Annotated in this window: 98 protein-coding genes and 2 tRNA genes (1 of these 100 running past the window's edge); 51 read left to right on the forward strand and 49 right to left on the reverse strand. The window is 45.6% G+C overall.

What is annotated here, in order from left to right; genetic code table 11:
* The first annotated feature begins 225 nt into the window (after nt 1-225).
* Nucleotides 226-2,229, forward strand: a complete 2,004-nt coding sequence (locus KOD92_RS16975) for a T9SS type A sorting domain-containing protein (RefSeq protein WP_215234792.1) — start codon at nt 226-228, stop codon at nt 2,227-2,229.
* 55 nt (nt 2,230-2,284) lie between these two features.
* On the opposite strand, the gene KOD92_RS16980 is transcribed toward KOD92_RS16975, so the two are convergent.
* From KOD92_RS16980 to KOD92_RS17020, 9 genes are all read right to left on the reverse strand, one after another.
* A complete protein-coding gene (locus KOD92_RS16980; protein ID WP_215234793.1) occupies nt 2,285-3,061 on the reverse strand; it encodes a TIGR00266 family protein in 777 nt (258 codons plus the stop codon).
* Nucleotides 3,062-3,108: 47 nt separating this feature from the next.
* On the reverse strand, nt 3,109-3,363 hold the full coding sequence (locus KOD92_RS16985) for a hypothetical protein (RefSeq protein WP_215234794.1): 255 nt from the start codon (nt 3,361-3,363) through the stop codon (nt 3,109-3,111).
* Between the two features lie 108 nt (nt 3,364-3,471).
* Nucleotides 3,472-5,022: a glutamate--tRNA ligase gene (gene gltX / locus KOD92_RS16990; RefSeq protein WP_215234795.1), complete on the reverse strand. Its 1,551-nt coding sequence runs from the start codon at nt 5,020-5,022 to the stop codon at nt 3,472-3,474.
* Between the two features lie 273 nt (nt 5,023-5,295).
* Nucleotides 5,296-5,667 (reverse strand): Rid family detoxifying hydrolase, encoded by a 372-nt coding sequence (locus tag KOD92_RS16995; RefSeq protein WP_215234796.1) that lies wholly within the window; start codon nt 5,665-5,667, stop codon nt 5,296-5,298.
* 53 nt (nt 5,668-5,720) lie between these two features.
* A complete protein-coding gene (locus KOD92_RS17000) occupies nt 5,721-6,239 on the reverse strand; it encodes an acyl-CoA thioesterase (protein ID WP_215234797.1) in 519 nt (172 codons plus the stop codon).
* Nucleotides 6,240-6,255: 16 nt separating this feature from the next.
* On the reverse strand, nt 6,256-7,122 hold the full coding sequence (locus KOD92_RS17005) for an outer membrane beta-barrel protein (RefSeq protein WP_215234798.1): 867 nt from the start codon (nt 7,120-7,122) through the stop codon (nt 6,256-6,258).
* A 164-nt stretch (nt 7,123-7,286) separates the two neighbouring features.
* Nucleotides 7,287-7,985, reverse strand: coding sequence for a head GIN domain-containing protein (locus KOD92_RS17010; RefSeq protein WP_215234799.1), 699 nt, complete (start codon nt 7,983-7,985; stop codon nt 7,287-7,289).
* Nucleotides 7,986-8,049: 64 nt separating this feature from the next.
* Nucleotides 8,050-10,578 (reverse strand): PspC domain-containing protein, encoded by a 2,529-nt coding sequence (locus tag KOD92_RS17015; protein ID WP_215234800.1) that lies wholly within the window; start codon nt 10,576-10,578, stop codon nt 8,050-8,052.
* A 29-nt stretch (nt 10,579-10,607) separates the two neighbouring features.
* Nucleotides 10,608-10,982, reverse strand: coding sequence for a PadR family transcriptional regulator (locus KOD92_RS17020; protein ID WP_215234801.1), 375 nt, complete (start codon nt 10,980-10,982; stop codon nt 10,608-10,610).
* Nucleotides 10,983-11,156: 174 nt separating this feature from the next.
* On the opposite strand from KOD92_RS17020, the gene KOD92_RS17025 reads away from it, so the two are divergent.
* The 4 genes from KOD92_RS17025 to murA are packed head-to-tail and all read left to right on the forward strand — an operon-like array spanning nt 11,157 to nt 17,126.
* A complete protein-coding gene (locus KOD92_RS17025; protein WP_215234802.1) occupies nt 11,157-11,696 on the forward strand; it encodes a dihydrofolate reductase in 540 nt (179 codons plus the stop codon).
* A gap of 21 nt (nt 11,697-11,717) precedes the next feature.
* A complete protein-coding gene (porU2, locus tag KOD92_RS17030) occupies nt 11,718-14,990 on the forward strand; it encodes a putative type IX secretion system sortase PorU2 (RefSeq protein WP_229254722.1) in 3,273 nt (1,090 codons plus the stop codon).
* Between the two features lie 57 nt (nt 14,991-15,047).
* Entirely contained in the window at nt 15,048-15,776 is a 729-nt protein-coding gene (locus tag KOD92_RS17035) for a DUF4290 domain-containing protein (protein WP_215234803.1), read from the forward strand.
* A gap of 42 nt (nt 15,777-15,818) precedes the next feature.
* Nucleotides 15,819-17,126: a UDP-N-acetylglucosamine 1-carboxyvinyltransferase gene (gene murA / locus KOD92_RS17040; RefSeq protein ID WP_215234804.1), complete on the forward strand. Its 1,308-nt coding sequence runs from the start codon at nt 15,819-15,821 to the stop codon at nt 17,124-17,126.
* A 71-nt stretch (nt 17,127-17,197) separates the two neighbouring features.
* Here murA and KOD92_RS17045 read toward each other — a convergent pair whose 3' ends face one another.
* The gene (locus KOD92_RS17045; RefSeq protein WP_215234805.1) at nt 17,198-18,055 is read right to left on the reverse strand and encodes a 3-keto-disaccharide hydrolase; all 858 of its coding nucleotides are present in this window, start codon (nt 18,053-18,055) and stop codon (nt 17,198-17,200) included.
* A 132-nt stretch (nt 18,056-18,187) separates the two neighbouring features.
* Between KOD92_RS17045 and KOD92_RS17050 the strand changes: the two genes are divergently transcribed.
* Nucleotides 18,188-19,507: a cryptochrome/photolyase family protein gene (locus tag KOD92_RS17050; RefSeq protein ID WP_215234806.1), complete on the forward strand. Its 1,320-nt coding sequence runs from the start codon at nt 18,188-18,190 to the stop codon at nt 19,505-19,507.
* Nucleotides 19,508-19,516: 9 nt separating this feature from the next.
* Here KOD92_RS17050 and KOD92_RS17055 read toward each other — a convergent pair whose 3' ends face one another.
* From KOD92_RS17055 to hisH, 13 genes are all read right to left on the reverse strand, one after another.
* On the reverse strand, nt 19,517-20,797 hold the full coding sequence (locus KOD92_RS17055) for a M16 family metallopeptidase (RefSeq protein WP_215234807.1): 1,281 nt from the start codon (nt 20,795-20,797) through the stop codon (nt 19,517-19,519).
* A 77-nt stretch (nt 20,798-20,874) separates the two neighbouring features.
* Nucleotides 20,875-22,026, reverse strand: a complete 1,152-nt coding sequence (porV, locus tag KOD92_RS17060; RefSeq protein ID WP_215234808.1) for a type IX secretion system outer membrane channel protein PorV — start codon at nt 22,024-22,026, stop codon at nt 20,875-20,877.
* Nucleotides 22,027-22,131: 105 nt separating this feature from the next.
* Nucleotides 22,132-25,509, reverse strand: coding sequence for a type IX secretion system sortase PorU (porU, locus tag KOD92_RS17065; RefSeq protein ID WP_215234809.1), 3,378 nt, complete (start codon nt 25,507-25,509; stop codon nt 22,132-22,134).
* Complete coding sequence (locus tag KOD92_RS17070) at nt 25,487-26,101, reverse strand: SprT family zinc-dependent metalloprotease (RefSeq protein WP_229254723.1); 615 nt, start codon at nt 26,099-26,101, stop codon at nt 25,487-25,489. Before KOD92_RS17070 ends, porU begins: the two co-directional genes overlap by 23 nt.
* 69 nt (nt 26,102-26,170) lie before the next feature.
* On the reverse strand, nt 26,171-26,350 hold the full coding sequence (locus tag KOD92_RS17075; protein WP_215234810.1) for a PG1828 family lipoprotein: 180 nt from the start codon (nt 26,348-26,350) through the stop codon (nt 26,171-26,173).
* Nucleotides 26,351-26,499: 149 nt separating this feature from the next.
* Nucleotides 26,500-27,273 (reverse strand): phosphoglycerol geranylgeranyltransferase, encoded by a 774-nt coding sequence (locus KOD92_RS17080; protein WP_215234811.1) that lies wholly within the window; start codon nt 27,271-27,273, stop codon nt 26,500-26,502.
* Nucleotides 27,270-27,707 (reverse strand): hypothetical protein, encoded by a 438-nt coding sequence (locus KOD92_RS17085; RefSeq protein ID WP_215234812.1) that lies wholly within the window; start codon nt 27,705-27,707, stop codon nt 27,270-27,272. Before KOD92_RS17085 ends, KOD92_RS17080 begins: the two co-directional genes overlap by 4 nt.
* A 93-nt stretch (nt 27,708-27,800) precedes the next feature.
* On the reverse strand, nt 27,801-28,139 hold the full coding sequence (locus KOD92_RS17090) for a phage holin family protein (protein ID WP_215234813.1): 339 nt from the start codon (nt 28,137-28,139) through the stop codon (nt 27,801-27,803).
* 63 nt (nt 28,140-28,202) lie between these two features.
* Nucleotides 28,203-28,538 (reverse strand): phage holin family protein, encoded by a 336-nt coding sequence (locus tag KOD92_RS17095; RefSeq protein ID WP_215234814.1) that lies wholly within the window; start codon nt 28,536-28,538, stop codon nt 28,203-28,205.
* A gap of 11 nt (nt 28,539-28,549) precedes the next feature.
* Nucleotides 28,550-29,179 carry a bifunctional phosphoribosyl-AMP cyclohydrolase/phosphoribosyl-ATP diphosphatase HisIE gene (hisIE, locus tag KOD92_RS17100; protein WP_215234815.1) on the reverse strand — a complete coding sequence of 210 codons (630 nt, stop codon included), beginning with the start codon at nt 29,177-29,179 and terminating at the stop codon, nt 28,550-28,552.
* A 10-nt stretch (nt 29,180-29,189) separates the two neighbouring features.
* Nucleotides 29,190-29,963 carry an imidazole glycerol phosphate synthase subunit HisF gene (hisF, locus tag KOD92_RS17105; protein ID WP_215234816.1) on the reverse strand — a complete coding sequence of 258 codons (774 nt, stop codon included), beginning with the start codon at nt 29,961-29,963 and terminating at the stop codon, nt 29,190-29,192.
* A gap of 3 nt (nt 29,964-29,966) precedes the next feature.
* Nucleotides 29,967-30,689, reverse strand: a complete 723-nt coding sequence (gene hisA, locus KOD92_RS17110) for a 1-(5-phosphoribosyl)-5-[(5-phosphoribosylamino)methylideneamino]imidazole-4-carboxamide isomerase (protein ID WP_215234817.1) — start codon at nt 30,687-30,689, stop codon at nt 29,967-29,969.
* Between the two features lie 14 nt (nt 30,690-30,703).
* Nucleotides 30,704-31,297 carry an imidazole glycerol phosphate synthase subunit HisH gene (hisH, locus tag KOD92_RS17115; RefSeq protein ID WP_215234818.1) on the reverse strand — a complete coding sequence of 198 codons (594 nt, stop codon included), beginning with the start codon at nt 31,295-31,297 and terminating at the stop codon, nt 30,704-30,706.
* Nucleotides 31,298-31,582: 285 nt separating this feature from the next.
* Between hisH and KOD92_RS17120 the strand changes: the two genes are divergently transcribed.
* Nucleotides 31,583-33,073, forward strand: coding sequence for a M14 family zinc carboxypeptidase (locus tag KOD92_RS17120; RefSeq protein ID WP_215234819.1), 1,491 nt, complete (start codon nt 31,583-31,585; stop codon nt 33,071-33,073).
* Between the two features lie 83 nt (nt 33,074-33,156).
* Here KOD92_RS17120 and KOD92_RS17125 read toward each other — a convergent pair whose 3' ends face one another.
* Complete coding sequence (locus tag KOD92_RS17125; RefSeq protein ID WP_215234820.1) at nt 33,157-34,494, reverse strand: T9SS C-terminal target domain-containing protein; 1,338 nt, start codon at nt 34,492-34,494, stop codon at nt 33,157-33,159.
* Nucleotides 34,495-34,537: 43 nt separating this feature from the next.
* The gene (locus KOD92_RS17130) at nt 34,538-37,351 is read right to left on the reverse strand and encodes a TonB-dependent receptor (protein WP_215234821.1); all 2,814 of its coding nucleotides are present in this window, start codon (nt 37,349-37,351) and stop codon (nt 34,538-34,540) included.
* A 273-nt stretch (nt 37,352-37,624) separates the two neighbouring features.
* Here KOD92_RS17130 and KOD92_RS17135 point away from each other — a divergent pair, with 273 nt between their 5' ends.
* The 4 genes from KOD92_RS17135 to KOD92_RS17150 all read left to right on the forward strand — a co-directional run bounded on the left by KOD92_RS17135 (nt 37,625) and on the right by KOD92_RS17150 (nt 42,968).
* Nucleotides 37,625-38,248, forward strand: a complete 624-nt coding sequence (locus KOD92_RS17135; protein WP_215234822.1) for a HupE/UreJ family protein — start codon at nt 37,625-37,627, stop codon at nt 38,246-38,248.
* Between the two features lie 29 nt (nt 38,249-38,277).
* Complete coding sequence (locus KOD92_RS17140; protein WP_215234823.1) at nt 38,278-40,656, forward strand: M1 family metallopeptidase; 2,379 nt, start codon at nt 38,278-38,280, stop codon at nt 40,654-40,656.
* A gap of 190 nt (nt 40,657-40,846) precedes the next feature.
* On the forward strand, nt 40,847-42,001 hold the full coding sequence (locus tag KOD92_RS17145; RefSeq protein ID WP_215234824.1) for an ATP-binding protein: 1,155 nt from the start codon (nt 40,847-40,849) through the stop codon (nt 41,999-42,001).
* Between the two features lie 19 nt (nt 42,002-42,020).
* Nucleotides 42,021-42,968: a D-2-hydroxyacid dehydrogenase gene (locus tag KOD92_RS17150; RefSeq protein WP_215234825.1), complete on the forward strand. Its 948-nt coding sequence runs from the start codon at nt 42,021-42,023 to the stop codon at nt 42,966-42,968.
* Nucleotide 42,969: 1 nt separating this feature from the next.
* Here KOD92_RS17150 and KOD92_RS17155 read toward each other — a convergent pair whose 3' ends face one another.
* Entirely contained in the window at nt 42,970-43,194 is a 225-nt protein-coding gene (locus tag KOD92_RS17155; protein ID WP_215234826.1) for a hypothetical protein, read from the reverse strand.
* 122 nt (nt 43,195-43,316) lie between these two features.
* Between KOD92_RS17155 and KOD92_RS17160 the strand changes: the two genes are divergently transcribed.
* Nucleotides 43,317-43,835 (forward strand): hypothetical protein, encoded by a 519-nt coding sequence (locus KOD92_RS17160; RefSeq protein ID WP_215234827.1) that lies wholly within the window; start codon nt 43,317-43,319, stop codon nt 43,833-43,835.
* 11 nt (nt 43,836-43,846) lie between these two features.
* Here KOD92_RS17160 and KOD92_RS17165 read toward each other — a convergent pair whose 3' ends face one another.
* Entirely contained in the window at nt 43,847-45,214 is a 1,368-nt protein-coding gene (locus KOD92_RS17165) for a T9SS type B sorting domain-containing protein (protein WP_215234828.1), read from the reverse strand.
* A gap of 150 nt (nt 45,215-45,364) precedes the next feature.
* Here KOD92_RS17165 and KOD92_RS17170 point away from each other — a divergent pair, with 150 nt between their 5' ends.
* From KOD92_RS17170 to KOD92_RS17185, 4 genes are all read left to right on the forward strand, one after another.
* Complete coding sequence (locus KOD92_RS17170; protein ID WP_215234829.1) at nt 45,365-46,003, forward strand: hypothetical protein; 639 nt, start codon at nt 45,365-45,367, stop codon at nt 46,001-46,003.
* 31 nt (nt 46,004-46,034) lie between these two features.
* Complete coding sequence (locus KOD92_RS17175) at nt 46,035-46,814, forward strand: enoyl-CoA hydratase/isomerase family protein (protein WP_215234830.1); 780 nt, start codon at nt 46,035-46,037, stop codon at nt 46,812-46,814.
* Between the two features lie 79 nt (nt 46,815-46,893).
* A tRNA-Arg gene (locus KOD92_RS17180) sits at nt 46,894-46,967 on the forward strand.
* 134 nt (nt 46,968-47,101) lie between these two features.
* Nucleotides 47,102-48,205: a DUF2971 domain-containing protein gene (locus KOD92_RS17185; protein WP_215234831.1), complete on the forward strand. Its 1,104-nt coding sequence runs from the start codon at nt 47,102-47,104 to the stop codon at nt 48,203-48,205.
* 51 nt (nt 48,206-48,256) lie between these two features.
* On the opposite strand, the gene KOD92_RS17190 is transcribed toward KOD92_RS17185, so the two are convergent.
* Entirely contained in the window at nt 48,257-48,676 is a 420-nt protein-coding gene (locus KOD92_RS17190; protein WP_215234832.1) for a helix-turn-helix domain-containing protein, read from the reverse strand.
* A 236-nt stretch (nt 48,677-48,912) separates the two neighbouring features.
* Between KOD92_RS17190 and asnS the strand changes: the two genes are divergently transcribed.
* From asnS to KOD92_RS17215, 5 genes are all read left to right on the forward strand, one after another.
* Nucleotides 48,913-50,349 (forward strand): asparagine--tRNA ligase, encoded by a 1,437-nt coding sequence (gene asnS / locus KOD92_RS17195; protein ID WP_215234833.1) that lies wholly within the window; start codon nt 48,913-48,915, stop codon nt 50,347-50,349.
* 141 nt (nt 50,350-50,490) lie between these two features.
* Nucleotides 50,491-51,609 carry a hypothetical protein gene (locus KOD92_RS17200; protein ID WP_215234834.1) on the forward strand — a complete coding sequence of 373 codons (1,119 nt, stop codon included), beginning with the start codon at nt 50,491-50,493 and terminating at the stop codon, nt 51,607-51,609.
* A 98-nt stretch (nt 51,610-51,707) separates the two neighbouring features.
* Entirely contained in the window at nt 51,708-52,919 is a 1,212-nt protein-coding gene (locus KOD92_RS17205; RefSeq protein ID WP_215234835.1) for a serine hydrolase domain-containing protein, read from the forward strand.
* 61 nt (nt 52,920-52,980) lie between these two features.
* Nucleotides 52,981-54,942, forward strand: a complete 1,962-nt coding sequence (nuoL, locus tag KOD92_RS17210) for an NADH-quinone oxidoreductase subunit L (RefSeq protein ID WP_215234836.1) — start codon at nt 52,981-52,983, stop codon at nt 54,940-54,942.
* Between the two features lie 32 nt (nt 54,943-54,974).
* Nucleotides 54,975-56,645, forward strand: coding sequence for a complex I subunit 4 family protein (locus KOD92_RS17215; RefSeq protein WP_215234837.1), 1,671 nt, complete (start codon nt 54,975-54,977; stop codon nt 56,643-56,645).
* 5 nt (nt 56,646-56,650) lie between these two features.
* Here the strand turns inward: KOD92_RS17215 and KOD92_RS17220 are convergent, their stop codons facing one another.
* Entirely contained in the window at nt 56,651-57,061 is a 411-nt protein-coding gene (locus KOD92_RS17220; protein ID WP_215234838.1) for a hypothetical protein, read from the reverse strand.
* A 143-nt stretch (nt 57,062-57,204) separates the two neighbouring features.
* Here KOD92_RS17220 and KOD92_RS17225 point away from each other — a divergent pair, with 143 nt between their 5' ends.
* The 7 genes from KOD92_RS17225 (at nt 57,205) to KOD92_RS17255 (ending at nt 67,812) form a co-directional block, all read left to right on the forward strand.
* Nucleotides 57,205-58,320: an acyltransferase family protein gene (locus KOD92_RS17225; protein ID WP_215234839.1), complete on the forward strand. Its 1,116-nt coding sequence runs from the start codon at nt 57,205-57,207 to the stop codon at nt 58,318-58,320.
* Between the two features lie 130 nt (nt 58,321-58,450).
* Nucleotides 58,451-59,158, forward strand: a complete 708-nt coding sequence (locus KOD92_RS17230; protein WP_215234840.1) for an ATP-binding cassette domain-containing protein — start codon at nt 58,451-58,453, stop codon at nt 59,156-59,158.
* Nucleotides 59,159-59,348: 190 nt separating this feature from the next.
* Nucleotides 59,349-62,408: a glycoside hydrolase family 3 N-terminal domain-containing protein gene (locus KOD92_RS17235; RefSeq protein ID WP_215234841.1), complete on the forward strand. Its 3,060-nt coding sequence runs from the start codon at nt 59,349-59,351 to the stop codon at nt 62,406-62,408.
* A 77-nt stretch (nt 62,409-62,485) separates the two neighbouring features.
* On the forward strand, nt 62,486-66,394 hold the full coding sequence (locus KOD92_RS17240; RefSeq protein ID WP_215234842.1) for an Ig-like domain-containing protein: 3,909 nt from the start codon (nt 62,486-62,488) through the stop codon (nt 66,392-66,394).
* A gap of 78 nt (nt 66,395-66,472) precedes the next feature.
* Nucleotides 66,473-66,925: a nucleoside deaminase gene (locus tag KOD92_RS17245; RefSeq protein ID WP_215234843.1), complete on the forward strand. Its 453-nt coding sequence runs from the start codon at nt 66,473-66,475 to the stop codon at nt 66,923-66,925.
* Nucleotides 66,926-66,990: 65 nt separating this feature from the next.
* Nucleotides 66,991-67,596: a superoxide dismutase gene (locus tag KOD92_RS17250; RefSeq protein WP_215234844.1), complete on the forward strand. Its 606-nt coding sequence runs from the start codon at nt 66,991-66,993 to the stop codon at nt 67,594-67,596.
* Between the two features lie 139 nt (nt 67,597-67,735).
* Nucleotides 67,736-67,812 (forward strand) — tRNA-His (locus KOD92_RS17255).
* Between the two features lie 4 nt (nt 67,813-67,816).
* On the opposite strand, the gene KOD92_RS27745 is transcribed toward KOD92_RS17255, so the two are convergent.
* Both KOD92_RS27745 and KOD92_RS17265 read right to left on the reverse strand, forming a co-directional pair.
* On the reverse strand, nt 67,817-67,987 hold the full coding sequence (locus tag KOD92_RS27745) for a helix-turn-helix domain-containing protein (protein WP_215235202.1): 171 nt from the start codon (nt 67,985-67,987) through the stop codon (nt 67,817-67,819).
* Between the two features lie 12 nt (nt 67,988-67,999).
* Nucleotides 68,000-68,881, reverse strand: coding sequence for an AraC family transcriptional regulator ligand-binding domain-containing protein (locus tag KOD92_RS17265; protein ID WP_215234845.1), 882 nt, complete (start codon nt 68,879-68,881; stop codon nt 68,000-68,002).
* 143 nt (nt 68,882-69,024) lie between these two features.
* On the opposite strand from KOD92_RS17265, the gene KOD92_RS17270 reads away from it, so the two are divergent.
* A complete protein-coding gene (locus KOD92_RS17270; protein ID WP_215234846.1) occupies nt 69,025-69,423 on the forward strand; it encodes a nuclear transport factor 2 family protein in 399 nt (132 codons plus the stop codon).
* A gap of 140 nt (nt 69,424-69,563) precedes the next feature.
* A complete protein-coding gene (locus KOD92_RS17275) occupies nt 69,564-72,665 on the forward strand; it encodes a choice-of-anchor Q domain-containing protein (RefSeq protein WP_215234847.1) in 3,102 nt (1,033 codons plus the stop codon).
* Nucleotides 72,666-72,785: 120 nt separating this feature from the next.
* Here the strand turns inward: KOD92_RS17275 and KOD92_RS17280 are convergent, their stop codons facing one another.
* Complete coding sequence (locus tag KOD92_RS17280) at nt 72,786-73,073, reverse strand: hypothetical protein (RefSeq protein WP_215234848.1); 288 nt, start codon at nt 73,071-73,073, stop codon at nt 72,786-72,788.
* A 387-nt stretch (nt 73,074-73,460) separates the two neighbouring features.
* Between KOD92_RS17280 and KOD92_RS17285 the strand changes: the two genes are divergently transcribed.
* Nucleotides 73,461-74,243, forward strand: a complete 783-nt coding sequence (locus KOD92_RS17285; protein WP_215234849.1) for a hypothetical protein — start codon at nt 73,461-73,463, stop codon at nt 74,241-74,243.
* 144 nt (nt 74,244-74,387) lie between these two features.
* Here the strand turns inward: KOD92_RS17285 and KOD92_RS17290 are convergent, their stop codons facing one another.
* From KOD92_RS17290 to KOD92_RS17300, 3 genes are all read right to left on the reverse strand, one after another.
* Complete coding sequence (locus tag KOD92_RS17290; protein ID WP_215234850.1) at nt 74,388-75,353, reverse strand: RES family NAD+ phosphorylase; 966 nt, start codon at nt 75,351-75,353, stop codon at nt 74,388-74,390.
* 110 nt (nt 75,354-75,463) lie between these two features.
* Nucleotides 75,464-76,402: a sce7725 family protein gene (locus tag KOD92_RS17295; protein ID WP_215234851.1), complete on the reverse strand. Its 939-nt coding sequence runs from the start codon at nt 76,400-76,402 to the stop codon at nt 75,464-75,466.
* A 9-nt stretch (nt 76,403-76,411) separates the two neighbouring features.
* Nucleotides 76,412-77,296, reverse strand: a complete 885-nt coding sequence (locus tag KOD92_RS17300; protein ID WP_215234852.1) for a sce7726 family protein — start codon at nt 77,294-77,296, stop codon at nt 76,412-76,414.
* Nucleotides 77,297-77,655: 359 nt separating this feature from the next.
* Between KOD92_RS17300 and KOD92_RS17305 the strand changes: the two genes are divergently transcribed.
* Nucleotides 77,656-79,314 carry a PQQ-dependent sugar dehydrogenase gene (locus tag KOD92_RS17305; RefSeq protein WP_215234853.1) on the forward strand — a complete coding sequence of 553 codons (1,659 nt, stop codon included), beginning with the start codon at nt 77,656-77,658 and terminating at the stop codon, nt 79,312-79,314.
* Between the two features lie 27 nt (nt 79,315-79,341).
* Here KOD92_RS17305 and KOD92_RS17310 read toward each other — a convergent pair whose 3' ends face one another.
* Nucleotides 79,342-80,502, reverse strand: coding sequence for an alpha/beta hydrolase family protein (locus tag KOD92_RS17310; RefSeq protein WP_215234854.1), 1,161 nt, complete (start codon nt 80,500-80,502; stop codon nt 79,342-79,344).
* A 252-nt stretch (nt 80,503-80,754) separates the two neighbouring features.
* Here KOD92_RS17310 and KOD92_RS17315 point away from each other — a divergent pair, with 252 nt between their 5' ends.
* From KOD92_RS17315 to KOD92_RS17325, 3 genes are all read left to right on the forward strand, one after another.
* Nucleotides 80,755-81,393, forward strand: coding sequence for a type IV toxin-antitoxin system AbiEi family antitoxin domain-containing protein (locus tag KOD92_RS17315; protein WP_215234855.1), 639 nt, complete (start codon nt 80,755-80,757; stop codon nt 81,391-81,393).
* Nucleotides 81,390-82,244, forward strand: coding sequence for a nucleotidyl transferase AbiEii/AbiGii toxin family protein (locus KOD92_RS17320; RefSeq protein ID WP_215234856.1), 855 nt, complete (start codon nt 81,390-81,392; stop codon nt 82,242-82,244). The genes KOD92_RS17315 and KOD92_RS17320 overlap by 4 nt, the downstream gene beginning before the upstream one ends.
* 525 nt (nt 82,245-82,769) lie before the next feature.
* Nucleotides 82,770-83,291, forward strand: coding sequence for a nuclear transport factor 2 family protein (locus KOD92_RS17325; RefSeq protein ID WP_215234857.1), 522 nt, complete (start codon nt 82,770-82,772; stop codon nt 83,289-83,291).
* A 125-nt stretch (nt 83,292-83,416) separates the two neighbouring features.
* Here the strand turns inward: KOD92_RS17325 and KOD92_RS17330 are convergent, their stop codons facing one another.
* Nucleotides 83,417-85,054, reverse strand: coding sequence for an ABC-F family ATP-binding cassette domain-containing protein (locus KOD92_RS17330; protein WP_215234858.1), 1,638 nt, complete (start codon nt 85,052-85,054; stop codon nt 83,417-83,419).
* 142 nt (nt 85,055-85,196) lie between these two features.
* On the opposite strand from KOD92_RS17330, the gene KOD92_RS17335 reads away from it, so the two are divergent.
* The gene (locus tag KOD92_RS17335) at nt 85,197-85,445 is read left to right on the forward strand and encodes a hypothetical protein (RefSeq protein WP_215234859.1); all 249 of its coding nucleotides are present in this window, start codon (nt 85,197-85,199) and stop codon (nt 85,443-85,445) included.
* 21 nt (nt 85,446-85,466) lie between these two features.
* On the opposite strand, the gene KOD92_RS17340 is transcribed toward KOD92_RS17335, so the two are convergent.
* Both KOD92_RS17340 and KOD92_RS17345 read right to left on the reverse strand, forming a co-directional pair.
* Nucleotides 85,467-86,579: an Rv1355c family protein gene (locus KOD92_RS17340; RefSeq protein WP_215234860.1), complete on the reverse strand. Its 1,113-nt coding sequence runs from the start codon at nt 86,577-86,579 to the stop codon at nt 85,467-85,469.
* Nucleotides 86,580-86,606: 27 nt separating this feature from the next.
* Nucleotides 86,607-87,356, reverse strand: coding sequence for a hypothetical protein (locus KOD92_RS17345; protein WP_215234861.1), 750 nt, complete (start codon nt 87,354-87,356; stop codon nt 86,607-86,609).
* A gap of 248 nt (nt 87,357-87,604) precedes the next feature.
* On the opposite strand from KOD92_RS17345, the gene KOD92_RS17350 reads away from it, so the two are divergent.
* The 3 genes from KOD92_RS17350 to KOD92_RS17360 all read left to right on the forward strand — a co-directional run bounded on the left by KOD92_RS17350 (nt 87,605) and on the right by KOD92_RS17360 (nt 92,184).
* A complete protein-coding gene (locus KOD92_RS17350; RefSeq protein ID WP_215234862.1) occupies nt 87,605-90,307 on the forward strand; it encodes a glucosidase family protein in 2,703 nt (900 codons plus the stop codon).
* 100 nt (nt 90,308-90,407) lie between these two features.
* Nucleotides 90,408-91,220, forward strand: a complete 813-nt coding sequence (locus KOD92_RS17355) for an SDR family oxidoreductase (protein WP_229254725.1) — start codon at nt 90,408-90,410, stop codon at nt 91,218-91,220.
* Between the two features lie 52 nt (nt 91,221-91,272).
* Nucleotides 91,273-92,184: a helix-turn-helix domain-containing protein gene (locus KOD92_RS17360; RefSeq protein ID WP_215234863.1), complete on the forward strand. Its 912-nt coding sequence runs from the start codon at nt 91,273-91,275 to the stop codon at nt 92,182-92,184.
* A 79-nt stretch (nt 92,185-92,263) separates the two neighbouring features.
* Here KOD92_RS17360 and KOD92_RS17365 read toward each other — a convergent pair whose 3' ends face one another.
* A complete protein-coding gene (locus KOD92_RS17365) occupies nt 92,264-92,551 on the reverse strand; it encodes a hypothetical protein (protein ID WP_215234864.1) in 288 nt (95 codons plus the stop codon).
* A 486-nt stretch (nt 92,552-93,037) separates the two neighbouring features.
* Between KOD92_RS17365 and KOD92_RS17370 the strand changes: the two genes are divergently transcribed.
* Complete coding sequence (locus KOD92_RS17370) at nt 93,038-94,018, forward strand: AlbA family DNA-binding domain-containing protein (RefSeq protein WP_215234865.1); 981 nt, start codon at nt 93,038-93,040, stop codon at nt 94,016-94,018.
* Here KOD92_RS17370 and KOD92_RS17375 read toward each other — a convergent pair.
* From KOD92_RS17375 to KOD92_RS17390, 4 genes are all read right to left on the reverse strand, one after another.
* Complete coding sequence (locus KOD92_RS17375) at nt 94,010-94,774, reverse strand: FRG domain-containing protein (RefSeq protein ID WP_215234866.1); 765 nt, start codon at nt 94,772-94,774, stop codon at nt 94,010-94,012. The two genes, KOD92_RS17370 and KOD92_RS17375, sit on opposite strands and share 9 nt — an antisense overlap.
* A gap of 179 nt (nt 94,775-94,953) precedes the next feature.
* The gene (locus tag KOD92_RS17380) at nt 94,954-96,201 is read right to left on the reverse strand and encodes a type II toxin-antitoxin system HipA family toxin (protein ID WP_215234867.1); all 1,248 of its coding nucleotides are present in this window, start codon (nt 96,199-96,201) and stop codon (nt 94,954-94,956) included.
* Between the two features lies 1 nt (nt 96,202).
* Nucleotides 96,203-96,499, reverse strand: coding sequence for a helix-turn-helix domain-containing protein (locus tag KOD92_RS17385; RefSeq protein ID WP_215234868.1), 297 nt, complete (start codon nt 96,497-96,499; stop codon nt 96,203-96,205).
* Between the two features lie 169 nt (nt 96,500-96,668).
* Entirely contained in the window at nt 96,669-99,128 is a 2,460-nt protein-coding gene (locus tag KOD92_RS17390; protein ID WP_215234869.1) for an ABC transporter permease, read from the reverse strand.
* 525 nt (nt 99,129-99,653) lie between these two features.
* Here KOD92_RS17390 and KOD92_RS17395 point away from each other — a divergent pair.
* The gene (locus KOD92_RS17395) at nt 99,654-100,904 is read left to right on the forward strand and encodes a phthiocerol/phthiodiolone dimycocerosyl transferase family protein (RefSeq protein WP_215234870.1); all 1,251 of its coding nucleotides are present in this window, start codon (nt 99,654-99,656) and stop codon (nt 100,902-100,904) included.
* Here the strand turns inward: KOD92_RS17395 and KOD92_RS17400 are convergent.
* Nucleotides 100,879-101,238, reverse strand: a complete 360-nt coding sequence (locus KOD92_RS17400) for a winged helix-turn-helix transcriptional regulator (RefSeq protein ID WP_215234871.1) — start codon at nt 101,236-101,238, stop codon at nt 100,879-100,881. The two genes, KOD92_RS17395 and KOD92_RS17400, sit on opposite strands and share 26 nt — an antisense overlap.
* A 129-nt stretch (nt 101,239-101,367) precedes the next feature.
* Between KOD92_RS17400 and KOD92_RS17405 the strand changes: the two genes are divergently transcribed.
* The 7 genes from KOD92_RS17405 (at nt 101,368) to KOD92_RS17435 (ending at nt 107,632) form a co-directional block, all read left to right on the forward strand.
* Complete coding sequence (locus KOD92_RS17405; RefSeq protein WP_215234872.1) at nt 101,368-102,156, forward strand: SDR family oxidoreductase; 789 nt, start codon at nt 101,368-101,370, stop codon at nt 102,154-102,156.
* Nucleotides 102,157-102,221: 65 nt separating this feature from the next.
* Nucleotides 102,222-102,545 carry a nuclear transport factor 2 family protein gene (locus KOD92_RS17410; protein ID WP_215234873.1) on the forward strand — a complete coding sequence of 108 codons (324 nt, stop codon included), beginning with the start codon at nt 102,222-102,224 and terminating at the stop codon, nt 102,543-102,545.
* 456 nt (nt 102,546-103,001) lie between these two features.
* The gene (rhuM, locus tag KOD92_RS17415) at nt 103,002-103,970 is read left to right on the forward strand and encodes a RhuM family protein (RefSeq protein WP_215234874.1); all 969 of its coding nucleotides are present in this window, start codon (nt 103,002-103,004) and stop codon (nt 103,968-103,970) included.
* A 194-nt stretch (nt 103,971-104,164) separates the two neighbouring features.
* Nucleotides 104,165-105,070: an alpha/beta fold hydrolase gene (locus KOD92_RS17420; RefSeq protein WP_215234875.1), complete on the forward strand. Its 906-nt coding sequence runs from the start codon at nt 104,165-104,167 to the stop codon at nt 105,068-105,070.
* A gap of 95 nt (nt 105,071-105,165) precedes the next feature.
* Entirely contained in the window at nt 105,166-106,026 is an 861-nt protein-coding gene (locus tag KOD92_RS17425; RefSeq protein WP_215234876.1) for a helix-turn-helix domain-containing protein, read from the forward strand.
* A 48-nt stretch (nt 106,027-106,074) separates the two neighbouring features.
* Nucleotides 106,075-106,662, forward strand: a complete 588-nt coding sequence (locus KOD92_RS17430; protein WP_215234877.1) for a Crp/Fnr family transcriptional regulator — start codon at nt 106,075-106,077, stop codon at nt 106,660-106,662.
* A 55-nt stretch (nt 106,663-106,717) separates the two neighbouring features.
* Nucleotides 106,718-107,632, forward strand: a complete 915-nt coding sequence (locus KOD92_RS17435; protein WP_215234878.1) for an NAD-dependent epimerase/dehydratase family protein — start codon at nt 106,718-106,720, stop codon at nt 107,630-107,632.
* Here the strand turns inward: KOD92_RS17435 and KOD92_RS17440 are convergent.
* Complete coding sequence (locus KOD92_RS17440) at nt 107,629-108,147, reverse strand: GNAT family N-acetyltransferase (RefSeq protein ID WP_215234879.1); 519 nt, start codon at nt 108,145-108,147, stop codon at nt 107,629-107,631. The genes KOD92_RS17435 and KOD92_RS17440 overlap by 4 nt on opposite strands.
* Before the next feature lie 15 nt (nt 108,148-108,162).
* The gene (locus tag KOD92_RS17445) at nt 108,163-108,474 is read right to left on the reverse strand and encodes a DMT family transporter (RefSeq protein WP_215234880.1); all 312 of its coding nucleotides are present in this window, start codon (nt 108,472-108,474) and stop codon (nt 108,163-108,165) included.
* Between the two features lie 201 nt (nt 108,475-108,675).
* Between KOD92_RS17445 and KOD92_RS17450 the strand changes: the two genes are divergently transcribed.
* Nucleotides 108,676-110,106 (forward strand): TlpA family protein disulfide reductase, encoded by a 1,431-nt coding sequence (locus KOD92_RS17450; protein ID WP_215234881.1) that lies wholly within the window; start codon nt 108,676-108,678, stop codon nt 110,104-110,106.
* A gap of 42 nt (nt 110,107-110,148) precedes the next feature.
* Here KOD92_RS17450 and KOD92_RS17455 read toward each other — a convergent pair whose 3' ends face one another.
* A complete protein-coding gene (locus tag KOD92_RS17455; protein ID WP_215234882.1) occupies nt 110,149-111,795 on the reverse strand; it encodes a hypothetical protein in 1,647 nt (548 codons plus the stop codon).
* Nucleotides 111,796-111,997: 202 nt separating this feature from the next.
* On the opposite strand from KOD92_RS17455, the gene KOD92_RS17460 reads away from it, so the two are divergent.
* Both KOD92_RS17460 and KOD92_RS17465 read left to right on the forward strand, forming a co-directional pair.
* Nucleotides 111,998-112,675: a porin family protein gene (locus tag KOD92_RS17460; protein ID WP_215234883.1), complete on the forward strand. Its 678-nt coding sequence runs from the start codon at nt 111,998-112,000 to the stop codon at nt 112,673-112,675.
* Between the two features lie 139 nt (nt 112,676-112,814).
* Nucleotides 112,815-115,220, forward strand: a complete 2,406-nt coding sequence (locus KOD92_RS17465; protein ID WP_215234884.1) for an ABC transporter permease — start codon at nt 112,815-112,817, stop codon at nt 115,218-115,220.
* A 68-nt stretch (nt 115,221-115,288) separates the two neighbouring features.
* On the opposite strand, the gene KOD92_RS17470 is transcribed toward KOD92_RS17465, so the two are convergent.
* Nucleotides 115,289-115,343: the final stretch of a hypothetical protein gene (locus tag KOD92_RS17470; RefSeq protein ID WP_215234885.1), read on the reverse strand. 518 nt of this gene lie beyond the right edge of the window; only the last 55 of its 573 coding nucleotides appear in the window; its start codon lies off the right edge, out of view; its stop codon occupies nt 115,289-115,291.

The following is a 115,343-nucleotide window of genomic DNA, read 5'->3' on the forward strand; positions in this document are numbered from 1 at the left end:
AACCCGTATAACTACCGCCATTCAAATAAGCCTTAACAAGCCTAAGCTTAAAATTCAAACTGTGTTTTTTGTAATTAACCATAAAAATGCCCCCAAGAAGTGTCTAACTTTTTGGGGGCAGTGCATTTTATGGGGCCGGCTCTTTTTGTTTTTAAGTTATATTGGCACGATCAATTTTACGCTAAATTCAAGCGTTATAGGGATTTCGGGGAAGATGTTTATTGTATGAAAAATTGGAAGTTTACTTTCTGGCTTTTATTTCTCTTTGCATTTAATGCTTCCTATGCTCAGTTAAGCATTTTGTCGCCGGTAAATAACCAGGTAATGCAGCGCGACGCGGCAGGTTTTGCCAATATCCCCATCACTGCTTATTCCTATCTTCCTTATTCCAATATTAAAGCAGTACTAACTCCTATTGAAGGTAATTTGCATTCAGGGAGGGAAATGAATGCAACGCCCGATCAGATCGCACAGGGATTTCTGAGCTTTACGTTTCAGGCTGAAAGCGGCTGGTACCAGCTCAAATTGATCGGAACAACGGAGGAGGGATTTACAGATTCCACAGTTATTGCGCGAGTCGGCGTGGGCGAGGTATTTATGGTAGCCGGCAATTCCAATGCGATGGGCCTGCCTGGTCTGGGAGCAAAAGATGCTTCCTCTAATGTAATCTCTTTTAATAAAACCAATAAAATACTAAACCGCGAAAACATCACCGTAGCGCCGAACCAGCCTTTGCCCGCACCGACATTTGAGGTATTGCGAAAAGAAAATTTCGTTTTTCCGAACGGTGAAACTTCCTGGTATTGGGGCGAGCTGGGCGACAGGCTCTCTGCCCGATGGAATTGCCCGGTACTGTTTTTCAACACCGCCTGGGCAGCCGCGAATTCGGAGAATTACCGCGACGCGGCGACGGGAAAAGATGCCTACAATCTGTATGTCGGGAAATTCTGGCCAAACCGGCAGCCTTACAGCAATATCGTGAACACACTCAAATACCTTACTGCTTCAACCGGCGTAAGAGCGGTGCTTTTTTCACATGGAGAGAACGACGCGCAGCTGGGATTTAACGAAACGAACTATTTCAATCACATCCGCACTTTGATCGCAAACAGCCGCATTGATGCAGGGTACAATGCTTCCTGGGTTCTGGCAAGAAATTCGGTCAGTAACCTGCTTCCAAACCCATATTTACCAGTACTGAATGCCCAAAACAGATTGACTGAAATTGCCGGGTTTAATGCATTCAAAGGGCCCTATCTGGATACAATTCAGATTCCGCGACCGGTTTCGGGACATTTTGAAAGTCTGCCTGGCGGTGTAGCTGGCCTCACGCTCGCTGCCGAAGCCTGGAACCGTAGTCTGGCCGATTCCCTTGTCGAAAAGCTAGCTCCTATTCTTCCGAAATACAGCATTCATACCGGCGTGGTCCCGGCACTCGCATTTCCCGGTGCTGCATTCACAATTCCTTATTTTATGGATGGAAATGCTGTTCCCAACCAGAATATCCAGGCCGAGCTGCTCGACAATGCAGGAAATTTTGTAGATACTTTGGCAACAAATAATGCAAATCCAATACAGATAAGTCTGCCGCGCGAACTGGGAAACGGCTATTACCGCATTCGATTAACCGGTACAAGCCCGACTCTGCCCGGCAGTGTTTCCGATTCTTTTTATGTGGATAAAAGCTATTCGCAGGTTGATTTTGTAAACAAACTGTCAGTCCGCCCAGCCGGGACCGCTATTTACGTTTCCTGGCTGCTTGCGGTTGATCCGCAGCTCCGGCAAGTGATATTGCAAAAGACGCGGGACGGGATCACTTACAGCGATCTGCAAACTTCTGACGTGTCACCAAATCAATCGCAGGTCTTCGGATATCGCGACATTGATCCGAATTCCGAGGCTAATTTTTACCGCCTGAAACTGTCTTATCAAAACGGGAGCGAAGCGTTTTCGAGGGTCATTACTTACTTCCGAAACGGTGGCCCGCCTGATTTCACAATTTTCCCAAACCCGGTAAACGGAAGTGAGTTCTACCTGAAAGCAACTGGCAACAAAGCAGATTACGCATTATTCGACATGGCCGGCCGAGAGCATCCAATCCGATTTTCAGACCGGGAAGTGATCGGTCTGATCACTATTAAACCAATTCATACGCTGCCCGCCGGAAGCTATATTTTGAAAGTTACTTCTGAAAGCGGGGTTGTTTCGAGGAGGGTTTTGGTGAAATGAAAAAAGGCAGAGAACCTAATCCCTGCCTTTGTCTATGCTTTATAGCTAGCTAACTCTATTCAAATAAATTTCCCAAACCTCCAATCACCGAACCGCTTTCTTTTCTTGCATTCGGTCCTGCTGCGGAAAGTCTTTGGATCAGTTTTGAGATCGGCATCGACTGGATCCAGCAGCGGCCGGTTCCTCTGAGCGTGGCCAGGAACATTCCTTCGCCGCCAAATACCATCGATTTCAAGCCGCCCGAACGTTGAATGTCAAAGCTGAGCGACTGCTCAAATGCAACTACGCAGCCGGTATCTACACGCAATGTTTCATTGTTCAGCTGGCGCTCCATTACTACGCCGCCCGCGTGCACGAATGCCATTCCGTCGCCTTTGATCTTTTGCAAAATAAATCCTTCCCCGCCAAATAAGCCCGATCCGAAACGCTGGTTGAAATGGATTTTCATACTTGTACCCATTGCCGCGCACAAAAATCCATCTTTCTGCACGATCAGCTCATTGCTGTAAATTTTGGAAAGGTCAATCGGCATTACAGTACCTGGGTAAGGCGCTGCGAATGCGACTTTCTTCTTCCCAACTCCGCGGTTAGTAAAATGCGTCATAAACAGCGATTCACCCGTGATCAAGCGCGTACCTGCCTGAAATATCTTGCCCATAATGCTTTGGTTAGCCTCAGAACCGTCACCCATTTTGGTTTCAAACTGGATACCGTCTTCCATAAAAAGCATGGCGCCGGCTTCCGCGATCACGGTTTCATTCGGGTCAAGCTCAATTTCAACGACCTGGATATCGTCGCCAATGATTTTGTAGTCGATTTCGTGTGAGATCATTTTTCGTAAAGGTTATCTGGTAAATTTTAGTCAAACATTGAAATCCCCTACTCCTCTTCTTCCTCCTCTTCGGAAGTTTTCTTCTTCGTCTTACGCGTTTTTCGTCCCGGAATATCCTCCCGGTCGCGCAGCTTTTTATCATCCACATTCTTGTTCAGGAACTCGTTAATCTTGTCCATGTCAAAGCTTGTGGTAATCTCACCGAAGGAATTGATCTGAATATCAAAACCATCGAGGTCTTTGTGCACCCGCGGTTTTTCCGGGACCGGTTTGGAAGGATCGTTTTGTTTCTTTTTAGCCATTTTGTTTAAAAAGCAACAGATACTCGCGTAATCTGGATTTCAATTTTTACGAAAATAATACCTAATAACCCGCTATCAATACAAATTGATTGTACGGTGATATAACTTCTATGCCAGCCTGATTTGCGCTGACAAACGGTTCAAAGCATCGTCCAGGCGTTTTACAACTTCATTTTTACCTAAGATCTCCATGATGATCATCAGGTCCGGGCCAGCTCCTGCGCCGGTAATAGCCAGGCGCAGTGCCTGCATTACCTTACCCATTTTCACGCCCATCGTTTCCAGCGTTGCAGCGATCAGTTCTTTGATCTCGTGAGCAGTAAATTCTCCCGGATAATCTGCTAATGCGTCACTCAATCCTGAAATCGCCTGTACAGCTTCTTCATTCCATTTTTTCAAAGCAACCTCCTGATCGTACGTTTCAGGAGCTATAAATAAAAAGAGCGACTCGCTCACAATCTCCCTCACAAAATGCACGCGATCTTTCAACAAATGTACGATCTGGGTAAGCTGACTATCCGAAACAGCCAGGCCTTTCGCAAGATAAAGCGCTCGTAATTCAGATATGATCGACTCTTCACTTAGTAGTTTGAGATACTGCTGATTGAACCAGTTCGCTTTCTGAATATCAAACCGCGCCCCCGCCTTGTGCACTCTTTCCAGACTGAATAACCTGATCAGTTCTTCCATACTGAACATTTCCTGCTCGGTACCCGCATTCCAGCCTAACAATGCAAGAAAGTTGGCAGTAGCTTCAGGCAAATAACCTTCTTCACGGAAACCTTTTGCCTTGTCACCTGTATTAGGATCGGTCCATTCCAGCGGGAATATCGGGAAACCACCCAGGTCTGCATCGCGTTTCGAAAGCTTTCCGTTTCCGTCGGGTTTGAGTAAAAGTGGCAAATGCGCAAACTGCGGCATTGTGCTTTCCCAGCCCAGGTAACGGTATAATAAAACGTGCAGCGGAGCCGATGGAAGCCATTCTTCTCCACGGATCACGTGGGTAATGCCCATTAAATGGTCGTCGACGATATTAGCTAAATGGTAAGTCGGCATTCCGTCCGATTTCAGCAATACCTTATCATCAATCTGCGATGAATGCACCACTACCCAGCCACGGATCATATCATTGAACCGGATCTCCTCCTTCGGACTGATCTTCATGCGGATCACATAAGGATCGCCGCTTTCGATTCTGGTTTTAGTTTCACCAAGAGGCAAAGTCAGCGAATTGGTCATTTCCATGCGGGTGATCGCATTGTATTGTGCCGCTGCTACCTTCGCCGCTTCGAGCCGCTTGCGCATTTCGTCCAGCTGCTCGGGGGTATCGAATGCATAATAAGCTTTCCCTTCCAGAACCAGCCTTTCAGCATATTCGCGGTAAATATCTTTTCTTTCCGATTGCTTGTAAGGAGCGTGCGGGCCGCCCTGCTGCGGGCCTTCGTCTATTTCTATTCCCAGCCAGGAAAGCGCCTCCAATATGTAAGCTTCGGCACCGGGCACAAAGCGGTTCTGATCAGTATCTTCAATACGGAGCAACATCTGCCCACCCTGCTGCCTGGCAAAGAGATAGTTATACAAGGCAGTACGCACTCCGCCCGCATGCAGCGGACCAGTAGGGCTAGGGGCAAATCGTACTCGAACGGGTTGATTGTTCATTTATTCAATTCTAAGATTTTTGACTTAATTTGGGACATTTGTTGTCATTGTTGTCATTTGTTGTCATTCGTTGTCATTTATGGTCATTTGTCGTCATTTGTTGTCTTGATAACTACTTTACAATAAACGACTACCCTTGACCATGAATGACATCCATTGTCATTTGTTATCACTTATGGTCACTTGTTGTTCTTAATGGTTACTAACAATAAATGACTACCATTGACCATGAATGACAAAATCTGACTTAACGTCAACTATACCTGTCCAACGTTATCCCTCCACCGCAACCACCGAAATTTCGACGTTCACGTCTTTTGGCAATTTGGCTACTTGTATGGTTTCGCGGGCTGGTGGGTTTTGGGTGAAAAAACTGCCGTAGATCTCGTTTACAGCGGCGAAATCGTTCATATCTTTTAAGAATATACTCGCTTTTACTACGTGCTGAAAGCCCATTTTTGCAGCACCCAGAATGTGCCCGATGTTTTGCATTACCACACCGGTTTCTGCTTTGATATCGCCGGATTGTGCGAGTTCAGCTGCGATCTGTCCGGAAACATACAGGGTACCATTCACTTTTACAGCCTGACTGTACGGACCGATCGGAGCCGGTGCTTTATCTGAGAATATAATTTCTTTTGCCATAAGTAATAAAGAGTTGATGCTGCGAAATTACCAAATAATGGCACGCAACAACTTTAACTAACCTGAAAAAGCGCTTTGAGCTCGGTCGCATCGGCAGCGTTCAACCTTCCGGCCAGTACCAGACGGAGCTGGCGACGGCGGAGTGCGCTCAGATGCAGGTCCTTTTCCTCGTCGGTTTCCGGTTCCAGCGCCGGTACTTCAATAGGCCGGCCGTTCTGGTCCACAGCTACGAATGTATAAAAGGCGCGATTGGTGCTAACGCGCTCACCAGCGGGAATATCCTCAGCCCACACTTCCAGAAACACTTCCATCGACGAACTGAATGCCCGGGTCACTTTCGCGCGCATGGTCACGATATTGCCCAGCCGGATCGGCTCGGTGAAGGAAACGTTATCCACAGAAGCAGTCACTACAATGCGGTTTGAATGCTTCTGGGCTGAAATTGCCGCACAGATATCCATCCAATGCAGCAGCCTCCCGCCCATCAGATTGTTTAAAGTATTGGTATCGTTGGGAAGGACCATTTCGGTCATGGTCACTTCCGATTGGTGCGGGTGCTTTGGTTTCAACATGTTGTTTTGGATAAATCTAAAATTTGGGACAGCGCGTCTTCTTCCGCTCCTTCGCCTCCGTGCGGTTTCCGATCAAATAGGCGGCGCGCACTTGTAAAAACAAATAGCTGTCCTTGCTTTTGGCACTTCCCCGGCTGAATCCCGGCTGCCGCGCCGGCTCCCCTATTTCCGGGGCCCGGTCAGAAAGTCGGCGCGCGAGGTCGCTCGACAGCTGATCAGGATTAGGATATACGGTGCTCACATCGTCCAGGTAATCTGAATTCATAAAGTTATTGCAAAGCTCCACCCCCAGGCTCAACCGATCGGTAGTTTTGAAAGATACGCCGATTCCTGCGGTAAAAACGAGAGGGAGCCTGTTGTACTTAACACCCTCGGTCGTCAACGGCGCCAGACTGTGCCAGGCTCCGTCGATTTCTGCTTTTGGATTTAATAAAGTAAAACCAATCCCGCCGATCAGATAAGGATTAACAGGAGCCTGGCGATTGAAAGAGAACAGGTCTGCTTTGATACCCAGATTGATATCCGGATTAAATGTCTTGAAAGAGAGGTTATTCTGGAAATTTTTCGAATACTGCTGATCTGCGGAAATCTTGTAAAATCTAAGCTCCCCGCGTGCGCTGAAATGCTCTGTGAGCCGGTATAATGCGCCCACCGAAATCGACGGACCGAGTCCCAGATGCTTCATGTTGACACCATCCTGCAAGTCGCCCATGTAATAGGCAACGCCCGCTCCTGCCGTAATGCTTAGATTCCCAAATGGGTTTACATATCGGTTCCCGAACTTCGACCTGCCCTGCGCATTCGCGTCGATGCAGGGATTAAATAAGATCAGGAAAAGTGCGGCTGCAATAATGTGGGCCAGTTTAATAGCGTTGCTTCTCATCCCCGAGGTAAATTGGTAATATCTCAACAAAGCTTTATTCCAACGATTTATAATAGTGCCAAATATATTACTCTTGCCTAAATAAGTTGACTTGTCGGTTGGGGGCACAACAAAAAAGCCGGACAGTGCCGGCTCCTTCCTTTTATCATGGTGAATTGAAAATCCTAGTTGCCCCGCTTCACGGAACTTGCGCCCGATGTGCTGGAATGAATGTCTTTCGCACCGCCGGAGTAGCGAACGCTGCTGGCGCCGGAAGCTTCTGCATGTACTGCATTGCTCGCGTAAACAGCCGCACTGCTTGCACCCGATGCGTCTATATTAACCTCTTTGGTCTGAAAATCACTTCCTTTAAAAGAAGAGGCTCCCGAAACTTCTCCGTCCAGCGTATCGCAGCTTCCGTTCAGAACGAGCGAAGACGCGCCCGATAGTTCCATGGTTACCTTCGTCGCTTTCAGGTCCATATTCACTTTTGATGCGCCGCTCACTTCGATTTCCATGGTTTTTACACCTGAGAAACCAGCAACATTCGCGGTACTTGCGCCAGAGAAGTCGATGCCTTGCAAGTTCGGCATTGTAATGCTTACGTTCACAGTTTTGCGGTTTTTAGACCAGCCATTTCCCCTGTAATACAGTTTTAGTTCACCTCCCGAAACGCGCGCTTCCAGGTCATTCAGATCTTCGCTGCGACCGGTTGCTGTTACACCAAAAGTACTTCCCTGCTTCACCTCCACTTTAAATGCGCTACCCATCGACAGCCTGTTGAAATTCGATACAGAGAATTTTTTGGATTCCTGTGCCTGAGCCGAAATTGTCATAGCGACCAGCAGGACGGCGGCGATATGGAAAATGAATGCCTTTTTCATAAGTTCAAATTAATTGGTTTGCCAAAAGATGATTGCTTTTTACTTAAAGTTGCACGCGTATCATTTACTGCTCAACATTAATTTTACTAGCTCCGCTTGCACGACGTTCCAGGTTAGGGATCCGCCCCAGGTCGACTTTCGAAGCGCCCGAAGCGTCAACATCGGCAGTCTGAATCGCCATTTCTGTGGCTGTTACCTTGCAGGCGCCGTGGGCGTCAAGCGAGGCGGTCTTGGCTGAACCTCTCAATGTGATCTTTGAAGCACCGCTCACTCCTACCGTCAGCTGGTCGGCTTCCACATTCACCTCCGATTTTGACGCACCGGAAATATCAACAGTCAACTTAGGCAAGCCTTTGAAACCGGATACCAGCGTTTTATTCGCTCCCGACAAATTCACAGCTTCAATGGTCGGCATCGTGATCACCAACCCTATTCTTTTCCAGTCGTTGCTGAAAAGGTTGAATTCTGCGGTACGCTTTACTTTTAATGTATTGCCTTCTACAAAAATTTTCAGATCATCGATATCACCCTGGTCTTGCGCATCGGCGGTTACATTGAACTCCGCCCCCTGGCGTACCACGATAGCATATGCTCCCCCGATATCTATTTTGTTAAAATCACTAACCGGAAACTGTTTAATATAAGTACCTCTTTCTCCCAGTTCAAGATCAGTGCTGTAATCGTTTTCAAAAGAATAGTCAGCGTCTTCATTACTATCTTCTTCGCTTTTGAGGAATTTGGCGGGCATATTGGTACAGATCAGGCCTGAATCGCGGCGCATTTCCCAGATCAGGTTATCCCATTTCACCTCATTGTTATTTAACTCATACCGTTCCATGATTTGCATTCCCGGCTCCCATTGATTTAAAGAATAGTAAAAATCGTGGGTCATGATGAAAGGTTTATTATAAGGCAGATTCAGCGTCAGGTCGATTCGCTGGTCACGGAAGCGGCCGTTATTTGCCAAGGTTGGTCCCTCGGTAAAAAGAAATACAGAATCTTTGATTTCCACATTGTAAACCAGCATTTCTGCATTGTGCTCCGCATCTTCGCGTGTTCTACCCCGGGCGTGCAGCGTTTTTATGATCTCAATACTATCTGTCGCATTCAATCCTGCCAGCCTTACATCTACGTCTACGTTTTCTTCGTCGTGGGTGTAATTATAATCGAGGGTTATTGTACCCGCAGGTATCGGGTAAAAAGCAGACTGTACTACCTCGCCACGTTTCGCGAAATTGCGCTGGTAAGAAACGCCACCGATCGTGCTGCCGATGATCCCTACGATCCAAAGTCCAAGCATAGTAAGCCAAACGGTTCCGGTCACGATCTTTTTGTTTGACAGCAAAGTAAGTCCAAGTATTAGAAAAGTTACCAGCGGAACAGCAGCTACCAGGATCCCTGACAAGATCAATATTTCAGGTAACTCTTTGAATATCAGAAAAGGAATCGGCAGATCGTCAAAATGTTCGATATTAGTAAGTCCCAGCGCCACGCCGCCTCCTATCACCAATGTCAGCAAGCCCATTACCGACATAGCGATCAGCAATGCGCCGATCAGGATCCGGATAATCGGGCCTAAACCCTTTAATAACTTCCCCAAAGCTGTGATTACCAAAGCGATAGCGCGGAAAGGAAACAGCAGGACTTTTGTCAGAATATGCTCCTCGCCCGTTTTTTCATCAAAATTCAAACCCTGTTTGATATTCGACTCGATATTGGAAAGCGTAATAGGCTCGCCCTGCATTTCCATTTTTTCAGTCAGCGTATTAGCCACCGGAGAAATTACCCACAGTACGATATAGATGATGATCCCGGTGCCGAAGAACAGAATGGAAAGCACCCAGAGAAATCTTACAACACCTAAATCGACCCCAAAATAAGAAGCTACCCCGGCAGCTACCCCACCAACTACTTTTCTGTCCGGATCACGAAAGAATTTCTTGATCTTGGTATCCTCTTCCAATGTCGAATTTCCGGGGAAAGCGACCCACATTGCAATATAAACCAGCACCATAAAGCCCGAAAACGGCCCGAATTCATCTTCCATATTCAGGTTCATCATCCCCGAACCGGCCGGCAGACCAACTACTGCGAACAAAAATGCAAGTCTGACCCAGATCGGATCAACGGTGAAATAATGCGCCAGACCAGCTGCAACCCCGCCGAGCAACTTGCGGCGAAGGTCCCGGTAAAGCTTTTTAGGGCCTGCCGGTTTTTCAGGTTCTGTTTTAGGAGGAACAAATGGAGGCACCTCCACTTTCGGGATATTTGTCTGCGTCGCCGTAGCTGTTTCAAGCGGATCGGCCAGAATATCCTCAGCCTGCTCGATGGCCTCAAAGTCGGCGACCGTTCCCATTGCGGCGATGAGTTCCTCTACATCAGTAAGCGAGATAACCTGCTTATTTTCAGTTTTTTGTTTATTGGTAAACCTTTCGGCAATGCGCCCTTCTATATCCGAAACGATTTCTTTACTGTCCGCAAACGAAGAGAAATATTTTTGGATGGAAGCCAGGTAGCTCTTCAATTTCTCGTACCCGTCTTCCTCTATATGGAAAATGATACCGCCTATATTTATGCTGATTGTCTTTTTCATGATTGAAATAATCGAATGTCTCTAAATGGTCAGTTAGGGTCAGGAAGATTGCCGGGATCTGCTTTACTCAGATCTTCTGTTCTCTTGATCACGGTTTGCACCGATGCGGCCAGTTCGAACCACGTGGCTTGCATAGCTTCCAGAAATACCTTCCCCTCATCCGTCAACACATAATATTTCCTTGGTGGGCCTGAGGAAGATTCCACCCATTTGTAGTCCAGCCAGCCTGAATTTTTCAATCGGGTTAAAAGAGGGTATAGTGTGCCTTCAACCACCATGATGTGAGCAGACGTCAGTTCATCCAGCATATCGGAGGCATACACTTCGCCCCGCGATATGATGTGCAGAATGCAGAATTCCAAAATTCCCTTCCGCATCTGCACTTGGGCATTTTCAATATTCATGAGGTTTCATGTGTTAATTAAATGAATAAGTTCATGGCTAATAGATTAGAATATCTGTTTCTAACAGAACAAAGGTATACACAGGTACTTTGCGATGCAAGGTACCATGTTAAAAAGATTGGCCGACTGTGAGGAATGGTTATTTTATTTGATAACCGGTAAAAAAACATGATTATGGAAAACAAACCCACCTTAGCAAACGAAAGCAACCGGCAGCCGCAACTGTATATCATTGCTGCAATGAGTGAAAACCGGGTAATTGGTAATCAAAACCACCTGCCCTGGCATTTGCCCGACGAGTGGAAAAATTTCAAAAAGATCACCGACGGGAAGCCCTTTTTAATGGGCAGAACGAGTTTTGAAGCGCCGGATGCATTGCATTCTTCTTATCGGAACGTGGTGCTTTCTTCCAGGGCGGCAAGTGAGGAAAAGTCGGATGTTGCGTATGTCAAAGATATTCCTGGCGCCCTTGCGTTACTTTCTGAGGAAACGGAAGTATTTGTATTAGGAGGAGCTGCTGTTTTTGAGCAAATGCTCCCGCTTGTCCAGAAGCTATATCTGACTATTGTTCACGCCGAGTTGGAAGGAGATGCTTATTTTCCGGTAATCAATCAAAACGAATGGGAGCTAGTCACGTCCGACTATCACGGGATCGACGACGAACATCAGTACTCCTTTTCGATGAATGTATACGAACGGAAAATGGCTGACTAACAGCTCGTTTTCCGTAATTCAATGCATAAATGCGTACACACTATTCTGCTGCTATTATGCTCCTGTTTTCCGCTGCAAGCGCAGCGACTGTTTGGAAATGAATGGATTAACTATCAGCAACAGTATTTCAGGATCCCGATCGCAGTAACGGGATTTTATCAGATCACCGCCCAGCAGATGCAAAGCGCCGGACTTCCGGTGCAGGATATTCCGGCAAATGCGTATCAGGTTTTCCGGGATGGAAAAGAAATAGCGATTGAAGTTTCAGGTCCGGAAACTGCCCCACTGGTTGAAAATGGCTATATCCGCTTTTTCGGACAGAAGAACGATGGTAAGCGGGATACTTCGCTTTATGTGTCGGCGGAAGCAATGCCTCACAGCTATTACAGCCTCTATTCGGACACTACCACTTACTTTTTAACCTGGAAAACGGACGAAACTACGGGTAGCAGAATTGCAAAATCACAGACCAGGATTACAAGCGATACTATTGCATTTCACCGTGCAGAAACGCTCCAACTATATCATTCTCACTACTTACCGGGTCGGTTTTATCCGGAAGGAACTCATTTCGATGGTACCGCAATATCGGAATACGACTTTGGGGAAGGCTGGACTGGACCGGAGATCAAAGAACATGTGACGCACGAGATTTCAGTTCCTACAGAAAATCCAACAGATAATCCTGAAATCGAGCTGGAACTCATGCTGGCTGGCTGGACGAGTGGCCAGCATTTGTTCGGAATTTATCTAAACCAAAATAATAAACAGCCAAAGAAACTATCGGACGTAAAATTTGAAAATTACGATTCGCACGAAGTGAACTTGTCCATAGAACGATCCGATCTGGATCACGATAAAACGCTCAGGATTTCGATCGTGCCTGTGGGTGCAGGCGGGCACATTTCTGTTTCTTATGTAAAGCTCAATTATCTGGAAAATAGCCGCTTCAAAGCCGGAGAAGATCAAAGGGTATTTCATTTTGATACAAAAAATAAAAACTGGAAATGCGCCGGAGCTGAGCAAGCGACGTTTTACGACTGTACAAATCCAGACCAGATCAAACAGCTCTTTACCCAAAATGACCTGATCGTAATTAATGCGGCAAGCAATGTGATCGGAGTAAAAGAATACCTTTCAGCTCCACCTATTTCAAAGATTAAAGTCCAGAAAATAGACCTTGATCTTGTTGATTATGTGATCATTACGCACCCATTCATGCGCATTCCTGTGGAAGGTACCGATCCTGTGAATGCGTACGCGGATTACAGAGCATCTGCGAAAGGCGGCAGCTACAAGCCTCTGATCTTGGACATTAATACCGTTTTCGATCAGTTTAACTATGGTCAGCGCGGACCGCAGGGTATTAAAAACGCGATCGCCTGGCTCAGTTCGAAGGGAAAGTTGAAGTTTGTGCTGCTAATAGGCAAATCCATTGATCCCCAAAAATCCCGGAAACTTAGTAATGCGGCTCAAATTGACATGGTCCCGAATGCAGGCTGGCCGGGCTCTGATGTAGCGCTTGTGATGAATGTAAAATCCTCTTCGCCAGGCTTAACGGTTCCAATTGGCAGGATCAGCGCCGTGAATTCGCAGCAGGTTTGGGATTATTTGCACAAGGTAAAGTCGCTCGAAGCGCAGCCTGTTTCTGCTGAATGGAGAAAAAATATCATTCATTTGAGCGGAGGCCGGTCGCGGCAAGAGTTGACTGTTTTCAAGGGGTATGTCAAAGGTTTTGAACAGAAACTGGCAGGCTCCACACTCGGCGCGAAAGTTCAGATGATCTCTAAGGAAACTGACGATCCGGTGGAGCATATTCCACTCTACAAGTCAGTGAACCAGGGTGCGGCGCTGGTCACGCTTTTCGGACATTCGGCGCCTGATGTGACAGATATTGATATTGGTTATGCAAGCGACGAAAAGAATAATTACAGCAACCACCCAAATTATCCTGCGGTGATCATCAACGGTTGTGCGGCTGGAAGTATCTTTTATTCGGATAAGACTCTGAGCAGCGACTGGCTGTTTTCGCCCGGCAATGGCGCTGTGCTTTTTCTGGCGCACACTTTCAATGGGGTTTCATCGGCATTGAAGAAGTATACCGACATTTTTTACGAGGTGCTGGCTGATTCCGCGTTTACGAGTCTGCCCTTTGGAGTAATTCAGCAGGAAGCGATCAGACGGAATATGGAACGTGCGCCGGATATTTATGACCGTGCAACCGTACAGCAAATGACGCTTCACGGCGACCCGGCAATACGGATTTTCCCCGCACGATTGCCCGATTATACATTTGATTCCACCTCTGTGACACTTTCCAGCCAGCTAAAATCCGCGGATAGTGTACTGATTCGTATCATAGTAAGAAATAACGGAAGACATTTACAGCAACCTTGCACGCTGTCAATCAAAAGATTAACGAGTGAAAATCAGTTGATTTACAGCCATACATTCCCGCTTGCAGCAATCGCTTTCGCGGATACCATTCTTTGCTATTTTCCCACCCAACCTTCCCTTTCCGGTAAGGATAGATTTGAATTTTATATTGACAAAGACAACCTGCTTCAGGAAGAAAATGAAACAAATAACATGCTTGTCTTACAATATGACCAGATAGCAGACTCAACTTACGAACGAGATCGGATTCCGCCGCTAGTAATCGTGCATATTGACGGCCGCCAGATCAATGACGGTGAAGCAGTTACCCCCGAAGCTCTTGTAAAAATTCAGCTTTTCGATGTCGATGCAAAAAATGCCCGCGCTGATACTTTTGGCATTTTGGTCTGGCTCAAACCAATTTGCGCCGGCTGCGTTGAGCGACGTTTATTCATGAGCAATGCGCAATTAAGAGATGATGGGCCCGGCCGCTTTTCCCTTGAAGTGAATTTGCCCAAAGAGTTACCGCCCGGAAAGTATTTGTTGACTGTCCGCGCGCGGGATGAACAAGGCAATTTTGCACCTGACTACCAGATCCATTTTTCGATCAGCAGCGAGCCCCGCGTTATTTCTGTTTCAGTGGACCCGAACCCTTCATCCCATGCATTCCATTTTCGAATATCGATTGACGGTAAAACGGCGCCGGAAAATCTGGACATTACTATTTCTAATGCAGCAGGCAAACCTGTACATTCAATTCTATATAAGCCGCACTTGGGACTGAACGATCTGTTTTGGCTGCCTGAAAACCTGCCGCCCGGAATCTACATTTACAAAATTTCCACAAGCGAGCCGTCACTTTCACTTTCCCCGGAGTCGCCTGGCTGGGAGAGTGGGCGATTATTATGGTTTCCATAAAGATTTCTTTCGACAAAAACTTCTTATTTTTGTCCTTTACATAAATGATTCATTGTCTTGAAAGAATACGGTAGTAACGTACAAAAGCTTGCCGAACACATTGTTAGGATGGAGGATAAGGCAAAACGCAATCTATACGCGCACATCCTCATCGAATTAATGCGGCAGATACACCCGAACATGCGGGATAATCAGGATTACACCAACAAGTTGTGGGATGATCTGTACATTATTTCCGGTTTCGAGCTCGACGTAGACAGCCCATTCCCGCCACCTTCCGCAGAAGCACTTGGCAAAAAGCCGCTTAAAGTGGGCTACAATCAGCAAAACCTGACTTACCGTCACTACGGAAAGAATATTGAACTGCTGCTCGAAAAGGCCATTCAAACTGAAAACAAAGAAGATAAGCTGGCATTCGTCTCGTATATTTTCAGACTGATGCGGTCGTTTTTTAATGCCTGGAATAAAGACAACCCCGAAGACAGTGTATTGCTGGGCCAACTCGAACAGTTGAGCAAAGGCGCGCTGGCGGAGGAAATTGAGTATATCAGGCAAAATGGTCCGGTGGATGCTGCACCGAAAGACCGCAACAATAATGGCGGCGGACAAGAAAGAAATCGTGGCAATCACCAGGGCGGAGGCTTCAAAGCACAAGCTAACCACAATCCTGAAAGACAGGGAGGCAACAATAACCAGGGTAACAACCCTAATCGCAACCGACCAAGCAAATTCTCCGGCCGCAACGGTAACAATAACCGCAATAACCGCAAGAAATCCGGGATCTAAATTCCGGATTTGAAATGTATTCTTCAACTGCCAATACCAATCATGGCTTCATTTAAAATAACCGGAGACAGACGTCTCAAGGGAGAGATTGTACCTCAGGGCGCCAAAAACGAGGCGCTTCAAATAATCTGTGCGGTACTGCTCACCAAAGAACCTGTTACTATTCATAATATCCCAAATATCAGGGACGTCAATCAGCTGATTAATTTGCTCGGCGAGTTGGGTGTCAAGTGTACCCGGCTGAGCGAAAGCTCCACGCGCTTTGAAGCGGATGATATCAATCTAGACTACCTGGAATCAGATTCATTTCGTCAGAAAGCAGCCGCTCTTCGTGGCTCGGTGATGCTCCTGGGCCCAATGCTCGCACGTTTCAGAAAGGGACGTATTCCACGTCCGGGCGGAGATAAAATTGGTCGCAGAAGATTGGATACCCACTTTTTGGGTTTTGAAAAGCTTGGCGCACAGTTCAGTTACGACGAAGAAGACGGTGGATTTTATAAAGTCGATGCAGCTAATCTGAAAGGCACTTATATGCTTTTGGATGAAGCGTCGGTAACCGGAACGGCGAACGTATTAATGGCCGCAGTAATGGCAGAAGGTACCACTACGATCTATAATGCGGCCTGCGAGCCCTATTTACAGCAGCTTTGTAAAATGCTGAACAGAATGGGCGCGAAAATTTCGGGTATCGCCTCTAATTTACTCGTCGTGGAAGGAGTTACCGAACTGAAAGGAACGGAACACACCATGCTGCCGGATATGATCGAAATCGGCAGTTTCATCGGTTTGGCAGCGATGACGCAATCGGAGATCACCATCAAAAATTGCCAGATTCCTCAATTAGGAATTATTCCTGACGTTTTTCAGCGTTTGGGTATTCAAATGGAGTATCGCGGAGATGATATTTTTATTCCCGCACAGGAAAATTACCGCATTGAAAACTACCTCGACGGATCCACATTATCTGTCGCCGACGCTCCCTGGCCAGGCTTTACACCTGATCTGCTGAGCATCATATTGGTAACCGCCACGCAAGCGCAGGGAACGGTATTGATTCACCAGAAAATGTTCGAAAGCCGATTGTTCTTTGTGGATAAACTCATCGAAATGGGCGCTCAGATCATTCTTTGCGACCCGCACAGAGCCACTGTGATCGGTCATAATCGAGAGACGCAATTAAGAGGAATCAGAATGACTTCACCGGATATTCGCGCCGGAGTAGCATTGTTGATCGCTGCAATGTCGGCAAAAGGTATAAGTATTATTGACAACATCGAGCAGATCGACCGCGGGTATCAGAATATCGATACAAGGTTGAATGCAATCGGCGCGGAGATTGTGAGGTTGTAGGTGGCTGTTAGGTATTAGCTTTTAGCAGTCAGCTTTAGCTAATACCTAACACCTAAAAGCCAAAAAGCTACCTACTTCTTCTTCCCATAACTACACTTCCCATTATCTGCCTTTACGTAATAGGATTTGTAATTGGTAGCTTTCGGATCCATGCAACCTATTAATTCCAGCACTTCTACTTTCCGGAATTCGACAGGGTGACTTTCGCTTTGCAGTGATATGGAACCGTGGTCGAGCAATTTTCCTTCAATCATTAGCGACGGATCATTTCCACTCACATTTCCTCCTCCCAGCTGCGGCTTGTTATATTCCAGCACTTTTTCGCCATTAATAAAATGCTGAATCAATGAATCGCCCAGAACTAGTACCTCGGCTTTTACCCACTGATCACCATTGTAGGTTTTGGATGTAGAATTGATGCAATGTTGGGTGATCAATTTTCCATTCATAACTACATTAGTTCCTGGCGTACAGAGGTTACAGGTTGTCCGCACTTTGTCGTTTCCACCGAGTAATTGAACTTCTATTGACGCCGGGAAATCCTGGTCTTTCCCCATTGTAGCAGCGGGTTGTCCATGTACCATTATCCCACTATTGCGCCACGCCCAGCCTTCACCTTTTGGCGCCTGCTCGCCCACAAAACGATATTCCACTGCTATCCGGTAGTACGAAAAATCGCCTTTGTAGAAGATATGACCATATTTCTGTTTGAAATCATCGTATTGATCATAGCGCACCACCATTTTTCCATCTTCAACGCGGAAAGTGTTTTTGTAGTTATCATTTAAATCATAACCCCGAATTTTAATGTCCCATCCATCGAGATTCTTTCCGTTAAAAAGTTGCTTCCATTCTTCTTTATCCGCCGGCTTTTGTGCGGATACCGAGAGCCAGAGCAGGCTGAAAAGCATTGTCAATTGTAATTTCATGTTGGGTATGCAGGTTTATAATTAATGTGTTGGCCGGATTTTTTAGCATAGATTTCCGGTGGCTTTGCCGGGTAAATATAGTTACTTCATGTTTATCATAATCCCGCCCATTGATTACATTTTTCAGATTTCATGAGCCTGCCTAAAAAAGAGAAAATATCGATATTCTGGCTTCGCCGCGATCTGCGGCTACACGACAACGCTGGGCTTTATTACGCATTGAAATCTGATCACCCGGTTGTACCGCTGTTTATTTTTGATAAAAATATCCTCGACGATCTCGCCAACAAACAAGATCCGCGCATATCCTTTATCTATCAGGCAATTGAAAACATCCGAAAGGAGCTGCGCGCGCACGATGCCGATATATTGGTCGAATATGGATTTCCTTTGAAAGTATGGAAGCAGCTCAGCGACCAGTACGATATTGCCGAGGTGTATACCAACACCGATTACGAACCTTACGCGACCGAGCGGGACAGGGAAGTATTCAATATTATAAAACAAAAAGGTACTGTTTTCAAAACGTGTAAAGACCAGGTCATTTTTGAAAAACAGGAAATACTTTCGGGTAAAGGTTCACCATACACGGTATTCACACCTTACAGCCGCGCGTGGCGGGAGAAGGTCAACGATTTTTATCTCTCTTCCTACCCTACCAAAAAATACTTCAAGAACCTGCTGAAATGGAGTGGCCCAAAGATGCCATCTATAGAAGAAATGGGTTTCGAAGCTTCGGACTTCGATTTTCCTCCGCACGAAATAAGTGAAACTTTGATGGAAGAATATGCCAAAGCGCGGGACTTTCCGGGAATGGATGCAACCAGCCGCATTGGTATTCATTTGCGTTTCGGGACTGTCAGTATCCGGCAGCTGGTTCGGAAAGCCAGTGAACACAGTAATGTTTATTTGAATGAGCTGATATGGCGCGAATTCTATCAGCAGATCCTGTCCAATTTCCCTGACGTAGGGCGAGGAAAAGCATTTAAAAGTGCTTATGACGATATTAAATGGCGCTACGACAATGAGCAGTTTAAGAAATGGTGCGAAGGAAATACAGGATACCCGCTCGTTGATGCTGGAATGCGCCAGCTGAATGCGATCGGATTTATGCATAACCGCGTCAGAATGGTCACGGCGAGCTTTTTGGCCAAGCACTTGCTTATTAACTGGCGACTGGGCGAGGAGTATTTTGCTGAGAAACTGTTAGACTACGATCTCGCTGCCAATAATGGCGGCTGGCAATGGGCTGTCGGATCGGGAACGGATGCAGCGCCTTATTTCCGGATCTTTAATCCTACTGCGCAGGCTGAGAAATTTGACCCGAAAGGTGAATATATCAAACGGTGGGTCCCGGAGATCGGGACTGACGCATATCCTGAACCGATGGTCGATCACAAAATGGCGCGGGAGCGTTGCCTGAAAGCTTACAAGGAGGCGCTGGATAAGTAACCCCCTTTTTTATTTTCCCCCTGCAATCACAACGATCATATCTTCCGGCTTTAGATACAGATTAGCCATTTCCAGCACATCTTCGCTTGTAACAGCTTGTATCTTGTCAATATAATGGTTGAAAAAGTCTGCGGGCAAACTGTCGAGAAGTAATACTTTCTGTCGGTCGGCTACTTCAAATGCTGTATTGAGGGAACCTGCAAATTCTCCGGCCATAAAGTTTTTTACGGTAGTAAGTTCCTCTTCTCCAATGCGTTCCGTTTGCAGCTTTGTGATCTCCTTCTTAATTTCTTCAATAGTTAGTTCGGTAAATTCCTTCTTCACGTCCGTCCCGATCATAAAGTAACCTGCATTGCGCAATGTGGCAACGTGAGAGGAAATCCCATAGGTAAGTCCTTTTTCTTCGCGAATATTCTTCATCAGTCTTGAACCGAAATAGCCTCCCAGGATTTCGTTTGTAACCAGCATTTTAAAGTAATCTTCGTGATGGCGGTTAAACAACACCCTACCCATTCTGATCGAGGACTGCACAGCGTCCGGTTTCTCGATCACAGCTTCCTGTCCCTGATAGGCAGACTTTACAATGAATGCAGGCTTAGCTTGGTGCGGCCCGATCTGGCTTTTACCCAGTGTATCATTGATCAGCGTAATATCGGCTTCCTCAACCTGACCGGCTAATACTACTGTAAACCTTCCGTTTTTAATAAACTGATTATAATGCTGGCGGATCGCGTCGAATGAAAGCTGTTCAATATTATCCTCATCCTGACTTTGTCCGTAAGGGTGCTCGGTACCGAAAAGGCGCGCCCGGAATTCAGTAGTGGCCAGATAGGCGTTCTTTTCTTTGTTGACTTTCAGATTTTGAAGGGTAATATTCCTGAGTTCTTCGAGTTCTTTTTCCGGGATCGTAGCATGCTGAATCAGCTGGCTAACCAGCGGCAACACTTCCGGCAAAAACCTGGAAAGGCAATAGACGACGATTCCTATACGATCGGACGTATGCATCATTTCTGTGAATGCGCCCAGGCGATCGAAAGCCTCACTTATCTCTCCCGAATTGAGCCGACTTGTACCTTCGGAGAGCATTTTAATAGCAAAATACGACGCTCCGATTTGCTTCTCGTACCAATTTCCAGCTTCGAAAATACATTCAATGCGAATTACCGGCTGCTCTCCAATATTGATCACATGCAGGAGAATACCATTTTCAAGCGTGTGCGTTTGAGCTTCCGGTAGGTTAATTGAACTGATTAATTTGAAATCTGGGGCGATGGAGCGATCGAGTTGCATTGCAGGGTAGTAAAATAAAAAAACGAATGACGTTGCAATAACGCCATTCGTTTCGAAATAATTAAATATAATAACTCTTAGTTCTCAGTGTCGTTTACGTCCAGTCTCTCTGCTTTATTCAGTGCCAGAGAAAGGGTAATACGAAGTGTATTTGCTAACGGGCTTCCCTGAGTTACCGGGAAAAGGTAAGCGAAATCAACCGCATATCTGTCCATAAAGCGCAGTCCTGCACCGGCAGTGAAGAACTTGTTCCCATTTTTATATTTGTTTTCACCGTGGTAACCAGCTCTTAAAGCGAAGATATCATTGTACCAGTATTCAGCTCCTGCCGAAATTGCAATTTCCTGCATTTCTTCCTTGAATCCGTCTGGTGCATCAGAGAATGAGCCAAATACACCTTTCAGTAATGGTCTTGCATTGTAGTCTGTTCCGTCTGGTGTCGGTACCATCAACTTGTAGGCGTCAACAATGAAGTTGAACCTGTTCCTGCCATCGCCTGTGAAGGACAACCCTGCACCTACGCGAAGGTTAGTTGGAATAAAGTTCTCAGTATCAGTTCCTGCGCCATAATTGATCTTACCTCCCAGATTGGAAAGTACAGCTCCCAAAGACCAGGTAAGATCGCTGCCGCTATCTTCATTCTTAATTTGCTTTCTATAATAAGCACTGATATCACCCGCCGCAGAACGTGCCGGGCTGATTGACGCTCCGTTGATCACTGCGACACCGGCCAGGTTGGAGGAGATATATTTCAAAGTCAAACCCATTGAAAAGTTTCTACCCAACTGACGTGAATAGGTACCATTAATCGCCAGCTCCCTTGAATTGAAGTAACCCATTTGAGTACCAACCGCGTCACGAAGATCAAGTTCCCCGTTGTTGAAATAGTTGACGGACAAAGCCACAGCCTGGTTATCCCCTAATTTTTTGTAAGCTGACAGATATCCCAGCCACATATCATCTACCAGATTCCTCAGCCAGGGTGTGTAAGAAGCAGAAATTCCAAAATCTTTGGTATTGTAAGGAAGCTTGGCAGCATTCCAGTAAGTCGAATTTGCGTCGGGACTTAATGCTACTCCGGCTTCTCCCATCGCGGCACTTCTTGCGTCAGGTGCAAATGTTAAAAATGTTAGTGGTGAAGCGGGAACTCTGGCTGAGTCAAGTTGTGCAGAAACTGAGCCTAGTGTGAGAATGGATAATAGGGAAAAAGTACCAAAAAAAAGTTTCATAGAAATTGGATTTGCGATAGGAAGTGCTTTGGATCAGCTTCTTTTAAAGGGTCAAAAATACAATGAAAGATAGTTATTACTAAAAAACTGCTAAGTTTTATTACATTATCGGGAGCGTATTATACTACCCGACTTTTGGTCGAAGGTACTATCTTTTAATGATCGTATCAACAACTGATAAACAAGCGGGAGGTTGGTAGGAATTCGATTGCTCAGCTGCCCGGAATCAAGTGTCTGCAAAATGGTTGCTTCACTATTATAATATTGCCACTTGAAAGTCCCCAAACGTTTTCCGTTACTAAGTAAAATATTTAAGACTAATTCTATGTCCTCATTTGCGCGACTATGATTAAGTTCAAATGAAAGATCTTTTTCAAACGGATTAGGAAAAACTTTCAGGGTATTGAGTTTAATACCCCCGGGTTCAACCACTTGAAATCCGAACGCTATTTCAGAAAAGTTAGTATACGTATCCCATACTTTTAAGCGAACATTATATTTACCGGCAGGCAAATTATTCATCGGAAACCTGATCGTGCCAGATTTGTAATTATCGAGGTCTGCGGTGAAGTAATCGTTCAATATAATCGTAAGCGTATCATTAACGATAAGCGAGATGTGATGTCCTATTCCTGCACTGGAAACGCTGATACCACTTTCGTCGCTCAACTTTGCAAAAAGTACGGGAGACGTACTTACATTGTCCCCGTCCCGAAACGATTCGTTATTCATGTACCCAGCTACTTGCGGAGGCGTTTTATCGGTCGAAACCGGCGCACTGCCTCCTACAATAAGCGAAAGCTGCCCCGACGCATCGGCCGAGCTATCCGCACTGACTGCATAAATGCTGGCCCTGCCCAGGCCGCTTCTGTAATCAATATCTTTTGGAACAACAAACTCGCAGGTAAACCGGCCATCTTTAATCGTTACGCTACCGTCAAACAACTTGCTGCGAAACTCCGAATATTTTTCAGAAGCTGCCTCACTGCCGAGCGTTTCGAACTGAACAGGTTTATCATAAATGATTATCCTTGCTTTTCCCTGAAAGCTCCTGTCAGCTTCATTAGACCCGATATTGAGAATTTCTCCCTTTAATATTACTTTTTGTAAAGCGCGCAATGTGTCGGGAACCGGTGACCAGCGGATTGATTTCCTGGCCATCGCGAGCTGCATCGAAGGATCGCCCAGCAATGTAAAATTACGGTTCAGGCTCCCCACAAGCGCCTTATTTTTAGTTTCCCTGAAATAATCTCCCATCAATCTCCTCTCCCCTTTTTGTATGAGCGCCTCGTAAAATGCTTTGCTTAACGTAAAATTGGTACTTGAAAAAACAGGTCTGGTCGTGCTTATTGCACCTATTGCAGCACCTTTGGGACTTAATACCATCGTCTCCGCGCCCGATACAGCGCCGGGATCATCGTATCTGCCAAAGTCACAGGTAGCAGTAAAAAGCAAAGGAAGATTATCCATACCCCGCGCACTCAGCATATCGGATAACGTAAGCACCTGCTCTTCCGCCCAACCGCCTACCCCGCCGTGCCCGGTATAATTGATCATCAGCGTACCATCGTCAATACCTTTCCTGATTTTCGCATTGACCGCCGGCGACTTCTGACCTTCGTTTGTTGTGATCTGGGGAAATTCATCGATAAATATGCGCTCTGGAAAAAGCTCGCCCTGGATCAGACCGGCCAGCTGGTCGGCGTGACGCTGGTGAATATTCCCGTCGCCGTCATCGGCAATAAACTGTACTTTATTCTTCCAGCTTCCTTCCGATCGCAGCGTTTCGTAGCGGATTAGCTTGTTCACAATCGTTTTAGCCTCACCAATGGTCTTAGCTGGCAATCGCCCTATTCCAATATCCAGTGTTTGATCGCCCGCCGACGATTCCGTCCATTCGCCTTCATTTGGCTCCAAAAAACCAAAATAATCGTCTGACGAATAGGTATATACCGGATTCAAAGATTCGCGGCTCTCATACACAGGCACCCAGTTGTCTCTTTGCGACTGCGACTGATTTTTGGCCAAATTTCGATAGTCAAATGTCGCATCACCGAACAGCAGCAGGTACTTAAGTTTTCCAGGTGTTTTTTGGTATAAATGCCTCACGTAGTTTCTAATAGCACTCACATCCGGTTTTCCTGAGCCAAATTCATTATATATCTGCTGCGTAGTGACTACTGTTGTTTTCACCCCATTTTTTCCCGATCGAAAAGCAGCAAGGCGCTTTGCTTCCGATTCCCAGGTTGCGGGTGTCACGATCAGGAGTTCAGGTGTTTCCAGCGATATGATATCCTGGTTTTGAACAGGCTGCCAATTTGCGGGAATAAGTGCCTGATCGGTTTTAAATCCCACATATCTGACCTGTTTCTCAGGAACTTGCCTATTAAACGAAAAGCTACCCGAGTTTCCCTGATTCACGATCAACAGGGGCTCTGCGGCGTTGCTTACATCCCAAAGCAAGGTGCCAGTCGCCTCAGGGAAGCGATAAGTAACAGTTTCGGAGGGTTGATTTATAAAATAGTATATCTGCTGTTTATCAAAAAAGCGCAGCTCTCTTTTAAATTGTAGTGAAAGAAAATTAAGATAACCCTGTGCCGAATTTTGCCCGCCTTTATTATGGAGTACACCAGCCCTGAAAGTAGCAGGCGGCGCGGCGGGAGCTGTGGTAATTGCCGTGAAGTCTGATCTTAATGCTTTCACATCGTAAGTCCCCGAACCCACAGTGCCTATTGAAGTTTCACCTAAATTTTCACCATTTACTTGCCAGGAAAAACGGGTGGGAACCTGCGCAGCGCCGATCGCAGAGCCCCGGAATATGAGCGGAGAACCAGGTACTACATTCGGAATTTCTGCTCCGATTTGAAAAGCTGTATTTGCCAGATATTCACCCCACCATTCCCTGCCTGATTTAAGCAAATTGCTGGCTTCCAGTTCGTGGTACCAGTAATCGTCAAATTGCGTAACTACTCTCCCAGCAGTCGCAGTTTGTTCTGCATTCTTAATCCTGAGCCCCGCTTTTTGACCAAAAGACAGATAATAGTAGCTTGTATCGGAGTAGTAGTTGAGTTGATGATAAAGTTGCGCTTTGGCAGTATCGTAAAGGATCACGTGTGGTGACTCTGCGAAAAAGTAGATCGCATCGCCTGTATCGAATTTTCCATCGCCGTCACCCTGGACTAGAATAGCGTTTTCGACCAGTTCGCCATTTGTTTTTGCTGAATTGGATTGAGGCAGCATTTGCCCCCCGGTACCGAAGATCCGTAAGGTAGTTGGGTCAAGGCTCGACACATCTACGCCCATTTGACGCAGGAATGCATGGTCAATTTTATGAGCACCTGTTTGCGTAACAGCGATCTTGAACCAATCACCGGTAGCGAGTACAGATTGTGCAGGAAGTTGGTAAAAGGAAGAAGTGCCCAGATAGATTAAAACAGGGAGCAATAAATGTCTGGAAAAGTCAGCACGCTTCCACCAATGCATGGGCAGGTATTGTATAAAGGCGTTTTGATGCCTTGTCTGTACATAATATGCGGGTTCTTCTCAAAATCCCGCGGGTAAAAGTCCTGTTCTGAAAAACGAAGTTTGAACCTTCATGCAGCTGAACCAATGCAACTCTGCCAGAGCTGATCGCCTGATCATCATATTGTCTGAGCGCATTAAAGAGCAACTGATCGCCTCCGGTCGAAGCAGAAGGATTATGGGAATAACGAATTAAATGTATAAGAATGTCCTCCGGAAAAACATTTTCATTTAGTACCGGCTGTAAAAGCACGCCAAATTCATATTTCCATTCGGCACCGTGCGGCGCGACACGTTTTCTTAATGTCCTTCTATATTTATAGTGAACCACACAATGTGCTACTTCGTGCAGGTAAGTAACGAGGAAATTGTAGGGATTCAGGTTCGCGTTGACCGTAATTTTTGGGATTAATCCGGGCTTTACCGTAAAGTCACCCAGGCGCGTCCGGCGGGGGCGGGACAATGAAAATGCAAAGTTGTGATTGTTAAAAAGCGCTGCACAATAGGCGCTGGCGGCCGAAGGAACATGCAGGCCAAAGGAGATATTTTTCATCCCTTAAATAAAAAAAGAAAAGCCCTATTTTCATAGAGCTTTTCCAATGTTTTCGACTTGTACGTCTGATTACTTGATAGAATCAGCAGAAGCAGAATCAGTTACCATTGTGTCAACAGCAGTAGTATCAACCATAGGAGTTTCAACAGTTACAGCAGTTGTGTCAGCAGATTCGTCAGCTGGTTTGCTAGTACAAGAAGCGAAAGCTACCATCCCGGCAACAAACGCAAATGCAAAGAATTTTTTCATTTCTTGGGTGTAATTAAGGTTCGATACAAATGTAATATGATTGAAAGCAATATTCCTAAATTTTGAGATTGTATTTTTCCAAGAACTTAAAATTTCCTTAGAAAAAACTTAAATCCCTTGATTAAATCCAAGAATTTCTCGCGAATCTATCACACACTTTGCAGTTTCCGGTTGTAGCTGTTTACGCATTGCGCGATTTCCGAAAGTAATTCTGGGTTTTGTTCAATTCCATTTCCAACTACTATCACATCGGCGCCGGCACTTAACGCGATATCCGCTTTCTCAAAGGAATTGATTCCGCCACCGACAATAATAGGCGTGTCCACAGCTTGCCGCACTGCGGCGATAATTTCGCCGGGAACCGGGAACTGAGCTCCGCTGCCTGCATCCAGGAACATGTGTTTCAGGCCGAGGTATTCACCTGCCAGTGCAGTGCATGCAACTATACCGGGTTTGTCACGTGGAAGTGGCGTGGTAGCACTGATATAAGATACCGTAGTCAGTTTCCCGCTTTCTACCAGCATATAGCCGGTTGGTAATACCTCAATGCCGCTGCGCTTGAGCAAAGGAGCCGCAATAACGTGCTGTCCGATTAACAGCTCCGCATTCCGGCCGGAGATTAAGGATAATAAAAGAATTGCGTCCGCTGAGGGATCAATATGCAAACTGCTTCCCGGAAAGAGAATGGCAGGAATATCAGTATGCTCGTGAATTGCAGCTATTAATTTATCAATCGCGTAATTAGTAATGAGGCTTCCTCCTACAAAAAAGAAGTCAACGCCATGACCAGCCGCATATTCTAGGAATTTCGGAAAAGTGGAGAGATTTACTTTATCTGGATCTAAGAGAACGGCAAACGATTTCCTTTTTTCTATTTTACGCTTCGAAAGGAGGTCTGCGATTTGATGATTCGCTGTTTTCATTCAGTTTTTCGTTCGTCTTCAATTAAATGCTTAAGCTTTTTGCGGGCCCAGCCCACGGCTAACGTCCAGGCCAGGCTTTGAACAGCCGCTGCAACCTGCGACTCTTTTTTCACCTTGTCAAGCTTCTTGTTAGTCACCAGGTGCAGCTGATTTTCCTCCGCCTCTTCCTGCCTTTTCTTAGCTTCTTCCCGCTGCTTGTCCTTTTTCGTTTTAGGAAGGAATGCATTCATGACCACAAATGTAGTGGCAACTACACCTCCTATTATCAAAGCCTGTTTTCCGTAGGCAGTAGCGTCTGTTTTCAGGTCAGTCCACTGGTTCTCTAGCTTGTCACGATAAATATCAGCATCTAGTAGCAGGTCCTGCTTATCTCTGTCTGTATCAGACGAAAAAGGCTTGGTAATTTTTACCGACGAATCTATTGGAGTACTCATTTCATTTCTGTTTGATGGTGCCCTAAGAATTCAAAAGGAATCCAAAAATAGTAATTCGGGCTAATTTATTTCTTAAAATAGACCAGCAAAGCTTTATTCCTCTTTATCCTTCATAAAACGAACGATCACTGAGCGTATCATCTGGATAAACTTTTCTTTCCATACGATCCAGATTATCAGCTTGATAACAAATACACCAAGCAGGATCAGGTATCCCAGGTAATCGCTGTCCAACCATTTATTCAGGAAGGTCCCGAGTAGTATAACTACTAATATCAGTACTGTGAGCGCTATACATAACACCAGAGCCCCGTAAATCGCCATGACAACAGCGCGCTCAATCTTGTCCCTGGTCTCAATCTTAAATAAATCGATCCGAGTCTCGAAATATTTAAAAAGCGTGTCTTTGATTTCCTCTATTTGGCTAAGCATAATCAGGTAGTTATCAAGTCATGTGTATCCGTTTCCAACCCTTTTTTTCGGGTCTCGCGTACACTAGTCCAAAAACATACCAAGTAAAGCAGAAACAACAGAAACGACCAGACCGAAGAGCAGAGCCGAAAAGAAGTTACTGATATAAAATCCATCTACCAGAAAGCTCGCCAGGTAAATGATAAATACGTTAACGACAAAATAGAACAGTCCCAGCGTAAGAATCGTAATGGGGAGCGCAAGAATTTGCAGGACCGGTTTTAAAAATGTATTCAGGATTCCCAGCACGATGGCCACGATGATTGCAGTCGTAAAACTTTCGACTGAAACACCGGGAATTAAATGAGCACCTACCAGTACAGCCAAAGTACTGATTACAAGTCGTAGGAGTAATTTCATGCACGATGTGTTTATTGGTGACGGCTACGAAGTACGTCAATTACCTCATCTAAGTCAATGTTTTTTTCTTCCAAAAGCACCAAAAGATGGAACAGCAAATCGGACACTTCGTTCTTGAAAAGCTCCGTGTCGTTGTCCTTCGCTTCGATCACAACCTCGACCGCTTCCTCGCCTACTTTCTGCGCGATCTTGTTGATTCCCCTTTTAAAAAGGCTGCTTGTATACGATTCCTCGGTCGGATTTAATTTTCTTTCCCTGATTACTTTTTTCTGAAGATAATTGAGAAAAAAAGCCTCCCCGATTCGGGCATCCTGACTATTTTTTTCCCCAAAACAGGTATCAGCCCCTGTGTGGCATGTTGGACCGGCCGGAGTGGCTTTTATCAGCAAAGTATCACCATCACAATCGGCAATGATTTCGTTAATAAAAAGGAAATTACCCGAGGTTTCGCCCTTCGTCCAAAGCCGCTGCTTGCTCCGGCTGAAAAACGTAACTGTTCCTTCCAGCCTGGTCTTTTCCAAAGCTTCGGAATTCATATAACCGAGCATCAGCACTTTGTCAGTGTGAAAATCCTGGATAACTGCCGGTACCAGCCCGTCGGCCGATTTTGCAAAATCAATTGTAGAAAAAGTGTCGCTCATCTTGTATTATTTATCTGGTCAGTCTGATAGGAAGCTGCTTGTCGCTCAAATAATCCTTCAAGTCGGGAATATCGATTTCCCTGAAGTGAAAAATGCTTGCCGCCAAACCTGCATCAGCTTTTCCTGTTGTGAAAACATCATAAAAATGTGACATCGTGCCCGCGCCACCTGAGGCGATCACGGGTATATTGCCGTTCTCGGAGATCGTCGCCGTCAGTTCGAGCGCGAAACCGTTCTTGGTACCGTCGGTGTCCATCGACGTCAGTAACAACTCGCCGGCGCCCCGATCCTCCACTTCTTTGGCCCAGGGAATCGTGCGGAGTTCGGTAGGTTTGCGGCCCCCGTGGGTGTGCACAATGTGCTCTTTCCCGTGCTCCGTATCTATATAGCGCGTATCAATAGCCACTACAATGCATTGACTGCCAAATTCCAGAGCCAGTTCATCGATCAGGTCCGGATTCCGGACAGCAGCCGAATTGATAGAAACCTTATCTGCTCCCGCGTGCAGCAATGCCGAGACATCCGCTACCGAGGAAATCCCGCCGCCAACAGTAAAAGGGATATTGATAGTCTGTGCTACCCTTTTCACTAATTCTATAAATGTCGAGCGGCCGTCGATCGTGGCGGTAATATCGAGGTAAACAAGCTCATCCGCTCCCTGCGCTGCGTAAAGCGCGCCGAGCTCCACTGCATCGCCTGCATCGCGCAGGTTCACGAAATTAACCCCTTTTACAGTGCGCCCGTCTTTTACGTCCAGACAGGGAATTATTCTTTTTGTCAGCATATATCAGGATGAAAAACGCATTAGTTCGGGTAAGCTGATCCTGTTTTCATAAATGGCTTTCCCAATGATCACGCCATAAATGTTCATTTCTGCCAGTTTCTCCACATCCCCTATCCCGCTGATCCCGCCGCTGGCTATGATATTCAGGTCGGGACATTTATCCTGAAGATTTTTATAAAGATCAAATGAAGGACCTTGCAGCAAACCGTCTTTCGCCACGTCGGTACTGATCGTGTATTTCACCCCTTTTTCCACATATTCTTCCACAAAATCATAAACCCATAATGTAGTACCCTCTTCCCAGCCGCTCACAGCGATCTTTTCGTTTTTCGCGTCAGCGCCGAGGATAATCTTGTCGCCGCCGTAAGTTTGCAGCCAGTGGGTAAATAACTCCGGATTTTTAACCGCAATACTACCACCGGTAACCTGCTTGGCGCCACTTTCAAATACCACGCGCAGATCATCATCTGACTGAACGCCGCCGCCGAAATCAATATGCAGGGAGGTTTTCGAAGCAATGCTTTCCAGTACCTTCCAGTTGACGACCTTCTTGGCTTTTGCTCCATCCAGGTCTACCAAATGCAGCCTTTTCAAACCTGCGTCTTCGAACTGCATGGCTACTTCCAGCGGATGCTCGTTATATATTTTCTTTTGTCCGTAATCGCCTTGTGTAAGGCGCACGCACTTTCCTTCGATCAGATCAATAGCGGGTATTATTTCGATCATTTATGGTCGGGTATTTAGGATTTCAAATTCAAAAAATTCTCAATGATCTGCTGGCCTGCGTTGCCGCTGATCTCACAGTGAAATTGCGCCGCGTAGAAATTATCCCGGTGCAGCATCGCACTGAACGGGAATGCGTAATCGCAGGTGGCGACAGTATATTCGCAAACCGGCGCCGCGTAACTATGTACGAAATACATAAATGCACTTTGTGGAATGTTGTCAGTAAGCGGGGTTTTGTAGTCAATTATATTGTTCCAGCCCATGTGCGGCACTTTCATGCCCGAGTCGGCCGGAAACCGTTTTACGTCCACATCGAATATCCCCATACAATCCGTATTGTTCTCTTCCGAATGCCGGCACATCAGCTGCATGCCCACGCAGGTACCGAATACCGGCTGCTTCAATGCAGGGATAATTTTGTCAAGACCCGTTTTGCGCAGGTAGCTCATGGTCGTGCTCGCTTCGCCCACGCCGGGAAAAATGACTTTGTCGGCAGAAGTGATCTCGGCTACGTCGTCGGTGTACAAGTACCCAGCGCCCAGCCTGTCGAGCGCGTACATGACCGACTGCACATTTCCTGCATTGTACTTGATGATTACGGTTTTCATCCGGTTTCGATATTGAGAAAAGAACAAAAAAAGCCCGATTAAAAAATCGGGCTTCTGGGGGATACTATGTATTCAACCTTATTACAACACTACTTGCAAAAACATATCACCCAAGACGACCGAAAGCCTGACGGCTATGATGAAAATGATGATATGTTTCAGCGATTATCATACCACAAATGTAAGCAAAAAAAGTGAACACCGGCAGCCGTCAAGTAAAAATTGCATTAAAATTTGCTTAGAGATTTCTTGTACATTGCATCTGCAAAATGGCCTTTTACCATCATGAAACTATTCTTTTCACGTCTTTTCTTTTTCCTGATCACATTGGTTACTTCTCAATCCATGGCGCAGTCCGACGAGCTGGCGCAGAAGCTTTTCAAAGCACATTCCACATTTAAGGAAGCCACACTCACACAAAGGCGCTTCAAGCAAAAAGACATTCTTCCATTGATTTCCAAGCGGCTGGGCAACCCGATGTACACCATTGAAAAGGTTGGAGAATCCTTTGAAGGGCGCACTATTCAAATGCTGAAAGTAGGTACCGGCAAGAAAAAAGTGCTGCTCTGGACGCAAATGCACGGCGACGAGCCGACCGCAACTATGGCCAGTTTTGACATGTTCAACTTCCTGGAAGGCAAAAACGACGGCTTCGACAGCTTTCGCAAGGAGCTATTGGAAAAAACCACATTATACTTCGTACCAATGCTCAATCCGGACGGCGCAGAACGCTACCAGCGCCGCACAATGCAGGGTATTGATATGAACCGCGACGCCGCAGCCAGGCAAACGCCCGAAGCTGTTATACTGAAAGGTTTGGTGGATAAATTAAAACCAGACTACGGTTTCAACCTCCACGACCAGAGTCCGCGCTACTCGGCGGGCAGGAGCCCAAAAGTGGCGACTATCTCATTTCTGGCGACTTCTTATGATTACGAGCTGTCGATCAACGACGTACGCCAGCGTTCCATGCAGCTCATTGTGGGCATGAATAAGATACTGCAAAAGTACATTCCCGGCCAGGTAGCAAGGTATTCCGACGATCACGAGCCGCGTGGGTTTGGGGATAATGTTCAAAAATGGGGTACTACGCTGGTACTGATCGAATCGGGAGGCTATGTAGGCGATCCGGAAAAGCAATATATCCGGCAGTTGAACTTTATGGCGATACTGTCTGCATTAGGCAAGATTGCCGACAACTCGCTGACGAAAGAAAAACGTGACGATTATTATGATATACCCGAAAACGGTCGCTGGGTTTATGATCTGGTAGTAAGGAATGCGACGGTAAGGCAAGCGGGAAAATCGTTTACAACCGACCTTGGAATTAACCGGAATGAAGTAAGCTACTCCAATGCAACCAAGTTTTTTTATTACAGTAAAATAGAAGATTTCGGCGACCTGCACCCGCAGTACGGCAGTCAGGAGATTGATGCGCAAGGGTACACTATTGAAAAAGGAAAAGTTTATCCTACTACCTATAAGAATGTGAGCGAAATCAGTAAGCTCAATGCATTGAACCTCCTCAAAGAAGGTTACACTTACGTAAGGCTCGCAGCAGATGCCAACACGCGTGCCCTAGGACTTTATTTTACCACAACCCCATTACATATATTAAGAAGCGGCCAACCCGCACCTTCGGGCGTACCCGGGCTTGGCAATACTGCAACCTTCATTCTTAAAAAAGGAGGTAAAGTGAAGTATGCCGTGATCAATGGATTTGTACACGATCTGGACAATTTCACTGCGGAAAAAGGACAGGGTATTGTGGAGTAAAACGGCATTTTGATACAACAAAAAAGACCGGAGACATACGTTTCCGGCCTTTTTAAATTCTGACACCAATTATATAAGAACTATTATTTTTTCAAAGAGTAATCTGTGTTCTGGGGATCGAAATTAGCCCAGCCCGCAGTCCAGTCTGTTGTGTTGAATGCACCAGCGTAAGTAGTTGCTTCAAATCCGGCTGGCAATGTAGTACCGCCAGTCAAAAGTGGAGAAGTTGCTTGTGGCAATACTGCTGGCTTAGCAGAGATCGAATTAAAACCAGCTGGGAACAACAGGCTTGCAACAGTTGCAACGCTGTTTTTAGCACCCGCAGCAAATTGCGCAGCAGTAATTCCTTCGATCGCGCCTTGCGCTTGTGTTCCTGACAAAGCCACGTGAACACCTTCCAGTTTCAAAGTACCGTTTGTAAAGTTTGGCAAAGAAGGCGCTTCGATACGAACACCTGAACGTGGCCACGCACCTGTAAATACACTGTTGTAAATCGAGATAGTCGAGTTACGACGAATTCTGGCTGCTGACGCGAATTTTCCGTTCGGAGTTCCGTCGCCCATTGCTACCGTGATGTTGGCAAATTTCGCAGCAGTTTGCGGCGTTTTGTTTGTTCCGTCACCATCGTTATCAGATTCAAATCCGTTAGAGTCACCAGCCTGGTCAGCAACCGCTGGATCACGGATGATCAAACCATATTGTACCAATCCGCTGAAACCGTTGTCTGTATCAAAATCATCATCAAGGCCACGGAAAGAGACAAGGTGTTTTGCATTCACAGTTCCACCGAACCATTCAAATGCATCGTCGCCTCCGAAAGAGCATTGTACATATTCGATCTTCGTTCCTGAACCAACACCACCCATTGTAAGGCTGTTGATTTCCTGATCCGTAGCGTAAGCAATACCAGCGAATTCGATGCGCACATATTTCAGCTCGCCAGAGTTGTCAGCAGCCTCAGTACCACCGTACTCAGTTCTTCCTTCGCCTTCAATTACGGCAGGAGTCTTGTTCACAGGTGCTTTTCCAAGGATTACCAAACCTCCCCAGTCACCGGCTCTTCTTGAACCAGCTGCTTCATTGGAAGTAAAAACGATAGGCTGCGTTGCAGTTCCAACCGCCATGATCTTCGCTCCTCTTTTAACGAAAAGTGCTCCTTTTGAATCTTTATCACCTTTAATGATCGTTCCTGGCTGAATAGTAAGTGTTGCGCCATCTTCCACATATACAAATCCTGTGATCAGATATTGCTTGTCAGCTGTCCATGTTGTATTGGCCGCGATGCTTCCTTTTACGGTCACCATTTCAGTCGCTACCGGCTCTTCTGGTTCTGGCTCTGTGTTGTCGTCCTTGCAGGCTGCAAATCCTGTGAGCAACAACGCTGCCATGAGGAGGTTAAATAATTTACTGAACTTTTTCATAAAAATGATTGATTTGGATTGACTTAAACTTGTTGCTTGGTGATTAGAATTTGTAAGAAATACCTACTGTGGTGTAAGATCCGCGGCGGAAAGACTGGTAAGATTCATCTACGCCAGTGATCTTTCCATCCAGGTTACTGTCTTGTACCAACCTGAATTTTTGATTAAGAATATCCTGGATACCCGCTTTGAATTCGAGGTGAGGCCCAAGTGCTTTAATGATATTGAAGTCGAGTACGTTGCGGGGAAGTTCATAAACGGTAGGCTGCACTTCTTTGTCGCCCACGAGGAAAATCCTTTTTCCAACCACATTATAAAGCATGTTGACCTGCCAGCCTCTGTTCACATCATTATAATAAAGACCTGTATTGATCAGATAAGGAGATTGTCCCTGCAACTGGCGGTTTTCTTCCTGGCCTGCAAAGCCGGTCAGTACATCACTTTTGATCACCGACGCATTCAATACGAGTGTCAGATTATCAACGAGTGAAGAGGTAGTGAGGTTTTTCAGAGATTTTCTTACTTCCACTTCCCCACCGATCGCATAAGCTTCTTCGGCATTATCAACCGAGAAAGTTACCCCCGATCCTGCGTACCGAACCCTGGTTTCGATCGGGTTTTTGAAGTGTTTGTAAAAACCTGCAACCGAGATCACTTCACCCTCATTCGGATAGAATTCGTACCGCAGATCCACATTCTGAATGCTAGGTGTTTTCAGGTTTTCATTACCAACCCGTGACACGTCGAATGCAAAGTCATAATAGGTGAAAGGTGCCAGCTCGCGGAACTCAGGCCGGTTAAGCGACATGGTATAAGCGACACGCAGCAATGATTTTTCGGTAAAATTGTAAGCAAGGTTAACCGAAGGCAGGAACCGCAGAATAGGGTTGTTCACATCCACGCGATCACCTCCACCACGCTGGCGGCTTTGCAATTGCTGGCGGTTATGCTCTGCACGCACACCAAAAGAACCATTGAACCTTGGCGTAAAAGGAATATAAGAGCCAACATAAGCAGCCAGAAGTGTGTTTTGAGCCGCATACTGATCATCCGTATTCGTTCTCTCTCCGTAATGCAGCCTGTTCGCAGCTATATTTTCATCACTGAACAATTGTGCTGCCGGCAATGTGAGGATTTCCTCGGGTACTCCGCCAGGATTATTCACATTAAACCAGCGTGCTGCAAAATCTCTGTCTTTATATTCTCCGAACAAGCCCGCACGAAGCTTGATCTGCATTTTTTCTTCTCCTTCATATCCGTTGCGCTCGATACGGTGCTCGCCGTCAACACGGAACGAAGATGCTAGTTCTTTCAAAGAAGAGTAAAAGCGCGCGCCGCGAGTCAAACTTGCATTGCTTCCCGGTACTACTTCCACAGTAAACGGATCATTTGTTCCAATGTTCCGGCTCGTTACAAAACGTCTGAAATCAGGCTCGTCGCGGTTGGTATAGCCAAATGCACCCGTCCATTTCAAAGTAGTGGCTTCCGACATTTCGTGCGTTCCGCTCAGCTGACCCGTGTAAATGCTCTTAGATTCGTACCGGAATGCATAATTCTGTACATCGCGGTCATTATCAAGGCTGTAACCCTGGCGGAACGTAGTTTCCTTGCTGCTCAGCTGGTTAAAAAGGTTCCTGAATTCAATTTTGTGCTGCGGGTTAAAGATTAATCCCCAGTTGGACATTACGCCCAAACGCACATTGTGACCATAAAACTGATCATTATAGCTCGTCTCGATCTGAGAATCCTGTGTACTATTGTTGAATGCGAGGTAGCGGAACTGATTGGTAGGTGTTACCTGATTGGCACTGGTATAGCTCAGGTTGTTAAAGGTCGTCAAACGCAGCCTTCCCAGGTCCATGCTATTGTTATATCCCAGCGACACGCGCAAATCCGGCGTCACGGTTTTTGTATACGTATCAACGAACTTAGGCAGATTACGGAATGCATTGAACGTCGCTTCCGTAGGCTGGCTTGCATTGGTTTGTCTCGCAGTTGGAAATGTAGAAGGAAGCTTCCGGTCGCCTGCGCCGAAGCCCAGCCAGTCCATCGAAGATCCGCGATAATCGAGTACATTACTGAAAGTGGTACCGGCCCTAAAACCCGGAGAGATAGCTACTGTAAAACCGTTTGCGTCAGGGATTGTCTTGGTATAAATTTTAATAACCCCACCTGCAAACTCACCCGGAAGCTCAGGTGCGCCCGATTTGAATATCAGCATTCTGTCGATCGCTGTGCTTGGGATCAGGTCAAATGAGAAGGATTTTACGTCCACTTCCGTCGAAGGTGTGATCGCATCATTGAGCATTACAGTATTATAACGCTCGTTCAAACCACGGATAATGACAAATCTGTCATCCTGAATAGAAACCCCCGGAACGCGGCGGATTACTTGTGAAGCGTCCCTGTCCTGCGAGCGCTGGATCTGCTGGGCTGAGATACCAACTGCGATCTGTTCTGCCTGCTTGATCTCGGTGATCACCGAAACGTCCGTAAAAGTCTGGCGCTGGCCTACGATCTTTACTTCCGTCAGGTTGGCTACGTCTTCTTCTAATGTAGTGTTGATTAAAACGGTCTGATTCGGGTAAACTGTAACTTCGATCTCTTTCGCCTTGTAAGAAACGTAAGTGACGATCACAGTTTGTTTTCCGGTTGGAATACCAGGCAAGTCAAATTTACCTTCAATGTCGGACGAAGCGCCGACTGGCGGGGTACTGCCTTTAAGTACTACACTTGCACCGATTACCGGTTCTTTGGATTGGGCATCAACGATCGTTCCTTTGATGGAACCTGTCTGAGCGAATGCAGCAGACGTGCTGATAAGCAGGAGGATGAATGATAAAAATCTTGATTTCATGTTGTGTCAGAATAATTTCCGGCACAAAACTAGGTTGGCTACATTACTCCCAGATTTCTCTAATGTTATCTAATTGTTAACACTCAAAAACCGTAACTCGGTGATAATGATCACTATATTTGGCGAACCTACCTGATTAGCTCCCAAACATTGCCTTAAACCTGCTCTTTCAGATTGATAAATTGGTTTCGTCCTGTGAATGCAATATATTCGAATTCATTTACTTTGTCTTGACAATTACTTTGTCGGAATTTTTCATCTAATCCCAGCTTAATGTCCGAGTTTCAGGCGTACCTACAATTAGGTTTTGAACACATTACCGATTCCAATGGCTATGACCACATTCTATTTATCATGGCGCTTTGTACAATTTATACTCTGATTGACTGGAAAAAGGTAATTGTACTGGTTACTGCATTCACGATCGGGCATTCGATCACTTTGGCGCTGGCTACACTGGGCCTGGTTAGCATAAATCCCGACTGGATCGAGCTGCTGATACCAATCACGATCGTAATTACGGCTTGTCTCAATTTCTTTTATACAGTACCAAAAGGTTCTTATGTTAAAAGAGATGATAATACAATGCTCAGGTACGGACTGGCACTTTTCTTTGGTCTGATCCACGGACTGGGCTTTTCGAACTACCTGCGCGCATTGCTTGGAAAAGAGGCCGGGATATTTAATCCTTTGTTAGGTTTTAATGTGGGTTTGGAACTTGGCCAGCTTATTATCGTATTCATTATCCTCTCAATCGCCTTTTTGCTTATCGAGATCCTGCGCGTTCAGCGACTGAGCTGGATCCATATTTTGTCGGGCATTATTGTCGGAATGGCTTTTTCCCTAATTTTAAACAACGAACTTTTTCAAAGCATTACCGGCGGCTCCGCTGACTAGCACCAATTACTATATTACTGAATAACCAAATGAAAAACCTGCTACTCCCTTTATTTCTATTGCTGGTGTCGGTCGCAACCTTCGCCCAGCAGCTTCCGCCTTCGGCGACCTATCAGTACAACGACCGGTTTGAACAACTGGGCCCGATGCTGCCTACTCCCAATTCCACGCGGGCCGCTTCCGGCGCTCCCGGCCGTGAATACTGGCAGCAGCGCGCTGATTACGACATTAAAGCTGAACTTGACGACGAAAACCGCCGCATTATCGGATCGGAAACGATCACTTTTTTCAATAACTCTCCTGATGAGCTGAAATACATCTGGATGCAGCTCGATCAGAATCTTTTCAAAAAAGACGGAATAGGTGCAATGTCCCGGACAGGCGCGATCAGTGATAAAGGAATGACGACCGGCCAGCTTGCCAATCTGAATAACGGAAGAGGTTCCTCCCTCGACCCGAAAACGGAATATGGCTACAATATCACAGCCGTAAAAGATAAAGCCGGCAAGCCGCTTCCTTACAAGATCAATGGTACGATGATGCGCATTGACCTGCCCGCGGCTATGAAACCGGGTACCAGCATTGTTTTCGGCGTAGACTGGAATTATAATATCACGGAATACTACGGTCGCAGCGGCTATGAGTTTTTCCCGAAAGACGGAAACGCAAACTACTTTATCGCGCACTGGTTTCCACGCCTCGCCCCTTACGACGATGTAAATGGCTGGAACCACAAGCAGTTTTTAGGTCAGGGAGAATTTGCATTGATTTTTGGAAACTACAAGGTAGCGATCACCGTACCCGCCGACCACGTGGTTGCAGCCAGCGGTGAATGCCAGAACTACGCCCAGGTTTTGACGGCCACGCAAAAGCAGCGCCTGAAAAAAGCTGAAACTTCAAAGACGCCGGTTTTGATCGTGACGCAGGATGAGGCTATCAAAGCTGAAAAGCGCGAAAACAAGAACCCGGGCAAGAAAACGTGGATTTACAAAGCAGATAATGTGCGTGACTTTGCATTTGCAAGCAGCCGGAAATTTATTTGGGATGCGATGCAAACCGATGTTTACAAAAGCGGCCGCAAGATCTGGTGTATGTCCATTTACCCAAAAGAAGGTAACCCGCTGTGGGAACAATATTCGACGCGCGCAGTGGCACACACCCTGAAATCGTACGGCGACCGCACTTTTGAATACCCTTATCCGGTTGCAATATCCTGTCACGGCGTAGCTGGCGGCGGGATGGAATATCCGATGATCAGTTTCAACGGCGGCCGCCCGGAGGAAGATGGTACTTACAGTGAGGCAGTTAAATACGGAATGATCGGAGTGATTATTCACGAAGTAGGTCACAACTTTTTCCCGATGATCGTCAACTCCGACGAACGTCAGTGGGCGTGGATGGACGAAGGTTTGAATACTTTTTGCCAATATCTCGCTGAAAAAGAATGGGATTATAATTTTCCTACCCGCCGTGGCGAACCCAACCAGATCACCGATTATATGTCTTCCGACAAATCGGTACTGACACCAATTATGGCTTCGGCTGAGAACGTAATCGGCTTGGGACCAAACGCTTACGCGAAACCTGCGACTGCTTTGAATATCCTGCGCGAAACTGTTATGGGCCGGGAGCTTTTTGACCATGCATTCAAAGAATATGCAAACCGGTGGCGCTTCAAAAGCCCAACTCCGGCAGATTTCTTCCGGACGATGGAAGATGCATCCGGGGTGGATCTTGACTGGTTCTGGAAAGGCTGGTTTTATGGTACAGAAGCTGTGGATCAGGATCTGTTAAGTGTGGATTGGTTTAATATCGATACCCAGAATCCCGATATTGAAAAGGAACTCGCGCGCAAAGCGGCGGCGGAGAGGCTGAATACCATGAGCAAAATCCAGGATGCCAAAACGAAGGGCGAAACGGTAGTGGCGCAGGATTCCACAATGGCGGATTTCTATAACCGCTACGATCCATTTAAGGTAACCGAGGCAGATAAGCAGAAATACGAACAATACCTGGCTTCACTTTCGGAAACTGAGCGTGAGCTAATCCGTGAAAACACGAACTTTTACACCTTATCCATTAAAAACAAAGGCGGACTTCCGATGCCCGTGATCGTTAAAATGGGTTTTGAAGATGGTACGGACTCTGTGGCTGTATTTCCGGCTGAAATCTGGCGCTTCAACGACCAGCAGATCAATAAGGTGATCTCAACCAAAAAGAAAGTGGTACAATGGGAACTGGATCCTTACCAGCAGATCGCTGATATAGACACAGAAAATAATTCCTTTCCACGCGTAGCGAAGCCAACCCGCTTCCAGATCTTCAAGCAGCAAACCAGAAAAGCACCAAACCCAATGCAAATGCAGGGAGCCGGCGCTGGAAAAGTAGGCACAGATCCGAAGAACTAGGTAACTACCAAAATCATAAAATCCGCTCCGGCACATCGCCAGAGCGGATTTTTTATGCAATTTCAAAATTGATTCTATGTAATTTCAAAATAGAAGCTATGTAATTTCAAAGTAAAGGTTATGTAATTTCAAAATAGAAGTTATGTAATTTCAAAGTTTGAGTATCTTTGAGAGAGTCATTTCAGATCTCATGAACTTCGTAGACAGGCACATAGAACGCGTAATCCTGGAACAAAGCAGCAAGTTTCCAGTAATTGCTGTAACCGGGCCAAGACAGTCTGGAAAGACTACGCTTTTGAAGACTTTGTTTAAAGGCTACTCTTACATTTCGCTTGAAGACCTGAACAATCGCGCATTCGCCTCCGTAGATCCTGTCGCATTTTTGAATTTATACAATGACAAAGTCATATTGGATGAAGTCCAGCGTGTTCCTGAGCTTTTCTCCTACATTCAAACCATCGTGGACGGCTCGGGCAAAATGGGCCAATTTATCCTCTCGGGATCTCAAAATTTTCAGCTGTTGAACAACATCACCCAAAGTCTGGCGGGCCGCGTGGCGCTGTTTAAATTGTTGCCCTTTGACTTTGACGAAATGAAATCAGGAAATTTGCTGGCGGATAATGTAGCAGACGCCTGTATAAACGGTTTCTATCCGGCTATCTATGATCGTTCGATAAAACCGACCATATTTTACTCCAATTATATTCAGACATACGTAGAAAGGGACGTTACCGAGTTAACCAATATCAGAGATACACGCCAGTTCCGCACATTCGTGAGCTTGTGCGCCGGCCGGGTAGGACAACTAATGAACCTAAATTCACTTGCCAACGAATGCGGGATTTCTCAACCGACTGCCAAATCCTGGCTATCGATTCTTGAAAGCAGTTATATCATTTTTCAACTCCAACCTTACTATCAAAATTTCAACAAAAGAGTTGTAAAAACGCCAAAGTTATACTTTTACGATACCGGGTTATTGTGTCACATTCTTGGCATAAGGGATGCAGATACTTTTCATAATAATTCATCAAAAGGAAATATTTTTGAAAACCTGATTATTGCTGAATATCAAAAGAAGAATGCTCACCAATATCTCCATAACGAATATTGGTTCTGGCGCGATTCCAACGGACACGAGGTTGATCTTTTAAATCAAAATGGAAATGCATTTGATATTTTTGAAATAAAATCGACCCAAACTATCCTGACAGAGCATTTTAAAGGACTGAATTTTTTTGATGAAATAAGCGGAGGAAAAGTGGGCGCGAAAACGCTGATATATGGCGGAAATGAAGACCAGAAAAGGACTAACTACTCAGTTCTTGGCTGGCGGAATATCTAAACAAAAATCCCTAAGACAAATGAAAATCGTAATTCTTGACGGATATACTTTGAACCCGGGAGATCTGGACTGGGCGCCTATTAAAATGTTGGGTGAAGTTGAAATTTATGACCGGTCGAAGCCGGAGGAAATTGTGGAACGGGCAGCCGGGGCAGAAGTAGTTTTTGTGAATAAAGTGGTATTGTCAGGAGCTATTCTGGATCAGCTTCCGGGACTGAAATATATTGGTGTGACCGCCACTGGTTTTAATAATATAGACATTGAAGCAGCGAAAAAACCGGGTATTATCGTCACAAATGTGCGGGCTTACAGCTCAGCTTCAGTGGCGCAGCAAACTTTCGCATTGCTGCTATCACTGGTGAATCGTGCTGAAATGCATAGTCAGAGCGTATTTGCGGGGGAATGGGCGGCTTCGGCCGATTTCTGTTACTGGAAATCGCCGCTTACCGAGCTAGCCGGCAAAACGATCGGGCTGATCGGACTGGGTGATATTGGTTCGCAGGTTGCGCAGATCGCAATCGCATTTGGCATGAAAGTGATCGCCTATCGAAAACATCCAAAGCCTGTTGAAGGCATTGAAATGGTGTCACTGGACGAAATTTTCAAGCGAAGTGACGTGGTAAGTCTGCACTGTCCGCTGACTGACGGGACGAAGGAAATCATCAATAAGGATAACCTGGCAAAGATGAAATCGACTGCGATCGTGCTGAACACAGGTCGGGGACCGCTGATTCACGAAGCCGATCTGGCAGAAGCATTAAAAAACGGCGTAATCGCTGGTGCCGGGCTGGATGTACTTTCTGCGGAGCCTCCAAAGGGGGACAACCCACTTTTATCTGCACCGAACTGCGTGATTACACCTCACGTTGCCTGGGCCACTTTTGAAGCGCGAAAAAGGTTAATGCAACTAGCAGCCGAAAATCTCTCCGCTTTTATGAAAGGGAACCCGATTAACGTGGTATCCTAGCCTATTTTTTCTTTTTCTTTCTCCCGCTTTTCTTCTTCTTTTTACCCCAATTATTTTTCATAGCTGAATAAGATTTCTTACTAACCGTCTTCTTGCTCTTGGGCTGGGAAGTGCCTTTCTTTTTCTTGGCGTTAATATTATTGACAAGCGAATTCTTTACACCCAGCTTGTTCTTTTTAGTATTCGCCGACTTTTTCGGGCCTTTCTTTTTCTTAGCCTTTGCCATTTGTGATGAAGTTTTGAGAAAAGTTTAAATTTTCATGCCGGGGGATATTTCAGAAGAAGCCAATCATTTTCAAATGGGCTGGCCAGACTTTACTAAATTGCAATGAAACACCAGCGTGAACAATGAAATACCCAAATCGACTTTCTTCCGGTGCAAATAACCTCGTTATCGCGCTTTCTGAAACGGAGGTCGCCAAGCTTTTCATGGACGATACACGTTCCGATATCGGCTCTGAGGCGGAGAAAATGAAATACGCGAATCAGGTTAACGATCTCATTGTCAAATTTGTGCGACTGGATTATCATGAAGAATTTCAAGCAGAAATGCTCGTGATGGAGCGGCTGAAACCCATAGATTTTCGCGCGTATGAAGTAGGTACCAGAGAGTTGTGGCTCGATGTATTTGAAGACGAACTTACACAGTTACATCAAAATGGGTTTGTTCACCGCGATCTCAGACGCCCTTCCGGGATCGGCGGCTTATATTACGATAATATCCTGCTAACCGAAACGGGTTTGAGGCTGATCGACGTAGGTATTTCTGCTCTCAGAGAACAGGTAGGGGACAAAATATTTGATAAATATCTCGAAACAGAACGTTCGGAAATGGCTGCCTTCAAAGAGTATTTCTTAAATCGATAATCCAAAAAACATCACCTTATTAGTAGCACCGACCCTTCTTTCGAAACAGCCACACCTTTGCTGGTAACCCCTTCAATTTTGTAAAAATAGTCACCGCTACCGGCTTGCTGACCTCGGTAACTTCCGTCCCATTTACAATCTGTTTTATCAGAAAAGTACACTACCTCGCCGGAGCGGCTGTAAATGATGAACTTATTGAAAGTAATATCTCCCCCATTCTGCGGGCTGAAAGTCTCATTCTTTCCGTCGCCGTTTGGAGAGAATATTCCAGGCATAAATATCGCCGATGCTTTTTTGAGCGAAAGTGTGGTACTCGTCGAGGCAGTGCAGCCCTCAGGGGACGTAGCCGTAACCTGATATGTCGTCTCTTGATCAATCGAGGCGATCGGGTCAGAAATTGCAGCATTATTTAACCCTACTTCCGGCGTCCAGACATAGCTGATATTCCCCAAACCCTGTTCAGACACAAATGCATTCAGCTGAACCGGTGTATTTGGGTCGACCCGCGTATCTCCGGTCACATGCACAGTGATGCCGGGAATCACTTCAACAGTGACTGTCCGCTGCGCCGTTTTACAATCCAATGTCCCCGTAACGGTATACGTAGTGGTTTGCGATGGCGTCGCGAAAGGTTCTTTTGCCGTGGGATCATCAAGTCCGGCGGCTGGTGACCAGGTATGAGAAATCGCATTACTGGTATTGGCCAACTTAATCCCTTGCCCGGCGCAGATCGTCACATTATCATCAGGAATATTCAATATAACCTCATCCACAGGATCAATCCGCAGCGGCTTAACCGTTGATACACAACCTCCTGCCTCTTTTACAGCAAGCTGATGATAACCTGGCGCGACTACAAAAACCGAATCAGTTTGAAAATGAACGGAATCGATCGAATACAGGTAAGGCGCAGTACCACCTTCCCCGACGACCGTAATTTTACCTTTATCGTTGGTACAAGTCGCATGTTCCCATCTGGCCGAAACTTCCGCCTGTGCGATCGTCACCGTTTTCTTGATCACAATCTTATTCTCCGGCAGCTTTACATTCGTTATTGTGAGAATAACTGTTTTAATCCCGGTCGATAGCCAATATACTTTAAACGGCCCGAGACCCGAACCCGCAACCATCATTCCGTCAACCCATTCCCATTCGAATATAAAATCATCACTCACAGCCACATACATATTCCCAAGATCTCTTTCGGAGGTAAATCCCTTATGTGGTAGCAGGTTGCCCGTGTACATAGCCTCGAAATAGGTACTAACCGAGCAGGCCGAGTTCGGTGTAAGGGTAAAATAGCTGGACGGAGAAGTTTGCGCGAACGCACGGATATTTGCTACCAGGATTGTCAGAAAAATCAGCAGGCAAAATCTCATAACAGGCTGGTGCGGAAGGTTATTCTTATCCGACAAAATAAGTAATATTAGGTTACAATTTAAAATACCACAAACCGCGCTGGGCTGGTTTTTGTACAATCTGGTTTTCAGGTTAATTTTACCGTTTCACTCTGATCCAAGCTTCGCGTTTTGAATAATCGACTGGCCATCATATTATCAGTATTGTTTCACCCACTGATCCTCACTACCTACCTATTTGCACTGCTGTTCCTGCTCTCCCCCGATCTGGTCGGCGTAAGTGCGTTTGAACTTCCGGCGTTGGGCAGTTTGTTGACGCTTTTGTTCCTGAATACCTTCATCGCTCCCGCCGTAGTAACTTACTATTTTATGAAAATGGGGATGATCAAAAATCTTTATATTGATGATGTTACCGAGCGGCGGATTCCCTATCTGGCGACGGTTTTCATTTATGGGCTGGCGACTTACCTATTCGGCTGGCAATTACAACCAATAGCCCAAATGGCCCCGCAAATTTCCGTGATCCTGGCTAGTGTCACATTGTCCCTCGTAATTGTAACCGCTGTCAGTTTTTTCTGGAAAATCAGCGCGCATGCGACGGGAATCGGGGGGATGATCGCAATACTATCGGGGTTAATGATGCGGTTTGAAGATTATGCATTGCTCTACCCGCTAATTACCGCCATACTCATAGCAGGATTACTGTTGAGTGCGCGTTTGCAACTGAATGCACACAGTCCCGCACAGATTTTCGTCGGCTTTATTTGCGGCGTACTCGTAAGTAGTATGACCATTTACTTTTACTTCTGAGGTTATATTGTCAGACAAAAAACGCATTCCTATGTACGAGAGCATTCTTTTTAGCAAGACAAACGGAATTGCAAAAATCACACTGAACCGCCCGCAGGTATACCACGCGCTGAGCGCCGTGCTTATGCTGGAAATCACTGCTGCGATTGCCGAAGTTGCCAGCGACGATCAGATCCGCGTATTGATCATCACCGGAGAGGGCGACAAAGCTTTCTGTTCCGGCGCAGATTTAAAGCAAACCTTGGAAGGTGGGGAAAGTGCCGATCAAATGCTCAAAGCGTATTATGAACCAATGATCCGAAGCATTCGCGAACTGCCGAAACCAGTTATTTGCCGGTTAAATGGATTGGCTGTCGGCGCTGGATGTTCGCTTGCATTGGCTTGTGATATCATTGTCGCCACTGAAGAAGCCTACCTAAGTTTACTTTTTGTACAAATAGGCTTGATGCCCGACGCCGGCGCTACCTACTTTTTGCCGCGCTTAATTGGAATGGCGCGAACTTTTGAACTGGCGTCGACGGGCCGCAAAATTTTCGCAAAAGAAGCAGAACAGATCGGCCTGATCAACAAAGCTGTACCCGCGGAAGAGCTTGATTCAGAAGTCGACAAACTGGCTAATTACTATCAGACCGCTCCTACCCTTGCAATCGGAGCAATGAAAAAGGTTTTGAATGAGTCATCACACTCCGATCTGGCCAGAATGCAGGAATTGGAAAGGATTAATCAGCAGATTCTGTTCGAAAGTCACGACGCCCGCGAAGGAATTTCAGCTTTTTTAGAAAAAAGAAAGCCTGATTTTCAGGGGAAATAGGTTTTTGAAACAAATTTTTGCAATCCAGTATTTGTTAAAAACAGTCAGTTTCCTATCTTTGCAGTCCCGTTCGGGAATTGGTTGCGTAGCTCAATTGGATAGAGCACCTGACTACGGATCAGGAGGTTTGGGGTTCGAATCCCTACGTGACCACAACTAAGGCGCCTTTCGCAAGATTGGCGCTTTTTTGTTTTTTCGGCTAGAAACGGTTTCCCTTAGTAAAATTCTTAGGCCTAGTTCTTGCCAAATTTGTATATTTCACTGAACCAGTTCTGTATTTCTTTCCAATGAGCCTAAGTTCGGAAAATATCAGTCAAATAAGAACTTTTACTGAAACCCTAATACTCAAAGAAAGTAGCCGGCTTTCTTCGGTTTCCAGCCAAACGGGTTTATTAATCACAGCTATTATAAAGTCTGCTGAAATTTTGGGCTTCAAATGTGACGTGAATCCAAATTTCAAGATCAAAAATCTTGACCTGGTGCGCATTTTGAACAATATCATTGAAAATCCAAGTGACTACGAAACGATTCACAGAGCGGGACCAGTTGGATTTAGCGCCCTATTAGAGCAGATTAAACTCTCTCAAAATCGAACCCTTTATTCTAGAACCTTAAACAGAGATGAAACTAGGCCATTTTTAAGCAACAGGCCTCTATTTAAATACTATTCCTTTAACTCACATAGCGTTGATTCGCTCGAAAATAGTTACATATATCATTCAAAAGTCACCGATTTTAACGATCCATTTGACTGTAATGCACGCCTTTTAGGTAAAATAATGCGGAAGGAATCATATCCCATTGAATCAACAATTCTTATTAATGACTTTGTTGAACATATCGGAGTCGCATGCTTTTCCCTAACTAAATCTTCAATTTTGATGTGGTCGCACTATGGAAATAGACATACGGGATTTTGCGTAGAATATTCGTCGTACGATTTAAACTGGAACGCAGGGGAATATTCAAATGCAGAAGTAGGATCTTTTCATCAGTCTATTCTAAAAAGTGCAGGCGACATTTTTGAGAAATTATATCAGGTGGAATATGCTGATCTGCTAAAACAACTCACCATTATGCCTACTAAAAAAGGATTTTACAGGACAGTTAAACATCTATTCCTTACGAAATATAATGATTGGAGTTATGAGCAGGAGGTAAGAAGAATAATTCATTTAAAAGAAACTCACAATCAAACCGCCAGAAAGATTTCTCATACGCGGGAAATAGTCAAGGCGATTTACTTGGGGGCACTAGTAAGTGATGTAAATATTAACATGGTAAAGAAGATTATCAAAGAGAAATATGAGAATCGAGTTCTGATTTACAAAGCCGTTCTCAGCATAAACTCATTTGCAATAGAGTTTGAGCTTTTAGATAATAAGCATTAAAGCCTACTGTTGGCGAACATTTCCGGAAACTCAATGGCTGTACTATGGTCATCATCTCCCCCCAATCAACCGCTCCAACCTCCCCATCATCTCATCCTTCTCCTTCAACATCCGCTCATACAAAGCAATCTTCTCTTCATGAAGTTGAATAATCTTTTCCATCGGATGTAGATTGAAGGTGCCAAAGTTGAAGGAGTTTTCAACTTTATCGAAGGTGTTTGAGATAATATTCACAGCCTGCTGCTCATCAAAATTCCGGATCGCCTCAGCCGGGATTTTCAGTATCGCCGAAACCTGTTCTAAAATATCAGAATCGATCTTTTCTTTCTGTTCGAGTAAAGATATCTTTTGCTGGTTCCAGTCTTCGCCTAGCTCAAACGCAAGGAAATCTTGCTTGATTCCCAGCATTTCGCGGAAGCGTTTTAGGTTACGACCTTCATGGATCTTAGGGTTGGGAGTAGTATTCGTCATAAAGCATGAGGTTTCAATTTGTTAAGCAATTTATAGAATCTGTCTGATAAGATATCCGATAACTTGCCACCAACACATGTAAGTTACCAGCCGGCCTGGTTTTCACTATAACCTGCTGCTGACAATTATCGAGCTACTCCTATATTTTAAATATTGCTTTCTAAAATCGTAAGCAGTCAGATTGATCCTATATTTGCGCCAAAATTCATAGTTTTTACCAAAACAACGATTGCAAAATGGGACCGCTGCAAATCAAGGAAATATTACAGGCTACTCCTGAAAATCAACCTGTTACGCTGAAAGGCTGGGTTCGGACAAAAAGAGAAAGCAAAAACGCGATATTCATTGCTTTAAATGACGGCTCAACAATTCATAATATACAGGCAGTTGCACAGCCGGGCCAGTTTCCCGACGAACTGATCCAGATTGTCACTACCGGAGCTTGTTTGAAAATCACTGGTCAACTCGTTGAATCACAGGGATCGGGTCAGGCTGTTGAGGTAAAAGTCGAGTCGATCGAGGTTTATGGAGCTGCTGATCCTGACGTTTATCCGCTTCAACCGAAAAAGCATTCACTCGAATTCCTTCGCGAAATCGCGCATTTGCGTCCTCGTACCAATACTTTCGGCGCCATTTTGCGTATCCGCCACGCACTGGCTTTTGCTGTGCATCAGTATTTCAACGACAGAGGGTTTTTCTATCTGCACACCCCCGTAATCACGGCTTCTGACGCAGAAGGTGCCGGCGAAATGTTCCGGGTAACTACGCTGGATTTGAACAAAATCCCAAGAACTGAGGAAGGCGCTATTAACTTTAAAGAAGATTTCTTCGGAAGAGAGGCAAACCTGACCGTTTCGGGGCAGCTGGAGGGCGAGCTTGGTGCGATGGCATTGTCCAAAATATATACTTTCGGCCCTACTTTCCGCGCTGAAAACTCTAATACCACGCGCCACCTGGCCGAATTCTGGATGATCGAGCCGGAAATGGCGTTTTTCGAGCTGGAAGACAATATGGATGCGGCGGAAGATTTTGTCAAAACCGTGATTGCATACGCGCTGGAAAACTGCAAGGATGATTTGAATTTTCTTCAAAACCGCCTCGCGGAAGAAGATAAGAACAAGCCGCAAAACGAGCGCTCTATTCCGCTTCTTGAAAAACTGAGCTTTGTGGTCGACAATCCGTTTGAGCGGCTGACCTATACGGAAGCGATTGAGATTTTACTCAAATCAAAACCGCATAAAGAAAAGAAATTCCAATATCCGGTGGGTTGGGGAATTGACCTTTCCAGCGAGCACGAGCGTTATTTGGTCGAAAAGCATTTCAAAAAACCGGTAATCCTGACCAACTATCCGAAAGAGATCAAGTCATTTTATATGAAGCTCGACGAGGATGGAAAGACAGTACGCGCGATGGATGTACTTTTTCCTGGGATCGGCGAAATTATCGGTGGAAGTCAGCGGGAAGAAAACTACGAAAAGCTGCTCGGCCGCGTGCATGAAGTAGGTATCGACCCGCAAAACCTGTGGTGGTACCTCGAAACGCGCAAATTCGGAACCGCGCCGCACTCAGGCTTCGGTCTCGGCTTCGAGCGTCTCGTTCTGTTTGTGACCGGTATGAGCAATATCCGCGATGTAATACCTTTCCCGAGGTATCCGAAAAGCGCAGAATTTTAAGTTTCCAAATCCCGGCCAGTCGCCGGGATTTTGTGTTTTAATACCTCTCAAAAAAACAACCTTCTTACCACCGTTACCTTTCCTGTGCTTTACCGTCTAAGTAAAGTAAATAGTGTAAATCTCACTTAATCGTACACGCACATGGAAAGTTTAATGCGGATCCTTGGGATAGGGTTTCTTCTTGTCTTTTTTAGTTTTAAATGCATTGCCCAGCCTTTTCAAGTTAAGTGGACCATGGATTATACCCAGGCCGGAGTGTCCAGCGATGCTAATTTTACACCCACGAATGCTGTTCTGGCGGGCGGTGCAAATGATTTTACATTGCCCACGGTTTACAGCCAGGGCGGGTCGATCGGGGCTGGCTATATTATCCGACCGTGGTCGCTGGCGTCTTCCAAAAGCAGGTACATGGAATTCACATTCACGGCCAATTCATTCAAATACAACATTTCCTCCATCTCCTTTCGGTTGCGAAGATCACCCTCCGGCCCAGATATTATCCGGCTCAGAACCTCCATGGACGGTTTCAGCACTGATATTAATTCCGCAAACATCACCAATTTCAACGTTTTCAATTCTTACAGTATACCCGTTCACTTCGCCAATCTTTCCGAAAACACTTTTTCCATTCGCATTTACGCACATAATGCCCCGAGTATTCACGGGGTTTTATGGTTTGATGAAATTACGATCAATGGAATTGTGCTGCCGATTGTCCTGCCGCTGGAACTGACTTATTTCAAGGGCGAAGCGAGTGAGCGAGCGGTTAACCTTTCTTGGGAAACGGCCTGGGAAAAGAATACTGACGAGTTTCGTGTTGAGCGAAGTTCGGATCTCGTGAATTTTGAACAGATTGGTTCAGTAAATGCGGCCGGGGAAAACAGCAGCCGGAAGGGTTACCATTTCACCGACAACCTGCCGCTGTCAGGAGCGGGATATTACCGTTTGCGACTTATGGATCAGGATCAATCCTATTCGTTTTCAGAAACAATAGATATTTCCACTCCTGAAACCACGGACGCAATGCAAGTGGAGCCCAATCCTGCGTCTCCCGAAAAAATCATAATCTCAGGCAAAAATATAAACCCCGAACTCCTGTCATTGAACTCCTCCACGGGAAATGCAATCAATTTTAAATGGGTAAAAAACGGCGCCAACTCTGTGATTTTGTTGCCAATACACGCGCTGCAACCCGGAATATATATCCTGACTTCCCGAAGAAATATTGGGAAAGAACATGTTAAAATACTAGTTCGCTAAAATAATCTATGCTTAATTTGTGTATAATAAGCATAAAAGATGGCGGTCGACCATCGTTTCATAATCTACGTTCCGAAAAATTAAAAGGCCCCAAGCCTATGTTGAGAAAAGTGCAGCCAAAAGTGTGGTGGACAGCCCTAGCTGTTGTGGTAGTTCTGCTGGTTTCATGGGGATTAGTTAGAAAAAACAAATCGGAAACGGAGGAAGTGGCTGTGCGTGCCAAAGCAATTGCAAGCCTTGATCCGGTTGTTATTAAGTCCCCAAATGCAGCGACAGCGGCCAAGATCGCCAAGATTGAAGACATTTTCAGGCGTAAAAAACGCGCTGGCTTCAACGGTAATGTGCTGATCGTGCAAAAAGGTGAGATCCTTTACCAGAACTCTTTCGGTTTTGCCCATATTAAAGAAAAGGATACACTAACGAGCTCGTCACGTTTTCAGCTGGCTTCGCTTTCAAAGCCTTTTACGGCTATTGCAATGCTGAAACTGATCCAGGAAGGCCGCGTAACTCTCGACGATTCGGTTCAACGTTTTTTCCCCGATTTTCCCTATCACGGTGTCAAAGTAGATATGCTGTTGAGCCACCGGAGCGGACTGCCAAATTACATTTACTCATTTACAGACAGCATTCGCCACGGCAAGAAATATCCTGATAATCTGGATATTATGGACTGGTACGCCAAAGTAGTTCCCACCCCGACACCTTATAACAGACCAGGCAGATCGTTCAATTATTGCAATACCAACTATTGCGTACTCGCAGCGATCGTCGAAAAAGTGACCGGAGATACATTCGGCAAATACCTCAATGATCAGATTTTCGCTCCGCTGGGTATGTTGAATACCTTTTTAGTGACCGATACTTCTGCCGCCGCTGTCAAAGACAGGACCGTCGGACACCAGTTTGGGCGCAGGCTTGAAAAAGATTATTATGACGATGTAGTCGGCGATAAAGGCTTATACTCCACAACAGGAGATATTTACCGATTTTACAATGGGTTGACGAAAGGCTTGCTTCTTGACAAAAAATTACTCGACGAAGCTTTCAAACCCCGCAGTTTCGAGCGCGCAGGCATTCGTAATTATGGTTACGGATTTCGGATGCACATCAACAAAGACAATTCGCCCCGCTTCATTTACCACGGAGGCTGGTGGAAAGGTTATAACACCATGTTATGGGTTTGTCCGGACGACGAAGCGGTCATTATTGTGCTCGGCAATTCCTACAATCGCTCTACTTACGACCTGAAAGAAGTGCTTGAAGCGATCCACGGTCCCGGTAAAATTGAAGATATCGAGAAAGAAATCTAGCACTGTTTGAATTCGGTCACGAATTCAGGATATTTGCCGAAATCAAACGAATTCAAGCCTTATGCCAGATTCTGCGTATTTTTTGCCGGCCGCCCTGTTGCTGGGAATACCGTTTCTGACATTCTTTTTGCTGTGGCTTGGAGGTAAAAGTTTGAACAGCACAGCGGGCTACCTCGGCACCGCAGCTACGATCGCCGGTTTGATCATCAGTTTCCGGTATGCAGATCCCGCCACTTTACACATCGTCAAATTCAACTGGCTCGTAATAGGCAACAGAGTGATCGAGCTATCTTTCCGGTTCGACCGCCTCACGTGCATTATGCTCGCCATCGTGCACTTTGTGGCCGCATTGGTCCAGATATACTCCGTTTCTTACATGCACGGCGATAAGAATCTGCATCGCTATTTCGCATTTCTGCAACTGTTCCTATTCTCAATGGTCGGCATCGTGCTCGCCGGCAGCTTGTTGGTGATGTACATGTTCTGGGAGCTCGTCGGGCTCTCCTCCTATTTGCTCATCGGTTTCTGGTATTTCAAAAAAAGGACTGTCTGGGCTGCGCAAAAGGCATTTGTACTCAACAGAATTGGCGACGCTGCGTTCCTGACAGGTATTTTAATGCTGTTTTACTATACTGGTTCTACCGATTTTGAAGTGATCCCGGGCAAGCTCTGGGAACTCTCGCCGGGCCTTGTTACCGCCATTGGGCTTTGTCTTTTTGGAGGTTGTATGGGAAAATCTGCCCAGTTCCCGCTGTCAGGCTGGTTACCCGACGCGATGGAAGGCCCTACCCCTGTTTCTGCATTGATCCACGCGGCTACCATGGTCGCAGCAGGCATTTTTCTTTTGGCAAGAATATCCTTTATGCTCACTTTTGAAGCAAGATTGGTTATCCTCGCAATCGGTACGATTACGATGCTGACCGGCGCGATCAAGGCCATCAATGAATGGGATATAAAAAGGGTATTGGCTTACAGTACCATGTCGCAGCTGGGTTTGATGGTCGTAGCTGTCGGTTTCGGAAGCTGGCAAACAGCTATGTTCCACCTTGCGACCCACGCATTTTTCAAAGCAGGACTTTTTCTTTCTGCCGGCTCGGTCATTCACGCGGTAACTCCTTCCGAAGACAATACAGCATTTGATCCGCAGAATATGCGCTCAATGGGTGGCTTAAAAAAGAGCCTTCCTATTACTTTTCTGTGCTTTTCAATATGTGCCGCTGCGCTGGCCGGGCTGCCTTTCTTTTCAGGATTTTTATCCAAAGATGCGATCATTACCGAAGGTTTTCTTTGGGCCAGGGAAGTAGGGCCGCTGGCCTATATCTTCCCGCTCATCGTCGTGTTTTCCGCCGGACTTACTGCCTATTATATGACCCGCCAGGTTTGGCTCGTGTTTTTTGGTGAGAAAAGATATTCGGGAACGCAGTCTGTGCACCCGCACGAATCCCCTGCTACGATGTGGATTCCGATGGTATTGCTTGCTGCACTTTCGCTATTTATCTGGTTTTCATTTAATCCAATCAATGCGTCCGGCTGGTTTCTACATTTCCTCGATCCGACAGAATCCGCTCACCTTTTCTGGGTACCTATTTTAGCAAGCGGAACAACATTGCTTTTCATATTCCTTGCTTACCGCGAGATTAGCAGCCAGGATCCGTTTAAAATCGCATCCGCCGAGAGTAAGACTAATCTTTTTGAAAAAATCAATATCAACTGGCTTCGGGATTATTCGCAAGACCGCTACTTCATTATACCATTTGCGGCGATAGCCGGATATTTCAAAAAACTGGAAGCCCGCGCCATTGATTCTTTCGTGGAATTCATTGCAAAAGGCAGTGTGGTTGCCGCCCACGTGATCAGCTGGATCGACCGAAATGTGGTCGATGGCGGCGTGAATCTGACAGTTTATACAATCCGTTCTGCCGGAAATGCCGCACGCGGTTTGCAGAACGGAAAGATCCAGTCCTATTACCTTGTCACGATAACGGGCGTTTTTTTACTGGTACTCTGGCTATTCTTTGCCTGATTTAGGCAAATGCCATTCTAAAACAACATTTGATGATTGATCATATACTTTCCTTACTGATAGCAATACCAATGCTGGGCGCGGCTGCGGTGGCTTTGTGGCCTTCCAAACAGGCAGGCCATTTCAGGATCGTTGCGCTCGTTACCCTCCTTATCGAAGCGTTACTCGCCGTTTTTCTATTCCTGAATTTCGAAAATCAGAACTTCGCCCACCAAATGGCCGAAACCACCGATTGGATCACATTACCGATCGGCTCGCTGGGTATTATTTCTATTGACTACGCGCTGGCTGTCGATGGGATCAGTTTTCCATTGGTTTTACTCGCGGTGATCGTCTTGCTGGCTGGTGTGGTAAGTTCCTGGGAAATTGCACAGAAAACGCGCGCTTATTTTTCGCTGTATTTGTTGCTCACAGGCAGTGTAATCGGTTGTTTTCTGGCGCAGGATTTTTTCCTTTTTTATCTGTTCTTCGAGTTTATGCTCCTGCCAATGTATTTCCTGATCGGCCTCTGGGGCGGACCGAGAAGAGAATATGCAGCATTAAAGTTCTTTATCTATACATTTTTCGGCTCCCTGCTGATCCTGATCGTGATGATCGGGCTTTATTTGTCTGTTATAGATCCGCTCGAAACAGCCAGGGTTGTAGGTATTATGGGTATGGAAGACGCTATTCATCCTGACCTGATCCCCCAAATCCAGCAGTGGCTGATCGATGGAAAAATAGCGCCCGAGCAAATCGTGCACACATTCCGTTTTCAATATCTGGCCGATCCGGGCAACTATTTGCCGGGCTCGCTGCTGCATTTGGCGTCACAATATTTTATAGGAGATATTCCGCTGCGCCTGCTTGCTTTCTGGTTTCTGTTTATTGGTTTTGCGGTTAAATTGCCGGTTTTCCCGGTTCATACCTGGCTGCCCGATGCACACGTGGAAGCCCCTACTCCTATTTCAGTAGTACTTGCCGGTATTTTGCTAAAAATCGGAGGTTACGGTTTTATCCGTATCGTCGACGGGTTTTTCCCGCTCGAAGCGCAGTATAGCGCCATTCCACTAGCGATACTGGGAATGATCTCGATCGTTTACGGTGGGTTTAATGCCCTAGGACAAACAGACCTGAAAAAAATGATCGCTTATTCTTCTGTTTCGCACATGGGATTTGTGCTGCTTGGGATCGCCGCATTCACGGCGGAGGGTTTAAACGGCGCTATTTATCAAATGGTAAGCCATGGGATATTATCGGCAATGCTATTCTTACTTGCCGGCGTGGTGTACGACCGCACGCACGACAGGAATATCGATCATTACCGCGGGCTGATCAGCGTAATGCCGCAATACACGATCATTACCGGCATTGCATTTTTTGCTTCGCTGGGTCTGCCCGGCTTTTCAGGATTTGTTGGTGAAATTTTTACGCTGATGGGCGCTTTTCAGTCCGACGCACTTCCTGCCTGGATTCCTGCATTATCGACACTCGGGATTGTTCTCGCAGCGGCCTATTTCCTCTGGACTTACCAGCGCATGTTTTTCGGTTCACTCTGGTATAAAAACGGCGATTCGTCTGTATTGACCGATCTTACAGTTCGCGAAAAAACGTTACTTATTCCGCTCGCGATCCTCACTGTATTACTTGGAATATTGCCCGGCATTCTGTTTGATATGACGGGCCCGACGATTGAGGCGTGGTTGAGAGGCTTAAATCACTGATATTCCTATTTGCCGAAAAACTGATCTAAACTGAATCTGCCTTTTTTCGACAAGGCTTGCAGTTGCTGCTGCTGTTCCGGCGTGAGTACCTCTATGATTTCAGCACGTTTTTGTTCGGATAGCATTTTCCGGTCGCGGCGCTTGGTACCGTCTTTCCTTTCCAGCTTTCTTTCAAAACGGGCGTATCTGCGGTCAATTTTTTTCAGTTGTTTCTGCTGACGTTTGCTTAGGTCCAGCTCGGTAGCAAACCGGTCCATGTTCTTTTCCAGCCTGCGGTTATTCAGCTTGGGATTAGTGACTGCCTCTTCCGCATCAAAACCGTCCCTCCTTTCGGCGCGCTGGGCATTTACAGAATTGACAGAACCTGAGATCCACAAAGTCACTGCAAGCAAGAAAAACAACGTTACTTTTTTCATATTAAATTGGGTAGATTAAATATCGATGCATATAACGAGGGTATTGGTGGTATTATTTAACATCTTTACAGTAAACCTTATTAGTTTTATTTCAACATGTCTCCCTTTGACCAAATTTTATTTCCCTTCTCTATTTTAATCAAATGAAAGAAAGTACTCCTCCGCAAAGGTTGTTGTCACTGGACACATTGCGTGGCTTTGATATGTTTTGGATCTCAGGTGGCGAAGAGATTTTCCACGTGCTGGCGAAAGTAACCGGCTGGTCCTGGGCAATTGTACTCGCACACCAGTTTACACACCCCGACTGGAACGGTTTCCGCGCCTACGATCTTATTTTTCCTACATTCCTGTTTATGGCGGGTGTTTCCACTCCGTTTTCGCTCGGAAGTCGCCTTGAAAAAGGGGTACCACAAAAAGAGCTGCTCAGAAAAGTGGTTCAGCGCGGCTTACTGCTGGTATTCCTTGGAATCATTTACAACAACGGGATTTTTCAGACCGAGTGGCACAATATGCGCTATCCGAGTGTGCTCGCACGAATAGGTCTTGCAGGTATGTTCGCGCAGATCATTTATTTATACACCAATAAAAAAACGCGCTGGATCTGGTTTGGCGGCCTGTTAATAGGCTATTACCTGTTCATGACCTTCTATCCGGTCCCGGGTTGTGGCGCGGGTATGCTGACAATGGAATGTAATCCAGCCAGCTATTTCGACAGAATGCTCATCCCCGGCCGTCTCCACCTCACGATCCACGATCCGGAAGGTTTGATATCTACATTTCCCGCAATAGCGACGGGATTAATGGGGATTTTTGCAGGAGAACTTTTGCGGACGAGCGAGGAAATTATCTCGAAAAACACCAAAGTAACCTATCTCGTTTTCGCCGGAATAATCAGTTTATTGGTGTGTCTGGTGTGGGATTTCTTCTTCCCAATCAATAAGAATTTATGGACAAGCTCGTTTGTGCTTTGTGCCGGCGGTTTCAGTGTATTGCTGCTTGCATTGTTCTATTGGGTAGTCGATGTTTTGAACTATCGCAAATGGACTTTGTTTTTTGTGGTAATAGGGATGAATTCAATCGTGATCTACATGGTTGGAAGCTTCATTTCATTTAATTACACAGCAAACGCACTGTTCGGCGGTCTCCTAAGCTACCTTCCCGAACCGGCAGGAGAAGTAGGCAAAATAATTGCATTCATAATTGTCCAATGGGCATTTATGTGCTTGTTATTTCGGAATAAGTTGTTTCTGAAAGTGTAGAAAGGGAGGAAGGAGGAAGGGAGGATGGAGGAAAGGGCGGCGCGCGCAAGGAGAAATATATTCACTCATTCACTTATTCGGTCATTCAGTCATTCAGTCATTCGGTCATTCGATCATTCAAAATTAAAAAATGTCAATAACGGTAACTAACCTGACCAAAGTCTACGGCTCGCAGCGGGCGATTGATGGGATTTCTTTTTCTTTGAAGAAGGGAGAGATCGTCGGGTTTCTGGGGCCAAATGGGGCGGGCAAGTCTACGACAATGAAAATTTTAACCGGCTATTTGAAGCCGACTGATGGAGCTGCCCGGGTTTCTGATTTTGATGTGGTGAGCCAGCCAATGCCCGCGAGAAGATCTATTGGTTACCTGCCCGAACATAATCCGCTTTACCTGGATATGTATGTTACTGAGTTTCTTCTTTTTTCGGGTAAATTATATGGAATGAGTGGCGCGGCATTGAATGCGCGGGTAGAAGAAGTAATAGCAATGTGCGGACTTATTCCTGAAAAACGCAAAAAAATCGGACAGCTTTCCAAAGGTTACAGGCAGCGCGTCGGACTTGCGCAGTCTTTTCTGCACGATCCTCAGGTACTTATTCTCGACGAACCCACTACCGGCCTCGACCCTAATCAGTTGCAGGAAATAAGAGAAGTGATCCGCACAGCCGGACAAGATAAAACTGTACTTTTTTCCACGCATATTATGCAGGAAGTGGAAGCATTGTGCGACAGGGTCATCATCATCAACAAAGGCAAAGTCGTAAATGACAGCTCGCTGGAAGACTTACGACAATCGGGCAGATCTCTGGAAGAAACCTTCCGGATCCTTACGCAATAGGCTGACGATCAGAGGATAGTTGTTAAAACTATTATCGGAAAGGCAATTATTAGAATTGCATTAAAACAGAACTTCTGTTGCATTTAATGAGATTAATTTTTGTTATTATTGTAACTATCGAAAAATCCGAGATGAATATTTCGAAGCAGCACAACCTAACATTCCCTCGTTAAAGTCAGTGATTCCGAATATGAAGAAATGGTTTTTTAGCCGATTTCGTGTAGCGTTAAGCATTATTCTGCTTGTAGTTTTGAGTACAATGGTTTCTGTTGCATGGAAATTCATGGGTACGTCAAAACCAGCAATTCTGCCCGCGAACAAGGCTACCGCAAAGGAGAAGGCAAAAGCTCCAAAACGGAAAGCCGATCCTGTTCTGGTACTTCCCGAAAATCAATGGGTCGACAGCACCCTGAATACACTGAGCATTGACCAGAAAATTGGTCAGCTGCTGATGGTTGCTACCTATTCCAATCGCGACGAATCGCATTACAGCTATATTGACAAGCTGGTCAACGACTATCATATTGGCGGTCTGATCTTTTTCCAGGGCGGCCCTGTGGCCCAGGCTTCGCTTACCAACCGGTACCAGTCACATTCGAACATCCCGCTTTTTATAGGTATTGACGGAGAATGGGGATTGGGAATGCGGCTTGACAGTACAATTTCTTTCCCCAAACAAATGGTATTGGGCTCTATTCAAAATGACGAGCTGATTTACCTGATGGGCCGTGATATTGCGAAACAATGCCGGAGAATGGGTATTCATATCAATTTTGCGCCTGTTTCGGATATTAATAACAACCCTGCAAACCCTGTTATAGGAATCCGATCTTTCGGCGAGGACCGTGATAATGTGACCAGAAAAGCGATTGCTTATATGAAGGGGCTGCAACACAATAAGGTGATTGCGACCGCCAAGCATTTCCCGGGCCACGGAGATACCGACGCAGATTCGCATTTTACACTGCCCGTACTGAACCACTCCATCGAGCAATTGCAGGAAACGGATCTCTACCCCTATCGCGCCATGATCGCCGATAGTTTGATGGGCGTTTTGAGCGGCCACCTGAATATTCCCGCACTGGACAATAACTCTCAGCAGGCAAGTTCGCTTTCCGAAAAGGTGGTAACGCAGCTTTTAAGAAAAGAACTTGGGTTCCGCGGACTGGTATTTACCGACGCGATGAATATGAAGGGTGTGTCAAAAACGGGAAAACCGGCGGATGTAAATCTGAAAGCATTGGTTGCAGGAAACGATATTCTGCTTTATCCTGAAAATATTGCCGAGACCGTTGCGAAGATCAAGAGTGCAATCGACCAGAAGATTATCAGTGAAAAAATTATTGATGATAAAGTAAAACGCGTGTTGCAGGCGAAGTACTGGTCGGGCTTGAACGAATATAAGCCGGTTGATACCAACAACTTATACGCGGATTTAAACAAGGAAAGCAGCAAGGAACTGTACCGCGCATTGTGTGAAGCTTCTGTTACTGTTGTTAAAAACGACAATAACCTGATCCCGATCGGCTCGGTGATGGATAACAATATGGCGTCCGTGAGCATTGGCGAGGGAAGTAATGTTTCGTTTCAAAAAATGCTTTCAGTGTATAAGCCAATGCGCTCGTACTCTTTTTACGAAGGTCCGTCGTCGCAGGAGCAGATCGCCGAGATGCTGAATTACCTCAATCCCTATAATACGGTGATCGTCGATATTCACGGAATTTCTTCCAATCCAGCCAGGAATTACGGGGTTACGAAAGGGATGACGGACTTTGTGAGTCAGTTGAAACAACAGAATAAAAAAGTGATCCTCTGCCTTTTCGGGACACCTTACAGTATTGGTTATTTCCCTGAAACGGATGTATTGATCTGCGCCAATCAGGATGGGACAGACCAGCAGGAGATCGTGCCGCAGATCATTTTTGGTGCGCTGGGCTCCCAGGGGCAACTTCCTGTATCTGTGTTATCATTCAAATCGGGTACCGGGGTAAGTACGACTACGATCAACCGGATTGCATTTGGGACACCCGAAAGTGTGGGTATGGATGCTGCTTCGCTAAAACGCATTGATGAAATTGCGACCGCTGCATTGAATGACCGCGTATTCCCTGGCTGCGAGGTATTGGTAGCGAGAAAAGGAAAGATCGTTTATGACAAACAATTCGGTGGGCTCAATTACCGCACGCCGGAACGCGTCACTTCGGAGACGATTTATGACCTGGCCTCAATAACAAAAGTATCGGCGACTTTACAGGCGATCATGCTGCTTTACGATCGCAAACAAATCGACCTGGACGCAAAAGCCGCTACCTATCTGCCCGAACTCGCCGGCACAAACAAGCAAAACTTCACGGTTAGAGACTTACTGATGCACCGTTCGGGAATGGTATCGTTTTACCCGCCGCTCTGGGACCGCACCAAAACGAGTGGTGGAGGCTTGTTACCCGACTATTACAGTTCAAAATCTGATACTACCTATTACCTGCGTGTGGCGCCGAAGCTGTATGCAAAACCTGCATTGCGCGATTCTGTGTGGAAATGGGTGATCCAGTCGCCGATGAACAACAGCCGCCAGCGGTCGGGCACCTACGGTTATCTGTACAGCGACCTCGGCTTTTTGACACTACAAAAAATTGTGGAGAGAATAACGGGACAAACGCTGGATGTATTTGTTTCCGCCAATATTTACGAGCCGCTGGGGCTGACTTACCTGGGTTTCAATCCGCTAAGCCGCTTTCCTGAAAAACAGATTGCGCCTACGGAACAGGATTACAGGTTTAGAGGTCAGCTTTTGCAAGGTACAGTTCATGATCAAATGGCCGCAATTGTGGGGGGCGTGGCCGGTCACGCAGGATTATTTGGTACTGCGAGAGACCTTGCTGTTTTGTTCCAGATGAATTTATGGAAAGGCAATTACGCCGGAAAACGATATTTCGAGCAGGCGACCATTCCATTTTTTTCAAGGATCTACGACGAATCGCATCACCGCGGGCTGGGCTGGGACAAGGCTCCGCTTGATGGAAACAGCTCGTACGTATCTGCACAGGCGTCGATCAATTCATTTGGCCACACCGGCTTTACCGGCACGATGGTTTGGGTGGATCCGGAGGAAGATCTGCTTTTCGTTTTCCTCTCCAACAGGGTAAATCCGGACGCTGAAAATACGGGAATTACTACGCACCGGACACGTAGAAGAATACAGGATGTAGTGTACAGTTCATTGCAAGAAAGGAAAAGTCAGCTTCCTTAATGTGGTTTAAGTGTATTTGAAAAATATCTCTAACTTTACCAGACAATAGGTTAGCGGAAAGATATTCAGACCAATACATGAAAAAACCATTTACCCGAAACAGTGCTTTAATCACATTCCTCGCCGCATTTTTCTACGCGGCAACTTCTTTCGGACAGACAACCATTACCACTGGAGTACTAGCTCCGAACACCGTTTGCCAGGGCGGCGAGGTCGAAGTTCCATTCACTGCAACAGGCACAATACCAGCACTTACGACATATCAGGCCCAGCTTTCGGATGACGCCGGAGATTTCGGGGCCGCCCCGACCGTAGTGGGCTCCTCGGCGACCAGCCCGATCACTGCTACTATCCCTGCTGCCACCTCGCCGGGGGCTGCTTATAAAATCAGGGTAGTTTCGATACTGGCTGCGGTGATCAAAACCGAAGGAACTGAAAGTGCTGCATTAAAAGTGAACGCAATACCTGCTGCACCTGTGGTAACTGCCGAAGTGAGTGTTGAGCAAGGTAAAACGGCGACTCTTACTGCCGCCGGGACCGGTTTGAAATGGTATGCTGCTGCGACAGGTGGAGCAGAACTTGGTACCAAGCCAGTCCCGGATACAGACACACCGGGTTCAACAAGCTATTTTGTTTCTCAAACCGTTGGTACTTGTGAAAGCGAGCGGGCTGAGATTGTGGTAACTGTTACTGCGTGCACACCGCCGGCTGCGCCTGTTGTCGCAAATGTGACGCAGAAGGTGGGTGATAATGAAGAAGTGCTGACCGCAAAAGGTAGTGGACTCAAATGGTATGCAACCAAGACGGGCGGATCTCCTTTATCCGGGGCACCAACAACTTCAACAGATAAAGCTAGCACGACCAGCTATTTTGTATCTCAAACAGTTGACAAATGCGAAAGCGAGCGGGCTGAGATTGTGGTAACAGTTTCTGCCTGTACACCGCCGGATGCACCGGTTGTCGCAAATGTGACGCAAAAAGTGGGTGATGTTGAAAAAGTGCTGACTGCAATAGGAACCGGACTTAAATGGTATGCAACCAAAACGGGCGGATCTCCTTTATCAGGCGCCCCAAAAACTTCAACAGATAAAGTCGGCACTACGAGCTATTTTGTATCTCAGACAGTTGATAAATGCGAAAGCGAGCGAGCAGAGATTACAGTGACAGTTTCTGCGTGTACGCCTCCTGCTGCTCCAACTGTTGATAATATAAGTTACACGGTGGGAGATAAAGCAGAGCCGCTATCTGCAGCGCCTGCTACCGGGCTACTTTGGTACAATGCTGCCACTGGTGGAACCGGATCAACAACTGCGCCAACTCCATTAACAACTACGGCTGGCTCAAAAAGCTATTGGGTATCCCGGACCGTTGACAAATGCGAAAGCGCCAGAGCGGAAATTGTTGTTACCGTTTCTGCCTGCGTTCCGCCTGCCGCACCAACTGTTGCTGATGTTAATTATTGCTTAAACGAATCACCAACTGCACTTACCGCAAAAGGTGCGACCGGAAATACAACTCTCTGGTACACAACTCAATCTGGCGGAACGGGCTCTACTACCGCACCAGTTCCAAAAACAAATGTGGCTGGCACATTCAGTTATTTTGTAAGTCAAAAAGCGCCGAATGCGAAATGTGAAAGCGAGCGGGTTGAAATCGTCGTAACTGTTAAAAGTTTCTCACTTGCCCCCACGGTTGTAGCAGTGCTTAATCTCTGCCAAAATTCTACTGCAACAGCATTAACAGCCACCGGGACGAGCCTGACCTGGTACACAGCCGCGACAGGCGGTACTGCGTTAGCATCTGCGCCCGTTCCTGTGACTACAACCACAGGTACAACCAGCTATTACGTTTCTCAAACAACAGCTGGCCGCTGCGAAGGGCCGCGTGCGAAGATTGACGTAGTTATTAAAGATACCCCCGTAGCTCCAATAGTAACTGCCACGAATTACTGTGTAGGCGAAAAAGCGGTGGCACTTACACCGACCGGCGGAGTTTATAAATGGTACACAGTAGCAACAGGAGGAAATCCGCTTGCTGCCGGACCAACGCCAACCACCACTGCTGCGGGAACGACTTCTTATTATTTAACACAATCCAATACCTACGGTACATTATCTTGTGAAAGTCCACGTGCCAAGAAAGATGTTATTGTAAATCCTACTCCGGCAGCTTTACCGGCATTGTCCGATGTATTTTGCCAGGATCGTGAGGACAAAACATACACTTTCCCGACGAAAGCAGCAGACGGAAATACGTTGCAATGGTATACTGTCGCAACCGGCGGAACCGCTACCACAACCACGCCGACTGCCAAGTTGAATACGCCGGGTGAAAAGACTTTTTACGTGACTCAGTTGAGCGGTAAGAATTGCGAAAGCGCGACAAGAGTTGTTCAGAAAGTCCGCATTAAGCCACTTCCGACTCTGCCAGGTATTGAAAAACCATTGATCGAATATTGCCAGTTTTTGCCTGCGACTCCGTTGGAAGCGACACCAATGGCGAAAGCTACCCTCAACTGGTTTGGGACAGACGCAAGTGGTGGAACTTCGAGCGATACCCCTCCTACCCCATCCACAGCCGAAGGCGGAACTACCTCCTATTATGTTGGTCAGACTTTGGAAGGCTGCCTGGGTGACCGTGCAAAAATTGACGTAAAAATCAATACTACTCCAACACCGGCTACGACAAACTACCTGGAATATTGCCAGGGCGAAAAGGCTCCGATACTTGATGCAACAGGAACAATATTGAAATGGTATCGCGACGCGACTACCACGGAATGGCAGGGATTCCCTTACACGCCGTTCACTGATAAGGTGCAGGATTACTCGTTTTATGTAACTCAGACCGGCACTGTAAATGGCTGTGAGAGTCCGAAAGAAGAAATTAAAATTCATATCAAATCACTTCCTTCCGCATCTATCTCGGGTAACTCAACTATTGATCTGGGAGAGACCGCCAATATTAATATAAAGTTTACAGGTGATGGGCCGTGGATTTATATCTTATCGGATGGAACAACCGATACAACCGATCAGGCCAACCACCAGGTGCCTGTGAAACCGAGCACAACCACTTCCTACTTATTGACAGAAGTTTCAAACGCTTGTGGAAAAGGTATTCCGGGCGGACAAGCGCTGGTAACCGTAAAGATCCCGACGATCAATTCAGGCAATCCGTCGACGGCCGAAGCTTGCGCGGGCAAAAGTTTCGTGGTACCATTCCAGCAATCAGGCGATTTTCCGGCTGAAAATACCTTCAAAGTACAGATCGCCACTGAGAACCAGGATAGCAAATTTTTCACGATCCCTTCCGTTGCGACGAGAAATTCAATAACTGCCACTTTCCCTGACACGACCAAAGGTGGTAACTACTATCTGCGCGTGATCAGCTCAGGCGATAATCCTGAGTTTCTGGTAAAAGGAAGCGTTAGCTCCATCACTATTTCTGCGAGTCCGTTGCCGGTTGCAACATTATCCGGCGCGCAAACGATCCTGGTTGGTGAAAAAGCGAGCCTTAAAGTAGAGACCACAGGAAAGGCGCCGTGGACTTTCACCCTGAGCAATGGTACAAAAGATACGCTGATCACGGCTTCGGTTAGTCCGTACACATTCCAGATCGCGCCTCCTGCAACGGTTACTTACACGATTTCAAAGGTGACCAATACTTGCGGTACCGGCAGAGGAGCGGGTTCTGCGAGGGTTCAGGTTGATCCGATTTTGGGTGTTGAGCCTCAGCAGCCTGCGGATTGGGTGAAAGTTTATCCTACACTTGTACAGTCGGTTTGTACTGTGGAAGTAACCGGCAATATCAACCCAAAACAGGCAAGTGTTGAGGTGATAGATTTAAATGGAAGATCGAAGAGCATGAAGTCTATTCGGCAAAAAACAACCGAAGTGGATTTCAGCAGCTACCCTTCCGGTTTGTATCTGATCCGCATTCAAAATGGCAATCTGAGCACCGTTCAACGTGTGATGAAACCTTAGTTTTATAAAAGTTTTTGAAAAAAGGGGCATTCATTTCAAGATGAATGTCCCTTTTTTGTAACCAGCAATTTTGATCAAATGAATATACAAGCTGATATACTGGACAATTATTTCATGGCAGAAGCGCTCAGGCTGGCGGAGCAGGCTTATGAGGAAGGCGAAATACCTGTTGGAGCGGTAGTCGTGATCGGTGAGCGCGTTATCGGAAAAGGATACAATCAGACCGAGCGACTGAATGATGTAACTGCACACGCAGAGATGATCGCGATTACAGCTGCTGCCGACAACCTCGGTTCTAAGTACTTAACCGACTGCACACTGTACGTGACTTTGGAACCCTGTGTGATGTGCGCAGGCGCGTTGTATTGGACACAAATGAAGCGGGTGGTTATCGGCGCAAAAGATGAAAAACGCGGATTTACGAAGCTCGGCAAACCCGTTTTACACCCCAAAACACAACTGGTAAATGGGATTTTGGCAGACGAATCTCAGCAGCTGCTGCTCAAATTTTTTAGACAACTAAGAACATAAAGCGTTCATCTGCTGTTAGCCTTCTAGTGCCACATTAATATATTAATCATTAAACTACACTGAAAATGGCTTTTACACTTGATCCCTTACCTTACGCAAACAATGCATTGGAACCACATTTCGATGCATTGACCATGGAAATTCACCACGACCGTCACCACCAGGCTTATGTTACCAACTTGAATGCAGCGGTAGCAGGCACTGAACTGGAAGGCAAAAGCATAGAAGAAATTATCGCGAATATCAGCAAGGCACCAGCACCGGTACGTAACAATGGCGGCGGTCACTGGAACCATGCGTTTTTCTGGAAATCACTTTCTGCAAGCGGCGGCGGTGAGCCAACCGGTAAATTAGGGGAAGCGATCACAGCTAAATTCGGTTCATTCGCAGCATTTAAAGACGAGTTCAAAAAAGCAGCAACAGGCCGTTTCGGTTCAGGCTGGGCTTGGTTGATCAAATCAGGCGACGGCGTTGCGATCACTTCGACTCCAAACCAGGATAACCCATTGATGGACATTGCTGAAACCAAAGGAACGCCGATTATCGGTCTAGACGTTTGGGAGCACGCATACTACCTGAAATACCAAAACAAGCGTCCTGACTACATCGACGCATATTGGAATGTAGTGGATTGGAAAGCTGCTGACGCACTTTACACTTCTGCGAGCTAATATTTGAATAATGTCAAAAGGTTTATAGCAGCGAAATTTTTAGATAAAAATTCTTGCAAGCTGTAAACCTTTTGCTACTTTTGTGTCCTTGAAACGGGGTTACCCTTTAAGATTTCCCTGAATCGATACAAGTTAAACGGAGGTTGTAGCTCAGTCGGTTAGAGCGCTAGATTGTGGTTCTAGAGGTCGCGGGTTCGAGACCCGTCTCCCTCCCCAAATTTTAAAAGGTCCCTTTCGGGACCTTTTTTTGTGTACTCGTGCCTGGCTTTATTTCACAATCAATAAAATTCCGATGGTAAGCCGCAGGAGTCTGGCCGGTCCACCGTTTGAAGGTTCTGGTAAAGGCACTCAGTTCGTTATAGCCTAGCAGATATGAGATTTCCTTGGCCAGGTAAGATCCTTCTTAAATGTATGCGAGCGCCTGTGTCTTCCTGACTTCGTCGGTCAATTGCTGAAAACTGGTGCCTTCTTGCCGCAACCGACGTTGCAGCGTCCGGGGACTAATGGCAAAATTGGAAGCTATATCTTCCAGCACAATCATTCCCAAATAGGAATTGCAGGTTAGATAATTAGATATGCGGTCTGCCAGACGAGATTTGCTACTGTCTATACTGACGGTTAGGCCGGCCTGCTCCAGCAATAATTTTTGATGCTGATAGTTCGAGGTGATAATTCTTTCATTCCAAAAAGAATGGTCAAATCTCAATTCGGTGCTGCCTGCGTTGCTCTCGGGACGGCATCGCAACACCCTTTCATATTCTGCCGGCTTTGCAATAGTGCCGGCATAACTGGCCCAGATAGGACTCAGTTTTTTTAGCATCAAGCCATCAAGTTCATGTATTACCAATACCAGCAGCAAGTCCAGCATTTGAACAGTGACCGTATCTTGCTGCCAGTTCTTGTCTGTTGGTATAAACAAAACTGAAAAGTGCTGATCCATTTTAATCACTTCCAATCGTATCGTTTCTGATATCAAGTGGGTCAATCTGGCTGCGGCGATCAGTGCATCTCCTACCGTTTCGCTGGTCTTGATTATCTCCCCGACAACTCCGAGCGCCGCCAGCTGCAATGATTCTCCAAAATGCAGACCAAGCAGATTATCCTTTGTTAAATGTATAGCATTGAGCCAAATATCCGAAGTCTGCTTCGTGCTGAGTGGCGCACTTAGATCATGCATTTCTTCAAAAGTGACATTTGACGACCGCAACAGCAGTGCAGCCGGAATGTCCCGCTGGGCGGCATAAGCCACCAGGCTAAACATGAGTTTCTTATGCTGATTCTCCATGAAATAAGCTTTTATTCAAAAGTATCGCATTGCATTTGGCCTGGCAACACTTGGCGGGAAATGATAAACGGATGTCGTTTATAGGTAACTTCTTGTTGAACGCAAGGTCTGAAATTTGCTGCCGAACTAAAACATAACAGATCATGAGCACAGATTCAGCCAAAGTAGTAAGTGAATTTTTGAATGCAGTAAAGGTAGTTGACCTGGCAAAAGTCGGTGACTTACTTGATGCTCAGGTGCAGTGGTCGCAGCCGGGCAACAACGAGATTTCTGGCGAGAAAGATTCAAAAGAAAAGGTGTTCGAGATGGTGGGGAAAATGTTTGAAGTGTCCGGTAATACGCTGCAATTAAAGAATTTCAGTACAATCAGTGTTAATAATGATCGTGTTGCCGCAGTGCTTGACTGGACAGCACAGAAACCTTCCGGGGCTGTCCTTAACGTCACCAATATTGATGTGTATACGATAGCTTCCGGCAAGATTAGTAAAGTAGAAGTTTTTTCAACTGATCCGGAACAGGAAGATCATTTCTGGAAAAGATGATGTTCCCTTATTCACCTGGAAAAGGTAAGTCAGGGAGATAACTTTCGATAAAACAGCTATTTAGCCCATTTTTCTTGTAGGTTTTGACTAACGAAACGCGGTACTTTGTTGAATCTCTTAAATTCTTCCCTTAGTACTATATGGTTAAACATTTACATCCTGTAGAAAGTAAGTCTTCTCTGTATTCTTGCCTTCTTCGCGCATCGCTTTTCTTATCCATTTTTCTGTTTCTGAGCCTTTTTTCATCAGGTGCTTATGCTTTACCAAGCCCACCACCAAAAATATCCTTTGTCACACCATCCGGCGCTGGTGATAAAACGGGTATTTCCTGGGCGACTGCAAGTGATGATCTGCAGGCGATGATCGATGGCAGCGAAAGTGGGGATGAGGTATGGGTAGCTGGTGGCACATACAATGTGCCATCGAGTAGTAACGGTTTTACATTGAAGGAGGGAGTAAAGGTATATGGCGGTTTTGCCGGCACAGAAGGCGCCCTTGCCAACCGGAATCTGACACTCACTGCCAATCAAAGCATCCTTAGCGCTGGCGGTGTCAAGAGCTTTGTCGTGGGCAATAGTACCGCACTCACCACTGCTACCCGGTTGGATGGGTTTACAGTCACAGGAGGCTTACAGATTGGTATATATAATAGCTCAGCATCCCCCACGCTGGTTAATCTTAAAATCACTGGTAATGGTGCCGGCGGAGTGGGCAATATAGGGTCTTCTCCAATCCTGATTAATTGCACAATTGTAGACAATGGTTCAGTCAGCATGTTAAATTTGACATCCTCACCCGTAATTATCAATTGTACAATGGTAGTAAGTGTAGCATCAGATTTTGGAATTGGTATCTCAAATGCGAGCGAGTCTTCACCCATAGTGCGTAACAGCATTATTTCCGCCAATAACACCGCTTTCCAAAACGATGTCAGCAGTTCGATAGACATCCAGTACAGTCTGGTATACTCACGAAGTGCTTTTATGTACGGTTATCCTGCTATAATTCAGGCAGACCCCCTTTTCAGCAATCCTGCATTGGGAGATTACACCTTACAGTATTGCAGCCCGGCCGTGAACGCTGGAAGCAACACTGTTTACGCCATCGGTCAAACGCCCGAGATATCCGATATAACCACTGACGTGGACGGCCAATCCCGCTTTTTTGGCGGTAGCGCAGTGGATATGGGGGCTTATGAATATCAGCAGGAACGCGCTGCCCCAACTCCGGGAGTCACCTTTGTGAGAGAGGGAGGAACCGGTAATGGCACAACCTGGGATTGTGCGATGGGCAGTCTCCAGCAGGCCATCTTTTCTACCCTCAGCGGCCAGATATGGGTAGCTGGCGGCACTTACCTGGCGGAACAGGCGGCTTTCACTCCCAGGCCAGGGGTGAATGTGTATGGCGGTTTTGCCGGAACGGAAACAAGTCTTGCTGACCGGGATTTGTCTATTACCTCCAACAAAAGTATCCTGCGGAGAACGGGAAGCAACAATGTTGTAGAATATTATAATGACAATGCTGAACAGCCAAAGGCAGTATTAGATGGCTTTACAATAACAGGTGGCAGCGGGGGCGTTATCACTTTTAGGGCCTCCCCAATACTGGTCAATCTTGTGATTACCGGTGTCACCCAGTTTGGCGTTGGTTTTAATGAAGGAGCTCCGGTCCTGATCAACAGTGCAATCACTGGCAATGTCGGTACCAGTGTATTCATCGGAGTAGGTAACACCAACTCTTCCTCAACGCTTATTAATTGTACAATTGCCGGTAACAGTGCTCCAGGTGGATTCAGTGTAGGAATGAGCAATAGTGGGGCTTCTGTTCCCAAGCTGCGTAATAGTATTATTTATGGTAATCAAAATGGAATACGTAATGATCCATATACTGCCGGTAGTACTACGACGATTGAGTACAGCATTGTGGAATCAAACAAAACAATTGACCCGGTCGATCCTCCTGTCCCGGATATTGATCCGCTTTTTATGAACGCTGCCGGGGGCGATTACCGGTTACAGCCATGCAGCCCTGCGGTTAACACAGGATATAATTATTACGCAACGGGTCAAACTCCTGATTTTTCCAGCATCACTACTGATCTGGACAGCAAGCCAAGAATAAGAGAAAATGCAGTGGATATGGGTGCATACGAGTTTGGCGGCGCGGCGCGCGAACTTGCTTTGAACGGCGATGTGGCCACGGCTACTGTTTCCGGGGACCTACTTCTTACCACGAATGGATCAAATTGCAAGCTCCTGGCCTACCTCTCACCAAATGACGGAGCAGCATTGAACGGAGCCGTTTCTGCAAAAGTTTGGGTGGAGGGTAACCAGCCGACAAACTATCTCAAACGACATTACCAGATCCAGCCGGAGACAAATGCGCTCAATGCAACCGCAAAAGTTACCCTGTATTTTACTCAGCAAGAGTTCACGGATTTCAATCTGGTAAGCCCAATTCCGCTACCAGTCGACGCTGAGGATGTGGAAGGTTACAAAGCAAACCTTCGTATCGAAAAGCGTTCGGGGATTAGCGATACTGAATTTGGATTACCGAGCTCGTATAAAGGCGCCATTGAAACCATTACGCCATCGGAAGCCAATGGAAAAGTGGAGTGGAACGCAGATGCGGGCCGCTGGGAAGTGAGTTTTGACGTGACAGGTTTCAGTGGATTTTTTGTAAAAACAATACAAACCGCATTGCCGCTCAATCTGATCAGCTTCACAGCAACCAAAGAGGCGGGAAATAATTTGCTGCAATGGAGCACTTCCAGCGAAGTCAACACAGACAACTTTGAAGTCCAGAGCAGCGCCGATGCAAAGAAATTCATTAAGATCGCGACATTGGATGCAGGCGGCAGCGGAGATCATCAATACAGCTACAACGACCGGACGAGTTACAGCAGAACGGTATATTATCGACTGAAAATGTCTGATCGCGCGGCCGGTACGCCGGACCGGAACCATCTTGATGGGGCTTATACTTACAGCAAGATCATCTCACTTACTGGCGATCGAAATTCCGCTGCGCTATATCCGAACCCGGCGGGAGCTGTGGTGACGTTCCAGGTTGGCGATGCCTTGCTGAAAAGTACCGCTGCACTGTATGATGCAACCGGGCGGCTGGTGCAGAAGATTGTGATCACGAACAACCAGCAACAGATCGACACCGAATCATTGGCAACCGGAACATACGTTTTGAAATTCGTGGACGGGACAGCGGAAAAGTTTGTAAAAGAGTGAGGAAAACTAGTTCAGCATACGATGAAGTCCTTTTCTAATCTGAAGGGGACTTCATAAGTTGCTTTTGCTCGCCAAATATCCAAAAACAAAAAAGGACTGTCGCCAACAGTCCCCTAATCTCTAAGCCTTCGCCCCCATTTGTTCGAGCCCTTCCCAAAGCACTTTCAAGTCAAAGAGAGCTGACTTTTCTTTCTGATCAAACGGGATATCCGAGTGATAAAGAGCCAGATCGTGGATCATTTTGAGCGATTGCGATAATTCCCGACAGCCCTGACAATCGACGATATACAGAAAATCTGCCTGCCGTTGCGTCAGCGTAGCGCCGACATCCAATGCGTGACGTGCATCATTCGTTGCGTTGACTGAATTTGCATTCGAGTCGATTCCTGGACCATTTGATGTTTGCATTGAAAATGGATTTGGGTGAAATGAAAAGGAGAGGTCACCGCAAACATCAACGAAAGAACATCTCGTCCAGGTTTCGGGACTTGCACCCGTGTGCCTCTCCAAGGCCATTTTGGCCTGGATTTGTTTAAAAATTTCATAGATGTTCTTAAAATGTTTGCGGGGCAAATATAGGGGAAAATTTGGATGGGTGGTTGGGGAATGAATTAACGGTTAGTAGAGTGGCGGAGTAGGTCGTGGTTCAAGACAATTGAAAATCATCAATGCTGATAATGGAGTTATGGTTCTGGTTTTAGGTAGCGGGATGCGTACCTTACAATCCAAACATAAGCTCCGAACATCTGATAAGAAGTATTGCGGGCAACGTATTCATGATTTCCTCCAATGTCTATGACATCTACTTATTTACTTTATCTCGACATCCTTGGGTTTAAGAAAATGGTTGAGCAAAATGATCCCAGGATAGATGATTTGTTCGAAAGAGTTGATACTCTGCGTGTATTTATGGATGAAGCATTTAAAACATTAATATTTTCGGATACCATTATTTGTTTTTTAAAACACGACCCGAGGTCAAAAGAGGCTCGTGAGACTATGTTGATGTATGCCTGTGAAGCTAGTCAATCACTTTTCTACCATTGTGTCCAGCTTGGAATAGTTTTCCGCGGAGTTTTAACTTTTGGAGAATTTAAGTATACAAAGCATAAACACTTCGACTCATATTACGGGAAAGCACTTATCGATGCCTATCAAAAAGACAATGGACATGAAATAACTGGTACTGGCTTATTTGTCGATAAAAGCATATCTAGTAACCTTAACATATTTCGGACAATCGAATACAACGACAAATTTGACTTTGTGTACCCGAATCAAAGTATAGGAGATTTTGAAAATTGGCCTAAAGCTGCCTTCCCCATAGATTGGATTTTGCTCGAAGGCCCATCTCTATTGGACCTGGACGCGAAGTATTTTAAGTTTTTAAAAAATCAAATCGACACTCATCAAGATGAATATATTCGTTCAAAGTATTTAACAACTTATGAGTTATACAAAAAAAGATTTTCAGGTCTTATTGAATTTCTAGAGTTGAATGACTTTGACCATCGAAAATTATCCCCGGAAGTTGATTGGGAAGAAAAACTGGATGAATTCCCAAGAAGTATATACTAATAAATGACAATCAGATCATTTTGAAAGCAGCAAAAATAGTTGAAGACAGGAAAACGATTAATAGAAAGAAACCCAGAGGTGTCATAGATCTGCATCTCTACTTCTACGATGCTACCACTACTTCCATTTGGAGTTAAACAGTTACTATACAGTTACCGGCTCCCAAGTGTACTGCAATTCGTTAACCCGATAAAACCGTGTATCTATACACGTCAGCTTATGATCGTTGAAAACGGCTAGATTAAATCCCGATGGGTTCATGGCGCTTCTATATTCCACCGCATCAAATCCAATCGACTTTATAAATTCACACAAAAACTGTGTCGGAAGGTAATCTAGATCACTATCCTGCTTTCTAACTGGCTTGGATAGCTCAGATCCTAGTTTTAGTAAATATGGCTTGACTCTTATAAACTCATCGATCGTAAAACCCTTATTTTCTATATCAAAAGGACCATACTCATCCACATTTTTTAGACTCACTACACTTACCGGCGCATTAGTGACAAAATCTCCAAGGGTAATGGTTTCATGTAAACTTATTCTCGTTTCATACAGCGTTGTTTCTGGATCACTTGAAATGTATAGATAGGGAATACCAACAGGGTTCGCTCTTCCCGCACCTGTCTTTTCCATAGGTGGCTTCCCCATTTTATTAACTGGAAGCAATGTATCCGAGATCCTGCCCCGATAAAAAGCGCTACCTGGTAAATATGTCTTGTTGAGTCGCTCAAACACAGATCCCAGAGTATCAGTATCAATCTTTTCTGTAAGGAAGAATCGATTTTTACTTTTGATTTCATTAGCAAATACATCCCACTTCAAACCCAACACGAGGGCATCCTCATTGTAGATTGGATTAAAATAAACTTGTTCTACAAACAGATTACCACTATAATTTGCGGACTCTCTGGCGATATTCTGCAGTAACAGTTGACACTGTGCGACATTTAATAATTCCCTATTAAAGAGATTGGGCCAGTATGATAGTATATGGTCGAAAAGCAACACTGGCTCACCATGCGGATCACCAGGATTAAAACTTGAAACCAATGCATATGTGGAGAGCAAGTTGTCAAACTTATCAGCAAGTTGGCCTAAATGAATCAATGGGACCGCAGTCGAGTTCGAAAACTGACACAGTCCCGTGGTGGTCGACATAGAACCGACAAAGTCCTTTAACGCTTGGTCAGTGAAACAATTAGCACTGCAAAACATAATTAAAGCAGAGATTGCACCAACTCGATGTGGTGCATGATGGAGAGCTTTTTAATAATGCCCAAGCCGGGAAATGCTTGACGGTAGTAGTAATCTTTAAACTGCCTAATGGCCAAAGAGTCGAATCGATGATGATCAACAAAATTTACCAACTTTGTTAACGCCTCGTAGAATTTACCCGCAGTATCTTCTATACCGTCATTGCTGTCGGACAGAAAGTGATGAATTCTAATATCCTCGCTGTCAGGATCTTTATATGTAAGGTGTATTGCGACTGCATACGGAAGCATTCCTCCTTCGATGTATTCCCCGCCGATTGTAAGATAGTCTGCGTAGCCCTTGTAATTCTCTTCTTTGAAATAATAGTAATCATTTGAGAAATTCTCATCAGGGTAATGCTCGTAATCAGCATTTTTTTTCTGCTTTACAAATGGATCATTTAAGTAAGATACAACCTCTTTTTTGTATTTTCTTTTCAGTCCAAAAATGTGATTGATTTGAATAAAAATATTTTGTGCCGATGTATTATTTACGAGCTCTGCAAGTTGCGCCGTCGAAGATATTTGGTTCAATTGAACTATGCTGTATCCCGATTGTTCATAACCATTTTCAGCGATTGTCGATTTTAAGAAACCAAAATCTTTTTCACTATTAATTAAAAAGGTAGGGACTATGTTCCTAAACCCTTGGGCTTGAAGTCTAGAAATGAAATCTAAAATTTCAGCGCTTTTATTTTTTAGATCTCCATGTTCCGGGTTGACGATTAACTGAATTTGAAGATTCAGTTTGTCTAGTGCAACTGCAACTGTTGATATTCCTTTCAAATCCTTCTTTACCGGCTCAATGATAGGCGATATCTTCGCTGGATCCAAAGGTAGTTTCACCAGCTCTCTTAATGCCAGAAGCTCAAATTGTTTTCCACGAAGAAAGGGAAAGTACATAGGAAGGGTTTAAAGTTTACTGTTCAATCGCTTTATCAAAGTAATGTAAGAACTAGAATCTAAATTATGATGATAGCATGAAAATTTTATATAGTCAGGTAAATCACCCGAGAGTATCATCTTATTAGTACTTTTATTGATTCGCTTTTTTATTACCTCCAAATATCTTTTTTGGACTACTTTCGGCTCGCAAAGTCTCAATAACTTTAAGCAAGCTGTAAAAAGCATGACAGGAGATACATCAGGAATGTGGCCACAAGTGAGCCTTGTCATTTCTAAATATTCATGCTTACGAAGCGATTTCAACATTGCGGCACAATCCAGCATACTTTCATTGATGATGGAGCTTCTATATAAATCTATTTTCCCTTCGTTTGAAAAAGAAAGTATTCCAACTTCTGGTTGTAATATCTGCTTGTACTTTTCAACTTCGCTACAATGCGTAATAAGATATACTTCCGAAAAAGCTTTGTAATAATCGGCAATCTGGGAGTTTAAGCGCTCTGGGGAATCTAATTCTGTCTTAATTTCAAATACCTTATTCGTACCGTTCACTAGAACAGCGTCAGCTTTGGACTTTCCGATTCTAAACTCATTCAGCAAGATTGTATCGTCCAACGAATAATTTTTGAGAATAAAATCATTGAGCAGGGATGATTTGTAAAGGTATTCGTAGCGGTACCCGCTCAGTAAATGTTGATAAGCATGCTGAATAAGATCCTTAACCGTTTCTGGTCTCTTCCCTTCCATGGTTTCCCAGGAAAGTAGTTTTTTCATTCTATTCACATACGCGCCCGCCATGTTGTTTGTTATCAATGGCTTAAAGGCAGAATTGTTTATTAGCCGGGAAAGTGGCCTAGTATTCAATGTGTTATGTGATTTTTGTGTTTCCATAAGTTTTATATATCCCACAGCGGCAAACTTATTACACACTACAAAAGACTAAATGATTTACACTACAAACGTAACGAAAAATCAGATCTTTAAGTGACGCTCGCAAGATGTCCATGAGATCGGTGGTTTTCATCGAAGCAGGAACCTCCTCCAAGACAAAACGCGCTCCCGGCTGACTTGTTATGAATGTGCATCGACTAACTTCTCAGCTACCCAACCACCATCTTCGCCATCCCCTCCCAGATATAATGCGGAGCTAACTCGCGCAATGCCCAATCTCACACAATACCTCCGCGCAAAAACAAAAATTTACCCCATCAAATTTGTAATATTATACACCATTCCATCAGGTTCGCTCTATGAAACTAAAAGTTTTACACCTGCTCTTTTTTCAGATCTTACTTGGTGGAATTGTTCTGGCTCAGCCGGCGATTGTTATTGAACCTTATCTGTCTGGATTTACGCGGCCGGTCAAAATTACGCATGCGAGTGATTCGCGGTTGTTTGTTGCGGAGATGGGCGGGAGGATAAAGGTGGTTAAAAACGGGTCGATTCTGCCAACTCCATTTTTGGATATCAGCAGCAAAATTAACGATCCGGATTGGGCTGGGATTTATAGCATAGCATTCGATCCAAACTACCTGAGCAATGGCTATTTTTATGTAATGTATGTTGTAAAAAGCAAGTTTGAAGTACAGATTTCCCGATTTCAACGTGCAGGCAACGCCACCTCAGACATTGCCGGTTCCACAGAAACACCTATTTTAACCATTCCGTACACCGACGTCCTGGGCGGGCACCGGGGAGGTGACATGGCTTTTGGGAAAGACAATCAGTTATACATTTCCACAGGCGACAATGGGCCGGGAAGCCGGGGCGTGACGGGCGATCCTGAAAATAACGCCCAGAATATGTCCACGCTCTTTGGAAAAATATTGAAAATTGATCTTAACAACCTGCCAACAGCATCAAATGCAACCGAGCGTATCTGGGCACTGGGCCTGCGAAATCCATGGCGTTTCAGTTTCGACCGGTCAACCGGCGATCTCTGGATCGGGGATAATGGACACGACGGATGGGAAGAAGTCAATTTTTTCAGTGCCTCTAATACCACTACACCAAGAAATTTCGGGTGGGACTATATGGAAGGAAATTCCGTTTATAGAAATTGCAATTGCGACATAGCAAGTACTTTCATCGCTCCCAAATTCACTTACCCAGGCTATACCAACAATGCAAATCAGACAAACACTTCGGTTATGGGCGGGTACGTGTACCGAGGGGCCAAGTATCCATCGTTGAAAGGCACTTATTTCTATGGGGATTATCAGTCTTTTAACATCGGCGTTATTGTTCCAAACGGGTATCAGGGTTTTATTCCCAATGTCTCATATCCGTCCCTTATTTCGTTTGGGGAAGATCAGCAGGGCGAGTTGTATGTGGTTTCGTTTTTCGATGGCACGTTAGGGAAATTGACCCTTCCAAATGATCCCCTTCCAGTGACGTTGGAATCATTTACTGCCCAGCCAATCGAAAACGCTGTTCAACTGAAATGGAAGACCACAATGGAAACTAATTTTTCACATTTTGAGCTGGAACACAGTGCAGATGGAAAGAAATTTCAGCCATTAAAATCAATTTCAGCATCTGGAAAAGGCGATAACTACACCTATTCGGATGATTTACCTTTTCCTAATTCTAATTACTACCGTCTTAAAATGGTCGATCGGGACAACAGTTATCAATGGAGTCGCGTGGTTTATGCCAAACCTATTTTTAATTTGGGTATCACGGTTTTTCCAAATCCGGCGTCAGACAAATTTATGATCAAGGGTGTCGGGCCGGGAGAGACGATCCGCCTGTATAGCATGACAGGTCGCTTGCTGCTAAGCAAAAAAATCACATCAGAAACCAAAGTGGAACTGGACTTAAATAATTACCCACTCGGGGTTTATAACCTGTCTGTTGAGGATGGAAGTTTTGGTGTTGTGAAGAGATTGAAATTAGTGAAGGATTGAAGTTGTTTTTTGCCAGTTACTTATCAATCACATTGTCACCTTACCATTCACCACCGCAACCCTGCTACAAAAAATATAATCAGCATCCCTGCGATCCGCATACGACTGTTGAATGAGCTCAGTCTTACGGGCTACTTTCCCTTTGAAAAGCACTTTACCATTTTGCTGGATGGTGACTGGCTTGTCCAGGTTCATCATTTTGTCATTCAGGTGAATGTATAATGTATCGTTATCATTTTTCTGAATGTCGATTTCCTGGCCGTGGTAAGATGCAAAAACCGTGTGCCCTTTCACTGCTGAACCCTGCGGAACAGAGAGCCAGTAAAAATGCTTGCGCACCACATCGTCCTGAATCCAGTTTATCTTTTTTGGATATGGATTGCGTTTGAATTTGGCCATCCAGGCGACACTAATTGTATCTTGTTGTTTCATCCAGTGCGGCATACCGGCCATTAAATGCGCATCATGAATGAAACCGCCTTTATCGGTTGCTTGCAGAGAGTCTAACCTATTTGACCATTCGGTTAGCAACGCATTTCTGTTATATGCGGCATCTTTTTCACCTACAGCCAGGAAAAACGGCAGGTTCCGCAGGTTCAGAATTGCCGCGTCGCCAGGGTGCCCGGCCATCATCGCGGCGGCTGCCCAGTGATCGGCCATGCGCGGGGCGAGCTGATACACGCCATCACCGCCTGCGGAATATCCCATTACATATACTTTGTTCGGATTAACATCTTCCATGATTACTGCGTCCAGAATAGCTTTTTCGAGCAAACCATCTACCGACTCCTGGTGCCACATATTCCACGTGTTCGATGGCGAGCGCGGCACGAAATAGACGCCCTCGGCAGGTTTATACAGCCTTTGCTGATTTTTGTACTGCTGATCGTTCATTGATGCCGGACCATTGCCACCACCGTGCATAGAAATAAACATGCTGCGACCATCCTTAGGTTTTTCACCAAAAACCTTAACTGTGAAAAGCAAACTGTCGCTGCCAATCTGAATTTTCCCATTCTCCCAATCTGCTTCCGCCTCTGACCGGTAATTCTCTTTATAATTAGAAATTACCTTTTCTGCCTCAGCAACAGCCTCCTTTGCGGTAATACTTTTAGTTGTGGGCTGCGCGAATGTGAGTGAAGCAAGTAAACAGAACAGAAAAACAGAAGCTGCTTTAAAAAGGAACATATAGGAGTGAAATATTGAGCTGTACTAGAAAATAAGCCTAAAAATATAAATTTCACGTATTAGAACATTTTGTTATTTAAGTTAACATCACCTAATATGTTCCGTCGACTATCAGAATTTGGTTTCAATTTCGATGGCATTGCTGGATGAAGGTTTAACCGTCATTACTATCATGCGGAGAAGCGCTGAGTCATATTGTATTTATTTAGCAAGATAATCGGACGATAACCGATTATCTTGCTAAATTTACACATGGATTTCGCGCAAAACATAAGGAACCTTTCCACCCAGCCGCTAACCCATCAGCTGCTGATTTCGCTCTTGAAAGGCTACAAACGTCCAAATGATAAAATCCATGAACTAATCTCAGCAGGTGTGATCGAACCTGTAAAGAAAGGTTTGTATTTACCATCTACCAGGATTTCAGAAAAGCGTACTGAGCCTTTTCTCTTGGCGAATCATATATTGGGGCCGAGTTATATTTCTTTTGACAGCGCGCTTTCCTATCATGGGTTAATCCCGGAGCGGGTTTTTGAGGTATCCTCCGCTACTACCAAAGCTTCCCGGAAGTTTGATACCTCGACAGGGACATTCAATTTTATACGAATGCCGCTGCCTTATTACAGCTTCGGGATTCGGCAGGTAGAGATTGGTGAAAATCAAAATGCACTCATCGCATCGCCGGAGAAAGCTTTATTCGATAAAGTAATTAATACCGCAGGCTTAAAACTCCGTAGTAAAATCGCAGCCGGTGAATACCTGATTGAAAACCTGAGAATGGACGAAGATCAGTTGAAGCAGCTGGATGTGCAGGCAATGGAGACCTGGCTGAGCGATTCGCCGAAACGTGAGAGTTTGGTTCAAGTCATAAAACTCATCAACGAACTATGATTAAAGATTGGCTCGCAAGCTACAACCCCGCTACTAAGGAGGATGCAACTCAGGCGCTGCGTGAAATTATGCAGGAAGTTGCATTGGCTGGGCTTTACAGGAAAGGTTTCTTTGAAAAGGCTGCGTTTTATGGTGGCACGGCGCTCCGAATTTTTTATGGATTGGACCGCTTTTCCGAAGATCTCGACTTTTCGCTGCTCAAAGCAGATCCCAATTTTTCAATCAACACCTATTTGCCCGCGATAGTCGATGAATTTGAAGCACTGGGCATGCATGTGTCGATTAAGGAAAAGCAAAAAGCAGTTAAGTCCAACATTGATTCTGCATTCCTGAAATCGGAAACGATTTGGCGCGAGCTGGTTTTGGAAGGCGTTGTGCCGCAGCAGGGATTAGGACAAACTGCCAGTATCAAGATCAAACTGGAAGTCGACACGATGCCACCTCCGGGATTTGATACCGAAGAAAAACTGCTACTCCAACCATTTTCATTTTATGTAAAATGTTTCAGCATTTCCGACCTTTTCGCCGGTAAAATGCATGCGCTGCTTTTCAGGAAATGGAAGGATAATGTGAAGGGGCGCGACTGGTATGATATGGAATGGTATATCAGAAAAGGAGTTACATTGAATCTGAAACACTTCGCGCTACGTGCGAAAGATAGCGGAGATTGGGAGCATGACAGTATCAGTGAAGCGGAGTTTCAGGTGTTGCTGAATGCAAAAATAGATTCAGTGAACTTCCAGCGGATCAAGGACGATATAAGGAGATTTATACCGAATGTCAACGTCCTGGATATATGGAGTCCGCAGTATTTTCATGATTTAGTTTCCAAGCTAAAATTGGGCGTATAACGGTCTCGCTACGCAGAAAAATAATCTCTCTTTCACTATTAGGTTCAAACTTCTTTCACCTGTCGGTAATCTTGGACTCTAATCCGCGCAGCGTACGTTCTCCTGAATTTTATAATCTTTTATAATTATTAAGATATGTTTAATCCTTAGCGTCCGCGCCAAGCCTAAATTTGTTCTTAAATAAATGGCCAAGCAATAAGATAACCGATAAGCAATAATATAATCGAGAAGAAGACTTACAAAGTAAATGGTGAAATCATTTTTTTCGCCTTGCGTATATGGTACCAGGTTATTAGCTGGCAACATATTTGCACCCCAATTCTACCCGCTGTAAGGGTCTTAATAAAGGATTTTTAGCACAAAACGTGCCGCAGTGCTCAATGTTGAAGTAAACATTGGCCTCCAAAACAATTCAAATATCGAGTTAAATGCTGTCGCTGACGCGGCAAGTATATAGTAAAGTAGTATGCACCCAGGCTATCCGAGCAATAAAAAATAATATACTTTTTAAATCCATCTATTATTATGAAGAAAATTACAAGCATCCAAACCATTATCATCCTACTCTTTATAGCCAGCATTTACGTGGCTGCTATCAGCAAGGAAACAGCACCCGTGGCAATTGACTACGACAAAGAGCAGACACAGATTTTGCAGCTGATTGACACCGAATCCAAAGCCTTCTGGGACAAGGACTATGACAAATGGGCAGCTTGCTGGGTACATGCACCCTATATCCGTACAATGGGCTGGTGGAAAGATGGCGGGGTGACCGTAGTTAAAGGATGGGATGAAAGAGACAGTAGAACCAAAGGATACATGAAGGACTTTCCGAAGCCCAACCCACAGAATGTACGGCGGGAAAATATCAATGTCCGAATCTTTAAGGATGCTGCCTGGGTCACTTTCGATCAGTATGGCACGGATACAGGAGAGCCGTTATTGGATATGCCTGGGCTCAGCCGCGAAACCCGATTTCTGGAAAAACACAACGGACAGTGGAAAATTGCATATGCAGGCTGGCTGCTGGAAGGTAAAAAGCAATAAGAAGCGCAGATCTCGACAAGTTGGGTCTTAACCTCAAACTTTCGGCGACAAGCTGATATTGTTGCCGAAAGTTTGAATCTTAATTTTGTTTCAGCATATAGATCTGATCTGGCGGTAATCGTCAACTACTTCGCCAGCTGCAAATCCGCAATGCTCTTAATCCGATTCCTTTCCAAAAACGCGTCAATCGTCTCGAAATGCTCGATCACACGCTTATCCTTAAACTCAAAAACCTTCTGAGACAACCCTTGTAAAAAGTCACGATCGTGGGAAACCAGCACCAATGTTCCGTCGAAGTTCCTCAGTGCTTCTTTCAAAACATCCTTTGATTTCAAATCCAAATGGTTCGTAGGTTCATCGAGAATCAATAGGTTTACGGGTTCCAGGAGCAGCTTCACCATGGCAAGGCGGGTTTTTTCTCCGCCGGATAATACGCTTACTTTCTTGTCGATATCCTCGCCCTGGAACATAAATGCGCCCAAAATATTCTTGATCTGGGTTCTTACGTCTCCTTCTGCGGCCTCGTCGACCGTTTGGAAAATCGTCAGGTTCGGGTCCAGTAACGATGCCTGGTTCTGTGCGAAATAGCCGACTTTCACATTGTGTCCAAGCTGGCAGGTTCCTTCGACGTTGATCTGGCCCATGATGGCTTTGATCATTGTTGATTTACCTTCGCCATTCCGGCCGACGAATGAGACTTTTTCGCCTCTCGAAATCGTCATGCTGGCGTTTTTGAACACCATCTGATCGCCGTAGGATTTGGACACATCTTTCACGGTAACCGGATAGTCGCCTGACCTTGGAGAAGGTGGAAAACGGAGTTTCAGCGCTGAGTTATCAATTTCATCAATTTCAATGATTTCCAGTTTTTCCAACATGCGTTCGCGGGAGGAAACCTGGTTGGTTTTGGAATATGTGCCGCGGAAGCGTTCGATGAATTGCATGTTATCCGCAATCATTTTCTGCTGTTCCTGATACGCCTTGATCTGGTGTGACCTGCGTTCTTCGCGCAGCACCAAATAATGCGAATAGTTGGCTTTGTAATCAAAAATCCGTCCCATTGTAACTTCAATGGTGCGGTTGGTAATGTTGTCGATGAAGGCCCGGTCGTGGGAAATAACCATTACGGCATTGGATTTATTGACCAAGAAATCTTCCAGCCACATCACGGATTCAATGTCAATGTGGTTGGTAGGCTCATCTAGCAAAATAAGGTCTGGCTTTTGCAAAAGGATTTTGGCCAGCTCAATGCGCATCCGCCAGCCTCCACTGAATTCCTTGGTTTGCCGCTGAAAATCTTCCGGCCTGAATCCCAATCCTTTCAATGCTTTCTCAACTTCGGCGTCATAATTGACTTCTTCCAGCTGATAATATTTTTCACCGATTTCGGTAACCTGCTCGATGATGGCCATATATTCATCGCTTTCGTAATCCGTGCGGGTTTCGAGTGCGTGATTAAGTCTTTCCATTTCGGCGCGCATTTCAAAAACCTGCTTGAATGCTTTGGCGGCTTCTTCGAAAACGGTGCAGTTGTCTTCGGTCAATAAATGTTGTGGCAAATAAGCAATTACGGCGTCTTTGGGCGCGCGTACATGGCCGCGATTGGCCTTTTGTTCCCCCGCAATGATTTTCATCATGGTGGATTTCCCTGCTCCATTTTTACCCATCAGGGCAATTTTATCAGTAGGATTTATTGCAAAAGAAACCTCACTAAAAAGCGTGGAACCGCTAAATTCAACGGCCAAATTCTCAACTGTAATCATCGTCTCATTTTTTGAAGCCGCAAATGTACGATGATACGATCATTGATCAACAGCATTGAATTAATTGTTAATCGCAAGCGTTTTTCAAGTGAGGATTTTACATCTCATTCAAATATTTCACAAAAGACAATTAGATAAAAATATGGACTTACGCACAACATTATCAGTAAATGAGAGCTTTCTGGAAATGCTGAAAGATATCAAAGACCGTGGAGCAAAAGCGGAAATGATTCTGGATATCAACGGACTGGAACGGGCTGAGGGAGTTATTAAAGAAATACACGCAGACGATCCCAATCCTTACATTGTACTGCAAGACGAAAGGAAGATTGTGGAAAAAACAATCGCCGCACTGAACGGACTTTTCCGCCCGGAATATGCTGGATGTTAACAGGATAGGTTTTGGAAGCTTTTATTCAACGCATATTATCCCATCGATATCCACATAATAGCGCCCCGATCTGATATCCGTTTCCAGCAGGATTTTGCGGCAGGTATCTGTGGTGATGGCACCGCCCAGTGCCACGGCTGAACCTAATTGCGGCCAGGATGAAATGGTTTGCCCTATCTCGTTCAATGAGGCTTTAAGGCGACTCGAAATCTCATCTGAATTAATAATCTTACCTACCATCTGTATTTTTTCCTTTGCCGACAAATTTTTCAAACCTGCCGGATCAATGTCAGCCAGCAGCCCGTGTAAAATCGGACGTTCCGGTTCTTTGTCGAAACGCTCAATGTCAATCATTCCCCTGTCGCTCGTGTCCATTACAACCGGAATTTTAAAATGCCGGGCATGTTCTCTCGCCAGAATTTTAACGTCCAGGCCGTCGCATACTTCCACCAGTATATCAAGGTTTCCACCATCAGTCAGAAAATCATTGATATTGGTTTCTGAAATTCCTTCGCGATAAATCTGCACATTAATAAACGGATCGATTTCTGCAATGGCGCGGGCGGCAACAACGGACTTGTTCATGCCCAGATTATGCGTGCTTGTTTGAATGCGGTTTAAGTTCGAAAGTTCTATCGTATCGTAATCGGCCAGACGCAATTGACCTACCGATCTTTCCGTAGCGAGTGTCATAGCCACAGCGTGCCCGATCGACAAACCTATAATGCCAATCTTTTTCGTTCCCAGTATTTGCTGTTCCTCCGGAGTAATTTTATAATTGTTGCGGTTTGTCCTGACTTTAATAAATTCCTTCTCATCAAGCAGGTGGACAAGTCGCCTGCTCCACGGATAAAAAACCCATACACCATATTCATGAAAAGTGCGTTCACCAAGGTGTTTTGCTATGCGGGCATTTGATTGTTCCGGACTCAGTTTAACAGCCGGATTTTCTATTTTTACAAGCTCAAAAAGCTGATCATAAATTGTATCGAATACTGAAATATCAGGGTTATTGTCAACAAGAACTTCTAGTTTTTCTTTATCATTCAGATTATTGAGACGAAAGAAAATAGGTTTAAATGTAGCTTCTGATTTGTCCGAAATTTTTTCGGCAAGCTTTGTGAATATCTCCATTAAAGTTTTCTGTATTTAAAAAGCTGATTATTTCGATGAGGACAATTGATGCACATCTGCGAGCTGACTAGTATCCAATACACCCGTCCCATACCTGCAAACCACGCCCGCTATAATTGCCTGGTTCATATGGGTTTGCGACATATTCTGAAACTCTGAAAGTACCGCGGCTGACGAAGTGGGAAATTTAAAACCAGGATAACCATTGTCATTTTGCTCCGCAGTTACACCCTTCATCATAGGCACCAGATCTGCATGGTATTTAACCGAATTTACCGAGCACGAGTAAAGGCAATATTTGTGATTATCCAGAATTGAAATCCCTATTGCTGCCAGCATAGCAAATCTGCACAAGCCCAAACCACGAAATTCATCTGAAACAGCGACCCTGCTCAGCTCTACGGTTCTATCTTTATTAGTTATGCTATTTTTGGAATTTATCTGAAAAGCATATTCAGTCGGCAGACAACCGGAGATATCCGGTTTGATGTTAAGACCAAACTTTTCATTGATCGTATATAGCTGCTTTTCAATTGCTTCATTAACTTGTCTTGTCACAACCCTGATCGTAGCAATTTGCTGCCGATTCAAAAATATTCCGATCAGATTTGCCTTCCAGTCGCTTGGCAGCAAATCGTACTTATTGTCGACATATTCACCTGAATATTCCTTTTCATAGATTCTTGTTCTTAATGCCAAATGATCAATAATATCGGCTTCGCTTGATAGTTCTCTAAGTTCAAAATCGCTGAGTAGTTGCTGAAAGTTAAATTCCATTGGATTAATATTTAGACATTGAATAATTGAACAAATGCATTTGAAGTAATCAGATATCGGGTCTGACAATTTGTTCAGCAAAACTACTTTCTCCGTTAAAGGCAGGCTTTAAACATTCCTTAAGAAGTGTAAATAATTATAAAAATTGTATGGCGAGAGAATAGCAGCAACTGCCGATATTTAGTTCGGTCAGCAAGTATATCAGCTGCCGACCTAGTTTTTATATGACAGCCACTTTTCCCTGAAAAATGAATTCTATCAGAGCCATTCTCCTTGCATTTGCATTATCGTTGTGCACCGGTCAGATACGAGCACAAAACCAGAAATCGGAAGTACTGATCGAGTGGAGCGAAAGCAATCCGAGAGGGTCGGTTCAGGCGAAAAACGGGAGAGTTACGCGCGTTGAGATCGTTAAAGGAAAAGGCAAGGTTAGTGGCAGTGGGTTTACATTTAGCTCCGTAGGTCCTGCTCGGATCCGGGTGCATTTGGATAGTGTGCAAGTTCAGCCCGGCCCGAATACCACGCTCATTTCGCTTAAAACCGAAAAGAACCCTTTTTCCTTTTTCCTGAGGGACGTGAATACAAACTCCCCTATTTATCTGCCTGACTATAATGCAGTTGTATTGCCAGCAGCAGATAAACGCTCTTTTCAGGAAGTAGAAAAAACAATACTTTCGCGCAATCTTTCCACGAAAATTCAGCGCATAGAGAAGGAGCCTGAGGTTTCATTTCAATCAATAGAAAAGAAGGTGCGGAATATGTCGGTACCAACCTGGCTGGGTACTTCGCGCGACTACCGGATTTTTGAAGTGGCAGACAATCTGTCCGACGCGGCGATCGGAGAGGCAAATATCATTTCTCCAAAGCTGTCTTCGTCGGCCTTGATATTGCCGGAAACCAATAATCAGCCTGCGAAATACATGTATACGCTCGGCAGAGGTGTGGGCGTGCAGGAGAACAACTCGCGGAGGCTGGAACAGGGCACATTGCCCATTTTACATTCCGTTCAGAAGGACGATGATGTGGTTTACAGCTCGACAACATTGGTTTCACTCGAAAAATTACCGCTGACAGCCGACGGCCTGAAAGGCACCGATTTCCTGATCGCCGACAATTCCAGTGGCGGGCACATGTTTACCAAAGAGCAGCAGGCAATACTCGATACCAGACTGAAAGAGCAGAATAATTCGGAGGAAACCGTGATGTTTTTCCGATCAGAAGTGACGAATACCGGTTCAGTTCCGCGTTACGCCTGGTTCAAAACGCCACGACCGGGTACGGGCTGGTGGCACAAATCGGCACATACATTTGACCAAAAAACGGGATTCTCGGCATTCATAAAAGACAAGGTTTATTGTATTTCAAAACTGAATGGTAAACCGCTGCCCAACGAAGAAGTAGCTATTCTTTTGCAACCAGGTGAAAAAGCGGTTTTTGAATTCTACCTGCCGCATAGCCCCATCTCAGAGCAACGCGCTGCTGCGCTGGCTGGTCAGACTTTCGATCAGCGTTATCAGGAAAGCAAAACCTTCTGGCTTGCAAAACTTCATAAAGCTGCTCAGATCCACGTTCCCGAAAAGCGGGTTAATGAAATGATACAGGCCGGCCTGCTGCATCTTGACCTGATCACTTTTGGAAAAGAACCGGGCGGCACCCTGGCTCCGAACATCGGTGTGTATTCCCCTATCGGCACCGAAAGCGCGCCTATTATCCAGTTTTACGCTTCCATGGGTCTCGACGATGTGGCAAAACGGTCGCTTAACTATTTTCTCGATAAACAGCATGAAAACGGTTTTATTCAGAATTTTGGGGGCTATATGGTTGAAACCGGAGCGGCACTATGGAGTATGGGCGAATATTTCAGGTATACCAATGACAAAGATTGGGTGAATGAGATTAAACCAAAACTGCTTAAATCCTGTGATTTCCTGATCGAATGGCGCAACCGGAACAAGAAGGAAGAATTGCGCGGAAGAGGTTATGGTATGATTGAAGGAAAGGTTGCCGATCCGGAAGATCATTTTCACCAGTTTATGCTGAATGGATACGCATACCTCGGCATGAGCCGCGTTGCCGAAATGCTGGCTGGCATTGATCCCGCACAATCAGAACGCATTAAAAAAGAAGCGGCTGCGTGGAAGGAAGACATTCGCGTATCGTTTTTCAATTCCATGGCACTTTCGCCCGTCGTGCCGCTTGGTGACGGAACGTGGTGCCCTACTGTGCCGCCCTGGACAGAAGCCGATGCGCTCCGGGCCCTTTTCCAAAAGCGGGAGACATTCTGGTCGCACGGTACTTTCACCGTTTCCGACGCGATGCTCGGGCCGCTTTACCTGGTGTTTTGCGAAGTACTCGATGTAAATGAGCCGGCATCAAAAATGCTGCTGGACTATCATAGCGAACTGTTTTTTCAAGATAACGCCGCATTCAGCCAGCCCTATTACAGCCGGCACAACTGGATGCAGGCCAAGTCGGGTATGGTAAAGCCGTTTCTGAGCACTTACTACAATACTTTTGCCGCACTCGCCGACCGTGAGACTTACACTTTCTGGGAACATCTTTACAAAGTGAGTCCGCACAAAACGCATGAAGAAGCCTGGTTTTTGATGGAAACCCGGTGGATGCTGTATATGGAGGCCGGCGATACGCTGAAACTGTTCAGCACCATTCCCAGAAACTGGCTGGAAGACGGAAAAAAGATCGAGCTCGAAAATGTGCACAGCTACTTCGGCCCGGTCACGGCAAAAGTCAATTCGCAGGTCGATAAGGGTTATATTGAAGCAACCGTCGAGTGCAGCGACGCCCGGAAACCGAAACAGCTCGTTGTACGTATACCACATCCCGTTAACAATAAACCTCTCAAAGTAACAGGCGGGCAATATGACGAAAAGACCGAAAGCGTAACGATCCAATCCTTCAACGGAAAAGCTGCTATCCGAATCGAGTACTAGCCCAAAAACCGTAAAAAGTATACAACAACCCTGAATTCGTATTCATACCAGCCCGGTTTTCACCCCGACCTTTGATGCATCATTTTAACAATCAGAGATCATGAAAACCATTTTAATTACAGGAGCAAGCAGCGGTATTGGTAAAGAAACGGCCAAATTATTTCAAGCCAAAGGCTGGAACATTGTCGCTACCATGCGCAATCCGGAAACCGAAACTGAATTAGGGGAATTAGAAAATATATTGGTTGCCAAACTGGACGTGCTCGATCCTTCCTCCATTGACCATGCAGTAAAAGAAGGCATTGCCAGGTTCGGGCAGATTGATGTTTTGTTAAATAATGCCGGTTATGGCGCTTATGGCGTGCTCGAATCTTTTTCGAGAGAGCAGATCATCCGTCAGTTTGATACGAACGTGATCGGTTTGCTGGATGTGACAAAAGCTGTACTGCCACATTTTCGCGCCAACAAAAGCGGTATCATTATCAATATTTCCTCGATTGGTGGCAAGATGAGCTTTCCGCTTGGGACCTTGTATCACGGTACAAAATTCGCGGTCGAAGGTATTTCCGAATCGCTGGGCTACGAGGTGGAGGAGTTTGGCGGACAAGTCAAAATCGTAGAACCGGGCGCGATTGCTACTGATTTCACTGGTCGTTCGCTGGATTTCAGCAATGATGAAAGCATGACGGAATACCAGCCGATCGTCGGCAAACTGCTGGCAGCCACGCAGGCGATGTTTGGGCAAGCCTCGCCTGCCAGCGTTGTGGCGGATGTGATTTACGAAGCTGCGACAGACGGCACGGATCGATTACGGTACGCGGCGGGTGAAGATGCGAAAGCCATTATCGCGCAGCGCCAGCAGGCCGACGATGCTACTTTTACCAGCGTCATTAAATCTCTGTTCGGTTTATAATTTTGAGATCATTATGCCTCATTGTCAGCACAATGAGGCTATATTTGTTTTTATGAGCACAAATATTCACCTGCATACCGTCGAGGAATTGTTCAAATTTTTCGGGCTGAACCAGCCTGTTCACCACCCGCTCGTGGCTATCATCGATTTCGGCCTGGTTCGCGAGGCGGACATTGGGAATACCAAAATTTCGACAGATTTCTACACGCTGATTTACAAGACTTACAACCGGAATCACGTGAAATACGGGCGGAAGTTGGTCGATTTTACAAATGGAAGTTTGATCTGTCTGGCACCCAATCAGGTGCTGGAAATGGACGACGATACCGAGGGATCATCGCAGCCATTGGGTTGGGGGCTGGGCTTTCATCCCGATCTGATCCGGGGCACGCCGCTGGGTGACAAAATGAAGAGTTACAGCTTTTTCTCCTACGAAGTTTCAGAATCGCTGCATTTGTCGGAAAAGGAAAAACAAATTTTGGCGGACTGTGTTCAGAAAATCGAAGCTGAACTACACGAAAATATCGATGTGCACAGCCAGTCCATTCTTGTATCGGGCATTGAAATGTTGTTAAACTATTGCTCCCGGTTTTACGGCAGACAGTTTATCACCAGAAAAACCTCCAATAACGCGGTGATCGTGCAGGTGGAGAAGCTTCTGAACGAATATTTCGGGCTGGGCGACCTCAGTGAACGCGGCCTGCCGACGGTCAGATACCTCGCCGAACAGGCCAATTTATCGCCCAATTACCTGAGTGACCTCCTGAAAAAAGAAACCGGCAAAAACGCGCAGGACCACATCCACTATCACCTGATCGAAGAAGCCAAAAATATCCTTTTAAGCAGCAGCCGCTCAGTCGGCGAAATCGCCTACGGCCTGGGCTTCGAATATCCCCAGTATTTCAATAAGCTCTTCAAACAGAAGACCGGGAAAACGCCGGTGGCGTTCAGAAATATGAATTAGTCGTTTCTTACCGGCACCGCATTTCGTTGTGGATCAGCATAAAAACAAAAAAGGACTGTCGCCAACAGTCCTCCAATTCCTAAACTTTCGCCCCCATCTTCTCGAAGCCTTCCCAAAGTACCTTCAAATCAAAAAGCGCCGACTTTTCGGCCGTATCACAAGGAATATCCGAATGATAAAGCGCCAGATCATGGACCATTTTGAGCGAATGCGCCAGCTCCTTACAGCCCTGACATTCTACGAGATACCAAAACTCGGCTTGGGATTCCGTCAGCGGATCGCCGACATTTGATGCGTGACGGGCATCATTCGTTGGGTTGGTGGAATTTTTGTTCGAGCCAACACCTCGTCCATCCGACGTTTGCATAGTTTAAATGGATTTGGGTGAAAAGAAAAGGGGAAGTCACTGCAAACGTCAGTAAAGCGAACTTTAGCAGGTCGCGGGACTTTCACCCGTCTGCTTCCCCAAGGCCATTTTGGCCTGCATTTTAATTGTAGGTTCATATAAATTTTACTATACGTTTGCGGGGCAAATATAGGGGAAAGATTTGGTTGGTGTCAGGACGAACATTCTGTATGGCAATAGTTGTTTCGAGGTGGGACAAAAGGAGAGAAGTTTACTTTATTGAAACTGGGTTGTACTGCTGATCTTGAGATGTGTTCTGTGTTAAGTTAGACTGATGAGCGTCTTTTGCTTTTTTCAAGATTCTTACCTTTGCTTTGTTCGCATGCTTTGTTCGCATTGTTGCTGATACCTCAAGCTGATTACAAAGGTGTTTTTGTAGATGACTTTTCGTAAAATGCGGACGAAACTATTCTAGCGACAGCTATTTTTTACAAATAACTAACTATCATGACTCCTTCGAAACTAGCCTTTGGTAAAGAACTAGGCCTTTTAAGTTATTCTGATATAGAAAATTATTTTAATGTTGAGCAAGTCGAAGCAGATTCACTAGAGTTTAAAAGTTTCAGTGGAGATGCTAAGAATCAGGAGCAAACAATTTTTGAAGAAGTTTGTGCAATGCTCAATTCTGATGGAGGGATGATAATTTGGGGTGCTCCAAGAGAACGTTCAGTTCATGGAAAGAAGGAAAAAGTGACTCAAGGAGAACTTACTCCCATACCATTAGATCAGCGGGTTGAGCAAGATAGATTTTATAACAGAATTGGAGGAGAAATAACACCATTACCATCAGGTATTCGTTTTCGTGAGCTTGAACAAAACGGTGAATTTATATATGTGATTGAGGTAGATAAGAGTGTTTCAAGCCCACATCAGTTCAATAAGCGGTATTATCCAATGCGGATGGGTGCTAATATTCGAGCGGCGCCACATCATTATATTGAGGCACTGTTCAAAAAAGCAAAGAATCCGGTGTTGTATGGCAAAATAACAGATATCCAACTGGGTATGCAGTATGAAACAGTTGCGACCAATTTTGAGATCGAAATTGAAATTTCAAATCAGACTCCTTATTTGAATGAAGAAAATCTCTACTTTACCCTCTCCCACAACATGGACATTTTGGGAAAGCCTGAGGGCGGAATTTTAGTAACTGGAAAAGAGCATTCGACTATTGTAAGAGAAGATAAACAAATGCTTTTTGTTTATCAGGCTCGCCCTATTTTGTTTTTTGGCGACGTGTACAAAGCAAAAGTCAATGCTATGGTAGCCCATTCTGGCAGCGGAAAGACATATGAATTTGTACTTGTTTTTGGTGGTAAATCTTCACCACTAATTAGGTCTGAATATCAACTTAGGGTTGAGTACAGACAAGGGTATGCAAGACCACATGACTTACGCAGGATTTCAGAAAATGTACCTTTAGTCTGATGTATGACAATCTCCAACACCGAACCGAATCTTGATATCACTTGAAAATCCATCTAAATCTGGATAGATACTGCCTTTCCTAATTCCAAGGAAGTATAATGCTCTTTGAATTTTGAAAGCTACATCTGACGAAAAAGATAGCTTGTGGATCCATCTGGTACTTTCGCTACCTTCTTCTTCAAATTCATATTGCAGCTCAATTCGAGGGTCAGGGTGGATGGTAAACACACCGCCCTGACCAGCAATCCGATTAGTGACAGTTGGTGCATAGATAATTCTTGCACGCTCTACTGTAAAGGGGTTACTTGTTGTTGTATATGCGTCAAGGTAGTCACAATCGTGGAGAACATATATTGCTCCACCATTTCTGTTTGTATCCTTAATATTTCCTTGAAAATCAATCTCTGGCTCGGTTGCAAAAAAAGCAGCAACCAATGGGCTATACGTCCAGTCCAGCAAACGCGTTGGCAACCCATGATGTTGAGCAAGAGCTAGCCACATCCAGTCGTTCTGAGGAATTTTTTTTAGCTCTCCATAGGACCTATGTCGAAAGAGTTTAAGCATTTGTAGCTCGTCATCGAGAAGTTGTTCAAGGAGCGGATATATCTGGTTTTTTCGCATCCTTCCAATGGTAGGTATTAACTTGTGATTAACCTGGTCTTTAACTCCTCGAAAGATTACGTGACCACAACAATACCTGTCTTGCAAAAGCGTCTGCACTAAATCATCAAATGACTGTATATCAATAGTTTTCATATAAACTCTATTTAGTTATAATACATGGTTTCATGAGTATGCTTTCACCAAAATTTTGATTCCGATTAGACAATTGCCGCTAGGTTTGCGATAACGGAAGCGTTTAGAAACTATAAGTGACGCTTCCTTGCATTTTTCTTAGTCCGCCCCTTACTTCTCAATGCTTTTAATCGAGAAGCTCACAGCCGAAATGCCGTAGCCATCAACACTTGCTCGCCGCGAGTGATTCCAATTTCACCTGCCACTTTCTTCCAATCCGTTACAGCTGATTTCACCTGATCCAATATTTCATCCATTTCCTTTTCACGCAGGCGAAAGTAAACTCCTACCTGTTTTGCCAAGTCCAAATCGAGTTGGTTGTTATCCATGTCGATATTCAGTGCAAGTCCGTCTTTGTCAATAGAAGGATTTATATCAAAAGCTGGCGATAGCCTCCACCCGGTGGCAGTTAGCAGAAACCCGTGATTGCGCAGATGGTCGTCGGTGTTGGAAATCAGAATATTAAATACCATTCGCCGCCAGAGTTGAGCCAGATCTTCGGCAATGTTGCTCCCTGAAAACTGTATAAATTCAACTATATCGAGATAGGAAGGCGTATCATCGCGGATCAATTCCTCACTTTTGCCGGTCATCGTCATGGCGGAGGCAAAATGGATGCGGGCACTTTTTTCTCTGTCGAATCGCTTGGTAAAAAAGGTGTGATATTTTCCCGCCACGAGTTCCAGTTTACTTTCGGCCATCTCAATTCCTGCATTGATCGCCAGCCGGTAAGCCAGGTATTCCCAAGCCGCGCGGTCAGTTGTATCGTTTTTTGAAGGAAACTTCGCGATCCAGGGTTGGCCCTTTTCGTCGAGGATATTGGCTTTGGGCCTCGCGCCACCGAGAGAGGAGCCGGGCGCCATCAGCATGGCCAACCATTTTCTTACTTCCGCGGTATCTTCATTGGATTCGATAAGTTCAGCTCCGTGTTGAAGCTCACGGACGGTCGCCCAGGGCGGCGTTGGCGAGACCGGATCATTGTCTAAAAATGGCCCGTCCGGATCCAGTTTGAACCTTAATGCACCCATCCGACTTTCGTCATGGACGCCCAAAAGAAAATCTATATCATATAGTGTGGGAGCCTGCTTCCCATTTTGTTTTGCCAGAATAGACGCCCTTCTTTTCATAAGCGTGCGCCCCCAGGTGTCGGGCATAGAGTCCAGAAACACACCGAAGTTTTCTTTTTGGTTAGGATATTGCGCGCCACCAAACCAGGCAATGTCAGGATCTAGCAAGAATTGTTCTTGTGAAGCTATCCAGTCTTTTTGGTATGTGAAACTGAACGATTTTCTGCCTTTGGCTTGCTGCGCAGAGAGCGTCCCGATCAGCTTCGGCCCTGCCATTCCGATCCAATCTGCATAAACATAAATGTCCGTACGGTCCGCCATGCTAAGATTTGCCAATCAGTTTCAAATCCTGCAATTTTCTTCCCAACTCATCGTCGGCAGCTAATTTGAGAAAATCATCCTGTAAACCCAGGACTCTCAAAACATTGAAATACGCGCCTATTGATACACTTGGATTGCCTTTCTCAATGTGATATAATGTAGTCCGATCGATTCCCGCCCGCTCAGAAACCTGAATGGTGGTAAGCTTCCGCCGCTTGCGGGCCAGTTTGATGTTTTCGCCTAATTGTTCCAGAATTTTCAGGAATCTGGGGAGTAGGATTTGCTTTTTGGGCTGCATAATGTTGATTATTACAAACAAAAATATGCATATTGTTTATAATAATCAACACACTTTAAATTGTGAAGGGTATTTTGAGTTATTCGAAATTTTCGAGCAACTGAGCCTTTCAATCCAAATCCCCCGCCCGCTCCTGATACTCATCCAGCACCTTGTCATCAAGCCCCCCTCAATCCCCCTTCAAATTCTCCAAAGGATTGACCAGGGAAGCCTTCACCGACTGGTAACTCACCGTTAAGGCTGCAATCACAATCGCCAGCGCGGCGGCCAGGGCGAACACCCACCATTCCAGATTCACGTGGTAGGCATATTCCTGCAACCATTGGTTCACCGACCACCAGGCGACCGGGAAGGCGATCACATTTGAAATCAGTACCAGTTTCAGGAAGTCTTTCGAAAGGAGCGTGGCGAGGCTGAATGACGAGGCGCCGAGTACTTTCCGTATGCCGATTTCTTTCACGCGCTGCTCTGCGGAATACGTGGCCAGACCGAATAGGCCGAGGCAGGCGATGAAAATGGCGGCGAGGGCGGTCCAGATCATTAAGGTCTGGCGGCGGGAGTCTTCCATGTAAAAGCGGGCCAGCTGCTCGTCCAGGAAATGGTATTCAAAAGGTTCGTCGCCGTCGGCCCGCACCAGTACGGCCTTTAACTTTTCCAGCGTGGCCGGAATGTTGCCCGATTCGATTTTGGCGGTGTAGTAATCGATGACGTGAACAGGATTTTGATTGTAGCCCAGTACAAGCGGAGCAATTTTTTCCCGCAAAGATTGAAAATGAAAGTCCTTGACAATGCCTACCACCTTTGCCTTAAACGGCGTTCCGTTCACATTAACAGCTTCAAAATCACCGCCATTCGACGAGGCGAAGGGTATTTCGACAAACTGACCGGCCGGATCCGTGATATTCAGCAGCCTGGCGGCGGTTTCGTTGAGTAGTACCGAAGTTGAGTCCGAAGGATTATCGAAGTTGCGGCCTTGTGCAAGTTTTATGTCAAAAGTGCCCAGGAAATCCTTGTCTGCCCCGAAAAAGTAAGCAACCTGCGACTCGGTGCGATTACCTTGCGCATTCACCTTTACGCGCTGGTACATTTTCCATTCGCCGGGCACCCGGGAAGTAAGCGACACACTTTTCACAGCCGGGATCGCGGCCATTTCGGCTTTAATCGCTTCGGAAGCTTCTCTGGCCTTGCCCGTGTTAACATCGATCACCACGAGCAAATCCTTATTAAATCCAAGGTTGGTGTTGTTCATAAACTTCACCTGACGGTAAAGAACGATCGTGCCGATAATGAGGACGATCGAAACTGTAAATTGAAACACAACCAATCCTTTCCGTAATCCCAGACTGCCGCCCTGGTTGATTTTCATCCCTTTCAGCAAAGCCACAGGCTTAAAACCCGAAAGCAGCAGGGCCGGGTAACTGCCCGAAATAAGGCCAATCAGGAATGTGGCACCGACAGCCAGCAACCATACGCGGTAGTTGGTGGATAAATCAAAGGAAAGCTGTTTCTCTACAAAATTGTTAAATGGCGGCAGCAGCAGGTTCAGTAAAAGAACTGCCAGTACAAACGCCAGACTGGTAATCAATATGGCTTCCAACAGGAACTGATAAACCAGATTCCGCCGCACTGCACCGATCGACTTACGCACCCCGATTTCTTTGGCCCGGTTAGATGCCCTGGCGGTGGAAAGGTTCATATAATTGATGCCCGCGATGAAGAGCACAAACACGGACACAAACGAAAACATCCTGACATAACCCAGGTTTCCCTGCGGCATCGCCTCGACATTGGAGTTTCTGGCTCCGTCGACGATGTTTTCCGAATGCAGGTGCATGTCTGTCAGAGCCTGCAAGCTGAAATGCAGGCGTGTACCTTTCTCAGGCTTGAAGTTGGCGAGGACCATACTGGTCATTTTAGCGGCGGTAGTTTCCGGTTTTGCGCCGTTTCTCAGCAAGGCGTAGACGGAAAACCCATTGGAAGACCAGTCGGTGGCGGCGGTTTCCTTGAAATCGTCCGAGTTGGTATTTTCGGAAATGAGGCTATTGAAGGTAAAGCTGGAATTCTTGGGATGATTTTTAAGAACGCCGGTGATCCTGTGCGGCGTGTCGAGGTAACTCCATTGAAGCTGTTTGCCCAGCACCTGCGTGCTCCCGAAAAGCCGCATCGCCAACTCTTCGTTGATCACGATCGAGTTCGGCTCTTTCAGCGCCGTTCTTTTATCGCCCGAAATCAATGAGAAATCGAATATTTCAAGAAAGTTTTGATCGGCTATGGTGACGGTTTCCTGGAAATTGACCGGGTTCTGCGGGTCTACCAGATTCGCTCTTCCGATACGGCTCATGCGGGTTGTATTTTCCACTTCGGGAATGCTCTGCTTTGACACCTCCGCCAGTTTGAAGCTGGCCGCGGCGATGGTGGTCTCCTCGCCTTTTACATTCATATGCTCCACAACCCGATAAATGCGGTTCGCATTGGTATACTGCTGATCAAACGTGAGTTCATCAAACAGATAGAGTCCGATGAGCAGGAAGCAGGTAAGACCGAAAGTAAGGCCGGCCACATTCAGAACGGTGTAAAGCCTGTTCCGGACAAGCGTACGGATAGCGACGGTAAAGTAGTTTTTGATCATAGCTTATCAGGAAAAAAGGGGGTGGCGGATCAAGGTTGAAAGTGGTAATTCAATGACGATAAGGCGCATTGATTTTACGACCCGAAGCGAACAAATCTGTACCATTAAGAAAAGCTACGAAAGCACCCGAATTTGCGTTGATGGCTGTTCAGCAAGGGACATAGGCTGTTCGAAAATGAACACCCGCAATCGCAAGGTTGGACGCTGTTGGAAGCTTGAATAAGATATTGAAGAACTACACGATGGGGACGCCGCCGGAGTAGGCCATGACGAAGATGCTAATTACCCGGCCGCGCATGGCGGGCGCTACCAGGGTTTGTATGAGCGTGTTGCTGATCGTGGTTTGCGACATCATCCCGAATGCGCCGACCGCAATGAATTGTAGATTGGTTTGGATCCGAAAGGCGAAATGTACCTGCCCCATCAACTTTTGTCCATTCTCTCCCCCATTCCAGTCCGCCAATTTTGCATTCAGTTCAAGGGAGGCGGTCGGTTCCGTCTCCTCTCACTTTAACTCAATGCAAAATGAAAAGACAACAGAACCGCACGTTAGGTGCATTCGAAAAAGCGTTTTGGCTGCTGGATCAGATCGATTCCAAAGACTTTTGCCTGGCAGCAGACATTACCGGAACACAGCCAGTGGAAAAATGGAGGAAGGCCATTGATATGGCGCAACAACTGCATCCAAACCTCTCGGTAAGGGTTGTGCTGGATGAATTGGGAAGGCCAACATTGCAGCATGTGGACAACCTGCACATTCCACTCCGCGTAGTGCATGCGGAGCAGCATTACCGCTGGGAACAGGAAGTGGAGAAAGAGCTTTCTGAAAGGTTCAACACGGAAGAAGGTCCACTATTAAGGGTTGTTTTGGTTCAAAAAACAGATAGCACCGTCCTGATCCTGGCTGCAAATCACACCGTTTCGGATGGCACATCACTAAGCTATTTGACACGGGATATTCTGCTGGCCGTCACCGGAAATGAGCTTGCGCCGATGGAGCCGCAGGTTTCGAATGATGAAACGCTCGATTTGCCGGAAGATCTGCCTGAACAGATAGTCGATCAGGTTTTGGAACTGAAAATGAAGACGGATGTCGTGAACCCATCGGTTTCATCGCACCGCTTTTCGGAAAGCACAACGCACAACCTGCTCGAACGCGCAAGACAGGAGAACACAAGCGTTCACGGTGCCATTTGCGCGGCGGTACTGCTGGCTTCCAGGAAAATGCGCCCGGAATGGGAGGAGACCAGAATGGAGCTGGTTTCGCCGATTTGCACCAGAGGCGCGCTGAACCTGGATGATAACTTTGGCCTGAACATTACCACGCAATCGGTGTTTTTTGAAAACCAGCGTTACTTATCCTTCTGGGATTTGGCAAGATTGGCGAAGGCTGGTCTCGGCGGGACGAGTTCTGCTGAATATACGACTGGCTATTTGTCTTTTTTTCGGGACCTTGTTTTCGGACACAATGATATGCAGCAAATGCTGGATGCTTTGAAACAGGCTTTTAACCATCACATTATGGTTACAAATCTGGTCAGAGTGAGATATAAAACGAATTTCGGAACATTGAAATTAAAAGCGCTTTACGGCCCGATGGTGCGCTCGGGCAAAGGAATGGAGCAGACGATCGGTGCATTAACTTCCAACGGTTCGCTCTGCCTGACCAATACGAGCGATACGCCGATTCCGGGCTTACTTCTGGAAATGGAGCAGATTTTGGAAGCAGCGTGTGCGGAAAATGTGTCTGCTAAGACTGAATGTTCTTTTCGATAAGCGTCCGCAAACGCTGGTCATTTTGATCGCCCCACTCGCCGATTGCGGCAATGACGGGGATCAGCGATTTACCAAAATCAGTTAGATAATACTCCACTTTGGGCGGGACGACGGGGTAGATGATTTTCCCGACCAGCTCGTGATTTTCAAGTTCTTTTAACTGCACATTCAACACCCGGCGGGAGGCATCCGGAATTTTCCGTTGCAGCTCGCTGGGGCGTTGAAAGCCCTGGTGAATGAACCACAAAAGCCGTATTTTCCATTTGCCATAAAGCACCTCACCGATCAGGTCGAGCCCGCAATTCAGATTGGGCATTGTCTTTCTTTCGTACATGCTGCAAATATAAACATATGCCTCTGCCGGTTCAATAGGGATAAATTTATCCCTATCTGAATCGTAAGTCCGTACTTGTCAGGGCGTAGCATAGTGCTGAAATTTGTCCTACAAAAAATCAGTAAGGACATGGATTTTAATTTTGAAAACGAACTGAAAAACAAAATTGCCCTGGTAACCGGCGGCAGCAAAGGAGCAGGAAAAGCAATCGCCGACCGTCTATTTAAAGCAGGTGCAACGGTGATCATCACCGCAAGAAACAAGCCGCAAGAAGAAAATGAAAACATCCATTTTATAGCCGCAGATTTAAGCAAACCGGAAGGAACGCAGAAAGTGGTGGACGAAGTCATTGAAAAATTCGGCCGACTGGATATTCTCATTAATAATCTGGGAGGTTCGGAAACGCCTGCAGGCGGCTTTGCAGTGCTTTCTGATGAAGATTGGGAAACGTCATTTCAAACTAATTTACTGGCGCCGGTGCGGCTGGATCGCGGATTTTTACCCGGCATGATTAATCGGCACGAAGGCGTCATTATCCACATTGCATCCATTCAGGCGAAGCTTCCTTTGTATGACTCCACATTGCCCTATGCGGCAGCAAAAGCCGCTCTGGTCAATTATAGTAAAAGCCTATCTAATGAAGTGGCTTCCAAAGGCGTGCGCGTGCTGACCGTTTCGCCGGGCTGGATCATGACCACGTCATCCGTCCGGATGATGGAGCGCATTGCCAAAAGCACAGGCGGCACGATGGCAGAAGCTGAGAAAGGCGTCATGGACGCATTAGGCGGCATTCCATTCGGCAGAGCGGCCAGGCCCGAAGAAGTTGCGGAGCTTGTCGGCTTCCTGGTTTCTCCAAGAGCAGCTTACCTCACTGGCACCGAATACGTGATCGATGGCGGCACCATTCCTACATTATAATCCGCTTTTCATCAAGATTTTATTCAATACAAAAACCATTTAAATCAACATAAAAATTCATAATCATGAAAATTACAGAAAACATCGAAGGCTTTATCAAAGCACAAAATGAAGCAGACAGCACCGCATTTGCCAATTACTTCACAGAACACGCAACCGTTTCCGACGAAGGCTCGTCCTATTCAGGCAGGGAGGAAATAAAAGGGTGGATCGAGGAAGCGACAGAGAAGTATAATATGCATACAAAAGTCATTGACTTTACGCAAACCGGCTCAAAAGGAACGCTTACCGTGGAAGCAAGCGGCACATTTCCAGGCAGCCCATTGGTGATGAATTATCATCTTGAAATGGATGGAACGCTCATTAGCTCGTTGAGGATTACAGGCTAATGATTTCAAATTCGCCGATTCCTTCTTCATTCGTTAAAGTTTGCATATGACCATGAAAAAGAGTGAGAAAAAAGGAGAGGTCACCGCAAACTTTAACGAATGAAACTACATCGGTCAGGTCTCGGGACTTGCACCCGTATGCCTCTCCAAGACCATTTTGGTCTGACATTTGAAAATAGTTTCATAAGAATTTATTAAAGTTTGCGGGGCAAATATAGGAGAAAGTTTGGATGTGAAGGCTGCGCAAGTTCCCCGGCATTGAACATAACTTTACATTGATCTATTCAATACGACGTCTGTAAATAGATATCAGCGACCTTTAAATAATTGCTTGCAGCTTGGACTTTCAGCAAACAACATATTCTCAACCATTTTCGTCTGTCTTCTCACCGCAGGATAATCCACCAAACTATTTGACTGGCTTACTGCTATATTGGGTTCAAACAAGCTAGAAAAATGGAGAAGCAGATTGAGATTTACATTAGCCCCAATGGACAGGCGCGGATTGAGACCAGATTTGAGGATGATACCGTTTGGCTTACACAGAAAATGATGGCCGAGTTGTTTCAAACAACGATTCCCAACATCAATATACACCTAAAAAATGTATATGAAGATGGGGAGCTAGTGGAGGAGGCAACTATTAAGGATTCTTTAATAGTTCGATTAGAAGGACGAAGAGAGGTTCAACGTAGCCAGAAATATTACAACCTGGACGTGATCATCTCGGTAGGTTATCGCATTAAATCTGAGGTTGCTACCAAGTTTCGGCAATGGGCTACGCAACGTTTAAAAGAATATCTTATCCAGGGCTACTCCATTAACGAACAGCGACTTGCGCAGAAAAACCAGCAAGTGCAAACGCTGAAAGACGGGATCCGGATTTTGAGCCGTGCGATTGAATACAAGGTTAATGAAGCAGACACAAGCTGGCTTGCACATTTTGCCAAAGGACTGGAATTGCTTGATGATTACGACCATGAAGCGTTGGATCAGAAAGGCATCAGTCAAAGAGCGGCCTTTTATCCTGACTTATCGGCTTACCACGACATTATCAATACCATGCGGCGTGATTTCGACTCTTTCGTGTTTGGAAAGGAGAAAGATGATGGTTTCCGAAGCTCAGTTGCGCAGATCAGCAAAGGGTTTGGAGAAATAGATTTTTATCCGTCTATCGAAGAAAAAGCGGCTACCTTGCTTTACTTAGTGATCAAAAATCATTCATTTGTCGATGGTAATAAACGAATTGCCGCGGCGTGTTTTCTGCTTTTCCTGGCAGTGAATGGCTTATTGCAAGCGAACGAAAATCCAATAATCAGCAACGAAGCACTCGCGAGCCTGACACTTTTCGCCGCGGCCAGCAAACCGGAAGAAATGGAAACTGTAAAGAAGTTGATCGTTAGTGTTTTGAACAGGAATCAGTAAGAACCCGTAAACGCTTGTCGTGTATAGGGACATTTACAACCCATAATTTCCCCATCCGGGAAAAATGTACAAGGCGCATGGCATTTTATCCATTCTTCTGGGCTGATTAACCTGCCACCTTTGTAATGTCAAAACGATATGACAATCGGCTAACGGTTAGCAGATTAACTCAAACAATCAAACTCAATACTCTGATGAAAACTCTTGCCTTGACTATCGCATTCCTTTTCACTTTTATCCAAAGCCAATCTCTATTTGCGCAAACACGCAAACCCGCAGCATTCGGAAGAGAAGAATACATTGAGGTTGAAAAAAATGTAAAACTCCACGTGATCGACCTCGGCGAAGGTCAGCCCGTCGTACTCATTCACGGATGGCCGCTGAACAATGAGATGTACGAATATCAATACCAATATCTGGTGGAAAAAGGATTCAGGGTGATCGGCATTTCGCTCCGTGGTTTTGGAAAATCGGACAGACCTTATGGAAAATATGACTTCGATACATTCTCCGACGACATTAAAGTGGTTTTGGAAAAACTGAAAATCGAAAATGCAACATTAGGCGGCTTTTCGATGGGCAGTGCCGTGGTTCTTCACTACGTAACTAAATATAATGGTGCTCATATCAAGAAGTTAGCCATATTCGGCGCAACCGGTCCATCATGGAAACAACGCGAAGGCCATCCTTATGGCATCACTGAACAAGGTGCAAAAGATCTTATCAAACAAACTAAAACAAACCGCGAACAACTGGTAGCAGGCTTTGGAAAAGCATTTGAAGGACAAGAAGGCGGACTTAAATCAGAATCGATCAAATGGTTGGAAAGCATCAACCTGAATGCATCACCTTACGCTACTACCCAGGCTATCAGCGCATTGGGCGACCTGGATCTGCGCCCGGTGCTTGGAAAAATCAAAATGCCGGTTGCGATATTCCACGGTGTGAATGACAAATTGTGTGACTATGCTCAGGCTGAACAGCTTAACAAAGCCATCGAAGGATCCTACATTGTGAAATTTGAGAAAGGCGGACACGGATTTTTTATTGAAGAAATGGATAAATTCAACACCGAGCTTGAAAAATTCGCCAGAAATTAATTAACTGAATCGCACCTGTGAAGCCAATGATCGCTTCACAGGTTTTTTTCTCTATTTTGAAACAAAAATCCCAGCATTCACAAGCGTATATAGCCATGAGTTCGACCGTTTTCAATAATAATTTAAAGACGTTGGGATTGCTGCATGTGAGTCAGGAACAAACGGATGTGATCAACGGGCCCGCTTACAAGGAATACATTAAGATCCTCTATCTGCCTGCGGACTACAAACTGAGAGTGGATTTTGCGTGTTACGAAACACAACAGCCGACATTGTTTTTTATCAGCCCAAATCAATACCTTGAACTGGAAGCTGCTGGCGAAGAAAGTGGCTACTTCATTTTTTACAACCGCGATTTTTACTGCATTCAGATTCACGATCAGGAAGTTGCGTGCGATGGTCTGCTGTTTAACAATATCCGAAACATGCCGAAAGTCGAGCTCTCCGATGCTGAAAATGCTTTTTTGGGCGGGCTATTTAAGGAAATGATCCAGGAATTCCACCTCAACGACAGCTCGCTGGAAGAAATGGTCCGCACCTATCTCAAACAACTGCTGATCCGCGCGACGCGCTCCTGGAAACGGCAGCATTTGACCCATGATGTGACTGAGCAGCAAAGTGATCTGGAATTTTTCCGCAAGTTTACCCGGCTCGTGGAGGAGCATTATAAATCCAAGCACACCGTGGCCGATTACGCCGATTTCCTGTGTATGGCTCCGAAAACGATTACGCATAAATTCAACCGTTTGCGGTTGCCGCAGCCTAATGAGGTCATCAAAAACCGCATTATCCTGGAAGCGAAGCGGCTTTTAGTCCACACTTCGCTCACAGCCAAAGAGATCGCTTATGACTTAGGGTATAATGATCCCGCCTATTTCAGCCGGTTGTTTCAGACTAAAACAGGCGAATCGCCGTCAGGTTTTCGGTCTAGTTTCCTGGCAGTTGAGCCACAATAAAGGCTTTCAGTCTTATATTTATCTTCGAACAAATTAACAGAAGTGAATATGACGCCCGAATTGATCTCGACATTGCGGAAGGACGTGCAGCTCGACGATGCCGAGGCGGCATATATCTCATCGTTTTTTAAAAAGCGCACCTTCAAACGCGGCGCTATCCTCCTAAATGCCGGCGAGCAGGCTTCTGAGGTATTTTTCGTGCTAAATGGTGCATTACACCAGTTTTACCTCGACGAATCGGGCATAGAAAAGTCGTGCAACTTCGCGTTCGAAAACGAATTTATCACAGACCTTGAAAGCTTTTCCAAACAAAATGCCGCCACCTCTCACATTAAAGCGCTGACTGAAACTTCGGTACTTTCCCTGACCTGCAAGGATATGGGGATGCTTTTACGGGAATTACCGGCCGTCGCTCTTTTCTTCCGCATACTGGTGGAACGCATTGCCGCCGAGAGTATGGAGCGTACCAAATCCCTGCTGGCTTACACACCTCAAAAACGTTTTCTAATGCTGGCAGAAGCCCGTCCGGACATTTTTTTGCGCGTGCCGCAACGATATATCGCGCAATACCTCGGCATAGCGCCCGAAAGTCTCAGCCGCATTCGCAAAAGATTGTTTGTGGAAGCAAAATCTTAACACAGATCAACGTTTGGAACTTGCTGACGGTGATACATTTGTAAAAAAAACAATCATGCAAACGATACTCGGAGCTGGTGGGGCAACCGCCATTGTACTGGCCAAAGAACTGAATAATTACACGGACCATATCCGGCTGGTATCCCGCAAACCGGCGCGGGTCAATACGAACGACGAGCTTTTTCCGGCCGACCTTTTGAAAGCTTCGGAGGTTGAAGCTGCGGTTGCAGGATCTGAGGTAGTGTACCTCACGGCTGGTTTGGAATACAATATCAAAGTCTGGAAGCGCGATTGGCCGATTTTAATGCGCAATGTGATCGATGCGTGTACAAAGGCAAATGCGCGCCTCGTTTTTCTGGACAATGTGTATATGTATGCGGCAGAAGAAATTCCGCACATGACCGAGCATTCAAAGATAAATCCACCGAGTGAAAAAGGGAAAGTGCGCGCCGCCGTGCAGGATATGCTGCTCCATGCGAAGTCCCAGGGGTTGCAAATGCTCATCGCCCGCAGTGCCGACTTTTATGGTCCTGATGTAAAAAACAGCCCGCTCAGTATTTCCGTTACGGACGAATTCAAGAAGGGCAAAAAAGCATTTTGGCAACTAGATGCATTGAAAGTGCATTCATTCACGTACGTACCTGATATCGGAAAATCCCTTGCGTTACTCGGCAACACGCCCGACGCGTACGGGGAAGTCTGGCATTTGCCCACTTCATCGGAGCAGTTAACCGGAAAACAATTTATTGAAATGATTGCCGCCGAAATGAATGTACAGCCGCGCTACTACATTTTCACAAAATGGATGATGCAGCTGCTCGGTATTTTTGTGCCGATTTTGAGAGAATTGAAAGAAATGGCTTATCAATATGACCGCGACTATGTTTTCGACAGCAGCAAATTTGAAAAGCGGTTCTCTTATAAACCCGTAACCTATGCCGAAGGAATCAGGCAGATGGTTAATGGCTAAACCAGCTTTTTCATCATAATGTCCGTCTGCTCATCTTCGCCGAACTTGAAAATATGTTTGTCAAAAGCCACAAAACCATTCTTCTCATAAAACCGGATCGCTTTTAGGTTCTCTTCCCAAACGCCCAGCCAGATATATACTTTTTGTTCTGCCTGGGCGATTTCGAGCGCTTTTTCATATAATAGCTGACCTACTTTTTTGCCATGATAGGCGCTTTTGACGTAAATACGCTCGATTTCAAATGACGAAATATCCTGCAATTCAGTCTGCGCCTCGCCCGTATTCAACTTCATATACCCAACCGGATTTTCACCTAGCCAGGCGATGTAAAACAGCGAATCAGGATTGCTGAGCTCTTCCGTTAGTTTTATTTCACTGAAATTTTCAGCAAGATATTTCTGCATATCCGCCTCTGTATTGGCTTCTGCAAAGGTTTCGAAAAAGGTTTCTTTACTGATTTGCTGCACCGTTTTCAGGTCCTCAGCACCGGCTTTGGTTATCGTGATCTGATCCATTTATTAAATTTTTTTTCAGGAAAGTTTCATTAATACAAGTCCGGCTGTGATGAGCAATGCTGCTGTGATCCGCATTGCATTGGCCGGCTCGCCCAACAAAAAAGTGCCGATCAGGAACGCACCGACGGCACCAATGCCGGTCCAGACGGTATAGGCAGTACTAAGGGGTAATGTGCGCATAGCCATTGAAAGCAACGCAAAGCTGGCGATCATTGCAACGATGGTGATTGAGGTAGGAACAAGCCGGGTGAAACCTTCCGACTGCTTCATAAAATAAGCCCATACAACCTCAAGGAGGCCGGCGGCAACCAAATAAATCCAGGACATGACTTTGACCATTTAGGCCGGGCCGTCCCGATTCGGTTCCCACTATGGGGGAGGTCGTCCTCCTGCTGCCGAACTATTAGTGCTAAGCAGCGCAACAAAAATACGACTTTACCGAATATTGAACAACCGATCTTTCAAGCCATCTCATTGTATATAAAATTTTATTATATATTTATGTTATCTACTTAACTATCCTGAATTATGCCAGCAAATCATTTCAAAGGATCCGTCATTTACTTTGCATTTCTGCTGCTTTGCATGTTGAGTGCGCATGCGCAGGGACCGGTGATGTTGTCTAACGAACAGGGTGCAAATCTGTCGAACATTAAAAAGTACATGGATGAGAAGCCGAATGCCGATTCTGCGTTTCACTTTATCCAGGCGTTTTCCAAAGACACCAGTGCAGTCACCAAAGAAATTCTGACACAAATAATTCATTACTCCCTTGCGCAATTGCTGGACAGTACCGCGCTGTATTCCGACTCTTTGAAGGCTATTAATGCGAAGCAAAATAGTGATTTAGGAAAGGCACTTCTTGATAAATTAACACGCAGAAACACGACTCAACTGGCTGAAATGCTCCGTCCGTTACACAACTGGTTTCAAATTAAAGAATCCGCTAATAAGGTCTCATCGATTTCGGTAATTACAGATGATTTTATTAAAAATGAAATCACTTCCAAAGACTTGTATGAAAACAGGTCCGGGAGATATGGGGTGATGATATATAAAATGTTATTGACAAACCGCGACCTGTACCCTGTTTCAGAAAAGCTGTTTTCTGCCTTGAACCAAAATTTGAAAAACAGCCAGATCAAGGCTACGGAATCCACTTTATATAACGAACTTCAGAAAAGAGCCTGGCTGCGGTATATGTATGCAAGTCTGAATGCATTGCGGGCTGGTAATATTGGAAACACAGATCAAAAAGGTCTTAATCTAAAAACTGCTTTCAATTACAGTGCAGATCGAATCGACTTAAACAATTATGGATTCTACTACGACCTGGCGTTTCTTTTCGGTACTGATAAAATTTCGTTTGATACTGATTATCTGGATTTTCTGACAAAACAAAAAGCCGATCCCGACACGTTACTTCCTGTTTTGCTACAAATGTCACTGGCGGATCCTGCGTACAAAAAGCAGCTACAAGAAGTGTTTAACAGCTCAAAAAGTCGTCAAACAGATTTTAAAACGTACTGGCTTGAACATGTGAATAATCAGGCAGAGCAAGTTCCGGAGATTGATCTTTTAATGCTTAATAATGAAAAGTTTACAAATCAAAAGCAGAAAGGGAAATGGATCCTGATTGATTTTTGGGGAACATGGTGCGCACCCTGCCGCGAAGAACATCCTGATCTTGAAAATCTATACAAATCATATATTGTTTCAAAGCACGAAAAAATAGCTTTGCTTACCATTGCCTGCAATGACACCAAAAAGAAGGTTGTGAATTATATAACAGAAAAGAAATTCACGTTTCCTGTTGCATTATCCGATGGAAAAGTGGAAAAGAATTTTGCAATTACTTACTACCCAACCAAACTATTGATTACGCCGCAAGGAAAATACCTGCGTGTCCCTAACGGAGAAAAATGGGTGGAGTTTGTCAGACTTTACACGGATCTTTAACACAAAAAAGATAGTACCTCCAATATTCGTACGCATTTACTTTCAGCGTGCAGTTATTTTAATATTCTTAAACATAAAAGCATTGTCGCTGACCCGTAATTCCTTCCCGCTGGCAGCAGTCACGTTTTTTAATATCACTTCTTTGGTCTTTATATAGGGAAATTTTTCCTGATAAGAAGTGTCTTTCATTTCCGGATTGAAATTGGCAAAAATCGCAGGTCCTTTATAATTTTCCGGGTGTTGTGCATCCTCAATTTTTAGGTTTTCAATCGTGATCTTTTCGGGCATATAGCACGTATAGCCAAAATCATGCTGACCGGAATAAGAGCCGCTGATCAGGACTGGATTGGTCGGCTTCCCATTTACAGGAACGAAAACGCAATTCCGGATCACCAGCTCTCCCTGCCACGTACTACCGTAATCCGAGCGCAGGTTCACGATGCTTCTGCCGCGGATCGTCGAGTTTTCTACCAGCAACATTCCGCTGCCAATTGCATTAATCCCCATGTGCCCGAGCGTAGAGTTACGGATTGTTGCATTGGCAACGCCCTGATGCGCATCAAACCGCGATAGTGTGCAGTTATCGTAAAGCAGGTTTTTGCAAAAATTAGAGCCGAGAATACCCCAGTAGGTATTGTCGTTGATATCGTTCGTCTGACTGCAATTGATAAAAGAAACGTTCAGCGCGCGGTTGACAGACAGGTCGTAAGTTCCCATGGTGACAGGCTTGCCAGCCGCACCGATCGTGCTGTACGTTTTGTGACCGGTCAGGATCGAGTTCTTTACCGTCACGTAAGCGCATTCACCAATATTAATAAAACCGCCGTAAGGTGCACCATGCTCTCCCTCCTCTGTAATGCGATGTTCAAGCCCGTCGACGAGCACATTGGAGCGCCGGATCGCGATGTTCCGGTTGTAATAGGTGTATTTTGATTCGGCTTTGTTGGCGATCGTCGTAAAGCGCCCCCCGGTGATCTTCAACGGTTTTTCGTCGATCGGCAGCGCGGTTATCTCGGTAATTTCACTGAAATCCCAGATAATCGGCGCATTCATATCTACCTTGCCGTTTTTATCAACCACAAAAATATCAGTCTGCGATGAGCCGTTATTCTGGTTGAGCCCAAACCTGATATATTGTTTTACGTTGGAATTCGTGACCGTGATCAGACAAGCCCCGGGCAAAGACGCTTCGATTTTTTCCTGATTTCTTTTGAGCGAAGTTACATTTTCCAGTTTAAACGATTTTAAGCCGGAACTGACTGTGAAGACAGCAGCATTCCTATTCTGAACTTCGGTATCGTCTATGATGAACGCCGCTTTTCCAAAATCTGTATCGGTCTCAACAACCGCTGTGCGCTCTTTTCCGCTAATATAATAGGTAGCTCTATCGTCGGCTTTCACTGCAAGTCCATGCAGATTGGCGAATGCGTGGGTGGCGGCAATAGCATCCATATCATCGCTTTTTCCGTCGCCTTTGGCACCGAAGTCACTGTAACGCACTGATTTTTTGCTTTTCAGTTTGGATACATCTTTGGGAGGCACATTTACGCGCACTTTCCCATTTTCCGCAACGACCTCGATTTTCCCTTTTTCAGAGGTGATCATGATATTTTGAGACGGAGTATTGGTCTGGCCCTGTGCCACGAAAGCACAAATGAAAAACACGAATATCAGCAGCTTGCACTTCATTAATTAGTCAGGTTTAGTCAATATGCTTTTAAAAGCAGGGTTTCGCCCGGCCGCTACTCAAAATAAGCCCAAAGTCGCACATGGTAATTCAAAGAAATTTTGAAATTAATCCGCTAGAATTAATTTGACTCAGCTATTTCAGGAAGAAATGTTTTGTGTAGTTTTGAACACAAATCACCTCTCAGTTACTTCTCTATTTTTTATGAAAAAATCATTACTTCTTTTGTTGGTCTGCGTATCGTGGACTGTCGCCGGTTATGCGCAAGAAATGTCTGAAACACGCAACAAGAGTGTGCGTGACGACGGTTTTGCGCGCTGGCAATACCGCTTACAGGGCGGCTACGTGCGGCGCATTGCACGCATCAGCGACCAGGTTGCTCCTGGAACGCAGGATTATCTGAAAAAGATGAAGTCCGGGTACACGTTTGGCGGAGATATCCATTATTTCATTTCAGAGCCGCTGGGATTCGGCGTGAAGTACACCCACAACGGTTACCAATATACGGAAGCAGATTTCAAGGATAAGATCAGAATGAATTATTTTGCGCTTTCGGGATTGAACCGGCTTATACTCCGGTCTGAGGATGAAGTTTTGTTGGGAGTGAATGTCGGCTATCAATCCTACCGCGACCAGCTGGCCGCTTCCGGGGCTGAACTCGCCATTACGGGCGGCACACTGGGAGCCGGCGTTGAGATCGGATATGCATTCAGGCTCTCGCCAGGGACTAAAGCATTTTTAAACCTTGCCCTCATTTCTGGCACGATCACGAAAGTAAATGTGGAAACCGGTGGCCGGAAAGAAACGGTAAAACTCGATAAAGACGAATTTGAAGGACTCGGCAGACTGGAACTTACACTGGGATTGCGCTTTGGTAAATAAGTTGTCGCGTTCGCAAATAATCAATAGTTGTTCGAAACTGGACGTTTCAAATATGTAAAAATCTCTGGATCAGCCACTTGATCGACTGGTATCATATTTTAGTTTGCAAATAATTCCTTTACCTTTTGCCAAATCAGATATGATCCAAAACTACTTCAAGATCGCATTCAGGGGTTTTTATAAAAACAAGGGTTATACGCTGATCAACATATCCGGACTGGCGCTTGGCATGGCGATGGCGATGCTGATATTTCTGTGGGTTTGGGACGAATGGAACTTTAATAAAAACGCAGGAAATTACGAGCGCGTGGGGAGGGTAATGCATCACGCTGCTCAAAACGGAAATACCGTTAGCTCACCCAATATGCCGTTTCCTCTGGCCACAGCGCTGCGGGAAAATTACAAGGCAGATTTCGAACAGGTAGCAGTTTCATGGGATACCGAAGACTACACGCTTGCCTGGGCAGCTCACAAATTCAAAAAGAAAGGCCGGTTCATCGAGCCTGGCGGCGCCAAGATACTCGCTCTCAAAATGGTCGGCGGCGATGCGGCGGCGCTAGAAGACCCGTCGAATATATTAATAGCGGAATCGGCGGCAATCTCTATTTTTGGGAAAACAAATCCGGTCGGGCAGCTCGTGAAGATCGATAACGAGCTGGAAGCGATGGTAGCCGGCGTGTACCACGATTTCCCTCAAAATTCAGACTACTATAACCTGTCATTTGTAGCGCCCTGGAAGCTTTTTACTGCTTTTAAGCGCAGACAGTGGGTGAACGAACTCGCAGATAATTGGGAAATCAAAACCTTTGAAATACTTGTCCAAACCACAAAAAGCACTTCCATCGAAGCTGCCTCAGTGAAGATCAGGAATGAGCTGAACAAGCATTCCAAAGAGGGAAAAAAGGCCGCAGTTTCCATTCACCCAATGGGTAAGTGGCATCTTTATTCTTCCTGGGAAAATGGGATCAATACCGGCGGGCAGATCTATTATTTGAAGTTATTCTCCGGAATTGCGGTTTTTATCCTGCTATTGGCCTGTATCAATTTCATGAACCTCAGCACGGCACGCTCCGGGCAGCGGGCGCGGGAAGTGGGGGTACGCAAGGCGGTCGGATCCGGACGTACGCAACTCATATTCCAGTTTATCACGGAGTCTTTCCTCATTGTAGCCTTCTCTTTTTTGGCGGCTCTGCTCATTGTCCAGCTTGCATTGCCGCAATTCAATGCGATTACAGAAAAGCAGATCGAGCTACTTGATCCGAATGGAATTGTATCTAACCCATACTTCTTGCTGACGTGCGCCGGTTTCTGCGTGCTGGTCAGCTTCCTGGCGGGCGCCTATCCTGCTTTTTATCTGTCTTCTTTTAAGCCAATCAGTGTTTTAAAAGCAAGCTTGAACCATTCCAGCGTGCATTCTTTGACAGCGAGAAGAGTACTTGTTGTTCTGCAATTCACAATCTCCATTTCCCTGATCGTCGGCACGGTTGGTGTTTTCCGACAGATACAATTTGGGCTGAACAGAAATATCGGTTACGACAAGAGCAATCTGATCAATGTAAAAATACCACCTGGAAGTGCGCGCCTGGATGCGTTGAAAAATGACCTGCTGCAATCCGGCGTGGTGACTTCCGTCGCCCAGTCTTCCGGCCCGGTTACTGATATCCTGTCCAATGCAAGAGGGTTTGAATGGGCAGGCAAAGCGGCTGATAATCAGGACGAATTCGCAGTAATCGCAGCATCGCATTCGTATGGAAAAACGGTCGGCTGGCGGGTTGTTGCGGGCAGGGATTTTTCGGAAGCGTTTTTAGCCGACTCGTCGGCGATCATCGTGAATCAGTCCGCAGCCAGGTATATGGGACTCGCTAATCCGGTCGGAAAAAAGGTGAGGTGGAAAGACGGCACATTCAACGATACCGAATATCATATTGTAGGTGTGGTGCAGGATATGATCATGCAATCGCCTTACGAGCCTGTGAAACAGACGATTTACTTCATGACCTACGCTCCTAATTACCTGTATATTAAGCTGGATCCGAAGACTCAACTGGGAAATGCGCTTGCAAAAGTCCGTACCCTGTTCGACGAGCGCGTACCAGGTGCAGTTCTTGATATTCAATTTGCCGAAGAACAATATGGTTCTAAATTCCATGCTGAAAATCGGATCGGTAAACTGACTTTCCTCTTCGCCGCGATCGCTATTTTTATATCCTGCCTCGGCGTATTCGGGCTGGCTGCATTCACCGCAGAGCAGCGGCGGAGCGAAATCGGCATCAGAAAAGTACTCGGCGCTTCGGTAGCGAGTGTCTGGAAACTGATCACCAAAGAATTCGTATACCTGACCGTGATCGCCATTTTCATTGCCATACCAATAAGCTATTATTTCCTCACCGAAATGCTGGCCAGGTACCAATATCGCTCGACTATTCCATGGTGGATTTTTGCCGCATCGGGGCTGGCAGCTCTTGGTGTAACTATTTTAACCGTGAGTTACCAGGCAATTCGGGCAGCGCTTTCAGATCCTGTGAAGGCACTTCGCTCGGAGTAACAATCCGTGCATTGCTTATTTTCAAAGCACACACTTCCGATTGCTGTTTCCGACCAATTTCTAATTACTCAAAATCTGAAACTTAATCCCGTATTCAAAACCCCTTTATAACCGTAACCCAGC

The organism is Dyadobacter linearis, assembly GCF_907165045.1.
Lineage (GTDB): Bacteria > Bacteroidota > Bacteroidia > Cytophagales > Spirosomataceae > Dyadobacter > Dyadobacter linearis.

Excerpts from the sequence above, each read along its gene's own strand:
- KOD92_RS17395 (WP_215234870.1), top strand. The coding sequence starts at position 99,654 with ATGAAAAGACAACAGAACCGCACGTTAGGTGCATTCGAAAAAGCGTTT.
- porU2 (WP_229254722.1), top strand. The coding sequence starts at position 11,718 with ATGCATAAATGCGTACACACTATTCTGCTGCTATTATGCTCCTGTTTT.
- KOD92_RS17460 (WP_215234883.1), top strand. The coding sequence starts at position 111,998 with ATGAAAAAATCATTACTTCTTTTGTTGGTCTGCGTATCGTGGACTGTC.
- hisA (WP_215234817.1), bottom strand. The coding sequence starts at position 30,689 with ATGATCGAAATAATACCCGCTATTGATCTGATCGAAGGAAAGTGCGTG.
- KOD92_RS17250 (WP_215234844.1), top strand. The coding sequence starts at position 66,991 with ATGGCTTTTACACTTGATCCCTTACCTTACGCAAACAATGCATTGGAA.
- KOD92_RS17025 (WP_215234802.1), top strand. The coding sequence starts at position 11,157 with ATGGAAAACAAACCCACCTTAGCAAACGAAAGCAACCGGCAGCCGCAA.
- KOD92_RS17010 (WP_215234799.1), bottom strand. The coding sequence starts at position 7,985 with ATGAAAAAGGCATTCATTTTCCATATCGCCGCCGTCCTGCTGGTCGCT.
- rhuM (WP_215234874.1), top strand. The coding sequence starts at position 103,002 with ATGGAGAAGCAGATTGAGATTTACATTAGCCCCAATGGACAGGCGCGG.
- KOD92_RS17450 (WP_215234881.1), top strand. The coding sequence starts at position 108,676 with ATGCCAGCAAATCATTTCAAAGGATCCGTCATTTACTTTGCATTTCTG.
- KOD92_RS17380 (WP_215234867.1), bottom strand. The coding sequence starts at position 96,201 with ATGGCGGACCGTACGGACATTTATGTTTATGCAGATTGGATCGGAATG.
- KOD92_RS16985 (WP_215234794.1), bottom strand. The coding sequence starts at position 3,363 with ATGGCTAAAAAGAAACAAAACGATCCTTCCAAACCGGTCCCGGAAAAA.
- KOD92_RS17045 (WP_215234805.1), bottom strand. The coding sequence starts at position 18,055 with ATGAAATTACAATTGACAATGCTTTTCAGCCTGCTCTGGCTCTCGGTA.
- KOD92_RS17340 (WP_215234860.1), bottom strand. The coding sequence starts at position 86,579 with ATGGAGATATTCACAAAGCTTGCCGAAAAAATTTCGGACAAATCAGAA.
- KOD92_RS17185 (WP_215234831.1), top strand. The coding sequence starts at position 47,102 with ATGAGCCTAAGTTCGGAAAATATCAGTCAAATAAGAACTTTTACTGAA.
- KOD92_RS17455 (WP_215234882.1), bottom strand. The coding sequence starts at position 111,795 with ATGAAGTGCAAGCTGCTGATATTCGTGTTTTTCATTTGTGCTTTCGTG.
- KOD92_RS17120 (WP_215234819.1), top strand. The coding sequence starts at position 31,583 with ATGAAACTATTCTTTTCACGTCTTTTCTTTTTCCTGATCACATTGGTT.
- KOD92_RS17160 (WP_215234827.1), top strand. The coding sequence starts at position 43,317 with ATGAAATACCCAAATCGACTTTCTTCCGGTGCAAATAACCTCGTTATC.
- KOD92_RS17215 (WP_215234837.1), top strand. The coding sequence starts at position 54,975 with ATGATTGATCATATACTTTCCTTACTGATAGCAATACCAATGCTGGGC.
- KOD92_RS17155 (WP_215234826.1), bottom strand. The coding sequence starts at position 43,194 with ATGGCAAAGGCTAAGAAAAAGAAAGGCCCGAAAAAGTCGGCGAATACT.
- KOD92_RS17420 (WP_215234875.1), top strand. The coding sequence starts at position 104,165 with ATGAAAACTCTTGCCTTGACTATCGCATTCCTTTTCACTTTTATCCAA.
- KOD92_RS17300 (WP_215234852.1), bottom strand. The coding sequence starts at position 77,296 with ATGGAAACACAAAAATCACATAACACATTGAATACTAGGCCACTTTCC.
- KOD92_RS17265 (WP_215234845.1), bottom strand. The coding sequence starts at position 68,881 with ATGGAGAATCAGCATAAGAAACTCATGTTTAGCCTGGTGGCTTATGCC.
- KOD92_RS17280 (WP_215234848.1), bottom strand. The coding sequence starts at position 73,073 with ATGCAAACATCAAATGGTCCAGGAATCGACTCGAATGCAAATTCAGTC.
- KOD92_RS17275 (WP_215234847.1), top strand. The coding sequence starts at position 69,564 with ATGGTTAAACATTTACATCCTGTAGAAAGTAAGTCTTCTCTGTATTCT.
- KOD92_RS17305 (WP_215234853.1), top strand. The coding sequence starts at position 77,656 with ATGAAACTAAAAGTTTTACACCTGCTCTTTTTTCAGATCTTACTTGGT.
- KOD92_RS16980 (WP_215234793.1), bottom strand. The coding sequence starts at position 3,061 with ATGATCTCACACGAAATCGACTACAAAATCATTGGCGACGATATCCAG.
- nuoL (WP_215234836.1), top strand. The coding sequence starts at position 52,981 with ATGCCAGATTCTGCGTATTTTTTGCCGGCCGCCCTGTTGCTGGGAATA.
- KOD92_RS17220 (WP_215234838.1), bottom strand. The coding sequence starts at position 57,061 with ATGAAAAAAGTAACGTTGTTTTTCTTGCTTGCAGTGACTTTGTGGATC.
- KOD92_RS17285 (WP_215234849.1), top strand. The coding sequence starts at position 73,461 with ATGACATCTACTTATTTACTTTATCTCGACATCCTTGGGTTTAAGAAA.
- KOD92_RS17430 (WP_215234877.1), top strand. The coding sequence starts at position 106,075 with ATGACGCCCGAATTGATCTCGACATTGCGGAAGGACGTGCAGCTCGAC.
- KOD92_RS17245 (WP_215234843.1), top strand. The coding sequence starts at position 66,473 with ATGAATATACAAGCTGATATACTGGACAATTATTTCATGGCAGAAGCG.
- hisH (WP_215234818.1), bottom strand. The coding sequence starts at position 31,297 with ATGAAAACCGTAATCATCAAGTACAATGCAGGAAATGTGCAGTCGGTC.
- KOD92_RS17145 (WP_215234824.1), top strand. The coding sequence starts at position 40,847 with ATGAACTTCGTAGACAGGCACATAGAACGCGTAATCCTGGAACAAAGC.
- KOD92_RS17365 (WP_215234864.1), bottom strand. The coding sequence starts at position 92,551 with ATGCAAACGTCGGATGGACGAGGTGTTGGCTCGAACAAAAATTCCACC.
- murA (WP_215234804.1), top strand. The coding sequence starts at position 15,819 with ATGGCTTCATTTAAAATAACCGGAGACAGACGTCTCAAGGGAGAGATT.
- KOD92_RS17270 (WP_215234846.1), top strand. The coding sequence starts at position 69,025 with ATGAGCACAGATTCAGCCAAAGTAGTAAGTGAATTTTTGAATGCAGTA.
- KOD92_RS17190 (WP_215234832.1), bottom strand. The coding sequence starts at position 48,676 with ATGACGAATACTACTCCCAACCCTAAGATCCATGAAGGTCGTAACCTA.
- KOD92_RS17225 (WP_215234839.1), top strand. The coding sequence starts at position 57,205 with ATGAAAGAAAGTACTCCTCCGCAAAGGTTGTTGTCACTGGACACATTG.
- KOD92_RS17295 (WP_215234851.1), bottom strand. The coding sequence starts at position 76,402 with ATGTACTTTCCCTTTCTTCGTGGAAAACAATTTGAGCTTCTGGCATTA.
- KOD92_RS17310 (WP_215234854.1), bottom strand. The coding sequence starts at position 80,502 with ATGTTCCTTTTTAAAGCAGCTTCTGTTTTTCTGTTCTGTTTACTTGCT.
- KOD92_RS17075 (WP_215234810.1), bottom strand. The coding sequence starts at position 26,350 with ATGAAAAAATTCTTTGCATTTGCGTTTGTTGCCGGGATGGTAGCTTTC.
- KOD92_RS17350 (WP_215234862.1), top strand. The coding sequence starts at position 87,605 with ATGAATTCTATCAGAGCCATTCTCCTTGCATTTGCATTATCGTTGTGC.
- KOD92_RS17015 (WP_215234800.1), bottom strand. The coding sequence starts at position 10,578 with ATGAAAAAGACAATCAGCATAAATATAGGCGGTATCATTTTCCATATA.
- KOD92_RS17445 (WP_215234880.1), bottom strand. The coding sequence starts at position 108,474 with ATGTCCTGGATTTATTTGGTTGCCGCCGGCCTCCTTGAGGTTGTATGG.
- KOD92_RS17080 (WP_215234811.1), bottom strand. The coding sequence starts at position 27,273 with ATGAAAACAGCGAATCATCAAATCGCAGACCTCCTTTCGAAGCGTAAA.
- hisF (WP_215234816.1), bottom strand. The coding sequence starts at position 29,963 with ATGCTGACAAAAAGAATAATTCCCTGTCTGGACGTAAAAGACGGGCGC.
- KOD92_RS17355 (WP_229254725.1), top strand. The coding sequence starts at position 90,408 with ATGAAAACCATTTTAATTACAGGAGCAAGCAGCGGTATTGGTAAAGAA.
- KOD92_RS17095 (WP_215234814.1), bottom strand. The coding sequence starts at position 28,538 with ATGAAATTACTCCTACGACTTGTAATCAGTACTTTGGCTGTACTGGTA.
- asnS (WP_215234833.1), top strand. The coding sequence starts at position 48,913 with ATGGGACCGCTGCAAATCAAGGAAATATTACAGGCTACTCCTGAAAAT.
- KOD92_RS17020 (WP_215234801.1), bottom strand. The coding sequence starts at position 10,982 with ATGAATATTGAAAATGCCCAAGTGCAGATGCGGAAGGGAATTTTGGAA.
- KOD92_RS17085 (WP_215234812.1), bottom strand. The coding sequence starts at position 27,707 with ATGAGTACTCCAATAGATTCGTCGGTAAAAATTACCAAGCCTTTTTCG.
- KOD92_RS17315 (WP_215234855.1), top strand. The coding sequence starts at position 80,755 with ATGGATTTCGCGCAAAACATAAGGAACCTTTCCACCCAGCCGCTAACC.
- KOD92_RS16975 (WP_215234792.1), top strand. The coding sequence starts at position 226 with ATGAAAAATTGGAAGTTTACTTTCTGGCTTTTATTTCTCTTTGCATTT.
- KOD92_RS17435 (WP_215234878.1), top strand. The coding sequence starts at position 106,718 with ATGCAAACGATACTCGGAGCTGGTGGGGCAACCGCCATTGTACTGGCC.
- KOD92_RS17360 (WP_215234863.1), top strand. The coding sequence starts at position 91,273 with ATGAGCACAAATATTCACCTGCATACCGTCGAGGAATTGTTCAAATTT.
- KOD92_RS17070 (WP_229254723.1), bottom strand. The coding sequence starts at position 26,101 with ATGAAAAATATCTCCTTTGGCCTGCATGTTCCTTCGGCCGCCAGCGCC.
- KOD92_RS17140 (WP_215234823.1), top strand. The coding sequence starts at position 38,278 with ATGAAAAACCTGCTACTCCCTTTATTTCTATTGCTGGTGTCGGTCGCA.
- KOD92_RS17425 (WP_215234876.1), top strand. The coding sequence starts at position 105,166 with ATGAGTTCGACCGTTTTCAATAATAATTTAAAGACGTTGGGATTGCTG.
- KOD92_RS17385 (WP_215234868.1), bottom strand. The coding sequence starts at position 96,499 with ATGCAGCCCAAAAAGCAAATCCTACTCCCCAGATTCCTGAAAATTCTG.
- KOD92_RS17440 (WP_215234879.1), bottom strand. The coding sequence starts at position 108,147 with ATGGATCAGATCACGATAACCAAAGCCGGTGCTGAGGACCTGAAAACG.
- KOD92_RS17390 (WP_215234869.1), bottom strand. The coding sequence starts at position 99,128 with ATGATCAAAAACTACTTTACCGTCGCTATCCGTACGCTTGTCCGGAAC.
- gltX (WP_215234795.1), bottom strand. The coding sequence starts at position 5,022 with ATGAACAATCAACCCGTTCGAGTACGATTTGCCCCTAGCCCTACTGGT.
- KOD92_RS17320 (WP_215234856.1), top strand. The coding sequence starts at position 81,390 with ATGATTAAAGATTGGCTCGCAAGCTACAACCCCGCTACTAAGGAGGAT.
- KOD92_RS17000 (WP_215234797.1), bottom strand. The coding sequence starts at position 6,239 with ATGTTGAAACCAAAGCACCCGCACCAATCGGAAGTGACCATGACCGAA.
- porV (WP_215234808.1), bottom strand. The coding sequence starts at position 22,026 with ATGAAACTTTTTTTTGGTACTTTTTCCCTATTATCCATTCTCACACTA.
- porU (WP_215234809.1), bottom strand. The coding sequence starts at position 25,509 with ATGCATTGGTGGAAGCGTGCTGACTTTTCCAGACATTTATTGCTCCCT.
- KOD92_RS17240 (WP_215234842.1), top strand. The coding sequence starts at position 62,486 with ATGAAAAAACCATTTACCCGAAACAGTGCTTTAATCACATTCCTCGCC.
- KOD92_RS17165 (WP_215234828.1), bottom strand. The coding sequence starts at position 45,214 with ATGAGATTTTGCCTGCTGATTTTTCTGACAATCCTGGTAGCAAATATC.
- KOD92_RS17150 (WP_215234825.1), top strand. The coding sequence starts at position 42,021 with ATGAAAATCGTAATTCTTGACGGATATACTTTGAACCCGGGAGATCTG.
- KOD92_RS17125 (WP_215234820.1), bottom strand. The coding sequence starts at position 34,494 with ATGAAAAAGTTCAGTAAATTATTTAACCTCCTCATGGCAGCGTTGTTG.
- KOD92_RS17130 (WP_215234821.1), bottom strand. The coding sequence starts at position 37,351 with ATGAAATCAAGATTTTTATCATTCATCCTCCTGCTTATCAGCACGTCT.
- KOD92_RS17050 (WP_215234806.1), top strand. The coding sequence starts at position 18,188 with ATGAGCCTGCCTAAAAAAGAGAAAATATCGATATTCTGGCTTCGCCGC.
- KOD92_RS17175 (WP_215234830.1), top strand. The coding sequence starts at position 46,035 with ATGTACGAGAGCATTCTTTTTAGCAAGACAAACGGAATTGCAAAAATC.
- KOD92_RS17370 (WP_215234865.1), top strand. The coding sequence starts at position 93,038 with ATGACTCCTTCGAAACTAGCCTTTGGTAAAGAACTAGGCCTTTTAAGT.
- KOD92_RS17135 (WP_215234822.1), top strand. The coding sequence starts at position 37,625 with ATGTCCGAGTTTCAGGCGTACCTACAATTAGGTTTTGAACACATTACC.
- KOD92_RS17230 (WP_215234840.1), top strand. The coding sequence starts at position 58,451 with ATGTCAATAACGGTAACTAACCTGACCAAAGTCTACGGCTCGCAGCGG.
- KOD92_RS17330 (WP_215234858.1), bottom strand. The coding sequence starts at position 85,054 with ATGATTACAGTTGAGAATTTGGCCGTTGAATTTAGCGGTTCCACGCTT.
- KOD92_RS17375 (WP_215234866.1), bottom strand. The coding sequence starts at position 94,774 with ATGAAAACTATTGATATACAGTCATTTGATGATTTAGTGCAGACGCTT.
- KOD92_RS17410 (WP_215234873.1), top strand. The coding sequence starts at position 102,222 with ATGAAAATTACAGAAAACATCGAAGGCTTTATCAAAGCACAAAATGAA.
- KOD92_RS17405 (WP_215234872.1), top strand. The coding sequence starts at position 101,368 with ATGGATTTTAATTTTGAAAACGAACTGAAAAACAAAATTGCCCTGGTA.
- KOD92_RS17465 (WP_215234884.1), top strand. The coding sequence starts at position 112,815 with ATGATCCAAAACTACTTCAAGATCGCATTCAGGGGTTTTTATAAAAAC.
- KOD92_RS17205 (WP_215234835.1), top strand. The coding sequence starts at position 51,708 with ATGTTGAGAAAAGTGCAGCCAAAAGTGTGGTGGACAGCCCTAGCTGTT.
- hisIE (WP_215234815.1), bottom strand. The coding sequence starts at position 29,179 with ATGAGCGACACTTTTTCTACAATTGATTTTGCAAAATCGGCCGACGGG.
- KOD92_RS17400 (WP_215234871.1), bottom strand. The coding sequence starts at position 101,238 with ATGTACGAAAGAAAGACAATGCCCAATCTGAATTGCGGGCTCGACCTG.
- KOD92_RS17235 (WP_215234841.1), top strand. The coding sequence starts at position 59,349 with ATGAAGAAATGGTTTTTTAGCCGATTTCGTGTAGCGTTAAGCATTATT.
- KOD92_RS17090 (WP_215234813.1), bottom strand. The coding sequence starts at position 28,139 with ATGCTTAGCCAAATAGAGGAAATCAAAGACACGCTTTTTAAATATTTC.
- KOD92_RS16995 (WP_215234796.1), bottom strand. The coding sequence starts at position 5,667 with ATGGCAAAAGAAATTATATTCTCAGATAAAGCACCGGCTCCGATCGGT.
- KOD92_RS17200 (WP_215234834.1), top strand. The coding sequence starts at position 50,491 with ATGGAAAGTTTAATGCGGATCCTTGGGATAGGGTTTCTTCTTGTCTTT.
- KOD92_RS17325 (WP_215234857.1), top strand. The coding sequence starts at position 82,770 with ATGAAGAAAATTACAAGCATCCAAACCATTATCATCCTACTCTTTATA.
- KOD92_RS17345 (WP_215234861.1), bottom strand. The coding sequence starts at position 87,356 with ATGGAATTTAACTTTCAGCAACTACTCAGCGATTTTGAACTTAGAGAA.
- KOD92_RS17005 (WP_215234798.1), bottom strand. The coding sequence starts at position 7,122 with ATGAGAAGCAACGCTATTAAACTGGCCCACATTATTGCAGCCGCACTT.
- KOD92_RS17335 (WP_215234859.1), top strand. The coding sequence starts at position 85,197 with ATGGACTTACGCACAACATTATCAGTAAATGAGAGCTTTCTGGAAATG.
- KOD92_RS17055 (WP_215234807.1), bottom strand. The coding sequence starts at position 20,797 with ATGCAACTCGATCGCTCCATCGCCCCAGATTTCAAATTAATCAGTTCA.